The following is a 115343-nucleotide window of genomic DNA, read 5'->3' as shown; positions in this document are numbered from 1 at the left end:
GCCAAGGCCGAGGTGATGGAGGTGGTCGATTTCCTCAAAGACCCGAAAAAGTACACCCGCCTCGGAGGCAAACTTCCTAAAGGCGTGCTGCTCGTAGGCCCTCCCGGCACAGGCAAGACGCTTCTGGCGAAAGCTGTCGCAGGAGAAGCCGACGTGCCGTTCTTCAGCATCAGCGGATCGGACTTCGTTGAGATGTTCGTCGGCGTCGGTGCGGCCCGAGTGCGCGACCTGTTCCGCCAGGCAAAGGAGAAGGCCCCCTGTATCATCTTCATCGATGAAATCGATGCCGTCGGCAGAAGCCGCGGCAAAGGCGCCATGATGGGCGGCAACGACGAACGCGAAAACACCCTCAACCAGCTCCTCGTCGAAATGGACGGGTTCGCGACAGACAAAGGCGTCATTCTCATGGCGGCAACGAACCGCCCCGACGTGCTTGACCCGGCCCTGCTCCGCCCTGGCCGGTTCGACCGCCAGATAATGGTCGACAAGCCGGACCTCAAGGGTCGCATGGACACGTTCAGGGTGCATACAAAGAATATGCCGCTCGGTCCGGACGTGAACCTGAAGGCCCTCGCGTCTCAGACACCGGGGTTCGCAGGAGCCGAAATCGCCAATGCTGCCAACGAAGCCGCACTGCTCGCATCGCGCCGCAACAAGGAGAGTATTGAGATGAAGGACTTCGAGGACGCAATCGAGCGTGTGGTGGCGGGCCTTGAGAAAAAGAACAAGGTCATCAATCCTAAAGAAAAGCGGATCGTTGCCTACCATGAAGCGGGCCACGCCATCGTCAGCTGGATGATGCCGGAAAACGATCCGGTGCAGAAGATTTCAATAGTTCCTCGCGGTATGAGCGCGCTCGGCTATACGATGAACATCCCGCTCGAAGACCGTTACCTGATGACGAAGCGGGAGCTGTTCGCTCGCATCTGCGGCCTGCTTGGCGGGCGCATCGCAGAAGAGAGCGTGTTCGGGGAGATCTCGACCGGAGCCCAAAACGATCTTGAAAAGATCACCGGCATCGCCTACAATATGGTGATGGTTTACGGCATGAGCGACAAGATCGGAAACCTTTCCTACTATGAAAGCAGCAATCCATACTACGGAGCTCCCGGCGTCGAGAAGAAGTACGGTGAAGAAACCGCGCAGATCATCGACGAGGAGGTGAAAGCAATCGTGGAATCAGCGGCCGACACGGTGAGAACCATGCTTATGGAAAACCGGAGCAAACTTGAAGCTCTGGCCCGGGAACTCCTCACGAAGGAGATGCTCCAGTACTGCCAGGTCGAGGAGATCCTCGGCAAGCGGCCCGGCGGCCCGGAAGATGGCTCGGGAGAAGTGGACTGCAGCAAAAAGGCCTCGGAGAACGGCATAGCTGCGCAAGACCCCGAAACGGTCGCGGACATCGAAAGTACGGAAAAGAGCGGGCTCAGCGCAACGGAACTGGCCGAACTCGAAGCAGCGGCCGAGCGGTTGCGGCAATCGAGGAATGTCTCCGACAACTAGATGAACGGGGATAAGGGCGGGAAGCCATAAAAAAAGGGCAGGTTGTCCACCTGCCCATGGAGCATGGTTGATGTGGGTCCCGAGGGATTCGAACCCCCGACCTACTGGGTGTAAACCAGTTGCTCTAACCAGCTGAGCTAGAGACCCTTGAGGGGGCTTATTATACCATATTTCTCCTGTAATACAAAGAGAAAAAACAGCGGCCGAGAAGCGGAAGCGGCGCTGTTTGTAAGCCTTCGCGAAAAAGCATAAATTCAGCCCGTTACCTTTCAGCGCAATCCGGCAACCATTTTTTCCCACTACCATGAGAGCATTATCGATTCTCGGCAGCACCGGTTCCATTGGACTCAGTACGCTCGACGTCATCCGGCAGCACCCCGACCGCTTCAAGATTGTCGGACTGGCCGAAGGCCATGACGTCAACATGCTCGCCGAGCAGATCAGGGAGTTCAATCCCGCCATCGTATCGGTACGCGATGCCGAATCCGCTGAACAGCTCAAAACACTGCTCGGTGCCGACCAGCCCGAGATATGTCACGGCATTGAAGGCGCAGGAACCGTTGCATCCGCCGAGGGCGCCGACATGGTCGTATCGGCAATCGTGGGCGCGGCAGGGCTGACCCCCACCGTCAAGGCCATCAAGGCGGGGAAAGACATTGCGCTGGCAAACAAGGAGACCCTCGTCGTAGCAGGACAGCTGGTATCCGATCTCGTCAAGAAACACAATGTGACGTTGTTGCCGGTTGACAGCGAACATTCGGCCATCTTCCAGTCGCTTCAGGGCCACCGCCAGGAAGACGTAGAACGCATCATCCTCACCGCTTCGGGCGGACCGTTCCGCAACTCATCCTTCGCCGACATGGAGAAAGCCGGCCCCGAACAGGCCCTGAAGCACCCGCAATGGAGCATGGGCGCCAAAATCACAATCGACTCGGCAAGCATGATGAACAAAGGGCTTGAAGTGATCGAGGCCCACTGGCTCTTCAACATGCCTGCAGAAAAGATCGGCGTCGTAGTTCATCCGCAGAGCATCATTCACTCGATGGTCGAATACGTCGACGGATGCGTGATCGCCCAGCTCGGAGCTCCCGACATGCGCGCCCCGATTGCCTACGCCCTCTCATGGCCGGAACGATGCGAAAGCGGTATCAAAAAGCTCGATCTGGCCACCATCGGCACCCTCACATTCGAAGAACCCGACATGGACCGCTTCCCAGCGTTGCGTCTCGCCTTCGAAGCCCTCAAGGCCGGACGGACCTATCCGGCGGTGCTCAATGCGGCCAACGAAGTGGCCGTCGCAGCCTTCCTCAACAGGAAGATCGGCTTCACCGCCATAGCCGAGACCGTAGACAAAACCATGCAGGCGCATGAAGCCTACACCCCGGTAGAACTCGAGGAGTACATCAACGCCGACGGGTGGGCACGCCGGGCAGCAAACGCAATTATCGGATAATGCGCCCTGAGGGCGCATCCGCATACCAATGAACCAGGAAGCATTCCGGGCGCCTTTAGCCCGGGCAGCTTCCAGCAACTGATACCCATGGACGTTCTGAGCACAACATTCTTTTTCATCATCGCGATCTTCATCCTCGTCACCGTGCATGAGTTCGGCCACTTCATCACAGCGAGGATTTTCGGCATGCGGGTCGACAAGTTCTATATCGGCTTCGACTTCTTCGACTTGCGTCTCTGGAAAAAGAAGATCGGGGATACGGAGTATGGCGTCGGTGTATTCCCGCTCGGAGGATACGTGAAAATATCCGGCATGGTCGATGAAAGCATGGATACGGACTTCGGGACAAGCGAACCCCAGCCATGGGAGTTCCGGGCCAAACCCGTATGGCAGCGACTCATAGTGCTTGCAGGCGGGGTGACGATGAACATGGTGCTGGCAGCCGCCATCTTTACCGGCGTCACCTTGACCCTCGGAGAATCCCGCACCAGCAGCACGAACCCGGCCTTCGTAGAAGAAGGGTCCGTGTTCCAGAAGATGGGTATGCAGACCGGGGACCGCTTTCTTTCCGTAGACGGACAGAAGGTCTCGACCTGGGAAGAAGCGCTTGACCCGGAACGCTTCACTTCATCAAGCCCGGTGTTCACTGTCCTCCGACCCGATGGCCGCGATACCACCCTCGCCACGCCGAAACACTTCATGTCCGAAGTAAGCGATACGGATGGATTCGGCATACGCCCCATTGTTCCCCCGGTGATCGATGAGGTGCTTGAAAACAACCCGGCTGCCGCTGCTGGCATGCGACCGGGAAGCATTATTACGGCAATAGATGGCCGCCCGGTCTCCGACTGGACTGAAGTGGTGGGCATCATCTCAAGGAACCCCTCGAAACCCATAACCTTCACCTGGCGCTGGCTTGATACCGCTAAGGATGAGCCGGTCACTGCTGTCGACATTCTGGCCAATGGCAAAGAATTCACCGCCTCCATCACACCGTCGGCAAGCGGCAAAATCGGCATCATGCTTCGACAGACTATCGCCACCGAGCGCCGCATGCTCGGCTTTCTCGGATCGGTAGAGAGCGGCATCAGCCAGACATGGAAGATGAGCGCTATGTCCGTGCAAGGGTTTGCCAAGATATTCACCGGCCAGGAGGACTTCCGCAAGTCGGTCGGCGGCCCCATTAAGATTGCCAAGATTGCAAACCGAAGCGCTGAACAGGGGCCCGTCAGCTTTCTCTACTTCCTTGCCGTGCTCTCGATATCGCTGGCCATCATCAATATCCTGCCGGTTCCGGCACTCGACGGCGGGCAGTTCGTGCTCAATGCCGCAGAAGGCGTCATCGGACGGGAGATTCCAATTGAGGTCAAGATGCGCATCCAGCAGATCGGCATGACGTTGCTCCTCGCGCTCTTCGCCTACATCCTCATCAACGACATCCTGAACCCCTGAGGCCGTAAGCGAAGCCGATGTTTGACAGACTGCAGTCCATAAAAGAGCGCCACCTCGATCTTGAGCGCATGCTCGCCGACCCAGCAGCGGCCGGCGATCAGACGCGCTTCCGCAAACTCAACAAGGAGTACAGCGACCTGAAGGAGATCGTACAGGCATACGACAGGTATGCCAGCGCCCGTCATCAGCTCGACGAATCGCGGCATTTGCTCAAAGCGGAAGAGGACCCCGAAATGAAGGCTATGGCCCGCGAGGAAATTCAGGAGCTTGAGCAGTGCATCCCCGGTCTTGAGCAGGACCTCCGGATCCTTCTACTCCCGAAAGACGAAGCTGACTCGCGAAACGTCATCATGGAAATCCGCGCCGGAACCGGCGGGGAAGAAGCAGCACTTTTTGCCGCCGATCTTATGCGTATGTACCAGCGCTACGCCGAACGGCAGGGGTGGCGGTGCGAAGTGCTCGACTACAATGAAAGCTCCGGTCCCGGCGGGTTCCGCGAGGTGACACTCTCCATCAGCGGCCATGATGTCTACGGAACGCTGAAGTACGAAAGCGGGGTACACCGCGTGCAGCGGGTGCCGGAAACCGAAACGCAGGGACGAATCCACACCTCCGCTGCAAGCGTAGCCGTCCTTCCGGAAGCTGAAGAGGTCGATGTGGAGATCCGGCGCGATGACCTCCGGTTCGACACGTACCGGAGCGGCGGCAAGGGCGGCCAGAACGTCAACAAGGTGGAAACAGCCGTCCGCATCACGCATGAACCGACCGGTCTTGTTGCGGCCTGTCAGGAGGAGCGCTCACAGCTCCAGAACAAGGAACGAGCCATGAAGATGCTTATGGCGAAACTCTACGATATCAAGCTGCAGGAGCAGCAGAAGGAACGTGCGGACATGCGGCGCACGATGGTAGCCAGCGGCGATCGCAGCGCGAAGATCCGCACATATAACTACCCGCAGTCGCGCGTGACCGACCACCGCATCGGATTCACAAGCCATGGACTGCCGCACTTCATGCAGGGAGAAATTGGCGAACTGATCGATGCATTGAAGATGCACGACCAGACAGAACGGCTGCAGGAAGCAGCACGGGCCTAGAGGCTTAATAATCCACCAACACCAAATTTCCTGGGGAGTGAGAGCAGTATGGAAATGGACGCCACAGGCCGAAGCAAGGGGGAATGGATCTTTTCCGATACGTTTGAGCGTACCCTCAACTATCTCTCCGACCAGAAGAAAATCCTGAGCTTCAACCCTTTCTGCCACAATGTCGAGCTAACCGATGAGACCGATGTCTACCGCTGGCACTTCCAGGTCACCGACCCGCAGCAGAACCCCTTCGACGTCATCTTTTACGTCAAGCAGACCGATGAGGTGATGGTCGCTTTACCCGAAGAGCTGCAGGAAACCGAACCCGAATTGCTCACCGAGGAAATGATCAGCCGCCACATGGTCGGCCGCAAGATTCTCTGGCACCATCACGCGCCCTCAGACCCGGTAGACGACCCCAAGAACTACCTTTTCGAAGGCAAGGCCTTCGCCGAAATGCTCCTTGAGCCGATGGGACCAAAACAGACAAAAGTGCATTTTGATCTTCGCATCGATGTGCGATTCGTCCTCTATCCCGCGTTCCGCATCATTCCAGAACAGATCATCCGCGCCATGACCAATGCTGGCATGTCGATGATCATGCAGACCGCGACCAACAAGATGTTCCACAGCATCTCAAAGGATTTCGGACATATCCGGCATGCATGAACGACCAAGCCCTTACTTCCATGGATTTTCACGCATTGGCTGCATCCCGCTGCAGCACCCGAGGCTTCACACAGGAGCCTATTGCCCAGGACGTCCTCAACCGTATACTCGAAACCGCCAGACTCGCCCCTTCGGCAAAAAACCTGCAGCCGTGGCGCTTCATCGTGGTACGCACGCCTGAAGTCCTCCATGCCGTACATGCATGCTACTCCCGCGACTGGCTCAAGACCGCCCCATCAATCATTGTGGTGACCGGCCGGCGCAGCGATGCATGGGTTCGCGCCTCTGACGGCTATAACTCGCTGGAAACCGACCTGGCCATCGCCATGGACCATCTCATCCTCTCAGCCGAGCATGAAGGTATCGGCACATGCTGGATTGCCGCTTTTGACCTCCCCTGCCTGAGAAATGCCCTCGGACTTACTGATGAAGATGAGGTATACGCCTTCACCCCTCTCGGCTATCCGGCTGAAGGATACACGCCCGTTCCGAAAAAGCGAAAGCCGCTTGAAGAAATCGCAACATATCTTTGAATGCGAAACCGGGCGGCTGAGTGCGCATCATCGGCCGAAGCGGATATCGAACCTGCCCCGGGTTGATCAACACCCATGCCGGGCACGGAAGACGGCCTTTCAACCAGAAACGGGTGCATACACACCTTCAACCACGCGCACGCACTTCCTCTTACGCCCCCACTCGACCGACCGGCATGAATTCTGGCGCAGCATGCCGGTGTTGCCAGAAAAGGGAATCGAACGCCATAGGCCCTTCCATGCAGAACGAAAAAGGGCACAGAACCCCCAGCACTGGATGCTGGTTATTCTGTGCCCTTTCGAAAGAAACGTGAGAAACGGATAAGACTCCGCCGCAGCCCGCCTCAGTTCAGGAGTGACCGCCTACAACGATACGGATCATCTTCACATTCAGAATGATGAAACGGATCAGCTGCCACGGCACGAACTTGCGCCAGAACAGCGTTGATTTCTCGGGCACCGGAGGATAGGCCTCGTCGAAATATGCCTTGATTCTATATTTACCCATGGTTGGTCGAAGTGAAAGTTAATGTATCTCTCTGTTGCTGCATATGTTCCGAAATGCTCTTCTACTCGGGGATAAGCCACCAGAACGGATAGCCTTTCGCCTTGTGGAAGAAGAGGTAGTGGAGCAGCACCTTCAGCCAGTGACCGGCAAGACCCGCCTCACCAACGGAGTACTTCATGTCGCGGCCCCACTCAGGATACTTGTCCCAGTCGGGAACGACAGGAAACACGGTCATCGATGCGCCAAGGCCATCGAATGACCCAAAACCACCCGATACGATGCAGGCTGCACCCATGCGGCTCATTGAGGCTTTGTGGCGATGCTCTGTAGCTCCGTGGATACGCTCGGCGATGTTCAGTGCAGTGATCTTTCCCATAACGCCGGAAGGCATGCCGGTACGGGGAGGAGTCGGAAATATCGGACGGCCTTTCACGCTCGTCATCGGCTTGGAAATCGCATGCGGCGGGGCGAAAGCGATGCCGACGGCATAGATGTTGTCGTAGGTCGGGTTCTGGTAGGTGCTCGGCCAGTCATTGGCAGCCCACTCCTCGAAAGGCTTCTGGGTATAATCGGCATCAACCTTCATGAACTTGTTCGGAGCAAACAGCGTGTCGGTAATGTCATTTCCCTCCCGATCGAATGCCGTCATGCCGACACCGGAGAACGAAGGGATGAGCATTGCGAATTCAAACTCCTGCACCTTGTCTTCGCCGTCCAAGGTCTCGTAGTAGGCCTTGCCGTCCTCAACCTTGTAGACACCTGCGCGCCGGATCCAGTTGATGCCGTACTCGGCAAGGATTGACTCGGTGAACACTTTGGTGGGGGTAATGTAGCCACCGCGTTTGATGAACGCGCCGCCCATGCCGAAATCACCAACCTCGTATTCATTCGAAATCCAGGTGATCTGTGCCATCTTGCTCAGCCCGCGCTTGGAGATCTCGTGGGCGATGTTCAGGATATACTCGAACGCCGCGCCCTGGCAGGTAGCCATGGCGTGACCGGTGCCGATGAGGAAGCGCTGCTTCTGTCCAGCCTGCATCTTCTTGATGTTCTCCTGCAGGTGCTCCCATGCGTGTGCAGCATGCGAGTAAGTGCAGACGGAGTAGCTGTTCTTATCGGGACCAAGCCCTTCGGTTGCTTCGAAGTTCAGCTTAGGACCTGTAGCGTTGACGAGATAATCGTACTCCACGTTCTCCCTGACGCCCGAGTTGTCTCCGGCAGTGTACTCGATGGTAACATAGCCTTTGCCTGTGGAGGCATCCCCTTCGGGATGAATTTCAAGTGCCTTGGCCTGCTTGAAGACAATGCCCCAGCGGTCATAGACTTTTTTCAGTTCGAAACGGACCTCGTCAATCGACATCTGGCCGACTCCGACCCAGATATTCGAAGGGATCCACTGGTAATAGCTGTTCGGCGTGACCACGACTACCTCATGGTGCTTTCCGAGTTTCTTCTTCAGAAACGAAGCACAGGTATGTCCGGAAACACCGGCGCCTAAAACGACGACCTTTGCCATATGCGGTCTGTATTTTTCAATTATTGAGTAACCCTCTTCACCGGCTGCCCGGAGTGCCTTTGAATCCCGGAGGCGCAGATAGATCTACAAGAAAGGGGGCTGAATAATTCCCGCAACCCTGTCTTACTGAAGCCGCCTCATGAACTCCATGCACGCTATATAAGCATATGCTCATATTAAAACAAATCCATATACCTTTTTTCCTGTACTCCCCTCATCCCTCAATTTTATGCCGCCGGCAACGCTTAGCCTGCAGCCCGGGTTAAATGTCTTGCAACCATTTCAATCCCCCCCTGACAGAGAGCACTGCAATGCGCAACATCGTTTTCACCGGAAAGGGGGGTGTAGGCAAAACCTCCATTGCCGCAGCAACAGCCCTCATGGCAGCCGAATCCGGCCACCGAACCCTCATCATATCCACCGACCCTGCCCATAGTCTGGGCGACTCTTTCGACATGGAGCTCGGCCCCACACCGGCAAGAATCACCGACCGACTGTTCGGTCAGGAGGTCAGCGTCTACGGTGACATGTCGCTCAACTGGGAGATCGTTCGCGAGCACTTCGCACACCTCATGCAGGTCCAGGGAATCCAAGGCATCTATGTCGAGGAAATGGGGGTCCTGCCCGGCATGGAGGAACTCTTTTCACTCTCCCACATCAAACGCTATAACGAGAGTGACGAGTACGATCTTCTTGTTGTCGACTGCGCGCCAACCGGCGAAACCCTCCGACTGCTCTCCCTCCCCGAAACATTCGGGTGGATGCTTAAACTGATGCGCAACCTGGAGAAGTATGTCGTGAAGCCGGTTATCCGGCCGCTCTCCAAACGGGTAAGCCGCCTGCAGGACTTTGTGCCTGATGTGGACGTCTATGAGCAGGTCGACAACCTCTTTTCATCCATTGAGGGCATCATCGACCTCCTTTCCGACGGTACGCGCACCACCGTGCGCCTCGTCATGAACCCGGAGAAGATGGTCATCAAGGAGTCGATGCGCGCCCTGACCTACCTCAACCTCTACGGCATCACCGTCGACCAGATCGTCATAAACCGCGTCTACACCGACGATGCAGACGGGGAGTTCCTGAAGGAGTGGAAAGAAATCCAGCGGGGCCACATTGAGGAAATCGAGCGTTCCTTTGCCCCGATCCCCATCACAAAGGTGCCGCTCTTTCAAAGAGAGGTACTCGGCATCGACATGCTGCGAAAGGTTGGACAGGTGGTGTACGCGGAAAAGAACCCCCTCGACATCTTCTACCACGAAGAGCATATCAACATCCGAAAGGACGGCGAGGGACTCTATACCGTTAAGCTGCGCCTGCCGTTCGTCTTCGACAACCGCATGGAAGCCAGTGTTGTGCAGGTCGGCGACTCTCTCACCGTTCGAATCGGCAACTACCAGAAAGGGGTGGTGCTTCCGGTTTTCCTCGCCGGCATGCGTGTCGGCGATGCGCGATACGAGGCGGGATGGCTCGCCATAAGCTTTACCAGAAAAGAGCATGCTCCCCCGCCCGTCCCCGAAGGATGACTGACGGGGAGCGGGAACTCCTTATCCCACTTCCTTGCCGGCCATGACGAGGGTTGGAGGCATACCGAGATGGCGCCCGCCAAGCAGCACGTTCCAGTAGAGCGGCTCGAAAGCCAGCTTGCCCCACCAGTTGGCCTTCGTCTCTTTGAGAAGCGAGAATGGGCCAAGGTGCGGAGCGGGAAATTTGCCCGGCAGGGGCTCAATCTTGTAATTGAAGTCGATGAGCGAAGCGGTGCCTTTCGAGTAGACGATGAAGCAGGTGGAGTGGCCGTCGAAGATCTCCTCGGGCTTCACCCCGTGTATTTCCGCCATGATGTTGAAGACCACCACGTCCGCCTCGTAGTGAGCCACCGAGCCGGCCTTTGAGGTCGGAACGTTGGTGGCGTCACCGATGACGTAGACACCCTCGTGTTTGAGGGCCTGAAGGGTATTCTGGTGCGTGGGAACATAGCCGATGCCGTCATCCATGCCAGAATCGCTGATCACTTTGTCGCCGATGGTGGTGGGAACCACTACCAGCATATCGTAATTGACCTTGTCGCCCTGCACGCTCTCGATGTAGCCGCCCTTGCCATCGACCCGGTTCAGCTCGAAGCCGGTCGTGATCCTGATATTCTTTTCTTTTGCCGACTGGCTGAATACCGCTGCGGCCTTCGGCTTGGTGAAAGCACCCTGCAGCGGGGTCACCAGTTCGATCTCCACCTTGTTGCGGATACCGCGATTTTTGAAATACCAATCTGCAAGGAAGACGAACTCGATGGGGGCAACAGGGCATTTGAACGGAAGTTCGGCAATGTCCATCACGAGCTTGCCGCCATCGAACTCACGAAGTTTGCGATGCAGTACGTCTGCTGCCTCCAGGTAGTAAAAGGTAAACGCGTTCTTCCCCCAGGCGTCGAGCAGGCCATCGTTCTCCTCCGGTACGACCTTGCAGCCGGTGCTGATGACAAGAAAATCGTAGTCGAAGCTGTGGTTCCTGGTTTTCACCCTTTTCTTCTCGGGATCGACATGGGTGATCTCGTCAAGCACGAATTTCACGCCGGGAAGGATGAACTTTTTCCTCGACTTCACAAGCGTCTTCGACTTCTGGATGCCGAAGGGCACAAACAACAGCCCCGGCTGGTAGATGTGGCGGTCATCTCGGTCGATGACAATGATCTCCCACTCATCGGAAAGATGGCGACGCAGGTTGTTGGAAACAATGGTGCCGGCGGTGCCGGCTCCAAGGACGACGATTCTTTTAGCCATGTCAAACCCTCCGGCTTTTTTGAACGGTATGCCCGCCCGTTTGCAGTTTCCCTCCAGCCCTCAAACATCACCCAACAACCGGAGAGTTATATATTCAGATAATTATGTGAATATATAGAGAGGCCCCGACATTTACAAACAAGCAGCAAGCTCGCAACAAGGGGAGTGCAATAACCATCGATTCTTTTATTTTGGGTTGAAAATTTCTGATCTTGGTTCATTTGCAGAACCCCCCTTCAGCACAGGGTGCAAAGCGGGACAACCACCACCCAGTCCGCGAATGGAAAAACAGCTCCTTCTCGGGGCAGAAGCCGCAGCTCTCGGCGCCATCGATGCCGGCATATCCGGAGTCTATGCCTACCCGGGAACCCCTTCGACCGAAATCACTGAATTCATCCAGCATTCACCCATTGCCCGAAAGCGCGGGGTGCTTGCCGCATGGTCAGCAAATGAAAAAACCGCCTACGAAGAAGCCCTCGGCATGTCATACGCCGGGAAACGGGTGCTGGTATGCATGAAGCACGTGGGACTCAATGTCGCCGCCGATGCCTTCATCAACTCCGCGCTCACCGGCATCGAGGGAGGCCTGGTGCTTGCCATAGCCGACGACCCGTCCATGCACTCATCGCAAAACGAACAGGATAGTCGGGTTTACGGGAAGTTCGCCATGATCCCCGTCATCGAGCCCTCGAATCAGCAGGAGCTCTACGACGGCGTCCGTCATGCATTTCAGCTCTCCGAATCGCTCAGCCTCCCGGTGATGGTCCGTCTCACCACGCGCCTTTCCCACTCGCGGGCAGGGGTGGTACCAAAGCCGTCCGAGCCCGAACGCCCGCTCTCGGAAGCTGGTGCGCTTCCTTCTGCCGAACGGTTCGTCCTGATGCCGGTAAATGCAAGAAAGCAGTATGCCCGCCTCATCGGCCTGCAGCGCGATATCGAGCAGTTGGCCGAAGGTTCCTGGCTGAACCGCATGGTGGAGGGCACGGCCTCGACCGGCGTGCTCGCGTTCGGCATCGCATACAACTACGTCATGGAGGTTCGTGAGACCTTCGGCATGGACTTCCCCGTATTGAAGACCGGCCAGTACCCCCTGCCGCACGGAGCCGCGCAGCAGCTCTTCGAGCAGTGCGACAGCGTGCTCGTCGCTGAGGAGGGCTATCCGGTCATGGAGGAACTGCTCCGGGGATTCTTCGGCAACGACAAGGTGCGGGGGCGTCTCGACGGAACCCTCGCGCGCACCGGCGAGCTCAATACCGACATCATAGCCAGGGCGCTCGGCCTGGAACCCGCACCCACCGCACCCGTCCCAAAAATCGTCGTACCTCGACCACCCGAACTTTGCCGGGGATGCGGACACCGCGACCTCTATCTGGCACTCAATGCCGTCATGGCAGAATGCCCGCACCAGCATGTCTTTTCTGACATCGGCTGTTACACCCTCGGAGCGCTCCCGCCCTTCAGCGCCATCCATACCTGCGTCGACATGGGCGCATCGGTCACCATGGCCATAGGAGCCGCTGAAGCCGGTCTCCGGCCTGCAGTAGCGGTCATCGGCGACTCGACCTTCACCCACTCAGGCATGACGGGCCTGCTCGACGCGGTGAACAGGCGCTCGGCCGTCACCATCATCATCACCGACAACGACACCACCGCCATGACCGGAGGGCAGGACTCCGCCGCCACCGGCAGCCGCCTTGAGGCCATCTGCATCGGCCTCGGCGTAGAACCGCGGCACCTCAGGACTATCGTCCCCCTGAAACCCCGGTTCGAGGAAAACATCGCCGTACTCAAGGAGGAGATCGCTTATGAGGGCGTCTCTGTCATCCTCGCCCGCAGGGAGTGCGTCGAGCAGGCGGCAAAAAGAAACCGGAACTCATGAAACAGAACATCATCCTTGCCGGCGTAGGGGGACAGGGGATCCTCAGCATTGCAGCCGTCATTGACCTGGCCGCCCTCCACAGCGGACTCGACATCCGCCAGGCTGAAGTGCATGGCATGAGCCAGCGGGGCGGGGCCGTGGAGTCGCACCTGCGCATAGCCGACCGCGAAATCCACAGCGACCTCATCGCCCGCGGCACCGCAGACATCGTCATCTCGGTTGAACCACTCGAAGCACTGCGCCAAACACCCTGGCTCGCACCTTCAGGGCGCCTCGTCACAGCAATGGAGCCAGTCGTCAATATGGAAGGCTATCCTCCGATGGAGACAGTACGGCGCTCACTGCTCGCAACCGGAGCACCGATCCTCATCGATGCATTGCAGCTCGCAGAGGAGTGCGGCAGCCGGCGGGCATCGAACATGGTGGTGCTCGGTGCAGCAGCCCCCTTCATAAGCATCCCGCCGGAGCGCCTCGAAGCCGGCATCAGCGAACTCTTTGAAAGGAAAGGAGCCGACATCGCGGCCATTAACATCCGGGCCTTCCGTAAAGGGCTCGCAGCATCACAGCAACAGGCCGCCTCCCCTGAGGGGCCCCCAACTAACGCCATGACATGATCTGGAACAGGCAGTATGAATGCATGGAGCGTGAAGAGCTCCGCAAAATTCAGGGCGAGCGCCTCTCAGCAATGGTATCGCGGGTGTGGAACACCGTACCCTTCTACCGCCAGCGGCTGCAGGAGCTCGGCATTGAACCGGGCGACATACGGAGCATGGACGACCTTCCGAAGCTCCCGTTCACCACCAAGCAGGACCTGCGTGATAATTACCCGTTCGGGCTCTTCACCGTCCCGCAGGAGGGAATCGTTCGCCTGCACGCCTCCAGCGGCACCACAGGAAAGCCGACAGTGGTCGGCTACACGAAGAACGACATCGCGATGTGGAGCGAAGTGGTTGCCCGCTCGCTCACCATGGCCGGCGTAACCCAATCCGACATCATTCAGGTCGCCTACGGCTACGGACTCTTCACCGGAGGCCTCGGCCTCCATTACGGCGCCGAGACCGTCGGGGCCTCGGTCATTCCAATCTCGGGCGGCAACACAAAAAAACAGCTCCAGCTGATGGAGGACTTCGGATCCACCGTGCTTGCCTGTACCCCTTCCTACGCAGCGTTCCTCGGCGAAGCCATCATTGAGGAGAAGATCCAAAAAGAAAACATCAAGCTGAAAGCCGGCATCTTCGGCGCAGAGCCCTGGACTGAAGGGATGCGCACTGAAATCGAACGCCTGCTCGGCATCAAGGCTTACGACATCTACGGCCTCAGCGAAATCATCGGCCCCGGCGTCTCGATGGAGTGCCGGTGCCAGACAGGCATGCACATCTTCGAAGACCACTTCATCCCCGAAATCATCAACCCCGACACCGGGGAAGTTCTTCCCTATGGGGAGCTTGGTGAACTCGTCTTCACTCCTGCGACGAAGGAAGCCATGCCGCTCATCCGCTACCGCACCCGCGACCTCACGCGCCTGCACGCCGAACGCTGTCAGTGCGGCAGAACCCTCGTCCGGATGGAAAAATGCGTCGGCCGTACCGACGACATGCTCATCATCCGCGGTGTCAACGTCTTCCCATCCCAGGTGGAAGCGGTTCTGCTTGAGATGAGTGAGACCAGACCCCATTACCTGCTCACCGTCGAGCGCAGGCACAACCTCGACTCCCTCGAAATCCAGGTGGAGGTCGACGAATCGTTCTTCTCCGACGAGGTCAAGGAGCTGGAGGGTCTCAGAAATAAAATACAGTCCGCAATCGGCAGCATGCTCGGCATCAGCTCCACCGTGCGCCTCGTCGAGCCGGGCACCATCGAACGCAGCATGGGCAAGGCAAAACGGGTCATAGACAACAGAACACGCTAACAGGAGGAAAGGGAACCATGATCATCCGTCAACTCTCGGTCTTTCTTGAAAACCGCACAGGCCGGCTAACCGAACTCACCGGAATCCTGTCCGAAAACGGAATCAACATCTCGGCATTCAGCATTGCCGACTCCACCGACTTCGGCATACTGCGCATGATCGTCGGTAAACCCGAGCTGGCCGAACACGTGCTCCGTCAGAAAGGATTCGCCGTCAAGGTCACCGACGTCATCTGCCTCATCGTCCCCGACAAACCCGGCAGCCTCCACCACGCTCTCGGGATCCTCTCGGAAAACGACATTGCCATCGACTATATGTACGCCTTCTCCTCGGCCGAAGGCCGTGCAACGGTGGTCATCCGCACCGCCGTACCGCAGGCGGCCATCCGGGTGCTCAGCCAGCACCGGCTCGAACTTGTCCAGGCCGGCGACATCTACCAGATCTGAAAAGAAAGAACACAGCATGGCAACATTCTCAAAAAGCGTCTCCGCCCTCCGTTCCTCGGCGATACGGGATCTCATGAGTCTGGCCTCGCGGCCCGACATCATATCTTTCGCCGGGGGCATGCCCGCAAATGACCTGTTCCCGGTCAAGGAGGTTGAAGAACTCTTCATGCGGCTTGACGACAAAACCAAACGCGCCGCATTCCAATACGGCCCCACAGAGGGGCTCCCAATGCTGCAGGAATCGCTCACAGGCTGGCTGGACGAGAAAGGCCTGCCGGTCAAAAGCAACCGGCTCCTCATCACCACCGGCTCCCAGCAGGCGCTCAACCTCCTTGCCAAGGCCTTCATCGACCCCGGAGACCGGGTGCTTGCCGAATACCCCTGTTTCATCGGAGCCATAGCCGCGTTCCGAGCCGCCGGGGCCATCGTCCGGAGCATCCCGGTGGACTGCGACGGCATCGACATCAGAACCCTGGGAGAGGAAACAGAGCAGAGCCCTAGCCCGAAATTCCTCTATGCCACCCCATACTTCCACAACCCGGCAGGCATCCTCTACAGTGAAAAGCGTAAACTGGAACTCATCAAACTCCTGCAGGGAACGGGAATTCCCCTCATTGAAGACGACGCATACGGCGACCTGTGGTTCCATGAAGAGGACCGGGCGCGCCTCGTGCCCATAAAAGCCATCAATCCTGACGGAGTCGATGTCTGCTACACCGGTTCTTTTTCCAAGATCCTCGGGCCCGGCCTCCGCCTCGGCTGGCTTCTCGCCCCTGAACCGATTTATGAAAAATGCGAACTCCTGAAGCAGTCCGCCGATGCCTGCTCGCCGAGTTTCACCCAGGTCATCGCCGATGCCGCCATCCGCTCCGGCATCTTGAAAGGTTATATAGAAACGGTTCGCAAAGCATACCTCGAGCGCGCAGCCCTGATGACTGCGGCACTTCGGGAGCACCTGCCGGACTATGTAGGGTGGAGCGAACCGCGTGGAGGGTTCTATATCTGGCTCACCCTGCCCGAAGAAATCGATGCCGCGGATGTTCTCAACAAAGCAATCGAGGCAGGAGCCGTCTTCGTCACCGGCAGCACCTTCGACCCCGATGGCACGCGCAGAAACACCATGCGGCTCTCCTACTGCAACAACAACCCTCGAGAGATCGAGCGGGGAGTCCCCATCATCGCAAAAGCCATCCGCGACTGCTGCAGGTAACAACACGGGCGAGCAGCAAACCCTACTCTTTCCCCTCGGCAGGCTTCGAGTTGCCGTACAACTGTTTTTCTGGTGCCACGAACTTCAGAGGGTCAATCACAAACCAGAGGTTGTTCATTTTGTGACCCATCGTATCCCCCGGTTTGCGGTCCATTGCATAGTAATAGAGCGGCATACCCCGGAAGGTGTTCTGCATTTTTCCCTCAGACCGCCGAATGGTACCGAAATCAGCCTGCGTCATTGACGGAGCCGCACTTAGCACCGCCCCGGTAAAAAAAGCCGGCCACCTGTCAATGCATGCACCCATGCAGGTACTCCTTCCCTTGGAATCGTTTTTGTACCAGTACAAGGTCATTCCTTCAGCGTCCGCCAGATAGCTGCCGACCCCCGCTTTCTGCATCACCCTCACGTCCGGCTCCGCCGCCATGCCGCTTTTCCAGACAAACAGCATCATCACGACTGCAGCGATCACCAATCCCATCTTCTTCATAGCGCATCTCCTCCATGGTTTCTTCGTTGACATGACAATCATCACCGGCACTGCATTCCAGAAAAACACAAGGGGCCGATCCGTATGGGAGGAGAATTAACTGGAAAGGAACAGATATAGTCCGGAAACCCGCCACTGCGTTCAAAAAGTTGCAGATTGGGGCCTGTTATTGATTCTACGCACTCAGCCCCATTCGAAAGCAGCCGGAACTACGCAAAATCAACTCTCGAACCGGGAGCAATTGTTACATCCTTGCAAGACCAGCCGATTTATTGAACGGGAACGGTATCTTTTTTTGTTCACTTCTTCAGAAACCGATTTACAGACGACCATGGACAAGAAAAAAACAGTTCTCATCCTTTGCACTGAAAACACCGCCCGGAGCCAGATGGCCGAAGGACTGCTGCGCAACATGGCAGGCGACCGCTTCGAGGTCCTCAGCGCCGGCACCCAACCCGCTGAAGCAGTTCATCCTCTTGCCATCAAAGCCATGCAGGAAATCGGCATTGACATCAGCGGCCAGTACCCGAAAGACATAGCGACCTACCTCGGCAAGACCTTCATCCACTACCTCTTCATCGTCTGCAGCAAGGCCAATGATACCTGCCCGAGGATCTGGCCGGGCATGGCCGTGCAGGAAAACCGCATCTACTGGCCGATGGAAGATCCCGCCGCAACAGAAGGGAGCGAAGAAGAACGCCTCGAAGCCTTTCGGCGCGTGCGCGACGAACTGCAGGCGAACCTCGCCGACTGGATTGATGAAGACTGAACAAAGACGGGTGAAGCATTCAGGCTGCGCCTGAATCAATCCCCTTTTTCCGATTCCATGGTTTGAAAACGGAAACGAAGACCGTCACAACCAGCACGGCTACCTGCACAATGCCGAACACGAAGTTCATCAGCTGGTTGTATTGGTAGCCGGCGTCCCGAAGTGCACTGGTGCCGATTCGCCCTGAAATATCCATCATGGCGGTTTCCCACGGCCCGAGGAAAAAAGTTCCGAACAGGATGGCCCCGACCGTAACAACCCACTTGAACACCAGCCATGGGTGCCGCAAAAAGCCCCACTTGCTGAACATCGAGTAGAAAAGCCCCGTCAGGAGGCTGCCAATGGCTCCGGGCACGACCACGATCGACATATCCACATGATGGATGCTCCGGTTGATACCGTAAAGAACGCCCCCATCACTCACTCCCTCTTTCAGGAAGTACATCGACAGCAGTGATACTGCGCCGCCTATCCAGCAGGCCACGGCGATGAGATGTACGCCCTTGAGCCATTTCATTCCTCGCGATGACAGTTGCAACATGGATGACAGGGTTTGACGGGTTTGCATTACTTCTTATACTGATGAAAAACCATATGGCCAAGATAACAACACGAACCGCAACAACCCATGCAGCAGAAAACCGTCCTCGTGGCAGGAGCATCCGGATACCTCGGAAGGTACGCGGTCAAAGAATTTTCTGAACGGGGTTACCGGGTAAGGGCCCTCGTACGCAACCCCGACAGCCTCCGGACCCCGGGGCCTAATCTCGAGCCGGCCATAGCCGGCATTGCCGACGAAATAGTGAAAGGTGATGCAACCAATCCCCCATCCCTGACGGGCGTCTGCCGGGGAGTGGATATCGTCTTCTCATGCATGGGTCTTACCAAGCCGCAGGACAATATCACCAATGAAGCGGTTGACCACCTTGGGAACCTCGCACTGCTTCGGGACGCAGAGGCATGCGGAGTCGGGAAGTTCGTCTATGTCTCGGTGTTCAATGCAGAGCTCATGGCCGATGTTGAAGTCGTCCAGGCCCATGAACGCTTTGTCAGGGATCTCAAGGCATCCGGCATGCCATACGCAGTCATCCGGCCCACCGGCTTCTTTTCCGACATGGGCATGTTCTTCTCCATGGTCCGGGGCGGTCACATGTTCCTCCTCGGCGAAGGCATGAACCGCATCAACCCTATTCACGGTGCCGATCTGGCATCGGTCTGCGTGGATGCAGCTGAAGGAACAGAACAGGAAATCCCGATCGGCGGCCCTGACATCTACACCTTTCAGGAAACCGTCGACATGGCATTTGAGGCCCTGGGCAAAAAGCCATGGACAACCCACCTCCCCGTTTGGGTCGGCGAGGCGGCACTGTTCCTTGCAGGCTTTGTCAATAAATCCGTCGCAAACGTCCTGGCCTTCGCCCTCACCGTCAACAGAATCGACAATGTCGCGCCCGCAACGGGAACACGCCACCTTAAGGATTTCTATAGGGAACTTGGATCGAAGCAAGGCTGAAGTTCAGCGCCCCTGCAGCTGACGCTGGAGCTTTTCAGCCGCGCCCTTCAGTTTGTCGAGGCTCTCGTCGGACAACATCTTCGGGTCAACGGCGGGTATTTCCGCCTTCGTGTAGTCTGCAGGCACACTGAAAAGTGCAGGATCAGGCTTCATCCGCTCGATCTTTACTAAATCAGTCACCACCCCCGAGGGACGATGAAGGGTCCGGACGGGAAACCCATCGAGCCCTGCACTCCTGAGCTTTTCGGCAAGCATCGAAGCGGTCTGGCGATTGGTGGCCTGCATGCGGGTCCATGCCACGTAACCAAGAAGATCGTGGTTCAGCCAAAGCTCGACGACTCCCGGGCCCTCTTTTTCCGCAATGCGCACATGGGTGCATCGGTAGCCGTTCACCATCTCCTCTCCGAGGTTCTCCACCACGGCGTTGCGGAGCGGCTCGGACTCTCCGGCAGAGGAACCAGTCGCGGCATTCGCTCCGGCGTCGAACACCATGTATGTCCTTGCAACGTCATTGAGCAGATAGATTCGACCCATATCCCTGGTCCGGGACAGCACGGTCACCGGAACACGGCCGGAGAGCCCGGCAAGGTTGGCGGTGCTTTCAGTGCGGATACCCTCCTGGCCGACCATAATCCTGGTGGTTGTGGTCCCCGTGCCGGGAATCACCGTCTTCATTGTCATCACACCCTCGAACGGTTGAGCGGAACCGTAGGGCAGACCACCCTCATCCGGGGGGTTCTGTCCTTTGCATGCAGAAAAGAGGAAAATGGAAAAAAGGGAGAAAACGAGCAGACGGACGGCTTGTTTCATGGCAGTGTGCATTATTGTTCCCTAAAAATCGCTGCCGCGGTCATGGGGGGAAGCACTGCAACGGCATCATCTCTTATAAATGTAAGCAAATCACCATCGACGGTCCTACTATTCGATCCTCATGCGTGGTGTTTCTGTATGCCGAGTTTTTCTATGCGGGTGTAGAGGGTTTTCGGATGCATGTCGAGGCGCTCTGCGGCCCCGCCTTTACCACTCACTCTCCCGTTGGAACTCTTGAGGGCATCGAGGATGAGCTGCCGCTCCATCCTGCGAACATTTTCCTCGAACATCCCCATGCTCGGAATCTCCCCGGAAGTGGAGGATGAGACACTGACCGGCTGGCTGAGCACTGCGGAAAAGTCAAGAGCAGGGCCTTCGGAAACAATGACGGCCTGTTCGACGACATGGGCAAGTTCGCGGATATTGCCTTTCCAGGGCCGACCCCCGAGGTCACGCATATCATTCTCCCGTATGGCGCGCAGAGGGCGGCCGAACTCACGTGCGAACTTCGCAGCGAAGTGCATGACGAGCGTCGGAATGTCACCGTGCCGCTCACGCAGAGGAGGGAGTGCAATGGGAAATGCGTTCAGGCGGAAAAAGAGATCTTCACGGAACCGGCCCTCGTCGACCTCCCTCTGCAGATCCCGATTGGTAGCCGCTATGACACGGACATCAACCGGAATGACCCTCGCTCCCCCAACCCGCTCGAGTTCGCGCTCCTGGAGGACCCGCAACATTTTCGCCTGCAGTTCAAGGGAGAGCTCGCCAATCTCGTCGAGGAAAATGGTGCCTCCATCGGCAAGCTCAAACTTGCCGATACGGCGCGCGCCGGCTCCGGTAAAGCTGCCTTTTTCATGACCGAAGAGCTCGGACTCGATGAGGGTAGAGGGGAGGGCTGCGCAGTTGACCTTCACCAGCACGCTGTTGCGGCGGGGAGAGAGGGTATGGATGGCGCGGGCAAAGAGCTCCTTTCCTGTGCCGGTCTCACCCTGAATCAGCACGGTGGCGTCAGTCGGCGCAACCTGGCTCACCCGGCGCTGAACGGCAGCAAGTGCCGGGCTCTGCCCGATGATCTCCTCAAAGTTGTGTGCTGCGCTGATCTCCTCGACGAGGTAGGTGCGTTCACCTTCAAGTTTGCGGCGAAGCTTGTCAATCTCCTCGAACGCGAGCCAGTTCTGCAGTGCTAGGGATAGCTGGGGGAGGATGAGTCCCACCGTCGCCAGATCCTCCTGGCCGAAGGGACTCTCGCTGCCCGAGATGATTACTCCCGCACGGCTGCCGGGCAGGTCCCAGAGCGATGCGCTGATGATGGTGCTGATCCGGTATTTGTCGCGCACTTCAGACACGAGGCTGTGCTCCTCGGCCAAGCGGCTGAAGGCTTCCCCGGAGTAGACGCCGGGGCGGCCTATGAGCTCAAGACTTTCACGCACCGCCACCTCCGGCTCTATGAGCTCAAGGCGCTCTTCGACCGACACAGGCATGAACCGGTGATGTTCATCCTTCATGAAGTTGTCGAACAGGCGCGCCCGACCATCGTCGCCGAAGACCCTGATGCCGAGAAACGCGGCAGGAACAAGTTTGTTGATCTGCTCGCAGACGGCAAGAAGCATCTTCCGACGATCACGTATGGTCATGAGGACGTTATTGACAGCCAGCTGCATGGCTGTCTGGGCCTCACGCTGACGGAGCTCTTCATAGGCCATCGCATTGCTGACCGCCATGGCGATGGGAGAGGATACGCCGGCAAGCAGTTCCCGCTCAGCATCACTCCAGACGGTCTCCTCGCGGGATACGAAGTTCAGAAACCCGATCACCCGTCCTCCACTGCGCAGCGGCGATAGCACAATCTGGCGCATACCGAGGCCATAAAGAATCTTCAGAACAGGAAAGGCTTCATCCCCATGTGCCTGAAGTTCCTTCTCGATGCTGAACGCGGTGACGGATGGCTCAGCAAGAAACGGCTCAAACCAAGAACCCGCAATCAGACGTTTCTCCCGCTTCGCCCCTTCGGGAAGCTCAAAACGGAGCATCTCGAAAAAAACGCTGACATGGCGGCGATCCTTATCAAGGGTAATGATGACGGCCGAATCGAACTCGAAGATAAGACGGAGTTTGTCAGTAAGGGTATGGAAGAGCTCACGCGGGTCGCGAAGCGTACCGACGGCGTCACTGATGTACTGCATCAGCCGAAGTGATTTCTGATGAATGTCTGCAGTCATGTACTTGAGGATGAATGCCGTTATTCTGAAGAATCCGGAACACTCTTTCCAGAATATTCTGAATTTTCAAGACTTATCAAAATACGGAGCAGAAATATCCTATAATTAATCCATTTAAAAACAACGCCTTAGCTCATCCATCCACCAAATGTCGCATTGGCACAGAAATTGCAACAGATATACTGCATTACAAACAACCAATATTGTCGTACATGAACAGAATCTTCCCTTCAGCAGTCATCCTTCTGGTCACCGCCGCTGCGGCACTACCTTTCATCGCGGATGCAGGAGCTGCGGAACTGACGCTGCACTCTGCGCTCTCCCGGATGGAGGAGAACAGCCCCGCATTGCGGAGCGCCCGGGAGGGAGTGAATGCCGCTGATGCGGGTGTCGAGGCCAAAAGGAGCGGATGGCTTCCCGAGATCGCCGCCACAGCGACCTACGGCTACCGCGACAGAGTTTCGGAGATGAACGGCATGCAGTTCATGCCGAACGACAGCTATGATGCCCGAATCTCCGCATCGATGATGCTCTTTGATTTCGGCAGGACCGCCAAGAGCGTCAATATCGCAACTTCGGGACGCAATGCAGCCGGCTACCGGCTGGCCCTGACCCAGCGGGAACTCTCATGGGCGACCATTCAGATTTTCTACGATATGCTCTTCCTCCGGGAGGCAGTCGGAGTACAGGATAAAGAGATCGCGGCACTGGAGAAAAATCTCGACATCACCATGAAGCGTTACCGCGAAGGAGTTGCAACCCGCTTCGACGTTCTCTCTACCGAAGTGCGCCTGGCCTCGGCAAGAAACCGGAAACTTGACCTTGAAACCGAACTGGCCAACCAGGAGATCTCTCTTCGCCGCCTGGCAGCCATTGCCGATGGCGAGCCACTTGAACTCAAGGGATCGTTCAGCATGGCAGAGGAACCGGGCCTGGCCCCGCCACCCGAAAGCGAGGCGCTCCAGAACAGACTGGAAGTAAAGCTGGCAACGGAAAATGCCCGTGCCGCCGGTGAGAAAAAATCGCTGGCGGAGAGACAGGGCCTTCCGAAAATCACCGGCAGCGTATCCTGGGGCAGCAGCAACGGCTGGCTGCCCGACACTGATGACCCGGATCTCGGAACCATGAGGACAAGTACCACCGCAGGTCTGCAACTCGAACTGCCGCTCTTCACGGGCTTCAGGACTGCAGCGGGACGGCGTGAAGCGCTGGCCATGCAGCGGGCAGCCGAACAGGACCGGATTGAAGCAGAGCAGCGGGTCCGTGCCGAGGTGCGCCAGGCTTCGAGGGCACTGAAAACCAGCCGCGAAAAGATTACCACCACGGCACTGCAGGTAGAGCAGGCCCGGCTCGCGGCTGAAAACGCCAGAATCAGGCACCTGAACGGACTGGCGACAACCCTCGACCTGCTCGATACGGAAGCCTCACTCGCCGAGGCCGAACTCGGAAACCTCCAGGCGCGATATACCTTTGTCATGAACACGTATGCATTCAGAAAGGCCTCTGGAGAGCCTTTGATGCAGGAACCATCAATCAAAGCCAAATGAATCGACCCTGTAACAGCACTGTTCTCTGTCCCGTGGATTTTTCCGCTGACTCCGACCATACCCTGCAGTACCTTGCCGGACAGCATCCCGAACATGGAAAACTCTTGGTCCTGCATGTAGCCGAAGACAACGGAGGAGACCGCGAAACGTTCCTCAGAAAGCATCTTACGCGATTTTCCGCATATTCCGAGCTCCTGGCGGGCTCGGGATGGGATGTTCGATTCGCTGTTGAATACGGCACCCCCGCAGAAGTGATCATCGACTTTGCACGGAAGCACGAGGCGCAGCTCATCGTAATGGGTTCGCACGGGAGGAACCGCATGCCCCGGCTCCTTGTCGGCAGCACTGCTGAAACAGTCCTCCGTCAGGCGCACTGCCCCGTATCCATTCTCAGGATGCCGGAATGCGTAGCTGAACCCATGGCAGGCCGTGAGGAGCGGGAGTTTCTACCACATTCATCCAACGCTTGAACCCAACATGGAAACGCCAGAACAGCAACGGAAGGCTGCACCGGAAGTACCCGATGCAGCATCAGGGAAAAAGAGCCCGATCGGCCTCGTCAAAATGGCAGTCCTCGGGGCTCTTGCCACCATCGGCCTTGTCTGGGCCGGACAGATGATCCAGCATTCATTCCTGTACGAAGAGACCGACAATGCACAAATCGAGGGTGACATCTATCCGGTGATCTCAAGAGTCCCGGGCAAGGTGCTTGAGGTCACGGCCGAGGACAACCGGTTGGTCAAAAAGGGTGAGCAGCTCATTGCTCTCGACTCCCTCGACTTCGTTGTCCGCCGCGACGAAGCCAGAGCCGCACTGAAAAATGCGGAGGCGGCGGCAGCGGGCGCAAGAGCGTCAATCACGGCAGCATCTGCCGATGAAAAGAAACTGCAGGCTGACCTCTTAAGGAGCCGGAATCTGCAGCGGCAGGACGTCATTTCAAAAGCTGAGCTTGACGCAGTGACCGCAGGGGCGCTGGGCGCAGGGGCCGGGCACGCAGAAGCCGAAAGCCGGTACAGGGCGGCCCTCGCTCAAGTCGAGCTCCGTCAGGCGGAACTCAGAAACGCTGAACTTCAGCTCTCCTATACGAGCATCAAGGCTCCCGCAAACGGCCATATCTCCAGAAAAAATGTCCAGCCGGGACAGTTCGTACAACCGGGCCAGCATCTCATCGCGCTGGTCGGAAGCGGCCGGCTGTGGGTTGTGGCAAACTTCAAGGAGACCCAGATGGAAAAGATGCGCCCGGGACAGAAGGTATCGATACGGGTAGACGCATTCCCGGGTGAAACGTATGAGGGAACGGTTGAATCCATTTCAGCAGGGACCGGTGCGAAGTTTTCCCTCCTTCCTCCCGATAACGCCAGCGGTAACTTTGTGAAGGTGGCCCAGCGGGTGCCGGTAAAGATCGTCTTCGACCGGAAACCCGAACGTCCCCTTTCGACAGGGATGAACGTGGTGGTCGACGTACGGGTAGACTAAAGGACCCGCCGATGAAAAGCGCAACCGTAAATTCATCCGCCAGTACCTCCGTGGCGGAAGGCGAAGGGGAGCATACCTATGAAACCGGCCTGCGCCGCACCATCATCACCCTGACGGTGATTGTGGCGGCAATGCTGGAATTGATCGACACCACCATCGTCAATGTCGCAATCAACCACATCAGCGGCAACCTCGGCGCCAGCATCGAAGACGTTTCCTGGGTGGTGACGAGCTACGCCATCGCCAACGTGATCGTCATCCCGCTCTCGGGGTTCCTCGGCAACCTGCTCGGCCGGAGGGCCTATTTCATCGGTTCCATCCTGCTCTTCACCCTGGCGTCACTGCTCTGCGGCATCGCCGACAACATCTGGACACTGGTATTCTTCCGCTTCCTGCAGGGCATCGGCGGAGGTGCCCTCCTGCCGACCTCCCAGGCGATCCTCTATGAAACCTTCCGTCCAGAGGAACGGGGCGCGGCGACCGGCATCTTCTCCATGGGTCTCGTGCTCGGCCCCACAATCGGCCCGCTGCTTGGCGGCTACCTTGTAGACTACTTCAGCTGGGAATGGTGCTTTTTCGTCAACATCCCGGTAGGCCTTCTTGCCGCATGGTCGGCATTCACCTTCATCAGGGAACCGAAGGTCCGCCACAAGGTACAGAAGATCGACTGGACCGGCATCGGGTTGCTCGCCGCCGGCATCGGTTCGCTGCAGTTCATTCTTGAACGCGGCCAGTCGAAGGACTGGTTCGATACCCCATACATCACCTGGTTCACCCTCATCGCCCTCACCTCGCTCGTGGCATTCGTCTGGTGGGAGCTGCATACTGAGCACCCGGCAGTCGACCTCAGTGTGCTATCACGCAGCAAGAACCTCGCAATCGCCGCCGTACTCACCTTCATTGTCGGCTACGGCCTCTACGGCTCGCTGTTCGTCTTTCCGGTGTTCGTGCAGCGCCTGCTCGGGTTCACCGCGGTGCTGACAGGGCTCGTGCTGTTCCCAAGCGCCATGCTGACAGGCGCCATTTCGCTCCCGCTCGGCATTGCCCTGCAGAAAGGCGCATCTGCGAAACTGATGATGGCTTTCGGCATGGCGGCCTTCATGGTGTTCTCCTGGGAACTTGGACAACAGACCCTGCAATCGGGAGCGGAGAACTTTTTCGCTGTGCTTTTGCTGCGCGGCCTGGCGCTCGGATTCATCTTCATTCCAGTCACCATGCTCGCCGTCACCGGCCTGCACGGGCGCGACATCGGACAGGCGACCGGACTGAACAACATGGTCCGCCAGCTCGGAGGGTCATTCGGCATCGCCATTACCAACACCTATGTGGCACAGCGGGTCGCCGCACACCGGGTGGAACTCACAAGCCACATGTCAGCGTATGATTCCGCTGCGCTTGAACGCCTGGAGGCCATTAAACAGGCAGCCGGAGCACGGGCGGCGCTCTCCCCGGCCGATGCCGAGAACCTTGCCAACCGTGCGCTTGAGGGCACCGTGATGGCCCAGAGCTACCACCTTGCCTACATGGACGCCTTCATGCTGATAGCCGTTTTGTTCCTCTGCAGTCTACCCCTCCTGCTCTTCATCAGGGAGAAAAAGGGTGACCAGGGACATGCCCCGGAAGCTCACTGAAAAAGCATAAGGGTCCGGCAAACAGGGCAAACATCCAGAACCCTCACAACTTCGACTCTTCCCTGTAGCGCTGGTAATCACTGCGGACGCGGCGACTGTAGAAGATTATGACAACTGCGGCAAAGAGCGTTACAAGACATCCGAACCGGATGGCAGGGCCGGTACCAAACTGCTCCGAGAGCCACCCCACCTGGAGGTTGCCTATCGGCATGAACCCCATGAAAACCATCATATAGAGACTCATAACCCTTCCGCGGTACCGGTCCTCTACCGTGCCCTGAATGGTAGCGCTCATTGTGGCCACGGCAGCCACGAGACCGAAGCCGCAGAGAAAGAGGAAGAACAGCGCGAGGGGGAGAGAGAGGGTGTAGGTGAATCCGATGAGGGAGAGTGCGAAGAGAATGGTTCCCCCTGCGATGAACACCAGTCGATCAACCCGCCGGGAATACATGGAGATGAGCACGGTACCGATGACGGACCCTATGCCGGAGACGCCGTAGAGGTACCCGAGACCGGTGGCGTCCATATTGAACGAACGCTTGGCCACAACCGGCAGCATGGTAACGTACGACCAGCCAAAAATTGAGATGACGGCAATGAAGATGACGATGGTGCGGATGAGAGGGTGGTGCCATGAGTAACGGAGCCCGTCCGTGATGGCACGGACGGGGTGGCCTGACTCAGTTGGGGAGGGACTGCGCGTCCCGACTTTAATCATGAAGAGGGACAAAAGGACGGCGAAGAAGCTGAACCCGTTGAGCATGAAGGCAGCTCCGGTTCCGGCGACAGCGATGAGCACCCCCGCTATGGCCGGGCCGATGACCCTCGAGCCGTTATATATGGCGGAGTTGAGCGCAATGGCAGATGAGAGATGCTCCCGTTCGACCATTTCGCTGAGGAACGCCTGAAGTGCAGGCACATTGATGGCATTGACGCAGCCGAGCAGGAAGGAGAGAACGAGGATGATGGGCATCGTGACAGTGCCGGTGAGGGCGAAGATACCGAGGATGAATGCAAGCACCATTGATGACGACTGGGTCCAGAGAATGATGGTGCGGCGGGGGTATCGGTCGACGATGACGCCGCCGATGAGCGATAAAAAGAGCGTCGGAAGAGTCGATGCGGCGGCCGCAAGACCCACGTCGAATGCCGAACCGGTGAGCTCCAGCACCAGCCAGCCCTGGGCGACCATCTGGATCCAGGTGCCGACCATGGAGACCACTTGGCCGGGGAAGTAACTGCGGAAGTTCGGACTCTGAAAGGCGGGAAATGCCGAGAGAAGGGATGCTTTGATGGAGCGGGTCCCACCGGGCCGAAGGAGATTGCTAGTTCCCTGCATAATCACCCTCTGCCGCAGCGTCGTCGGGATCCGGAGCTTCATTCACATGATAGTCATGATCGATAATGAGATCGGCACGGTAGCGGAAGGCAAGCACGTCCTCATGCTCTTTTTCAAGCACTTTAAGGCGGTACAGGTCATTGCTCTCCTTACCGCGCAGGTCCTGGTTCTTGCGGGTTTCACGCCAGGTAAGATCGATGTATATGCAGAGGTCGGCATCCTTGATGCCAAGGGCGTAGAGGCCGTCGACGACGAGCACGTCAACCTTGCTGAAGTCGGTGATGAGCCGGTCGAGCTGGCCGCTGACGATGTCGATGCAGGGCATGAGCGACATGCGCCCGGTGCGGAAGTCCCCGATGTTGCTTTTCAGGAGATCCCAGTCATATTCGCTAACTCCGACATGCTCGAAATTGTCGGCGATACGGGCCGCGAGACGCTCGGAAGGCGCTATCCGGTAATAGTTGTCGGTATGGAGGATTTTTGGCTGTGCTCCGACCTTCTTGAGGTTCTGGGCGAGGGCATGCGAGAGTTCGCTCTTGCCGCTGCCGGACTCTCCTGAAATAGCCACAATGTACTTATGGCCGGGATGTTCATGGCGAAGCTTCTGCATGTCGGCAAGCACCCGACCGGCAATGACTGCGGCGGCCGCGATATGATGCTCGCGTATGAGGAGGACATCACCCAGCATAGTGCAAAACGTTTTATTCGAAGGTAATGCGGGGGAGGTCATATCCCCTGCAGCGTGATAGGAACGGGCACGGGGAGCCCCGCTGACAGGGGGAATATAAGCGTTTTAGCGGGAAAATGCATACCGGTGGGGCGGCTAATGCTCCCCGGCATCGCCCCCTCTGCCCCGCTCATTCCCAATGCCCTGCCCCCGGTCCGGGCCAGTCACCTCGCATGACCGGCATCCGTCCCCGCCGCATGAGTCCGAGACCGAAGGCTCAGCATCGCGACTCTTAGCACGCTCCCGACCCGCATCCTCATTTCGGTTGCTGTTGCATCGGTGAAAGAGAGCTGAAGCATGTTCAGGTGCCATCGGGAAGGGATCCTTTGTTCTGTTTTGGTTTACAGGTTCAGCTGCCAAACAGGCGGGCGTATTCCGCTGCGGTTTCCCCGTCAGCCGTCGTCACCGTGATCCGCTCCGGGATGCTCCGGTAGAGGGCGCTGAAGTTCTTCACGCAGGAGGGCGAGGAAAACCAGATTTCATCGATGAAGTCGAGATCGATGCTCTCCTCCTGCTCATGCTTGCCATGCAGGTAGACGGAAAGCGGGGTGACGGTGTTGCCCTCTTCCTCAAGAGCGTTGACAAGGTAGCTGTCAACAAGGTTAGAGCCGGGCAATAGGACCTTTTGGGCGCTGATGCCTCCGTCCTTCAGCATGCCGGCAATGGCTGACGGACTTTCTGGCTCAAGCTCGAAGTCGCTGAGTATGCCGTACTTCTGCAGCTCGGTAGCCGCCGGCCGGCCGAGGGTGCAGATGCGGGCACCCGACAGGTGGCGAACATCGCGGCCGAACTCCATCAGGTAACTGAAAAAGTACTTGACAGCAAAGCGGTTCGGGAAGAACACGACCGGCCAGTCGCCGATAGTATTGAAACATTCCTCGAGCACGCTGCGCTCCGCAGCCTCCTCTCTCCGGCAGGGAAAGTTCACCCTTACATAGTCACGGTTGCTGAAGTGGGTTGGCTCACCGCCGACCGTCAGTACTTTCTTCTTTCGGGAGAACCAGTTCTCCTCGATGAAATGATTGATGTTCTCACCGATGATGAGCAAGGCAGGAGAATATGCAACCCTGTCGCGCCGCAGGAACTCGCCGATGGTACCGGTAAAGACCTGCTGGTTGTAGCGGGTGGCGTTCTGGACGATAGCCACCTTCGTCGACTCGCTTCTCCCTTTTTTCAGGACCGCCTCAAGCACTGCGTGAACGGACGATGCCACCATGTAGTAGACCAGCGTGTCGGCATCGGGCGCCTGGATCTTGTTGATGGGATGGCCGGTGCAGAAGGCCACAGAAGAGGATACCTTCCGCATGGTGAGCGGGATTTCGCTGTAGGAACTCGCCCCGTGCGCGGCCGTGATGCCGGGGATGATTTCGTAGTCTATGCGGTGCTGACGGAGGACATCGATTTCCTCACCCCCGCGGCCGAAAACAAACGGATCGCCTCCCTTAAGACGGGCGACAGTCTTACCACGAAGCGCGTGGCGGACGATCTCCTCATTGATGGCATCCTGCTCGAAGTGGTGGCTGTCCTTTCGCTTGCCGGTATAGATCTTCAACCCCTCAAACCGGTCGACGAGGGCACTCGTGACCAGATCATCGTAGAGGATAACGTCGGATGCATGCAGGGCACGCTCGGCTTTGAGGGTAAGGAGGTCGGGGTCGCCGGGACCGGCGCCGATGATATAGACATATCCCTTTTCCTGCTGGTTGTTTTTTTTCATGTCGGGGTACTTCAGATGTTGCTTGCTGGGTGGTGTGCGTTGCCGAGAAAGAGGTCCTTGATTGCGTTGCGCCACTCGACCGAACGGCGGGCATTCCTGCCGTCGGAGGAGACGGCGACCGTCATTCCGTCGTGGCGGAACAGCGCTGGAGAGATGAAATCAGAATCCCGACGATTGTCGACAATGTTGCAGAGAATACCCTTCTCTTGCGCATCGTCGAGGACCCGGTGATTGAGTCGGTCGTCCTCGGAGCATGCATATATGAGAAAAAATCCATCGAGATCAGAGGGCTCGTATGATTTCTTGAGCTGATGGATACCCGTTGACAGGATCTCCATGCTGATATCAGGCGCCAGGACAGTGACGTCGCCGGTGAAGAGCAGGACCGACTGCAATTTATGCATGGCCAGCGCCCCTCCGCCGATGAAGAGGATCCTGCGCCCGTCGATGCGGAGGTTGATAGGAATGAAGGTGCTCACAGTGCCTCCCTTGACCTGCGGACGGATATGGTGACCTTGAGCAGGGCGGTCAAGAGAAGTGCTCCGCCTGCCCAGATACCAATTGTGACGAGCATGTCCGGCATTGCGGGCGCGTAGACCGTTCCGCCGTCCGGCGAAGCCTGGCCTGCAAGGATCAGGCCGGGTCCGCGGTCGAACCATGCAGAAATGGCGATCAGGAGGCCTGCAGCGGCAGCGAGCATGCCGCCCGTCCTCCGGACCACCGGCAGCAGAAGCAGTGCGACCGAGACCGCCCCGGCAACAAGCAGCACGGAGGGAAGCAATGAAAACGGAGCATATGCAGCGGGCAGCGCCTCACGCGCCATGTCGCTGTAAAGCAGACGAAGGGCGTAGGTTTCCGAAGGCAGGTTCCCGAGAAACGCGGTGCCGGCATCAAGGCCTATGAAGAACAGCGAGGCCAGGCCAGCAAGAGCGGTGTAGCCGGCAAGACGCTCCACCAGCTCTTTGCCTTCATCGGGACCCGCGGAACGGCGCATGGCTACCACCATGAACATGAGGAGCCCCATGCCGGCGGCGAGGCCCGAAACCAGGATCCTCGGTGCGAGCATGGCGCTCGTCCAGAGTCCGTAGGTCGGCATAACGGCGAGCATGAAAGCGGCGATGACCGGAAGTGCGAACCCGACCGGCACGGCAAGCATGACGACCGCACGAAGCCAGCGTGGCGGAGTGGTGCCTTTCTTTCGTGAGGCAAGAAGCGCCCATCCTGCACTGAGCGATAGGACAAGATAAGCCATGAGGGCCGGAGCATGCCATGAGGCGGGTGCAGAGGGCGACATGTTCATGAAGAGGCCCGGAATGCGCGAAGGCATGCCGAGCCCTGCTGCGATGAACAGCAGACTCATGGCTGCGGCTACTGCAGCAAGGAATGCCGAGAGCGGAGCTGCGGCAGACAGTTCACTGCGCTTCATGAGACGCTCGGGAACAAGGATGAAAAGCGCCGATGCGGCAAGACCCGCAAGGAATGGCAGCTGCGCGTTGTAAATACCCCAGACCGCACCGACGCCCATGCCGGTGGAAGCGAGCCCTTCTTCGCTCTGTATCCGGTAGCCATGGATGCCCGCTCCCGCCAGAACAGCGAGAAAGGTGATCCAGGTCCAGTACGCGGCGTTCCCTTTGAGTGCTTTTTCGAACATGGCTGATTTTTCCTGATTCCTGTCTTGTGTTCCTTAAATGATGTAGAATACCGACGGTTCGGTGCCGAGCTCCGGCTTGCGCCGCATCGTCTCGTTCGACCCTAGCAGCCTGCTTACGGCGGACTTGGGGTCGTTGAGGTCACCGAATGTCATCGCCCCTTCAGGGCACTGGCTCGAGCATGAGGGTTCAAGGCCTTTTTTCAGGCGGTCGGAACAGAAGCTGCACTTCTCGACGACACCCTGCTCTCTCGTCGGATATTCGGGAGTCGGTTCCTTGATAGCCGGGCGGGGGTCGCTCCAGTTGAAACTGACCTCTCCGTACGGGCACGCAAGCATACAGGAACGGCAGCCGATGCAGCGGTGGTAATCGATGGCGACAATGCCGTCCTTTCTCCGGAAGATCGAGTCCGTTGGACACGCCCTCACGCAGCTCGGCTCTGCACAGTGGTTGCAGAGGGCGGGAATCGCCTGCTTCGTGGCGCACGCAGTACCGAGAAGTGCGCGCCCATCCTCCTTATGGATCCACTCAACCTGTCGGCGCGGGTCGCTGAATGTGGGCACATTATGGCTCCTGCGGCAGGCATCGAGGCATGTCGTGCAGCCTTCGGGGCAGCGGCGTGTATCGATCACCATTCCCCAGCGCCTGCCCGGCTGTTTTGGGGAGGAAGCCCACGCGGAAGCAGATACACGCTCAAAGAGCGGGTTGCTGAGGATACCCGAAGCAGCTCCCAGTCCGGCAATGAGGCCGAGTCCCGCTTTCCTCATGAATGTCCTTCTCTCTTCGTTCATCACGGTAGATCTTGTGGAGATATGTGGCAGTTCCAGCAGTTCGGCTTCACGTTTGCGTAGTTGTGGCAGCTGAAGCAGAAAAAGCGGTTGTTGTCGTGGCAGCCAAGGCAGGTGGCGAGATCCTTCTGGAACCGCCGCCCATCGGGTGTCTTCATGAAGGCATCGGGCCCTTCATGGGCTGCATGTTCTTTCCAGTCAGCCAGCACCTGCATATGATGGGTCTGCATGTACTCTTTAGGGTATATGCAGACAGTGCTGTCCGCTGTACCAGAATCAGCCGCCGGGGAAGCATCCCTTGTTTCGGCGCCCGTGGCAAGGTAAGCCGCTGCGGCAAGCATGGCCACGATGACCAGTCCGATGAGTGTGTTCTTATGCATCATCGCTCTCCCCCTCGCCTTTTCCGGCCATCGGATTCTCCCTCAAATCCACGGTCCTCTTTTTCTCGCCCTGCATCACCAGCGCGTTGCCCACCAGCTCGTGCAGACCGTAGACGGTCACACCGGGGTTCCAATAGCGCATGAGGGAGGGCAGGGTCGCACGGTCGATGGCGCAGATGGTCACCAGCGAGTTGACCCGGTGCGACTTCTTGACGTGGCGCACCGCATTGGCACGAGGGAATCCGCCGCGCATACGCATCTCCATGAACTCTTCGGCATTGATGCCGCTGCCCGAACCACAGCAGAACGTCCGCTCGCGGATGGTGTCTTCCGGCATCTCGTTGAACGAGTTGCAGACATTGTTCAGGACGTAACGGGGCTCTTCGAACATGCCCATGCCGCGCGCCACGTTGCAGGAGTCGTGGAAGGTGGTGCGGAGATGGTCGTTGCGGCTCGGGTCCAGTTTCAGCTTGTTGTTATGGATGAGATCGGCGGTGAACTCGGCAATGTGCACCATCTTGGTTGCAGCCGCATTCGTGAACTTCGTGCCGGTGACCGGAGAGACCGGCTGCTCGAGGAATCCGGCCGGCCCGTTCATCGTATTCATGTACTGGTGAACGACGCGCCACATGTGGCCGCACTCGCCGCCGAGGACCCATTTTACCTTAAGCCGCTCGGCCTCGTGGTACATTTTTGCGTTCAGCTTCTTCATCATGTCGTTCGTGGTGAAGAGTCCGAAGTTTCCCCCCTCGGAGGCGTAGGTGCTGATGGTGTAGTCAAGGCCGATGTGCTCGAAAAGCAGCATGTAACCCATCATGGTATAGACTCCGGGGTCTCCGAACACATCGCCCGAAGGGGTGATGAAAAGCACTTCGGCCCCCTTGCGGTTGAAGGTGGGGTTCACCGTCACGCCGGTAAGATCCTCGATGTCATCGACCAGCGATTCGATGTTCTGGACGAATGTGTGCGGCTCGATGCCGAGATGGTTGCCGGTGCGGTTGCAGTTGGCGACCGGGGCAAGGATCCAGTTGTTGTTGACGCCGATCAGGTTCAATAGTTCACGCGCCACCATCGTAATCTCGGCCGTATCGATGCCGAGCGGGCAGAACACGGAGCAGCGGCGGCACTCGGTACACTGATAAAAGTACATATGCCACTCCTTGATGACCTCCTGCGTCAGCTTCCTCGACCCGGAAAACCCTTTCAGGATTTTCTCCACCATGGGGAAATCGTTCCGGTAGACCGAGCGGAGCAGCTCGGCGCGAATGACCGGCATGTTCTTCGGGTCGCCGGTGCCGAGGAAGAAATGGCACTTGTCGGCGCATGCTCCGCAGCGCACGCAGGCGTCAAGATAGAGCTTCAGCGAGCGGAACTTTTTCAGGCGCTCTTTCAGTCCCTCGTGGATAGTCTTCTCCCACCCCTCGGGAAGCTGCCAGTCGTCATCAGGAGCCGCCCATTTGCGGGGATTCGGAAAGCCGATCTCTCCGAGCACTTCAGGCTTGGCTGAGTGGCACCAGTTTCCGTCGCGGAACTCGACCGGCATATCCCACCACTCCTGGCGAGCGTAATCGCCTTTCAGGGGGCTGGGTTTTTCCAGGAACTCGCGGGTGAGCTGGTTTTTTTTTGGTGCGTATTTTGACATGATCAGTCCTTTTCAACCGGAAGTCCGGCTTTTTTCATCTTTTCCCGGTAATCATCCTCGTACTCGCTGTAGGTACGGAACTTGATTTTCTTGTTCCACGGGTTTACATGCCGCTTTTCGCGGCTGTTATTAGCCAGATTGCGCGTAGGGCTGAGGAAAATCGCCCCGGCATGCATCAGCTTGCTGAATGGGAAGTAAACCGCCAGCACCGAAGCAAGGAACAGGTGGATGTAGAAGAGCGGACTGATCGAACCGGGCGCATCGAAACTGAAGGCGGCAAGGTTCATCATCAGCGCCTTGATAGCGAGCACGTCGACCTTGGCAACGTAGCGCATCGACATGCCTGCAAGGACGATGCCGCCGATGAGGAAGAGCGGGAAGAAATCGGTCTGCAGAGAAATGATCCGCATCTTCGCATCGCGCAGGCGTCTGGCGACAAGGTACGTGATGGCTGCAAGCACGATGGCGTCCGTCATGTAGAAGGCCGGCAGTGTGAGCTCAAAAAAGCGGTCGGTACGCTCGATGAGCTGCACGACAAGGGGCGGCTCAATGAAAAAGAAGCGTGCGTGGCGCAGACCGATAAGAAGCAGCGACCAGTGGAAGGCCAGCCCGCCCATCCAGAGCCACTTGCTCGAAGCGTAGGCCAGCTGCGGACCCGTATGGAGCTCGGCTTTGGTGTTGCGGAACAGCGAACGGAAAAAGAGCACCTCCATCATCACGCGAAGGGCCGCCTGCCACTTCGTGGCGGGGCTTTCAAGTTTCTGGTGCTTGATCCAGTCGAGTGATTTCTCCTGACCGCAGGTGGTAGTGATGCAGAACGGCACCGGACGGCTCAGCCAATCGTACATCCTCCAGGCAAATCCTGCCACAAAAAGCAGGACAGCAAGATAAGGGATGATGACGCCGAACAGATAACCCATGCCGAAGTAGGCGACTCCTACATACGGAATGCATGAGAGGACGGCAACCATCACGAGGGGCATGAATACTTTTTTCATGAAACGGCCCTCCTTAGCAGCATGTGCATCTGGCTGCGCGCCTCGTCGACTTTTAGGCGATAGATGTTCTCACGGTTTTCCATGAAACAGTCGAACGCTTCGAGCGTCATCTCGTCCATACGGCGGCGGCATGCCTCGCGCCCGGCATCCTCCGGGATGAACTCCTGTATGAGGTCGCAAAGGGCACCGAAGAGAGCGAGAGACTTCGATGGAGGAAGAGGCTGGACGGCAAAGATGCGGGTGAGACGCTCAATCCCCTCCCGGCAGTCGACTCCGCCGCCGATGTTGTCAAGCACCGTCCCCATGGCATCGGCGAGCGCCTCGCCGGCCGGTGTCGCCCGGGACATATGTTCAGGGAACATCCCGAGTCCGGCGCTGCTCCAGCGGTCGAGCACCGCAGTCCGGTTCAGGGAGACCGCCTGCTTCCAGTTGTTCATCATAATGCGATACGATAAATAAAGTGTGTTCAGAGCCAGCTGTTGACCCGGTGGACTTCGACGAGGTCCACGAACCCGTCGTAGCCAACCGTCTTGACGCCCTCGACGAGGGATCCGATGGCGCGTGCCTCGAGATCCGGCTGGAGGGCATAGACCGGGTTGGTCTTCAGGAGGGTTGCGATGTCGGATGCATAACGGCCCGAGGACTGGACGGCATAGACGCCGTTCTCGATGAAAAGCACGGGATCGCCGGGTGCCGCAAAGCGTATGCACTCCTGCATCGACGGGCTTTCAAAGGGTGATTTATTGATGGTGTGCAGCATGATAGCTTTCAAGATTCAATGGTTGCTGTTCAGGCTCTCCCCCGGGGAAGCGCCCTTCAGTGGTGGATGACGACGTCCTGTTCGTTCATCCTCCGGCCGATTTCGGCCGAGTCGAGCACCTCCACGTCGACAAGCAGATCCTCTTCGGTGAGGCCGCGTTCGTCAAGCGAGGTACGGTCGACATAGAGCTTTTCCACATCATAGCCGTCGAGGGCCATGAAGGTTTTCGCGAATCCCTTCATGGAAATGCCCTCTGTCTCCTGCCCTTTTTTCAGGGCGTAGACCCCATCGCCGATGAAGGCGACCGAAAGGTCCTGTTCATAGGCAGCCATGATGAGGATCATCTCGAGCCCCTCATAGGTGTAGATCGAACCGTGGGGAGCACGGCGCATCACGTGCATGATCTTTTTGATGTTCTCTTCCATGATGGTTCAGTCTCCGAAGGTTAACAGTCTGTCGTTGCGGATGGCGATGTCGGTAAGGGTGCCGAGCCCCGTTATGGAGCCGCCCCTGATCATCAGTTCGTCAGTGATGCCGCGCCTCTTGGATGCGGCGATGCAGGCCAGCACTTCGAAGCCGTGCTCGGTCGCAAGGGCACTCCAGCGCTCAGCGATGTTGCGGTCGTCCTGCGGCGGATCGCCGAGTTTGGTCGCATTGATGACCCCGTCGTTGTACAGGAAGACGGCGTCGATCCTGTGGCCTTTCTGGATGGCCGCTTCGGCGAACTTGTACGCCGTGTCGGAGGCCTGATGGTTGTATGGCCCTTCCTTGAGAAGAATTCCTATGTTCACCTTATTCCTCTGTTTTGATTGTTGTCGATGCCCGGGATCCGCTCAACAGCAGCAAGCGGTTTTGGCGGCAAGGCCGTCATAGAGCGGTCCCCAGGTTTTTGCCTGAAGGGCGAACGGAGCCTCGATGTAGCGGCAGAAATAAAGCGCATCCAGTGCTGCGGGTTCGTCGCCCGCCTCAAGAGCCCGGAGCGCCTTCCGGCCGGATGCGGCTGCATCCTGGCCTGTAAGCCGGACCTGCTTCCAGTAATTGACCGCCTCGCGCCTGAACGAAATGGTACGGCCGAGGGCTTCGGCCGACTTGAGGTTCGATACGACTTCACCCCGAGGGCCGAAGGAGACCGCCCATCCGTTTTCCGCCCACTTTTCCGATGCGTCCACGGCCCGGGTAATCCGGGCTATGAGTTCTTCGTACATGGTTTTCCTGTTGTCCGTATCCCGCCGCAACAAGAGCGGCGGGGTCGGGTGTTGAGGGTTACAGGCCGTCGCCCATGCCCATCTGGATATACCCTGAGGGGCAGACCAGCGAGCAGATATGGCAGCCTACACATTTCACATAGTCGGTTTCCACCTTCTCCCCTGCGGGGTTGTCGCGGTGTCGAAGCACGGCTTCCTGCGGACAGAACGACACGCACTGCTTGCAGTCAAAACAGAGACCACAGCTCATGCAGCGCTCCGACTCGGCCTTCACCTGTTCGGGCGAAAGTGCCTCAAGCAGTTCATCATGGTTGCCCACTACTGCTTCAAGCTCGCGGTTCACCCGCGTGGCGGGCGCTGCGGGAAGGAAGTAGAGAAGATCCTGCTTCTGGGCCTTCGTCACCTCGCGGCGCACCGGTTCGGGAAGCGGCTCTCCTTTCAGGAAGGCGTCGATCGACTCGGCGGCTTTGCGCCCGTGGCCGACTGCCGTCGTGATGAGATCCACTTTCAGTGCGTCGCCTCCGCCGAACACGTTTTCACGGCCGGGGATGCGGAAGTTGCGGTCGACCTTCATCCAGGGTCCGCTGCCGATCACGCCATCAAGACCGCTGAAATCGGCACCCTGACCGATGGCGGCAACCACCATATCGGCATCGATATCGAAGGTCTCGCCGGTGCTCTTGTAGCGGAGGAACGGGATCGGGGAGTTCCACCCCTCCTCACCTTTCTCTTTCTTCACCATCTTAGAGCAGCGGAGGCCCCGGACAGCCTCGCCGTCGCGCAGAACCTCCACAGTACCGCTCATGTAGTGGACCGTCGTGCCTTCCCGGACTGCGTCCAGAAACTCGTTGTCAAAGCAGGCCATCTCGTCGCGGGGGACACCCGATACCAGAATGGCCTCCGAGCCGAGGCGGAGAGCGAGGCGGGCCACATCCATGGCCACGTTACCGTCACCGATGACGACAACCTTCCTGCCCACCGGCACATTGTCCCCCATAACCTCATAGTTGCGAAGGAACTCGATGGCATTGGTGGCCGAGCGGCTGCCCTCGAATCCCGGAACGGGAAGGGAGCGCCCGACCTGAGCGCCGATGCCGAGGAACACGGCGTCATATTCTTTTTCCAGCTCGGCCAGCGTAATGTCGCGGCCGACCCGCGCCCCCATCTTCGTCTCGATGCCGAGCGCCGTAATGCGGCCGATTTCCGTATCCAGGACTTTCCTGTCGACACGGTAGCCCATGATGCCGTAGAGCACCATGCCGCCGAGTTTCTGATTGGCGTCGTAAATGGTGACTGCGTGTCCCATGCGGCGTAGCTGGTATGCGGCAGAGAGCCCTGCAGGGCCACCGCCTACCACAGCAACGCGCTTTCCGGAATCAGGGCCCGGTGCCGGCAGCTGGAGCCCTTTTTCGATGCCGTAGTTGCCGATGGCCTGCTCGACCGCGTTGATTGAGACGCTTCCGTCATGATACTGACGGTTGCAGCCACCCTGGCACGGATGGGGACAGATCCTGCCCATGACCGCGGGGAAGGGGTTGGTATCGACAGCCCTTTGCCAGGCAGCCTTCAATGGATCATCCGACGGGTCAACACCGTTCAGGAGCCGGTTGATGCCCCTGATGTCCTCGCCTGCAGGGCACTCGGCCGAGCAGGGCGGCATCTGACGCACGTAAACCGGACACTTGTGGCTGTGGTCCCCGAACGCAACGATCTTGTCCTCACCCGTAAGCTCGCTGTAAGCGGGAAACGTCCAGTTCGTCGCGAAGTCAAGAATTGGATTTGATTCTACCTGCATGAAAGTATCTCCTTTGGCTAAAAGCGGACATGGGCCGACTGGTTGAAGGTGGTTCTCGCGTGACGGTAGCTGTCGATCATGTCCTCGTCAAAGGTCAGGCCCGTCTCTTCGAAGAACCGCTTCCATCCGATGCGGTTGATCCATTCGCCGACGCGCTCCCAGGGGCGACCGCCTGCCTTGTATGCTGTGAGGATTCTGCCGACTGCGTCGGTGACCTCGGGCCAGCGGGGCGGATTGTTGGGAAGATTGTGGGCGACGATGCTCATCGTCGAGGGTTTCGATCGGGCATTGCTGTTCTTGCCGCCGACCCAGATTGCGAACTTCGAGTGCTCGGGATGGTTGATCTCCATGGCCGGACAGGCACCGAAGCAGGCTCCGCAGCAGATGCATTTTGCCTCATCGACCATCAGCGAGCGCTTGCCGTCGACCACCGTCGGCCGGATGGCGGCGACAGGGCAACGGGCGACTGCTTTGGGGAGCTCGCAGACCATCGACAGGTGGTCGTGGTTGATGCGCGGCGGACGGGTATGCTTCACGACAACGGCGATATCGGCCTGGCCACCGCAGTTGATCGAGCAGCAGGAGGTGGAAAGGCGAACCTTGTTGGGCATCTCCATGTGCTTGAACTCGTGGTAAAGGGTATCCATCATCGACTTCACTACACCGGAGGCGTCGGTCGCCGGAATGTCGCAGTGCAGCCACCCCTGGGTGTGCGACACCGAGGAGACGCAGTTGCCGGCTCCGCCGACAGGGAAGCCCATCGACTCGAGCTCCCTGATCATCGGTTCGACGTTATCCGGGTTCGGGGTCAGGAACTCCACGTTGTTGCGGACGGTGAAGCGGAGATGGCCGTCACTGAAGCGGTCAGCGACTTCACAGAGCCTGCGGACCATGTCGACCGTATCCTGGCGAGGGGTGCCCGCACGAACGGTGTAAATGGCATCTCCGCTTTCAGCCACGTGCTTGAGTACGCCGGGACGGGGGATTTCATGGTACTTCCACTTGCCGTAGTTCTTTCTCACCACAGGGTGAAGGGCCTCCTGGTAGGTATGGGGGCCTGACTCTATGGTCTTCCAGGTTCTTTCAGGACTGCTCATGTTTGTTTCCGTTCTTGTTTTGCCTGTCGGCCGCCGGACTCGTGCCCTCGCTCCGCCCGGCCCTCCCTGAAGGGGAAGGCCCGGGGCCGGGGGTGCGGCCGCCTCTTGGTTGTTGGCTTAATTGACTCTTAGGGGCCCTCTTAGTATTTCGCCTTGAAATAGGGGTTGTCGCGGGGGCGGGCAACCTGGTTGATGTCGACTTCAATGCCTACACCTTCGAGGAACTGCTTCAGCCCGACACGCTCAATGCTCTCACCGATCCGCTCGTGGTCGAGCCCATTGTCATCCCACCAGTCGATAATCTCTTCGACCAGTTCCATGAAGGCTTCGCGGTCCTCGTCCGTCTCCATTTTCATGAAGGGGATGATAAGCGAACCCATGTTGACGCCGACCTTGAGGGTGTTTTTTCCGCCCATGAGCAGTGAAATACCGCGTTCTTTTCCAGGAGAGAGCGCCTTCGGCATGACATTCAGGCAGTGCATACAGCGCACGCAGTCGCGGGTCTCGATCTTCATTCCGCCGTTCTCGAGCGTGATTGCCCGGGTCGGACAGAGATTGATGACCTGGTTGACCAGCGCATCGACACCGTTCTTCTCAATCCACTCCTTGAGGGCAGGCTCGTCCACCTGGATAGCATCCTTCCAGGTACCGATGACGGCAAGATCGGAGCGCATGATGGCATTGGTGCAGTCGTTCGGGCAGGCCGAAAACTTGAACTTGATCTTGTAGTTCCACTCCGGACGGTGGAGCTGGCTGACAAAGTGACGCAGCGCCTGCAGATGGAGTTCAAGGTTGTCGTAGCAGGCCTGTTCGCAACGTGCCGGGCCCGCGCACGACACAGCGGTACGCATGCCGGCACCTGCACCACCGAGATCCCAGCCTTTTTCATTGAGCCGGTCAAAACACTCCTGCACCTTGTCCTGCTCAATACCCTGAAGCATGATGTCGCCGGTCTGGCCATGCAGGGTGATGATGCCGCTTCCGTACTCCTCCCAGATATCGCAGAGCTCACGAAGCATCTCGGTATTGTAGTGGAGGCCCGGAGCGGGCTGGATGCGCATGGTGTGGAACTCTGAGGCCTCGGGAATCTTGTCTTTGATCATCGAGTACCGGGTGATGACGCCGGCGCCGTAGCCGTCTACCGTCACCAGACCGCCTTTCCAGTATCCCATCTTGGTATTGTATGAATACTCAAGCTGATCCATCACACCGCGTAGCATCGGCTTTTTCGTCCGCTCCGCAAGCTCTTTGAAGCCACCGACGAAACTCGGCCAGGGGCCGTTTTCGAGTTCATCAAGCATCGGCGTGGGGTTCAGGAACTTGTCACCGCACCCTCCGCCGGAGTGTCCGCACTGATGCGATCCGCATGAACCCGCACCTTTCGCTTCTTCCATTTTTTCTCCTCCTTTAATGTCTCTGTAGATTGAGGCCGATGGCCGTTTTTGCTGTTTGGTTACACGCAGCCGGTCGGCTTCGGAAGTCCTGCCACCTTACAAGCCTGCAACGCAGGACCTTTCGGGAAGAGTCCGTAGAGGAACTCGCTGGCCTCTTTCTTGTCGATGCCCTGTTCGGCAGCGATGGCCTTGGTGAGCACCTTGACAGCCGGGGCAATCTGGTACTCGTCGTAGTAGTTCCTGAGGAACTTCACGAGCGCCCAGTGCTCGTCTTTCATATCGATCTCTTCGCCTTCGGCGAGTTTGCCGGCGATCTCCTCGGTCCAGTCTTCAAGATTGACGAGGTAGCCGTTCTCGTCAGTTTCTACGGTGACTCCGTTGATGGTGATGCCCATGGTCCTCTCCTTTTGATGATGTTTGTTTGAAAAGAATGACTAGAGTTCTGCACTCATTAATATAACCATATAGTTATATAATTAAGCAAGAGGGGCCGATTTTCCAAATCCGGACTGCATTTTTTCGATCCGAACCTGCTTAACTAAAGACAAATATAACTATTCAGTAATATAGTTACTAAAACGAGAGGTGATTTACAAGCTCTCTAAAGATTTTTTTATCCTTACAGTGAAAAAAATTCAGCAGGAACACCACCGACATACGGAGGGAGCCCGTTTTCAGGCAGATTTGGTCGTGCAGGAACGACTGGAAGATCGAAACAGGGCCGAGAGGGACACGAACGTTTCCGCCCATCCGGGAGTCGCAACGGCATGGATGTGAGCGTATGAGGCAAACAGGTTCCCCTGGAGAATCCCGTCATAATCCCCGCTGATACCGGTACCACGGACCACATCGAACTGCCATTGGGGACGTCCGTTGATGGCAACAGCCTTCGAGTAATGGAATTCGTGGGCACGAACCCGCTCGCTTTCGCTGAACCACGGCGAGCAATGAAGACTTTTGAGCTCCAGGTAGCCATGACCTGCAGGATGCTTCTGGAAGTCGATTTCCAAAGGGAGAACACCGACAAGCTGATGCCGTTTCCCGTTCCAGGTAGCTCCTGATGAAAGATAAATGAGGCCGCCGCACTCCGCGTAAAGCGGCATGCCTGATTCCACAGCTTGGCGGACGCTGTCGCAGAGGGTGAGGTTGGCTGCGATTTCGTCAATAAATGATTCAGGAAATCCTCCGCCAAGATAGAGTCCGTCGAGCACTGGGAGCTTCCTGTCCTTCATTGAGTCGATGAACACAAGCTCTGCACCACGATTCCGGAGGGCTTCGAGGTTTTCGGGATAATAGAAGCAGAATGCCCGGTCCCGGAAGACTCCGATTCGAGCACGTCCGGAGAGCGGAATCCCTGCTTCCGCTTCAGGCATATCTTCGAGAGGAAAGGATGAAGCGGAAAAACAGATGTTTCGGATGGCCTCCATATCACAATGAGCGGCAACGGTTTCCGATGCACTTCGGATGGCAGCTTCGGCACCCTCGCCGCTTTCGTCAACCGTCGTGAGACCCAGATGGCGCTCCGGAATGACAAGACGTTCATCGACCGGAATGGCACCAAGCACCGGCACCTTGCAGTAACGCTCGATTGCAAGTCGCTGTTTTTCGCCCTGACGCTTTGTGCGGACCCGGTTGAGCACCACTCCGCAGATGTCTGCTCGCGGCTCCATCTGCTGCATGCCCATGACGATTGCGGCAATGCCGCGCCCGGCACTCAATGCGTCGACGACGAGCAGTACCGGTGCCTTGAGCATTGAAGCCAGACCTGCACTACTGTCAGATCCGTCAAGAGAAATACCGTCGTGGAGACCGTGGTTGCCTTCGATGAGATTGAGTACCGCCGCACCCCGGAGGGCGTAACGCGAAAACGACTGCATGCAGCCGTCATCGCCCATCATCCAGGGGTCAAGGTTCCGCGACTCCTCCGCACCGGCCAGGCGATGCCAGGCCGGATCGATATAGTCGGGTCCCTTCTTGAAACACATGACCCTGTCACCCGCAGCGGAAAATGCGTGCGTAAGAGCAAGCGTAATGGTGGTCTTTCCGGAACTTTTGCCGGGAGCCGACACCATCAGCCTTGGGATCACAGCTTCATTTTTCTTCACCTGCACCACTTATTTCTTGCGGATAAAGAAGGTGTGGGCACCGCCGTCCTCGGTATGCTCGACAACCTCATTCCCGGTTCGGTTGGCCCAGGAAGCCATGTCGTTGACAGAGCCGGGATCAGTAGCAGTCATCTTCAGCACCTCTCCGCTCTGGAGTGCGTCGATGGCTTTCTTTGTCTTGAGAATCGGAAGAGGGCAGTTAAGTCCTTTGCAGTCCAGTTCAGCTGCGGCAGCGATTGCGCTCATGGTTGTATCTCCTTGTTTGTATTGTTGGTTGTCAAATAACACGTTTTGTTCTTCAGCCCCTGTCCTTCGGGGGCATCTGCTCCGCCCTGACGCGGCTCAGGAAAAAAATATCGGCATCGTCGGTTCCGACCACCGAGCCATCGGCGTGAACGAGCGGCTCTTCATAGTCGTTCCACCCCCGCAGACCGGTACGCAGCGACACTACGCTCTGGAAACCCAGCCGCTGCATCGAGTGCGCGGCAAGAACGCTCCGTCTGCCGGAACGACACACCACGACGATTTCACGCTCTCGACCGCAGGCAAGTTCGGGCAGAGTATCCTCATACCCCCATTCGCAGGCCGCCTCCAGTATCCCCCTCGGGACACTGACGGATCCTTCGATATGCATGGCCGCATACTCATAAGACTCACGCACGTCGAGAATGAGGAGATTGGAATTCTTCTCCATGCGCTCAACGAGGGTCCAGGGCATGATTTCACGCACGTCGCGCAGGCACTCTTCGACCAGTTCGGAAAAGGTTGGCATCGGATTCAGCGGTGTGGTTGCCCTCAGATAAACAGCGAGATGTCGGCATCGGCAGCATACTCGAGAAAGGTGGCCGCACCGCCGTACTCGACACCGTCGATGAATTCATCTTTCGAGAAACCGAACACCTCCATAGTCATCTGGCAGGCGATGAAACGCACGCCAGCTTCCTGGCACATCTCACGGAGCTGCTCGACGGTGGCCACACCCTTCTTTTTGAAAGTCTCTTTCATGAGCGAGGTTGCCATGCTGTCAAAGCCCGGAATGTTGCCGGAAATGATGTTTGGCACCGGCCAGTTGATTGACTGGAAATCCTTGCTGCCGAACGGCATCTTCATCGGCATGGCAGGGTTGGTATGCGGAGCAACCTTGGCGTCAATCTCCTTTTTGAGAAGCGGCAGGCCATAGAATGTAAAGAACACCACCGCTTCCATGTCCATTGCTGCGGCCGTCGAAGCAAGGATGAACGGAGGGTAAGCCCAGTCGAGGGTTCCCTGTGAAGCGATGATTGCCAGTTTTTTTGTTTCAGCCATGGTGGTCCTCCAGTGTTGAACGTGGTTGGGTTGTTGCGGAGGGAGGGCATAACCCGTCGCCCCCCCAATAATAACTATATAACCGAGTAATTATATAGATGATAATAAAAGCGCGGGTAACCACCAAAAAAAAGGTGGATTTTTAAAGGGCCGGCCACTTACCGCACGAGCATGCCTGTAGCTGCAACGAGCAGGATAAGCACCTGGAGAAGAGCGATGACGCCGAAGATCGGGCGTTTTTCCCGGAAAAAGGCGGGGGCGGTGAAGAGCAGGCAGACGACCGGGATCATGCAGATCATGATGATGGCCAGATAACTCAAAGCGTCCCCTCGCAGAAAGCTCTCCGGGCTGGCCATAAACGACCATCCGACCGGGGCGTTGAGCTTTTCCTGCATGACCGATGCCTTCAGGTGCCAGTTGGCAGCCATGGCGTTGATTGAGACTTTCTGAGGAAGCAGAAGAAACACGTAAGCGGCGTAACTCCCCCCGAGGAAAAGCATGGCGAAGTGTGAGAGCTTATCGAGCACACCGGCATAGGCTAGCTGCTCATTCTGAACCGGCGGTTTTCCCAGTGTATCCTGGTTCATATCCCAAATCCTTTTAAGAGTGAACGAATACCGGCAACAGCAAGCATGCTGACCACTATGACGCGGACTGAACCGGTGTTGACTTTCGTAAGGAGCTTCGCTCCGATTTTCGAACCGAGCATCATGCCGCCGATCGAGGGGACGGCGATCAGCGGAAGCATGGCGCCCTTGAACATATACACCCAAGCGGCAGCCGCCCCGTTGATCGAGAGCACCAGGCCGCTCGTGGCTACTGACACCTTGAGGGGCACTCCCATGAGAAGGTTGAATACCGGTACGTTGGCAAAACCGGCACCAAGACCGAACATCCCGCCGATGAAGCCGATCATGAGAAAAAAGACAAGACTCAGCGGCGTGCGGTGAACCTGCCAGGAGATCTCCTTCTTGATAGACTCTTCATAATAGATACCGGAAATGTGCAGTGCTTTTGAGAGGGCGTCCGGAACCTTCACCTCGGGATAGCCGGACTTGCCCGACAGAAACATTATGGTGGCGATGGCGACAATGACGATGCCGAGCAGCAGCTGAACCGTCTCTGCCGGAAGCGAGAGGCCGACCATGGCACCGGCAATCGAACTCACGGAACCGATGAGGGCCATGGGGAGTCCGAGCTTCAGGTCAGCCAACCCCTTGCGCATCAAAGGCGCGCCTGCGGAGATGGCACCTGAAAGCGCGACCATCAAACCCGCCCCTCTCACATAGTCGAGATGAAAAGGAAAGAAGCTGCTGACGATGGGGACAAAGAGCACCCCGCCGCCGACACCCGCAAGCACAGCGAAAATGCCGAGAACAAACGAAAAAAGAAAAGCAGCAGCACCCATACCCACCATGCGGCCTCAAAGGCCGCTTCCGGCCCAGCAGCCAGCAGCGTGGAGGGAATTAAAAGAAGCAGCAGCAGCGCAAATGAGGCCACGGAAAGAGTCCTGGTCGGTACCGGCATAACTGAAACTCCTGTAGTCGATGAATAAATACGTTAGGGCGAGGCCCCCCTGGAGGGGCAGCGGCAGGATGGGAGACCAGCCGCTGCATTTCGGGGGTTATTTCCCCTCGTTCAGGTAGAAGGTCTTTTCCTCGGGACGGAACGGACGGTTCAGCCAGAGCGGACGGCGGAGGCCGCCGGGGCCCGGGGCCGGCCTCGTCATTGCGAGCCACTCGCGGTAAACGGCCTGCGAACGGTCGGTGTCGACGAACACATCCCCGTACTCATCACCTTCATGCGCGGGCTCAATGCGGACCTTCTGGTGCCAGCAGTGCATGCCGCTGATCGGGTCGGGATGCACAGGGAAGGTGATATTCTGATGAACACCGCCGTCGCTCCAGAAGATCCTCGATGTATCGGCATCGGCGCTCTCGTGTGCCTGCACATCCTTTTCAACCCGCATCTTCCACTTCGAGCCACCCTCCTTGGTGATCTTCACGGTATTGGCAGCCCAGCGGTTGCAGGATGCATCCTCTTCACGCCGCCAGCGGCCTATGTGGTGCGAACAGGCAAGCACGCCGGGGCGGATGCCTTCGGTCACAAGGGCGCGGTTGATGAAGAACCCTATGTCGGTATTGACCCTGATCAGCTGGCCGTTTTCCAGTCCAAGCATTTCGGCATCGGTGGCGTTCACCCAGACAGGATTTCGGTGGGCGATTTCAGCAAGCCACTTGGCGTTGCCGGAACGCGAGTGGATGAGCACCGGCAGGCGGAAAGTCGGTACAAGAACGAACTCTCCTTTGCTATGATCCATCTTCTCCTCATGGATATGGCTCTTGATGTAACCGGGAAGCCGGTACTCAGGCCATTTCCAGTCGACCATGGTCTGGGAGTAGAACTCCTGCTTGCGCGATGGGGTAGGAAACCCGGTGCATGATTCACCCTTTACCTCCACGCCGACAGCCTTGCCGTTTTTGGTGATGAGGCCGCTCTCGGGGTCGACAGCCGATCCATCCAGCTCAGATGCCGCTGGTGCTTTCCGGTTCACATCATAAACCTTGGTCTCAATCTCGAATGCACCGAACTTCTGCATATACTCGAATGCTCCGAGCCCCTCTTTTGCTGCAGCCTCGGTGAGGCCGGGTGTGTGCTCGAAGATGTAGCGGTAGTATTCACCGATCGTAATCTTCTCTCCGGGACGGTAGGGAGAGGTCACATGCTCTCGGATACCGAGGCTTCCGTCGGGGTCGATGCGCCAGGTAAGCTCGATCCAGAACTCGTCCTCTTCCCATACCTCGCCGGGGTTCGCCTCCCAGGTGAAGGTAACCGGCTTGCCCATCTTCTCGCTTGCGACCCTCAGCACCGGCTGACGGAACGCAATCCACTTCCCTGCATGGGTTTCATAGCTGATGATGTCGTGGCGTTCGGGTGAGTGGCCCATCGGAAGTACGTAGTCGGCGAAGTATGCAGTCTCGCTCCAGGTCGGGGTGAGGGCCGCGTGCATCCCGATCTTCGATTCATCTTCAAGGGCTTCGATCCAGGAAAAGCCGTCGGGGTATGTCCATACGGGGTTGAATACCCTTGTGAAGTAGACGTCAAGCTTACCGCGGCCTTCCTTGAGGAAATGCGGAAGCAGAAAACTCATTTCAAAGTGCGCGAGCGGATACTCGTTCGGGAGGTGCAGCTCGTTCCAGTGCGTCTGGGGCTTTGGGTTGGCAGGTACGGTCGGCTTGAACTTGTTCCATGCGCTCGGCGCGGTACCACCAACCGTGCCGACGCTGCCGGTAAGTACGTTGAGGAAATGAAGGGTACGCGACACGGCCCAGCCACCGAGGTTGCCACTGCTGGCGCTGCGCCATACATGGGTGGAGAACTGCGTACCGGCCGCGCCAATCTGGCGGGCGACATCGATGATCGTGGAGGCAGGAACGCCGCTCTCTTTCTCGGCATACTCCGGAGTGTACTTTGCGTACTCTTTGGCAAGGGCCTCGATAAACGCCTCAAACGAAACCTGTGAGCCGGGATATTCGTTGGCAAGGTACTCTTTCCAGTTCACCCAGTTTTCCAGGTAGTCGCGGTTGTAGAGGCCCTCTTCGATAATCACCTTCGCCATGGCGAGCATCACGGCCGGTTCGGTGCCGGGGTAGGTCGGCATCCAGTAGTCGGACATGCTTGCAGTGTTGGAGAGGCGAGGGTCGAGGACTGCGAGCTTGGCACCTTTCATGCGGGCTTCAACGATGCGCTGTGCGTGAGGGTTGAAGTAATGGCCCGACTCGAGGTGGGCGCTCACGAGCAGAATGAACTTGGCGTTGGCATGGTCCGGCGAAGGACGGTCGAACCCCTCCCAGATGGCGTACCCGAACCGGGCGCCCGAGGAGCATACATTGGTGTGGCTGTTGTGGCCATCGACATTCCAGGCACGGAACACCCACTCCATGAACCCGTCGTGACCCGGACGGCCGACATGATAGGAGATTTCGTTGTTGCGGCCTTCCATGATGGCCTTTCGCATGCGACCGGCAATATCATCGAGCACGCTGTCCCAGCTGACCCGCTGCCACTGTCCTGCCCCCCGCTTGCCGACCCGTTTCATCGGGTAGAGGACGCGGTCCTGATCTTCGACCTGGTTGAGAGTTGCGGGGCCCTTGGCACAGTTGCGCCCGCGGCTTGCAGGATGATAGGGGTTGCCGACCAGCTTGCGGATCTTCATGTCCTTCTTGTCCACGTAGGCAAGCAGTCCGCAACCCGCCTCGCAGTTGAAACATGCGGTAGGGATGAGCATGTACTCGTTCGACTTGCGTTCCGGCCAGCTTTTTGAATCGTACTCCACCCAGCTGTCCCATTTTTCAGGGGGAGGGCACGCCGCCGGAGGGCCTTCAATGGGCATCGGGACGGCGCCGGTCGAGGTTTCGCTGTGCAGGTCCGCAATGATGCCGACCTTCTCGGCAAGTGTCTCTATGAGGGTTGGTTTATGCTTGTAACTCATGCTTGTCGCTGCTCCGGGGTTAACTTAATGAGATTGTCTGCGGGGCCTTGACCCATACTTTTTCTGTGTAGAAGACGCCGCCGAGGGCGAAGATGGAAGCCACGGCGAGGGTCAGTGAGCCGGTCGGCACAAGGACCGCAAGGAGGGGGAGCAGGTTGCCCAACAGGACGCTGCCGTACCAGAAATCACGCTTCAGGCTTCCGCTCCTGATTGCTTCGGCCGCACGCTCGGCTCCGACTGAAGGATGGCGGCCGTACAGCTCCGTTGCCATTACGATGAGATGGAGGACGAATGCACCCGCAAGAACCATTTTGAGCTGCCCTGCGGCACCCTCATTGATACCGATGAAGAGAGAGAGGAGCGTCATTGCTGCGCCTCCGGCAATCACCGAGTTCAGGAGCATATGAAGGGAGAGCATCGGACTCTGCCAGAAGTCGCGCCCCTTGGCCGAACCGAAGAGGAACGCCGTGTAGACGGCCGTCAGGAGCGCCATTGCAGCTCCGCCCCAGAGGCCGGCAGAAGCAAGCAGCGGTAGCGAAAACCATGTACCTGCCCCCCAGAGGGCGAGGAATGCCCCGTAACCCGTAATGGTGAGGCCGCCCCGGACGAGCCACGAACCAAACTGAGGGCGGAGCATGACCGAGCTAAAACGGTCCGGTCGATCGAGATCCTTCACAAGGAAACCGCCGGTCAGGGCAAGGAAGACCAATGAAATCGCCCAGAGGCCCCACTGCATGGCCGGAGAAAGCGCCACGTCCGGTAAGAGAGCGAAGGCGAACAGCAGAAGGAACGCACCCGCAGACACGGCTTTCGACCATACATACGCAGGAACTTCCCAGCCCCAGACGGAGCCTTTTGAGGGAGCATCGTATACCCTGCGGGGAGCTCCGGCTTTCGTCTTTGCGCCGTGCGAACCGGCAGCAGACTGGTCGGGAACACCGTGGCCTTCACCGTGCACCGCATGCTTGGCGAAGTGGCCGACGCCGCGCGACTGGGCGCTCCACATATAGGCGCCCTCTTCGGGTGCCTGGAAAGGATCGAGGGAGGCGCCGTCTCCATTGATATAGAACACATTCGGGCTGGTCCCTTTTTCCGGCTTGCGGACAACGGTGCGCTCGTTTGCCACCAGTTTGGAGATTTCACTCTGAGGGTCATCAAGGTCTCCCGAAATAATCGCCTGCTGAGGACAGATCACCGTACAGGCGGGCTTCAGGCCAATCTCGACCCTGTGCGAGCAGTAGCTGCACTTTGCTGTCGTCTGAGTCTCGGGATCGATGTACACGGAGTTGTAGGGGCATGCCTGTGCGCAGGCTTTGCACCCGATGCAGCGGCGGGAGTCGAAATCCACAATCCCGTCAGGCCGCTTATGCAACGCTTCGACAGGACAGATATCCACGCATGGGGGTTCCTCGCAGTGGTTGCAGCGCAGCACGGTAAAGTAACGGCGTGTATCGGGGAAGGTCCCCTTCTCCACATACTTCACCCAGGTCCTGTTCACACCGAGCGGAACCTGGTTTTCTGATTTGCAGGCAACGGAGCATGCATGGCATCCGATACACTTGCGGGCGTCAATGACAAAGCCGTAATTCATGAACTGGTTTGTTCTAAGTATTATGAAGGGCCATGCTCCCTTGCCTCAGGCATGCGCCCGGCAAAGACGGAACACGGGAGATCAACCTCTTCGCCGTATCACTATATAACCGAATAGCTATATAATAACACAAGAGATCCATTCTCCAAAAAATATTCGGAGGAAAGGCGTACTTTTTCTCAAGTTTTGCTCGCCCCCTTTAGCATCCACCTTCAGAAATGAGGATTGGCGGGGTTCTTTTTTGAACATTACTCCCGTTTTGCTAATATGCTGGCTGGCCGGGCACCAAGCCAATCCCGCAAAGCACCATTTGTAATTCAATCAATCAAAGCCCTTACACCCATGAGCGCACACGTCTATAAGAAAATTGAGATCGTAGGATCCTCCGCCACCAGCATTGAGGAAGCCATCAACAACGCGGTTGCAAAAGCTGCAGAATCGGTCCGCAACATCCGCTGGGTGGAAGTCATGGAGACCCGCTGCCATGTCGAAGACCAGAAAGTTGCCTACTTTCAGGTGACCTGCAAGATCGGCTTCACCCTCGACTGAGCACCTGAACCGTTCATCTATTACGCATGAAGGGCGCCATAGGGCGCCCTTCTGCATTCAGATATTGAGTCGATTCATATGTTATGCACGAAGTTCAGCGACCAATTGGTCTGGCCGTGACTGATGACCATGGTGTCGGCGTTGGAGGTGATTACCTCAGGAGCCCAGCTGAATGCGGCACCAACCTTCGTATCGTCATTCACCTTGTAACCAAAACCGCAGGAGTAGTGGTTCTTCACGATGGCGGGGAAGAGCGGATTGAGATACTGGTCAGGCACTGGATTGGTCGAGAAGCTAGCGCCACCGCGCAGGGCAAGGCGGTCGGTAGCCATGTACTGCATACCGAGCGAATAGACGAACTGATCATCCCAGTTCTGCGTCATTGTCACGTCCATCGTTTTTCCTGCATAGACGCTGTTGGCCGTTGTATTGTCGGCAGTGAAGCTCATGGAGAACTTATCCATCACATCGGACCAGTCAATGAACTTGACGTCACCAACGAACATGAGCTTCGGGCTCGCTTTCACGGCAAGTCCTGCCGCCGCCGTGGCCGGCCACTCAAAATCGTGAACCTTGATTGTCCCCGTTAGTTCCTGCGCAAATGCCGAGGGCGTAGTGCCCATAGTACCAGCAAAGGCAATCTTCGCACTACTTGACTCAAGATCGCTGAGACTGGTCTTTGTGTGATAGCTGGCGCCGAAGGTAATCCCATCAGATAGCTTCTGGGTGAGGCCGAGCTTGAAGCCGGTACCATAACCGATTGCCTTGCCCATGAAGGGGGAGCCGTTCGAGAAATCGAAACGTGCATAGTTGATGTCAGTTATTTGTGAGCTGGCCATCATTGACTGAAGAGTAGCAGCCATGCTCCCTCCGACTGATCCGCCAACATTGTTCATCATGTTTGCAAAATGACTCCCGTCAAGATCCATCTGCAGATCCATGCTTGCCCAGACGAAGTCTGCCGTTACACCGACGGTGGTTTCCTTCGAGAGCTCATAGGCAAATGGGAACATTACCCGTCCCACGCCAACCTCCGAGCGGATGGTCCCGCCACTGAGCGGCACCGTACTTCCATCCATGCTGAAACCATACGCAAACAGCGGCGAATCATTCCCATAGTCGGTACCCATACCCCCCTGACTGAGCACTGCGGCACCCCAGGTTATCCTGCCGTCTTTGCGCATGTAGGAGAGCGAAGGCATGTAGAATGCCGTTGCCTCGGACTTATCGTTCGCCCCTCCGTAGGAGAGCTCGACACTGGGGTGCAGCCCTCTGATACCGATACCGATCTCCTCAGTCCCCTCCTTCATGTATCCAAGTGTTGCCGGGTTGTTCATGACAGCTGAGTTGCCGGTATCGTATGCCATGCCTGCGCCGCCCATGGCGTGTGATTTGGCGCCGTAACCCTCAAGGTTCATACCGTTGGTTGCCATCGCCGTCGAGGTACAGCAGACTGAAAGCGCGATGGCTGCGCCTACAAATGATTTTCTGGACATAATGCTCTGGTTGTGGTTGTGGTGGGTTTAGTTTAACGATATAGCAATATGGCGATATATAATATTAACAATCGTTAATTCCAAGTACAAAAAAAACAGCCGGTGCGGGGACGAATCCCCTGCACCGGCTGAAGAAAAAAGCGCGGGCTTATCAGTTTTCGCCCGAAAAGCGCTCAGGGGCCATCGCCCAATGTGCCGGAGAGAGCCACAGTGTTGAGAGCATGAGCTCGCGGATATGGGGGAACTCCTTCGGAAGGCGATCGTAGATCCTCTCGAACAGCTCCTCATGGGAGAGCAGCTCTTTCTTCCATGCCTCGCTGTCGACCTCCATCAACTTGGAGAACTTCTCAGGGGTCATGGCATCCAGGCCGGTCCAGTTGAGGGCGTCGTACTTCGGCATCCAGCCAAGCGGGCTTTCGACGGCGGTAGCACGGCCACGGACACGACCGACAATCCACTGCAAGACACGCATGTTCTCACCGAATCCCGGCCAGAGGAACTTGCCGTTCTCGTCCTTGCGGAACCAGTTGACACCGAAGATGCGCGGAGGATCCTGGATGGTGCGACCGACATGGAGCCAGTGGTTGAAATAGTCGCCCATGTGGTAACCGCAGAACGGAAGCATGGCAAAAGGATCGCGGCGGACCTGGCCGATGGTTCCGGCGGCGGCGGCGGTCATTTCGGAACCCATGGTTGCGGCAAGGTAGACACCGAAGTTCCAGTTTGCAGACTGGTAGACGAGCGGCACGGTATCGCGGCGGCGTCCGCCAAAGATGAATGCACTGATCGGCACGCCCTTCGGGTTCTCCCAGTCGGGATCGATCGAGGGGCAGTTGCTTGCCATGGAGGTGAAGCGGGCGTTCGGGTGCGAGGACGGCCTGCCGCAACCCGGGGTCCACGGCTTACCCTGCCAGTCAATGAGTTCAGCCGGCGGCTCATCGGTCATATCTTCCCACCAGATATCGCCGTCGAGCGTCATGGCTACGTTGGTGAAAATGGTGTCACGGCTGAGTGAAGCCATGGCATTCGGGTTCGACTTCATGGAGGTACCGGGAGCAACGCCGAAGAATCCGTACTCGGGGTTGATGGCGTGCAGGCGTCCGTCTTCACCGGGCTTGATCCATGCGATATCATCGCCGATGGTGGTCACTTTCCAGCCATCGTAGGCTTGCGGCGGAATGAGCATGGCGAAGTTGGTCTTTCCGCAGGCGCTCGGGAAAGCCGCACCGACATAGGTCTTCTCTCCATCAGGAGACTCGACACCGAGAATGAGCATATGCTCTGCGAGCCAGCCTTCATCGCGGGCCATGCTTGAAGCGATGCGGAGCGCAAAGCACTTCTTGCCGAGCAGAGCGTTGCCGCCGTAGCCGCTGCCGAAGGACATGATGGCGCGTTCCTCGGGGAAATGGACGATGTACTTGGTGTCACTGCAGGGCCACGGAACATCGGCCTGACCAGGCTCAAGCGGGGCGCCGACAGAGTGGAGGCAGGGCACGAACTCGCTGTCCGATCCGATGAGATCAAGCACCTTACGGCCCATGCGGGTCATGATGCGCATGTTGGTTACAACATAGGGGGAATCGGTGATTTCGACGCCGATATGGGCGATGTGGGAACCGAGCGGACCCATGCTGAACGGAATGACATACATCGTACGGCCCTTCATGCAGCCGGTATAGAGGCCGCGGAGGGTCTCCTTCATCTCTTTCGGGGCGACCCAGTTGTTGGTCGGGCCGGCATCCTGACGACGGATGCTGCAGATGTAAGTGCGGTCCTCGACCCTTGCCACGTCGCTCGGATCGGAACGGCAGAGATAGCTGTTCGGGCGTTTTTCTTCGGAAAGCTTGATGAAAGTGCCGCTCTCAACCATCTGCTGGCAGAGGGAGTCATACTCCTCCTGTGATCCATCGCACCAGTAGACGTTGTCAGGACAGCACATGTCCGCGGTTTCCTGCACCCACTGGAGCAGTTTCTTGTTTGTCACAAAATCCGGGGCATTGATCTGCGTTGCGCTCATGATTGTTCGTTTGCGTTTGACTGCCGGTTAAAAAAAGCAACCGCAGCCTTCAACAGCGGCTGCGGATGCGGAGAAAACTGTTTATTGGGCAGGTGACCGCCCGCAGGATTGCACCTGATGCAATATCCCGGGATGCATGGCCCCCTGCTTCACTTTTTGAAAGACTGAAGAATCTTCTCCTCAAACTCGTCCCGGCTTCTGGCGCCGGTAATAACCTCCGTGATGCGACCGGAGGAATTGACGACGAAGGAGGTCGGAATGGAGCGCATTCCCCCGCGTACCTGGCCGCTGAACGCTCCTACGGTCTTCTCGTCACCCATCATGACGGGATAGGATATTCCTGCTTTAGAGACAAACGCCCTAATGGCGGGTTCGCTGTCGCTGACCGCAACACCGATGAAGGTGAAACCTTTGGGAGCATAGACCTTCTGGAGTGCGACCATGTCGGGGATTTCATGCCGGCAGGGCGGACACCAGGAAGCAAAAAAGTTTACGATGTAAGGCTTCCCTGCAAGGGATGCCGAACTGATACGCTTCCCGTCAAGGGTGATGCCGGAAAACGCGGGCGCCTTGACGCCTTGAGCGGTGGCAGGCTCGGCAGAAAGTGTTGCTGCGGGTCGGACGACCAGCAAAAGTGCAGCGGTGAGCAGGAAAACAGTGCGTCGAATCATCTTCATAATCTACATATACGGTTCCGAGGGCGGGGTTCCAAGAAAAAAAGTGCGGGCCTTCATCTTTCTAAATATAGGAATTCTCCTTTTTTTAAACACCCCCAAAGCGCACCTTATTAATCTTTGCGAATCTTTGACAAAAAAATTATATTTGGGCTTGATTTTTTCAGGGGATCAGACGAATGCTATAGGCCACCTTAGCTCAGTTGGTAGAGCAACTGTTTCGTAAATAGTAGGTCGTGGGTTCAAGTCCCTCAGGTGGCTCGTATCCGGTAATGACGACCGGAAGCCTGAATAGTAAGCTTTACAACATAAATCCTATCCACACTGTCACTATGCAAGAAGGTAAGATTTCCCAGATCATCGGCCCAGTTGTTGACGTCGATTTTCCTGAAGGGCAGCTCCCGTCTATCCTTGACGCGCTGACCATCACAAGACCCGACGGTTCCAGGCTTGTTCTCGAAACACAGCAGCACCTCGGCGAAGAACGCGTCCGCACGGTTGCAATGGAAAGCACTGATGGCCTCATCAGGGGACTCAGCGTAGCAAACACCGGCCGGCCGATTCAGGCGCCTGTCGGAGAGGGCGTGCTTGGAAGGATGCTCAACGTCGTCGGCGACCCGATCGATGGTCGCGGCCCGGTCAACGCAACGAAAACCTACTCGATTCACCGCTCGGCACCGAAGTTCGAAGATCTCTCGACGAAAGCCGAAATGTTCGAAACCGGCATCAAGGTCATCGATCTTCTCGAGCCTTACTCCCGTGGTGGTAAAACCGGCCTCTTCGGCGGTGCAGGTGTGGGAAAGACCGTGCTCATCATGGAGCTCATCAACAACATCGCAAAGCAGCAGTCCGGCTATAGCGTTTTCGCCGGCGTCGGCGAGCGCACCCGCGAAGGAAACGATCTCTGGCATGAAATGATGGAGTCGGGCGTTATTGACAAGACCGCACTCGTGTTCGGCCAGATGAACGAGCCTCCCGGCGCACGTGCAAGGGTCGCACTCACAGGCCTCAGCATCGCAGAGTACTTCCGTGATGAAGAGCACCGCGACGTGCTGCTCTTTATCGACAACATCTTCCGCTTCACCCAGGCAGGCTCCGAAGTATCCGCACTTCTCGGTCGTATGCCGAGCGCCGTGGGATACCAGCCGACTCTGGCAACTGAGATGGGTGAACTGCAGGACAGGATTACCTCAACCAAGAACGGTTCCGTCACCTCCGTACAGGCCATCTACGTGCCTGCCGATGACCTTACCGACCCGGCACCGGCTACCGCTTTTGCCCACCTTGATGCAACAACGGTGCTTTCTCGCCAGATTGCAGAGCTCGGCATCTACCCGGCTGTCGATCCTCTCGACTCGACCTCGCGTATCCTTGATCCGAACGTTATCGGAGACGATCATTACGACACGGCGCAGTCTGTCAAGCAGATACTCCAGCGCTACAAGGACCTTCAGGATATCATCGCCATTCTCGGCATGGACGAGCTCAGCGACGAGGACAAGCTCGTTGTCGCCAGAGCCAGAAAAGTACAGCGCTTCCTCTCGCAGCCGTTCTTCGTCGCAGAAGCCTTCACAGGCCTTGCAGGCAAGTACGTAAAGCTTGAGGACTCGATCAAGGGCTTCAAGGAAATCATTGCCGGCAAGCACGACAATCTTCCAGAAAATGCCTTCTACCTCGTCGGAACCATCGAAGAGGCCATCGAGAAAGCTAAAACCCTGTAATCAAGCGCGCACCATGGCAACTTCCGACAAAGGTTTTGATGTGGACATCGTCACTCCCCAGAAGCTTCATTTCTCAGGAGAGGTGGTGAGCGTCATCGCGCCGGGACAGGACGGACTTTTTCAGGTCATGAAGAACCATGCGCCCCTTCTTTCCGCCCTCAAAGGCGGAAAGGTCAGGCTTTCCCTGGCAGATAAAACCGAAAAGACCTTCACCATTTCTGACGGTTTTTTTGAAGTCAGCGGAAACAAGGCGATCCTTTTGACTGACAGCGTTTCCTGATTCCATGTCATTGAACCGATAAGCCCGGCCTCCACGCAATGGAATGCCGGGCTTTTTTTTGGACTTATGACACCACTCCTGCCACAGGCACTCGCACCGGGAGATACCATCGGCCTCATCTCCCCATCCTCACACTCCACCCGCCCGGAGCGGATAGAGCAGGCTGTATCCTATCTTGAAAAGCACGGGTACAGGGTCAAACCGTCCCAGCACCTCAACCGCATCAGCACCGACCCCGAAATCGCAGACCGAGAAAAGCTCTACGACCTGCACGCGATGTTCCAGAACCCGGCCGTACGTGCTGTGATCTGCCTGCGCGGCGGAGCTGGAGCTTCGCGCCTTCTTGGAGCCATAGACTACGAGCTCATAAGGAAAAACCCGAAAATCTTCATTGGTTATTCCGACATCACAGCCCTGTCGCTTGCCATTCTGGCCAACACTGGGCTCATCAACTTTTCAGGGCCGATGCTCGCCACAGAACTGCACGACCCGACACCCTGCACCGAAGAGCATTTCTGGGGCATGCTCACTTCGCCAGCCTATGCCCTCTCCATCCGGAACTGCCCGGCCCATAGAATTTCGGTCCTCCGGTCAGGATCGGCCGAAGGACCACTCATCGGCGGCAACCTCACCATGCTCAGCTCCATGATCGGAACGCCGTTCCTTCCCTCCCTCGACGGTGCACTCCTCTTCCTCGAAGATGTCAACGAAGCATCCTACCGTATCGACAGAATGCTTTCTCAGCTCCTGAATGCCGGGCAGCTTAAGGGGTGCCGCGCCATCCTTTTCGGCCAGTTCAGCAATGGGGGAGTTCAGCAGGAAGAAGAGGACCGACTCCTTCGGATCTTCAACTATTACGCCGACCGCAGCAGTAACATCGGGCCCTTGATTACAGGGCTCTCGTATGGCCATATCGCAGACCTCATGACTCTTCCAGTCGGAGCCATATGCCGGGCAGAGGTCAAGGATGACGGTACGTTTGCACTTGGGGCAATGGCCCCTGTCATCGTTCAATGAGCACCGCAGTTGCGTCGTGCGCCCCTCTGCCGTATTTTACCCTCATGAACATCCTGAAACCTTCCCGCATTTCCAGAGTAATGTACTCCTGCGTCAGCCCCGAATCGGACCACCAAACACTCGAAAGCCCTGCCGTAGCGGGCACTGATACGGGTGATTCCTACAGGGTAGTGCTGTTCAATGATGACGAGCACTCTTTTGACGAAGTCATCTTCCAGATTATCCTTGCCGTCCGATGCAGCCGGCAGAAAGCCCGACAACTCACCATGGAGGTGCACAACAGTGGACGGGCCATTGTGTTCAACGGCTCAATTGAGCGGTGCATCCAAGTGAGCGCAGTGCTTGAGGAGATAGCCCTGAAAACCGAAATCCAGTCGGTATGACCGGCGCTTTGTTATATATTCACACGAGAAAAGCTTTTCCCGAAACACCTTATTGACGCCATGACCACACCTGATACCACTCGCGTGCAGGGCACCAGCCTGTCGCCGGACAAAGTGATGCATAAACTGGTTTCCCTCGCCAAACGGAGAGGATTTATTTTTCCCTCATCGGAAATCTATGGCGGCCTTTCATCCTGCTTCGACTACGGGCCCCTCGGCAGCGAGATGAAGCGGAACATCAAGGAGCTCTGGTGGAACTCCATGACGCGCCGCCACCAGAACATCGTTGGCATCGACGCTTCAATCATGATGAACCCGACAGTCTGGGAGGCTTCCGGCCACGTAGCCAGCTTCAACGATCCTATGATCGACGACCGCACAACAAAGCGCCGTTACCGGGCCGATCATCTCATAGAGAACCACATTGAAAAACTCCGCCGCGATGGTAAGGACGACGAGGCTCTGCGGGTGCAGACAGTCTACGAAGCTTGCGGCGCGGCTGAGGAGCCGAACCGCGCACTCTACCAGCTGATCTTCGATGAGGCCATCAAGGCCCCCGACACCGGCTCGGGCGACTGGACCGAGGTGCGGCAGTTCAACCTCATGTTCCAGTGCAACATGGGTGCCGTGGCAGACAGCTCCGGCGTAGTCTATCTCCGCCCGGAAACAGCCCAGGGCATCTTTGTGAACTTCCATAACGTTCGAGAGGCTTCGCGAATGAAGGTCCCCTTCGGAATCGCCCAGATCGGCAAGGCATTCCGCAACGAGATCGTCAAGGGAAACTTCATATTCCGCATGGTCGAGTTCGAACAGATGGAAATGCAGTACTTCGTAAAGCCGGGAACCCAAGCCGAGGCGTTCGAAGCATGGCGCGAAGAGCGATACCAGTGGTACACCCGCCAGCTCGGCATCCGCCCCGAGAAGCTGCATTGGTACAAGCACGATAAACTCGCACACTACGCCGATCTTGCCTACGACATCAAGTTCGAGTTCCCCTTCGGCATTGAGGAGATCGAAGGCATCCACTCGCGTACCGATTTCGACCTGAGCCGCCACCAGGAATACTCCGGCAAGAACATGGAGTATGTCGATCAGCTCACCAACGAGCGCTTTATCCCATACGTGGTGGAAACATCCGCAGGATGCGACCGCCTCTTCCTCGCAATCCTTTCCGATGCCTATTCGGAAGATGTTGTCGATGGAGAAGAGCGCGTAGTGCTGAAACTGTCCCCGAAGGTCGCTCCCGTAAAAGCTGCTGTGCTGCCGCTGATGAAAAAAGGCGGCATGGGTGAAGCCGCAATGAAACTCCGCGATGAACTGGCGGAATCTTTCCCCGTGCAGTATGACGATGCCGCATCGATCGGTAAGCGGTATCGCCGCCAGGACGAGATCGGCACTCCGTTCTGCATCACGGTGGACCACCAGTCACTGGAGAATGGAACCGTAACGGTTCGCTTCCGTGACACGGCTGAGCAGGAACGCATAGACATGTCGCAGACAGCGGCGTTCATCACGGCGAAGATGGCCTGAACCACCCCAAACCCACCACCATGCGTTACGATGTCGCAGTGATAGGCGGAGGCCCTTCCGGGGCCGTAGCCGCAGCAGTCCTGGCTAAGGCGGGACTTTCGACGGTCCTGCTCGAGCGGAACCTCGACAATGTGAAGCCCTGCGGCGGGGCCATACCGCTTGGTCTCATCGAGGAGTTCTCCATTCCCGCGGAGCTGGTTGAAAAGAAGCTCGCGCACATGCGTGCCCGATCTCCTAAAGGGCGATCGATCGAAATGCACATGCCAAACGGATATGTGGGCATGGTGCGCCGGGAGAAATTCGACCGCTGGCTGCGCAGCGAAGCCGAGCAGGCCGGGGCCATCATCAAGGAAGGACTGATGGACAGCCTCATGCCGACCGGTGAAGGGTGGCTCATATCCACACTCGGAAACAAAGTCGAGCCGTTCGAGGCAACGCACATCATCGGTGCCGACGGAGCCAACTCGAAAACCGCCGACGAACTTGGGTTCCCGCCGAACGAACTGAAGGTCATCGCCATGCAGCAGCGGTTCCACTACACCCCGGAAATCGAAAAATTCCGCGACATCGTCGAAATCTGGTTTGACGGAGAGGTCTCCCCCGACTTCTATGGATGGATCTTCCCGAAAGCGGACCATCTGGCCATCGGTACCGGCACCGAGGACCGCAAGCACAGCATCAAGGCCCTGCAGAAGCGGTTTGTGGAGAAGATCGGCATTAAGACGGAGTCGTACCTCGACGAGGCCGCAAAAATCCCCATGAAGCCCCGAAAGACGTTCGCCGCTGAAAAGAACATCCTCGTCGGTGATGCGGCCGGACTTGTGACTCCGGCCAACGGTGAGGGCATATTTTTCGCAATGCGTTCGGGAAAGCTCGGTGCCGAGGCAATGGTGCGCCACATCAAGTCCGGCGCACCGCTCAGCGCCTATGAGCAGGAGTTCCGGAAGCTCTACCAGCCGATATTCTTCGGACTCGAAGCCCTGCAGGCCATTTACTACCGCAACGACCGCTTCAGGGAAAGCTTTGTGGCGATTTGCGCTGACGATGACGTGCAGCGGATCACCTTCGACTCTTATCTTTACAAGAAAATGGTGCCGGCACCATGGTCGGTTCAGATGAAGATCTTCTCGAAAAACATCTACCACCTCCTGAAAGGACGCTGAATGCTGCTATCCCTGCCAAACTGGATCATCCACGTTTTCTCATCGCTGGAATGGGGGGTTGCCGCATTTCTCCTGTTCCGTCATGGGACCCTGTCGGGAAGGCCTGCCCTCAGAATCTTCGGCCTGTCCATGCTTCCGCACTGGGTTGGAAGTTTTTTCGTGCTCGGATACCATGCCACCGGTGACACCATCCCCTTCATGCTCGATATGTCGGAGGTAATCAACCTGTTCGGGAGCATCGCACTCCTCGTGGCGACCCTCGGCATCTTGAGAGGCCTCCCGAAACCAGCTGGAGGAGAAATGACGGCAACCGCACTCATCGGCATTATGCTCATCGCCGGGCGTCCGCAGTCCTGGATGGGGGAGGATGTGTTCGACCTTATCCTGCAGCTCTCAAGCGTCGTCTACCTGACGTTTCTCGTATTGCTCGTGGTGGTATGGAAACGGGATCGGACGGTGTTTTCGGGAGTAACAATCGGAGGGTTCTGGTTCGTGCTTGTCTTCATCCTGGTGACGGTCGGATGCATGTATCTGGCAACAGAGATAAGAGGGTACCCGACCCTCTCGCACGATGACCTTCTGCACGGGGCGGCAGAAAGCCTCCTGAGCATCAGCAACCTCCTGATCGCCCTCGGAGCGCAGAAAAGCATTACGCAGGACCGGCTGACAGGAACAATCCGTCCCCTCAGCGACTGAGCAGTTTACGGTAGCTACGCGGCGAAGAAAGGATCTCTATGGCCTTCAGCACCATGGGATCGTGACTGACCTCCGCCATGACGGCAAGTCGTTCGTCGTAATGACGAAGAATCTCCTCCCTGAGCGCAGTGTATACCTCCCTGGAAGCACGACCGATCTCACGCTCCCGCCCGGCAGCAATCTCAACCTCCATCGTACGGTACGCCGCCATAGCCCGCTTGGCTTCTTCCGCATTTTCACCGGAAAGGAGCTTCTTGAGTTCCTCCAGCTTCCTGTCGGCCAGAGAACGGTATGTAAATCCTTGTTCCTCCAGGAACCCACTGAAGCTCTGAACCAGCGCCGTGCTGTCGGAAGAGACTGGAGGCAGGGGATGCGATGCACGCCACAAGGCGGCATGCAGGAACAGCAACCCTTTCATCTCCAGTGATTCAAGGTAGAGTGAAGGCTCGGGATCGGCGGCCTGGATATCGGGAAGGATCCCTCCACCGCCGTATACCTTCCGGTTCCTCGCGGTCCGAAACACTTCAGCAGTCCCATCTCCGGCATTTTTCCTGGGCAGGACATCACGTGCACCGTGCGCATTGCCAGCCTCTTTCTGGATGAGGCGGCCCGACGGAGTATAGTACTTGGCAGTAGTCAGCTTGAGGGCGTTTTCATAGGGCAGTCGGATAACCGACTGCACGAGCCCCTTGCCGAAGGAACGCTCGCCGACGATGACGCCCCGGTCGAGATCCTGCACAGCTCCTGCAACGATTTCAGCGGCCGAGGCACTTCGGGCATTGATGAGAACTGCAAGGGGAATTGAGGCATCAAATGGCGTTCCGGTGGTTGCATAGGAACGGGATGCTCCTGCGCTACGGCCGCGGATGGACACCACGGGGCTACCTTTTGCGACAAACGACCCAGTGACATCGACGGCGGCGTCAAGGAGGCCTCCGGGGTTTTCCCTGAGATCGAGGATGATACCGCGCATCTTGAAAGAACGGCCCGCGGCTTCCCGCTGCAGCTGCCCGAGAGCGCCCCTGAGGTCCGCACCTGAACGGTCTGCGAAACTGGTCATAGAAATGTATGCGATACCTCCATTCCCGCCGATGAAAGCTGCATGCCCGACAGTGCTCAGCCGCACCTCTTCGCGAACGAGCCGGCATGTAAAGGATTCAGTGCCCTGCCGCTGGATCTGGAGGGTGACAGGTGAGCCTACATTTCCCCGGATCAGTTCGCGCACGGCATCGAGGGATTTGCCGGCCAGGCGTACATCATTGATGACGCTGATACGATCTCCCGTCCTGAGACCGGCCTTTTCGGCCGGCCAGCCCTTCTCGACCGAAGTGACATAGATGCCGCCATCCAGAGCGGCGATTGTGATGCCAATACCGGCATACTGATTGCTGGTAAGATCGCCGAGCTCCCGCGACTCTTCCCTGTCGAGAAAAACAGTATAGGGGTCAAGGGTGTCAAGCATGCCATCGATGCCTGAATAGAGCAGACGGCTGATGTCGACCGTGTCAACATAGTTCTCAGCGACCTCACGGGTAACGTCACCCATGAGGTCAATACTGCGGACGGTTTCAAAGTACCGGTCGTCACGCGTGGATGCCGCTCCCGGGACAGCGGTCCCCAGAGCGAAAAGGCCTGCTGCAATGAACGCAACTGCCTTCAGGGAACCAAAGGGCGCCGTTCCCATGCGCTCAGCGGAGGGCGTCTTCGAGTGCAGTTGCCGCATCGGTCTTCGTGTCGCGGTATTTGATGATCACGGGCGTGTAGATAGACAGACCGTGCTCTCCGGCGAAGTCGCCCTTGAGACTCCTTGAGCCGGCAACGACCACAGCGCCCTCCGGGATGACCAGCGGAGACTCCGCCGTTTTACGATGGATAGTCCCCCTGGCAAGGTCGTAGACAGGCGTGGATCCGTTGATGATTACGCCTGTACCAATCACGGCCCTCTCCTTGACGATGGTCCCCTCGTAGATGCCGCAGTTGCCGCCGACCATCACATCGTCCTCAATGATGACAGGCACGGCACCGATGGGCTCAAGCACCCCTCCGACCTGAACGCCGGCGGAAAGATGGACGCGCCGTCCTACCTGGGCGCAACTGCCGACAAGCGCATGAGAGTCGATCATGGTCCCCTCGTCGACATAGGCTCCGACATTAACATAGGCAGGAGGCATCATCACTACGGACGGAGCAAGGTAAGAGCCGTCACGAACGGATGATCCGCCGGGCACGATGCGCACGCCGCTCTCCAGCGTAAACGACTTCAGCGGCCAGGTATCCTTGTCAATAAACGAGAAGGAGGAGCCAGGAACGCCGGTCTCAACCCTGCCGGCCTCAAGGCGGCCTAACTTCATGCCGAGCAGGATGCCCTGTTTCACCCAAGCATTTACAGTCCAGCCGGAGGCGCCCTTTTCGGCAGCCCGGATCGACCCATCGTTAAGCAGCGACTTGAAGCGCAGGAACGCCTCCCGTGCTGCGGTCATCTCCTGCAGAGCTTGAGCCCCCAGTGCAGAATATCCTAAAATCTCCTCCTTCAATGCGTCGTAAGCGCCCATCGTATAGTCTCCTTCCTTAAAGATCGCCGTATTCGGCGGTTATGTCCCGACTGTCTTTTCTGGTGTAGAAGCGGAAGTCGTCACTCCTCAGGCTTTCATCCTGCTTGACCCGGACGAAGAGCATATGCTGGAGGAACCACTTCAATTCCGTGTTCATGTCGCTGTTTTTCAGCGGCTCGGCAACCGTAGGGCTCACGTAGAGGTCGAGCTGCTGGAACTTCATTGCATGCTGCAGCGCGTACTTGCGCAGCCAACGCTCAATCTGGTTGATTGTGGTGAAGCGTGCCTGTACAACACCCGATCCGCCGCATGCCGGGCACTGGTCGCCCATTCGCTGCATGAGGCTCGGACGGATACGCTCGCGGGTAATCTGCATGATGCCAAAATCCGACATCGGAAGGATGTTAGACTTTGCTCGGTCGTTTCGCAGCTCGCCCTTCATCGTATCGTAGACTTTCTTTGAGTTTCGGGCGTCCATCATGTCGATGAAGTCGACCACAATGATGCCGCCGATGTCGCGGAGGCGGAGCTGGCGGACCACCTCGCGGGCAGCCTCCATGTTTGTGCGCAGCGAGTTCTCCTCCTGCTCCCGTTTGGCGGCGTAGCGGCCACTGTTGACGTCAACCACCACCATGGCTTCAGTATGCTCGATGATGATATATCCGCCGGACTTCAGCCAGACCTTGCGTGAAAAAATTGACTCGACGTCCTTAGCGATGCCGTAACCCTCGAATAGCGGCAGCTTGCCCTGATAAAGCGACACGTTCTTCACCATTTCGGGGGCTGCCCACTCGATGTAGTTGAGGGTCTCCTTGTGGATGGAGGCAGAGTTGGCGACTATTTCAGTCACATCGGAGGTCAGCGAGTCGCGAAGTACACTCGAAATGATGGTATCCTCCTTGAAAATGAGCTGCGGAGGCGCGGCATCCTTGAGCTTTTCTTCAATCTGCGTCCACTTGGCGAGCAGCTTTTCGAGATCCTGCTTGAGCAGCGTTTCCTCCTGCATTTCGGCAACCGTGCGGATGATGGCGCCGAACCCTTCAGGAAGCATAGAACGGACAAGCTTTTTCAGCCGGGCCCGCTCCTTGCGGGAAACGACTCTGCGCGACACCGCCACCTGCCCCCCGCCGAACGGCAGGAGCACCATGAAGCGGCCGGCGATGGTGATATCTGAAGTCAGGCGCGAACCCTTCGTGCTGATGGGCTCCTTGATGACCTGAACAAGAATCGAGTCGTTGGCCTTGAGCTTTCCGGCGATCATCTGGGTGTAGGACTGGCGTTTTTCCGCACCGTCGTCCTTCCGCGGCTGGGGCTTGCGCCCGCCGCTCCGGGAAGACTGCCGGGAGCCCTGCTGTTCCTGATGTACCTCGGGCTCTACACTGGCATCATCTTCATCTGCGCCATCTTCTCCCGAGCCGGTCTCGTCTACTACCGTCTCGTCGTCGTCGTCATCATCCTCGATAAGTGCCCGGTAATCCTCATTGGTAGTACCAACATCGGAAAAGTGCAGAAAGCCGTCCGACTTCTGCCCGATGTCCACAAAGGCAGCCTTGAGCCCTTCGATTACCTTGTGCACCCTGCCGAGATAGATATCACCGATACTGCGGCGGCTTTCGGGCCGCTCGATAATCAGCTCTGCAAGTCTGCCGTCCTCAACCAGCGCGACCTGTATCTCGTCGCCGGTCTTGTTCATCAGCAGCTGTTTTTTTACACTCTTTTTCATACGTCAGAACCTTTACCTTGGTTATTCTGTCGGGGGCCTGGAAACGGCCCCGCCATATTCATAGGACCTGCACGAATTGCCGCCGTCGAGGGCGAAACCCCGCCATGCGTCACCACTTGCCGGATCGGCGGGGGACGGCCCCTTCTCGTTCGTGTAGCCGGGAATCAGCGCGGACGGAGGAATGGAAACAGGGCTTGCAAGCCAATCGTCAAGATAAGAAATTATAGGGGTCCTTAAAACATTGAGAGAACATGGCGCCAATGGATACAGCACGTGAATACCTGCTCTGGAACGACTTCCGGCGCTTATGCGGCATCGACGAAGCGGGCCGGGGCCCTCTGGCCGGTCCAGTCGTCGCCGCTGCGGTGGTATTCCCTCGCTGGTTCCGTCCCGGGAAGGGAATCCTCGGGCGGCTCAACGACTCCAAGAAACTCACCCCGTCGCTCCGCCGGGAGCTCGCTCCCGCCATTCGGGAGGAAGCAGAAGAATGGGCAGTAGAGGCTGTCGAGCACGAAACGATTGACCGCATCAATATCCTCCGGGCCACAATGCTCGCAATGAACCGCGCGGCGGAATCCCTTCCCCGGCAGCCAGACATGCTGCTTATCGACGGAAACCGGTTCACACCGAACAGCCCGGTCCCATACCAGACAATCGTCAGGGGCGATGCGCTGGTCTTTTCGATTGCCGCCGCATCAGTGCTTGCCAAAACGGAACGGGACCGCATGATGACGGAGTATGCAGAGCGCTACCCTGAATACGGCTTCGAACGCAATGCCGGGTACGGGACAAGAGAGCATGTAGAGGCCATTCGGCGCCACGGCCGCTCACCAGTCCACAGGACGAGCTTCCGTCTCTCACAACTTGGGGAGAAGTAATGGACATCCTGTTGAATCGGGGTCGGGGGAGCAACCCGGCCGGCCCTTTAAAGCAAGCATAATCGCGTCTTTTTTCTTATCTTGAAGAACGATTCCCATAACTCCATCGAAAAGCCTCATCATGCAGGAAGCTGACATTCAGACCCCCCAATCGAACTACGGAGCAACCAACATTCAGGTGCTCGACGGCATTGCGCATGTACGCATGCGTCCGGCGATGTACATCGGCGACATCCACAGCCGCGGTCTGCACCACCTCATCTATGAGATCGTTGACAACTCGATCGACGAAACCCTTGGCGGATACAACGAATATATCTTCGTCTCCCTGAACCCAGACGGCTCGGTCACGGTCATCGACCATGGCCGCGGCATCCCTGTCGACATCCATCCCGACAAGAAAAAATCGGCGCTGGAGCTCGTCATGACGCTCATCGGCGCAGGCGGCAAGTTCGATAAGGGCGCCTATAAGGTATCGGGCGGTCTGCACGGCGTTGGCGCATCGGTAGTGAACGCCCTGTCGGAGTGGTGCGAAGTCGAGGTATACCGTGACGGCAAAGCCTGGTTCCAGCGCTACCACAGAGGCGTGCCTGAAGCCGATGTGAAGGAGATTGGAAACACGACCGAACGCGGGACGAAAACCACCTTCATGCCTGACTCTGAAATCTTCAAGGTCACGGAGTTCCGCAAAGATATCATCATCGATCGCATGCGGGAACTGGCGTTCCTGAACAGCAACCTGAAAATCGTGGTGCAGGATATCGAAGGCGAGCAGGAGACCTTTCATTTTGAAGGCGGGCTGAAGGAGTTCGTGCTCTTCACCGACGAGAACCGACTGAACCTGATAAAGGAACCGATCTACATATACGGTGAAAAAGACGGGACTATCGTTGAAATCGCACTCCAGTACAACGACTCCTATCAGGAGAACGTATTCAGCTATGTGAACAACATCAATACGCATGAGGGAGGAACGCATGTAACGGGCTTCCGCAAAGCCCTCACCAGAACCCTTAACGCCTACGCACAGAAAAACGATCTCCTGAAGAATCTCAAGCTTGCCCTGACCGGCGACGACTTCAAAGAGGGGCTGACCGCCGTCATTTCGGTAAAGGTGGCCGAACCACAGTTTGAAGGGCAGACCAAGACCAAACTCGGCAACTCAGAGACCCAGAGCATTGTTGAAAGCATCCTCAACGAACAGCTCGCCGAGTTCGCCGAAAGCAACCCGAACGTGATCAAGATGATCATCGAGAAGGTAAAGGGGGCCGCCATGTCGAGGGAGGCCGCACGAAAGGCAAAGGAACTGACCCGCCGTAAATCGGTGCTGGAGAGCTCCGGCCTGCCGGGAAAGCTTGCCGACTGCTCCATCAACGATCCGGAACACTGTGAACTATACATTGTCGAGGGTGACTCTGCAGGAGGCAGCGCCAAGCAGGGGCGCGATCGCAGCTTTCAGGCCATCCTGCCGCTGAAGGGCAAGATTCTCAACGTCGAAAAGGCACGCCTGCACAAGATGCTTGAGAACGAGGAAATCAAGACCATCATCCTCGCCCTCGGGACCAACTTCGGTGAAGAGGAGTTTTCCGCTGAAAAGCTTCGCTACGGTAAGATCATCATCATGACCGATGCCGACGTCGACGGGGCCCACATCCGGACCCTGCTCTTGACATTCTTCTTCCGCCACATGCGCTCGCTCATCGAAGCCGGTAAAGTGTTCATCGCGCAACCACCGCTTTACCTCGTCAAATCAGGCAAGGAACAGCAGTATGCATGGGATGACGACGAGCGCAACAGCATAAGCGAATCCATGAAGAAGATGCAGAAGGGTAAGGCCAACGTGCACATCCAGCGCTATAAAGGTCTTGGTGAAATGAACCCGGAACAGCTCTGGGGCACGACAATGGATCCCGAGCACCGCTCGCTCCTGCAGGTCAGCGTTGAAAATGCCATGGAGGCGGACAAGGTGTTCAGTACCCTCATGGGCGATAAAGTCGAGCCACGCAGAGAGTTCATTGAGAAAAACGCCCGCTACGTCCGCCGTCTTGATGTCTGATTGACGGAGCCGGGGACCTCTCTCTTTCTCTCTATGCTGATGCCACCGGACTGCAGCAAAACAAAACACCAGACCCCCGAAAAACATGTCTATCATGTCGGGGGTCTGGTGTTTTCACATCCACCCGCTTCTGCACGAACAGTGGAGAGACCGGGATAGGAAGATCTGCGGCTCTCAGAGGTCCGAACGACGGATGTAGACCTCTTTATGCAACCCCTTCACCCAAGCGTCAAACAGCTCCTGCTTCTTGCGGTCAAGGGCCAGCTGCTCAAGCAGGGGATAGTCTTTCTCTGGATCAAGCACATGCGGCATGATACGGTCATTCAGGCGGAAAATGCCGAAGAACGGATCACCTTTCGGCGGGATGATTTTCGTCGGTCTGCTGATGTCGCCAGGCGTCCTTAAGGCATTAACAATATCGCGCAGCTGGGGGCGGAGCATTGAGGGATCCAGATACTTTCCGGAAGTACCCGAGGCCAGCACCTGCCCACCAAGACTCGCAGATACAGGGTCATCGGAATAGTTTTTTGCCATCATCGCAAAGTCCACCTTTCCTGAGAGCACCTTTGAGCGAATGGCATCAAGAAATGCTGCGGCTTCGCCCTCGTCACTTCCGGAACGTTCAAAAGCCACAAGAATATGGCGCACATGGATTGAGCTCCCTTCACGACCGAGGCGCTGGATGATGTGATAGCCGTATCGTGTCTCGACAATCCCGGAGACCTGACCGTCCTTAAGCGCGTAGACGGCATCCTCGAACGGCTTGACCAGTTCGCCGCGCTGCACAAACCCCAGATCGCCGCCGAGCGGAGCTGAACCCGGATCCATCGAGAAGCGACGGGCCAGCTCCTCGAAGCTGAGAAATCCTGACTCCTGCTTTTTCTGGATCTCCTGTATTTTTTTCAGTGCATCAGCCTTTGACGCAGAGTTTACTCCAGGGAACTTCAGGATCTGCGATACCGAAACCTCCTCAGGAAGATCCGGCATAGACGCCTGATTGCTCCGGTAGAATGCCATTACCTCACCATAACCGATCGTCACAGAAGAAAACTTCTTCCGCTTCAGGGTTTCAATCATCTGCTGCCCGCGGAGTTCGTCTGCAAGATCCCGTCGGATAGCATCAACACTGCGGCCAAGCCGGCGCTCCATATCCTCTTTCGACGTGAACCTCCCACTGAGCTGCCGAAACCGGTCTGCGGCCATCGATGTTACGGCATTCTCGTCAATGGAAACGCTGTCAATCTTGGCCTTGGTGAGAATGATCTTCTGATCGATGATGTTGTCGAGAATGGTCCTTCGCAGGGAATTATCCCCCTTGAGCTCGGGATACTGCATCCGGGCCATAAGTTCACGGCTGTCAAGCTCAGACTTGAAAACCACCTCGCTCCCGACCACGGCAACCACCTTGTCGGCCACCACTGCAGCAGAAAGAATGGAAGGCATGGTCAGGAGTACTGCTATGACGGAAAGAACTGCGTGAAATGCTTTTTTCATAACCTTGGCTGTTCATGATGAAATGACGATCGAATATCGGAAAATGAATCGTCTCAAGATTTCTGGCTGCCCCTGAGCTTAACGGGCGTCTTCGAGAACTTGAGCCAGTCGAAAACCAGCGGCGCCGCCACAAAAATGGATGAGTAGGTTCCAATCAGTATGCCGGCGAAAACGGCGAAGGCAAAACCCCTGATGGCAGGCCCGGCAAAGATGAACAGGACGAAAACCGTAAGAAGGGTCGTACCTGAGGTGATGATGGTCCTGCTGAGTGTCTGGTTAATGCTCTCATTGAAAATCCGCTCGTACTCAGACGGCTTCTGGTTGCGGATCCGCTCCCTGATACGGTCATAGACCACAACAGTATCGGTAATTGAGTACCCCGCAATGGTCAGGAATGCAGCAATGATGCTCTGATCCATTTCAAGCGGCATGACGTCGAAAACGCCGCCAAGAAGGCTGAAGAGTCCGAGGACAATCAGGACATCATGAAAGATGGCAACCACACCGGCAGCCGCGAACTTCAGCTCGAACCTGATGCCTACATAGAGCAGGATTGCCAGGAGCGCAGCCACCATAGCTTTCACCGCAGACCACTTAAGGTCTGATGCGATGCTTGGACCGACGGCGTCGATGCGAACAATCTCATGGGGAGAATCCTTCATGCGGGCATTCAGTGCGCTGGTAATAAGCAGCTTGAGATCATTGGTATCGCCGTTGAATACCGTGCTGAGAAGGAATGAGCGGTCAAGGCCATACTGTTTCAGGGTACCCGAAACCCCGGCATCGCGGAGGACGGAGCGGACCTCGCCGACAGGAACGTCTTTCTCAAAGCGGATGACAACCTCGGAACCACCCCTGAAGTCAATGCCGTAGTTGAGTCCCTTCACCGCCAGGGAAACGAAACCGGCGAGAAGAATCGCAAGAGAGACCCCGTAGGCTATCTTCCGGTAGCGGAGAAAATTGATGCTGGTTGAATTGAAAATCCTCATGGGTTCATGCGTATTGAAAAAATTAACCGAAGCTTTTGGCAGTCATCTTGTTCCGTGAGAGCAGGAACTGGAAAATTTCGCGAGTGACGACGATGGCGGTGAAAAGACTTGCCGCCGTACCGATCATCAGTGTGACGGCGAAACCCTGAATCGGACCGATGCCGTATGTATAAAGGAGAAAGGCTGCGGCGAGCGTGGTGACATGTGAATCCAGAATGGAGGAAAATGCCTTGTCATAGCCTTGCGTGACCGCCGCCGTAACAGTACGGCCATCGGCGATCTCCTCGCGGATTCGTTCATAGATCAGCACGTTGGCGTCAACAGCCATGCCCACGGTAAGCACAATGCCGGCAATGCCCGGAAGGGAAAGCGATGCATTGAAACCGGCAAGAACCGAGAGAACGATAAGAACGTTCAGTATAAGGGCCGTATCGGCCGCAAGTCCCGCCATCCGGTAGTAGATGATCATGAAAATGACAACCGCTGAAAAGCCCCAGATCATCGACTGAAAGCCTGCCCGGATGTAATCGGCGCCGAGCGAGGGTCCGACGGTACGTTCCTCGATAATCCGCACTGGAGCGGGTAGTGCGCCAGCTTTCAGGACGATTTCAAGGTCCTTTGCCTCTTCAAGGCTCTGGATGCCGTTGATAACGGAGTTTCCGTTCGGGATTTTCGACTGTACGACAGGTGCGCTGTAGACAGCTCCGTCAAGCACGATGGCCACCCGTTTACCAATGTTGGCTCCGGTGATTCGGGCCCACTTCGAGGTCCCCTCGGAGTTCATTGACATGAGCACCTCAGGCTGCACGCCCTGCGATCCGAATGTTGCCTTGGCTTCGGTGATGACACCTCCGGTAAGCTCAGGGGTCTTCTTGACGAGATAAAGGTCGTGATAGCTCACAGCGTCGCTACCGGTTTCGGGCCTGGCCGAGATCAGCATTTCGCTGTCTGGAGGAAGAAGTTCTCGGACAGTAGCGTCACGAAGCAGTGAAGAAACTAGGTCGCGATTGCGTGCATCAATAACGGCACTTCCGCCAGGGGAAACGCTGACAAGATCAAAGAGGGGTGAGGTGGACGGCTTGCCAGTGGAAGCGGCGGCAACCGTACCCGCAGCCATCGCACTGTTGATCCGGTCCAGAGTCCTCACGAGAGCATCGGGCTCGCGGAGGAGGCGGAACTCTAGTTTCGCAGTTCCTTTCAGGAGGTTACGCATCCGGTTTTCATCGGATACTCCCGGAAGTTCGATAATGATCTTACGGTTTCCCTGAGTTGTAATCATCGGCTCAGCCACGCCATACTGGTCTATACGGTTCCGGATGATTTCACGGGCCCTAACCAGCGCGTCTTCAGCCTCTGTCCGGAGCTTCCCCTGTATTTCGCCATCAGTGTTGCGAATATCGTAGAAGTATCGGCTCAGCCTGATATTGTCTTTTTTAAAGGCCGCCGAGAGCAGGTCGACAACGTCGGCATCACTGGTCCGGGCCTCTTTGGCGACCGCAGCCATCAGAGAATCGAACCGGGCATCACGGTTCCAGGCCTTCTCGCTGAAAAGGTCAACCTGGTCGACCTCCATCACAAGATGCATGCCACCCTTAAGGTCAAGGCCGAGTTTAAGGCTTTTCTGTCGGGCGTCTTCGATTTCGTTACGGTGGCTGAGGACAAAGTTCAGGCTGTCCTGCTGTGAAGAAAAGGAGGAAAGCTGCCGCGAAAATGAGTAGTCTCGCCAGGTCGGCCAGAGAGACCAGAGTGCGATCAGCGTAACGACAGCGATCAGAAGCAGATTGAATCGTTTATTTTTCATTGATGACATAGTCTTTTACCAACAAATGGACGGATCAGCCAATATATGAAACAGGGCAGTGATTAACTAACAAACACGCCGCCCCCAAGGGCCGCGGAGGAGCTCCGCAGCGGCGGTCGCAGGCTGAAGAATGGCTCCATTTATTCGTATCTTCATATTTAAGGCAGCAGTCGAGCGAAATAGTTGCGTAATAAGATTATCGAATGCAGAGTCATGGCGATGTATGATGTCATAGTTGCAGGAGCAGGGCATGCCGGCACTGAAGCTGCGCTTGCGGTGTCACGAATGGGCCTCTCATGCCTGCTTGTAACAACGGACCTGAATGCCGTAGCAAGGATGTCATGCAATCCCGCAATCGGAGGTGTTGCCAAGGGGCAGATTACCCGGGAGATTGACGCGCTTGGCGGAGAAATGGCAAAGGCTATTGATGCGACAGGCATCCAGTTCAGGATGCTCAACCTCAGTAAAGGTCCCGCTATGCATTCGCCAAGAGCGCAGGCAGACAGGGTTGCATATACGGCATACATGAAGCGGGCTTTAGAGGAAGAGGCGAATCTGGACCTCCTGCAGGATACCGTCACAGGGATCGAACAACGAGAAGGGATACTGCACGGAGTCCGGCTCCTGTCGGGGCGTCTTATCACGGCGAAGGCGGCAATCCTCACCTGCGGGACGTTTCTGAATGGACTGATCCACATCGGCATGGACCACTACCCGGGAGGACGAACCATAGCCGAGCCCCCGGTCACGGGTCTGACAGAGAACCTCATAAGATTGGGGTTTGAAGCCGGGCGGCTGAAAACCGGAACTCCACCGAGAATTGACAGGCGAAGCGTTGACTATTCCAGAGTAGCGGAGCAGAAGGGAGACGAGAACCCCCCACCATTCTCGTTCAGCACGGCCACCCTCATCGGCAGACACCAGCTCTCCTGCTATATCACCCATTCGTCTGAGCGGACGCACGAAATCTTGAAGACAGGTTTTGATAGGTCTCCCCTTTTTACTGGAAAAGTACAGGGGGTGGGTCCTCGCTACTGTCCATCCATTGAAGACAAAATTTTCAGGTTTCCCGACAGAACAGGCCACCATATCTTCCTTGAGCCTGAAGGATTCGATACCAATGAGATGTATGTCAACGGCTTTTCCACCTCCCTTCCCGAAGACACCCAGATAGATGGACTGCGCTCCATAGAGGGACTCGAGGAGGTAAAGCTGATCCGAGCCGGGTACGCAATTGAGTATGACTACTTTCCACCGTACCAGATACACAGCACCCTTGAAACGAAAAGGATCACGAACCTTTACTTTGCCGGGCAGATCAACGGCACATCGGGTTATGAGGAAGCTGCCGCGCAGGGACTTCTGGCGGGCATAAATGCCGCGGCAAAAATACTGAAGCGTCCCGCCCTGCACCTTAAGCGCTCGGACGCTTACATCGGTGTTCTTATTGATGATCTGGTTACAAAAGAGATGAAGGAGCCATACCGGATGTTCACGTCTTCTGCTGAGCACCGGCTCATGCTCCGCCATGACAATGCCGATATCCGACTGATGCATTTCGGATACCAGTCCGGCCTTATCAGCGATGCGGCAATGGATAAATGCAGGGCAAAAATTACCGCTGTAGGAGCCATCAAGGCGATCATGGAAAAATCGACGATGCCCACGGATACGCTCAATTCATTTCTTTCTCTTCAAGGCCGCCCCAATACTCTCAACGCACAGAAATTGTCAGCAGTCATCAAGCGCCCAGGGGTGAGCCTTGAGCTCCTAACAGATATTCTGCCGACTTTCGGAGAGAATGTGTGCCGTATCAGTATGGACAAGACAGTACATCAACAGGTCGAGATAGACCTGAAATATGAAGGATATCTCAAACGCGAGCTTCTGACAGCCGAAAAAATTGCTCGTCTTGAAGCCCTCCAGATTCCTTCCGCATACAACTATCGCTCCATCAAGGGGCTGTCAGCAGAGGGAATGGAGAAGCTAATCCACCACCGTCCGGAAACACTCGGCCAGGCATCTCGTATAACCGGAGTCTCCCCTTCGGACGTCTCCGTCCTTATGGTTCATATTGGCCGATGAATGAGAGCAACGTTTCACGTGGAACATGTTCCACGTGAAACGTTGCCACCTACAGGCGCCACCCGACAGAAAAGAATCTGAGGATGGGGATCAATGGATGAAGAAGAAAGATTTATATGGACACAATAGTTAGCGATATACTGGAAAACGAATTGCTCTTCGGTAAAGATAAAGAGGAGCGAATAGTCGGCGCATACCAGTTCTCGGATACACACATAAGATTGTTCAACCGCTCGAAAGAAGGGGTATCATCCCATGACGAGCCATTCTATCCATTCTTTTTTCTCACGGATTCATCCCTTCTCGAGGGCTATATCCCGGTGGACGGGAGCAAATATTGGCTGGTCAAGCTTGAAGGGGATAACCATTATCGAAGTCTGGCAATATTCAAGAATCTAAAAAGCTCCAGAGGGGCATTGGACTATCTTGCAGGTAAACAACCCAATGCGCAGGTTAATGGAGTGATGGACGCTGGAGAGGGGGGACTGGAAGTCATCCAGAATGTATACAGCCGTGGTGACGGGGTAACGCAATATATGATGCAGACGGGGAAGACATTCTTTAAAGGAATGATATTCGACGAGCTGTACAGGATGCAGCTAGACATCGAAACCCTATATGACCCTGCACGACCTCCGAAAAAAGGGCGAGGAATCGGAGAGGATGAAATCATCATCATATCGATGTCAGACAATCGAGGCTGGGAACTAGCCATCCACTCACGCAACCGCACAGAGAAAGATCTCCTCCTGGAGATGGTGAAGATAATCACCGAGAAAGATCCAGACGTGATTGAAGGACACAACATCTTCAGTTTTGATCTACCGTATATTCAGGCTCGCTGTGAACTGCACCGCGTTCCTTTTGCAATTGGAAGGGATGGAGCATTGCCGAAATCCTATCCGGCAAGCATTCGCTTTGCTGAACGTAGCATTGACTACCCGTTTTATGATATTCCTGGACGCCATGTTATCGATACACTCTTCCTTGTCCAGAGCTATGATATCGCAAAACGCTCAATGCAGAGCTATGGACTGAAAGCGGTTGCCAGGCACTTTGGATTTGCATCGGAAGACCGGACTTATGTCGATTACAGCGACATAGCCGAGATGTGGAGGACGAAAAACGACAAGCTCCTGGCCTATGCCCTGGATGACGTCCGCGAGACGAGGGAGCTCTCGACCCTCCTTTCAGGAAGCAGTTTCTACCTTTCGCAGATGCTTCCCTACACCTATGCAATGACGGCAAGAATCGGACAGGCGGCTAAAATCGAAGCCCTGTTTATCAGGGAGTATCTCCGACTCAAACACTCAGTCCCACGTCCGACACTGGGTCAACAGCATGCGGGAGGATACACAGAAGTATTCAGGAAAGGGGTGCTGGGGCCGATTGTCTATGCTGACGTGGAGTCACTGTACCCCTCGATCATGCTCTCTTATAAGGTCTGCCCGAAAAGCGATGGATTGAAAGTCTTTCCAGGCGTACTAGGTGATCTAAGGGAACTCAGACTGAAAGCCAAAGCGCTTGCAGCCGAAGAGAAAAGAAAAGACAATGCATCACTAGCCGCCAATTACGATGCCATGCAGGGATCATTCAAGATTCTCATCAATGCAATGTACGGCTATCTCGGATTCAGCGGAGGTCTGTTCAATGATTTTGATGAAGCCGACAGAGTGACATCCACCGGACAGTCCATAGCAAGAAAAATGATCCGCGAATTCGAGTCTAGAGGTTGTCGGATTATCGAAGTCGATACCGATGGAATTCTCTTTATTCCTCCCGACTCCGTAAAGAGCGAAGCAGAAGAAAGGGCACTGGTTCAGGACGTGTCGGAACTAATGCCAGATGGTATCAACATTGGCTTTGACGGTCGATTCCGAAAGATGATCTCTTACCTGAAGAAAAACTATGCGCTACTGGACTATAACGGCGTAATGAAGCTGAAAGGTTCTTCACTGACAAGCCGTAGCGGTGAGAAATTCGGAAGGGATTTCATAAGGAGAGGATTTGAAAAACTTCTTTCCGAAGATATCTCAGGACTGCATGACCTATACCGGGAGTACAGGAACAAAATTCTGAACCATGAACTAGATATTACTGATTTTTCACGCACAGAGAGCATGAAGAGCTCCATCGATCAGTACAAGGATGACGTAGCATCAGGGAAACGTTCGAAATCCATCACTTACGAAACAGCCATCCGCTCCAACATCACAGTAACAAAAGGGGACCGGATCACGTACTATATCGCAGGAACCGGACAAGGTGGTGCAGCCAGTGACCGCGGAAAAATAGCAACGGAATGGAGCGCAGAGAAACCTGATGAAAACACAGCATTCTATCTGAAACGGTTGGATGAATACTGCCAGAAGTTCATGCCGTTCTTCAAGCCGCAGGATTACAGCTCAATATTTTCAGACGACACTCTGTTCTCATTTTCACCCGAAGGCATTGAACTTCAGGAATTGATCCTCTCACCGGGAGAGGAGGAATAAGCCGAGAAGGGAACGATAGGGGGCAGTAAGAGGGTAGTAAGGATATCTGAACAAACAACATAAACCCAAAGACAAACCATATGACCGACAAGAACATCCTCCCAGTAAGCCCTAGCGTGACCTGGATTGGCGTACTCGATCCCGGACTTATCACTTTTGATATAGTCATGGAGACAAAATACGGGACAACCTACAACTCCTACTTCATCAATGCAGAGAAGAAAGCAATCATAGAGACGACAAAAGAGAAATTCTGGCCTGAATATCTAGCCAAGATCAAGCAGGTCACCGATCCGGCAGAGATTGAGTACATCATTGTAGACCATACTGAGCCAGACCATTCCGGCAACGTTGCAAACCTTCTGAAGGTTGCACCAAATGCTACCGTCGTCGGGAGCGGAAACGCGCTGAAATTCCTACGAGACCAAACTGGACATGACTTCCGTTCGATTGCTGTGAAAACCGGCGATACACTTGACCTTGGAAACAAAACGCTGCATTTCATAAATGCTCCAAACCTCCACTGGCCCGATACGATCTACACTTGGCTTGAAGAGGAACGAGTACTCTTTACTTGCGACTCGTTCGGATCGCATTTCTGCAATGAAAAGATGTACGATGATGAAGTCGGGGACTTCGATGATGCGTTCACATACTATTTCGATGCGATTCTGCGCCCGTTCAGCAAATACATGATACAGGCAATCGAAAAAATAAAACCACTGGACATTTCAGTCATATGTCCGGGGCATGGCCCCATTCTGCGCAGCAACTGGAAAAAGTACGTCGACATGTCGCAGCGTTATGCAATGGGCGCAATCGCTCTGCCAAACGAAAAGAATATCCTCATTGCTTATGTCTCGGCATATGAAAACACTATGCTGCTGGCCAATAAGATTGCCGAAGGGTTAAAGAGCTCCTGCGATTTCACCATCGATGTATGTGACATCGAGCATACGCATTTCTCGAAACTGGAAGAGAAGATCGCCCATGCATCGGGAATCATACTGGGCTCACCCACCATCAATCAGAACATCCTGCCGCAGATATACGGATTCTTCGGCGCAATTAATCCCATCCGGGACAAAGGGAAGCTCGGAGCTGCTTTCGGATCATTTGGATGGAGCGGGGAGGCATCAAAAATGATTGAGGGAAACTTCACTATGCTCAAGTTGAAAGTGTTTGAACGCAACATGATGGTGAAGTTCAAGCCGCACGAAGAAGAGTTTAAAGCATGCATTGACTTTGGGAAAGCCTATGCGGAGAAAATGATTGAAATGTACAGGTTGAGTTGCAACATTTGAAGAGAACAGCCCGAAGAGAGTCCGTTTCAATGGAAAGCCCTCCCAATGAGTATGCATTGGAGGGCTTTCGGCTTTAGAGAAGCCCCGCAGAACCCTTCATACAGAAAAGAATCCCCGTAGGGGGCGCGATGATTCAGCGGAAAATGATTTCCTTGACCATTGGTTTCTCAAGAACTGCGTTGAGTTGCCGGACAATATCCACTTTGCGGTAGTTCAACTCCATACGCCATGATGCATTGCGAACCCTGACAAACAGCTGGCCATCCGAAAACCTTTCAATTGATGTCGCGCGGGCAATTGCAGGTCCAACAACCCCGCCCCAGGCTTCCAGTGCCTTGAACTGCAGGAACGCCTCCCGCATACCAAGAGTCTGGTACATCTCCCCTGCAATGGCAGAGAAAAGTTTAGGATTTCGCGTTCTGGCCATCTTCAGCCCCCTCTATAACCGGGAAGTGATTTCACGTTGACGGATGCAGCTCCTATACGAAGGCCTGCATCAGTCGTAGTTACTACAGTCTGACCGCAATCCTCAAGGATATTAAAGATTTCGGAAGTCCTTTCTGCATCAAGTTCACTGAACATATCGTCAAAAAGGCATAGGGGACTTTCGGGAAGCCGATGGCTGAAGTAACGGAAAAGGGCGAGCTTCAAGCTTATAAGGAAAGCGCGCTGCTGGCCCTGTGAACCGTATTTTTTAATTTCTCTACCATTCGAAACAAACAGCAAATCGTCTCTATGTGGCCCCGACATAGTCTGACCACGCAGTAACTCCTGGCGCTGGGTCTCTTTAAAGCGTATTATAAAACGGTTCCGAAGTTCGTCACGTGAAAGACCCGGATCAATGACACCGAATGAAGAACGATAAGTCACCATATGGGTTCCTCCTCCGGCAAGATTGGTCTGCAACGGCTCGAAATAAACCGACAGTTCGCCGAGGAAACTGATGCGCCTGAGAGTAACTCCGGCCGCGAGATCAGCCAGATTCTCAGTCCAGAGATCCAGCATTTCTAGGGATCTACCACCTGAAGAAGTGAGCTGCAGGAGAAGAGCATTGCGCTGCTGTAAGACCCTACGATAATCAAGCAATTCCTCAAGGTAGCGGCGGTCTGACTGACTCAGTGCATTGTCAAGGAATCTTCTTCGTTCTCCAGGTGAACCGTTGACGATGGCAATTTCAGAGGGAGAAAAGGTTATGCAGGGAATAGTGCCAACGTGTTGTGAAAACGGTTTAACCTCACTTTGATTGACATGTACCTGCTTACCTCTTTCTTTTCCATACGATACCTTTACACTCAGCGCAGTACCGCGCGTACTTTCAAACTCACCGGAAATGAGAAAATAATCTTCTGAGAAAGCAATGCACTCGGATTCGGGTGCCCCCAAGAGGCTTTTAGTGAGAGCGCAATAATGGATGGCTTCAAGCACTGAGGTTTTTCCGGAACCATTGGGGCCATATAGCACTGTAATGCCCTCTTCAGGCATGAAGGAGAGGGAATGATGGTTCCTGAACTTCTCAACCTGTATGTTCTTGAGCCTCAAAGACTGTACCTCATTTTAGGTACTCGTCGAAAATAGGCGCTTTTCAAGGTACCAGTCATCATTTTTAGCAGGATCAGCAGATGCACCAAAGAGAAAAGCCGACTGCGAACTGCCGCCGGCTTTAGAAGCCAATCTCAATTATTGATGCGGACCGGCATAACGAGAATGATCAGGTTGTCATTCTCTTCTTCTCCATGAGGTCGGAAAATAACTGCGGTCGTGGGGCTTTTCAATTCAATCCGAATCTCATTTTCATCAAGATGGGCCAAAGCGGCTTCTATGAAACGTGAATTGAATCCGATTGCGATATCCTCTCCACTGAACTCGCATGACAGTTCCTCCTGTGCGGACTCACCTTCATTGGTGTTTTCAGCCATGATCTTCATTACCTGTCCCTCAAGAACGACCTTGACGTCTCCTATACTTGAAAACCTCCCGACCCGGCGGACAGAATCATAAACCATCGAACGATTGATGATGAGGTTCCTATCGTGTTCCACAGGGATGACCGCCTCATAATTCGGGTAAGGCTCAACAATAAGAGCGGCATCAAGCACGACACTTCCACAGATGAATCGGACAAACTTCCTTTCACTGTCAAATTGCATGGTGACCGATTCGGTCTGAGCAAGTTTCTGGAGAATGGAAAGCACCCGCGCAGGAACCACCACCTTGGTTTTTTCGCTTAAATCAACCGAGGATGCCTTGCGGCATCGCACAAGGCGGTGTCCGTCTGTTGCCACGGCTGTGATGATGGCACCTTCAAGTTCAAACAATACACCCATCATTGCAGGGCGCATGCCATCGACACTGCAGGCAAAGGTAGTTTTCTGTATCAGGTCAAGAATCTCAGAAGTCTCCATCTCAATGGAGATATCATAATTCTTGTCCTGCTTTTCAGGTTTGCTCTGGAAAAGGCAGGGAATCCGGTAACGGCCTTTGTCAGTAGAAATACTGACAGTTCCGTGATCACTGATCTCCTGCCGCTCAATTGAAAACATGACCGAAGTGTCGTACATGCTTCTGAGAAAATCCTGCAGCGTTCTGGCACGGATGCCGATATTGCCGCTATCTGAGGTTTCCACACCACTTTTGGCAGTAATGGAGATTTCTCCATCAGAAGCAAACAACGTGAGCTCACCGGGTTCAATAGAAAGGTTGATATTCTCGAAACGCTGATCGATCGATTTGGCAGGAATAGCCTGAGCAACTTTACTGACTGCATCCTGCAGCTGCCGGATTGAGGAGGTCAATTTCATCTGGTCCAACATTTACTATTTGAAATTTTTAAAAAAGAAGACTGTTGTTGCTGTAGAGGGTGTTGATATCTTGATAACTCTTATTCTTAAACCCTTAACTTTATATTTTTTAATATTTTAATAATCCCCAGCAGCACCTATTTTATGTTGATAACCTGTTAGTGTAGTACTGTTCCGGATGTTTACTGTTTGTTGATGGTTTTGGAGCCTTTCAAACCATGTTGACAGTTATGCACTTGTCCATATTCCGCCAACAGGAAGTCAACACGTTATCAACGTCCTTCATCCAGTGATGATTACATTGATATTATCTCAATTCTTCTGCGTATTTCATCGATTTTACCACGGTCTTCCCCGCCGGACTCAACTTTCTTGGCAATGGTATTGATCGCATGGATAACTGTTGAATGGTCGCGTCCTCCGAAATGCAGGCCGATCGTTTTCAATGAAGAATCCGTCATCTGCTTTGAAAGATACATTGCAATCTGTCTTCCAACGGCGATCTCCTTTTTTTTAGATTTTCCTTTGAGATCGTTTGAAGTGATGGAGAAGTATTCGCAGACAGCTTTTTCGATTGTATCGAGGTTCAGCTGCTTGGTTGTGTGACGGATGATGTCCTTCAGGGTCGACTTTGTGAACTGCAGATCAATCTCCCGTTTGTCGAGAGATTGCGCTGCAAGCAGCTTCACGATGCATCCTTCCAGTTCACGAACGTTGTCGGTTACATTGTTGGCAATGAATTCTATGACGTTCTCATCGAAGTTTACGCCGCTCTGGTGGAGTTTGCTGAGAATGATGGCCTTGCGTGTTTCATAGTCCGGAGGCTGAATGTCAGCCGAAAGGCCCCAGTTGAAGCGAGAAATAAGCCGGTCTTCAATTCCCTTGATATCCTTCATGGGTCGATCGGCTGACAGTATGATCTGTTTGTTCGACTGGTGAAGCGTATTGAATATATGGAATATCTCTTCCTGGGTCTTTTCCTTGCCGGAAAAAAACTGGATATCATCAATGATGAGGACGTCGATGTTGCGGTAGAATGACGAGAACTCCTGAATTTTGCCATTCTGGATGGCGTTCACGAAATCGATCGCAAATTTTTCACTGGATACATAGAGTACTTTCGATGCTTCACGGCTCTCTCTGACGGTATTGCCAATAGCCTGCATGATGTGCGTTTTGCCAAGCCCTACTCCGCCATAGATAACGAGGGGGTTGAACGCGTTCTGGCCGGGGTTCTGGGCAACAGATTTAGCCGCGGCAAAGGCTAGAGAGTTGCAATCTCCCCTGATGAGGGTATCGAAAGTGTATTTGGCGTTCAGATGTGTTTCAAAGCGCTCAACATCGCGTTCAAATGCCCTGTCGGCCTTGCCTCCGTCTCTGGAAGAAATTTCAACTTTCTTCTCGACCTGAACGTTCTGGGGGGGGAGCTGCATAGTTACAGGTTGACCCTGCGACTTGTCCATGACGATGGAGTACATCAGTCGTGCTTCGGGTCCGATCACCTCCCGTAGCGCTTCTTTGAGGAACTGGGAGTAATGCTCTTCAATCCATTCATAAAAAAAGGTGCTGGGCACCTGAATGGTCAGTTCGTTTCCCGAGTAGTCCAGCGGATGGATGGGGGAAAACCAGGTTTGAAATGCAAGCGGATTGATGTGTTCCCGTATGGCATCAAGGCATGAGCTCCATACCTGTTGCTCAATAGAATCATTGTTCCGGTGTCGGGTGTCCTGCTTCTCCGGAAGGATCATGGTATCTGCGTAAAGCATGGAAAACGGGAGTTATGAAGGGGGACGGGCCTCTAACGCGGTCCATCAACATCTGACTGTCAGCAAGTTACAGTTTTAGGGAGAGAAAAAAGAATTCGTCCACGGAAAAAACGCCCATCTCCAGTGTATAGTATCAACAGAGTTATCAACATTGTAAAATATTTAAAATTATTGTTTTATAGGTTTTTATGAAAAAGATATCCACATCTGTTGACAATGCCTTCACGCGGCAGTCCGCGGCGCCGGGGCCGGTGGAATTTTTTTATCCACAAGTTATCAACATTCTGAGGCCGATGAACTGCCGGGGGTTTCGGGCCTTCTCAGAGAGGAATATCGGCTGCAGAGGGCACAGTATATTTAATGCTGAAGCGGATTTGTTAATGACAGGGCATTATGCTAAATTACGCGCCCAGTAATTTTGATGTTTTGATAGTTTATCCCTACAACACGGTGAGGAGCCATTTGAGATGAAGAGAACATTTCAGCCCAGCAACAGGAAAAGAAGGAACAAGCACGGCTTCAGGTTGCGCATGTCGACCAAGAACGGCCGCAAGATCCTTTCGGCAAGAAGAGCTAAAGGTCGTCATTCGCTGACGGTCAGCAGCGAGATGGGAACTGCAGGTAAATAACAACATCGCTTTGCCGGGAGTCCGGCATGGATGCATAACTGCTTTTTCAGGTATTGTCAAAAACGCATATCCACGCTCTGCCACGGCATGAGATCTTGAGGAAGAGAGCAGTGATATCGCTGCTCTTCACCAACGGGAAAAGCCTTAAAGGTGATTTCCTCCGGATTGCGTACCGCTCTCCGGGAGATGTCCCGAAGTCAGTATTCCCCTCTGTTATGTTCGCCGTCAGCAAAAAAACGCTGCCCTCGGCCGTCAGGCGTAACCGCGCCAAAAGGATGATGCGGGAGGCATACCGACTGGAAAAGCCGTTTATTGCGCAGCGGATGAGGGAGACCTCCCTTTCGGCTTTGCCCGGATCCGTTGACATGGTATTGCTGTATACAAGAAAAGGAGGGGCGATTCCAACCCTCGATGATTTCAGGCGGGAGTTCAGGACTTTAGTGAGCCAGATAAGGTTTTCCTGAATGATTCCTTGTAAGGTATGGATGAGAGCGTGCAGAAGGACTGGATAACGGAAGTAGAGATGGTCATCTGGAAGGTTGTCAACAAGGCGCCACTTGCGCTCATAAAATTCTACAGGGGATTTCTATCCCCGATGTTTCCTCCGTCCTGTCGTTTTTATCCCACTTGTTCGGCATACGCCCTTGAGGCGTTCGAAACCCATAATTTTTTCAAGGCATCCTGGCTGAGTGTGTGGCGCATTCTCAGATGCAACCCGTTTTCTAAGGGTGGTTACGACCCCGTGCCCCCTCATGACGGTGTTCCGGGAACAAAAGAGGACTAGAAAATCCATGGATAGGAATTCAGTAACGGGATTGGCGCTCATCGCCTTGATCATGATTGTATGGCTGCAGTTCATGTCGCCGGAGAAAAAGCCGCTGCAAGATGTTACCGATGCGGGAAAAGCCCGAACGGAGCAGGTTGCCGCCGAAATCCAGTCAGACATGCAGCCTGCGGTTGTACCTGCAACGGAAGACTCCTTCGGGATGTTCGCTCCTGCCGCTGACGGCACGGAACGCCTGACCAGCATCGACAACGACCTGTTCCATGCGGTCATTTCCTCTAAAGGAGCTACCCTGAAGTCGCTGGTGCTTAAAAAACACCTTGACGGCCAGCTCAAGCCGTTTGATCTTGTGAGCGACGCCAAGGACGGAGCCCTTTCCATGCTCTTTTTAACCCGCGAGGGACGCCGCATCGATACACGCGACCTATACTTTGAGGGTTCGAGCCTTGATACTCTCCATACCATCAAGGGCAAAGAGACTTATGCCCTCCGGTACCGCCTGGCGCTTTCGCCCCGGCAGTCGATAGAGGTATCCTATATTTTCACGGGAGACAGCTACCGCATCGGTTACGATGTGAAACTGACAGGGCTTTCCGGAGCCATAGCTGGTAATGAGTACCAGGTACAGTGGGACGGTGGTCTCCCTTACACGGAAAAGAACCGTGACGACGAGGCACAAAGCGCACAGGCCAGCGCATACCTTGGCGGCAGTCTCGTAAAGCTCGATGCTGAAAAGGATGGCCGTTCATACCGTGAGGAACAGTCGGGTGATGCCCGCTGGGTCGCGGTCCGCAACAAGTATTTCATTGCCGCCATTATTCCCGAAGACCGGACTGCCGGTTTCTATCTTGATGGCCAGAAGGCACGCGGGAATGCTTACGAAAACTATCTTGCCTCGCTGAAAATGGAAGTGCCTGCGTCAGAAGACGTGGTCAACAGCCGTTTCAGCCTCTATCTGGGGCCGCTTGACTACAACACCGTCAAGGCACAGAATGCAGACATCGAAAAGATCATGGATTTTGGATGGGATTGGCTCACCAGGCCGTTCGCAGAGTTTCTTATCCTTCCCGCCTTCACCTGGATGAACAGGTTCGTGCACAACTACGGACTGATCATCATCATTTTCGCTTTTCTCGTCAAACTGGTGACTTATCCGCTCTCGACGGCCTCTACCAAGTCAATGAAGAAGATGGCGGCTCTCCAGCCGATGCTGAAGGAGCTGCAGGACAAGTACAAGGACAACCCTGCAAAACTGCAGAGCGAGCTCGGCCGCATATACAAGGAGGCTGGTGTGAATCCGCTCGGAGGATGCCTGCCGGTGGTGCTGCAGATGCCCCTTCTATTTGCCATGTTCTACGTATTCCGTTCCTCAATACAGCTTCGCCAGCATGGATTTCTGTGGGTGAAGGACCTTTCGGTCCCGGATTCAATTCTTGATTTCGGTTTTGCCATCCCGATGTACGGAAGCCACATCGCTCTGCTTCCTATCCTCATGGCTGTGACTGTCTATCTTCAGCAGAAGATCACGCCGACAGCGCAGACGAACGACCAGATGAAGATCATGCTGTACATGTTTCCAGTCATGATGCTGCTGTTTTTCAATAACATGCCCTCGGGTCTGGCGCTCTACTACCTGATGTTCAACGTGTTCAGCGTCGCCCAGCAGTTCTACATCAATTCCACAAGTTCGGCCGCAGACCTCCCTCAGGTGAGCATCAGCGCGCCGTCCCGCCCCAAAAAGAAAAAATCGGGTAGCGGAAAGTAAGGGAGACCGATCTTGCTGATTGAACAAGCCGACCGGTGGCTGTTCGGGATACTGAACAGCCGGCTGGCCAATCCCTTGTTGGACGACCTGATGGTTTTTCTGACGAGCGGAAACCTTTCCGGCCACATCCTCGCCCTTATCATCTTGTTTATGATCGTGCAGCGGGGCCGGAGCGGGCTGTTCCCATTGATTCTTGCGCTTGTGGCCGTCGGCCTTTCAGACTATACTGCATCAGGGGTGCTCAAGCCTCTTGTGGCGCGGGTTCGTCCCTGTTTCGTACTGGAGCATGTCCGTTTGCTCATCGATCAGTCACGTTCATGGTCGTTTGCTTCCTCCCATGCCGCCAACATGTCGGCAGTTGCCACGACGGTCTGGATTTTCTTCCGCCGTGGTCCCCTCATCGAACGGACGTTCACATGGATTACCATTGCTTATGCCATACTGGTCGCTTTTTCGCGCGTCTATGTTGGTGTCCACTACCCCGGTGATGTGCTTGCAGGCATGATGATCGGTGCCATATGGGCATCGATTGTCTATCTGGCGTTCAGCTGGGTTATGAAGAATTTCCTGCACCGTCCATTGGCGGAAGGCGGAGGCGATGGGGCAGCCTGAACAGTACTGGGGCATCGATCTCGGCGGCACCAAAATCGAAGCGACGGTCATCGGATCGGGAACGAAGGAACTGCTCCGCATGCGGATCCAGACGGAGGCGGACCGTGGTTACGAGCATATCCTTCAGCGTGTCCGTGAACTTGTCGAAGGCATCTCTGCCCGTTTCGGGCTGCCCTTTCCCGATCTGGTCGGAATCGGAACGCCGGGCAGGTATGATGAGCGCTCCGGCACCATGAAGAATTCCAACACGGTATCGTTGAACGGACGGGATCTTCCTGCGGACCTCAGCGAGGTACTGGGCTGCCGGGTGGCAATCGAGAACGACGCGAATTGTTTCGCGCTTGCTGAGTCGCTCCACGGGGCGGCAGCCCCCTTCATGAAGTCCTCCTCCTCCACTGTCTTCGGCATCATTCTTGGAACGGGAACTGGTGGCGGCATCGTCACCGGGGGGATGGCCAGAAAAGGTGCGCATGGCATTGCCGGAGAGTGGGGGCACAATGTGCTCATTCCGGATGGAGAATCGTGCTACTGCGGGCGCAGGGGGTGCGTGGAGACGGTCATTTCCGGCCCTGCCCTCGAGCGCTGGTATTTTGAGCGCTCCGGGGTGAAACTTCCGCTGGAAGCTATTGCGAGCAGGACATCTACCGATGAGGCGGCCAAGCAGACCATCAGGCGTCTTCTGGAGCAGTTCGGTAGAGCGCTCGGCCCTGTTCTCAACATTCTCGATCCCGATGCCTGCGTCATCGGCGGTGGGGTCGGCAACATCGACGCGCTGTATTCTGAGGAGGCGTTACTGGAAATCGAGCGGCATCTATTCAGCGGTCGTCTCGAAATCCCGATTCTCCGGCCGAGGCTCGGCGACAGTGCCGGAGTTATCGGAGCCGCTCTGAGGGCAAAAGCAGACAGAAACATTCAACAATAGATACACTTCGGCATGGCGGATACAACGTATAGGAAAGGTGACCTCATTGAACTTACCATCACTGATCTGGCTGAAAAAGAGCAGTGCTTCGGCAGGCTTCCGTCAGGTATGGGGGTAATGGTGTCGGGTATGCTCGCAGTAGGCGACCGGGTATCGGCCGAGGTCCGAAAAGTTCGCCAGCGCTACATCGAGGCGGCAGCAGTGGAGGTGCTTGTGCCCTCGGAAGACCGGACTGAGCCGCCATGTCGTTTTTTTGGTGTCTGCGGGGGATGCAAGCTGATGCACGTCAGCTATGAGGCGCAGCTCCGTTATAAGGAGAAGAAGGTCCGGGATGCCCTCACTCATCTCGGCGGCTTCCAGGATCCGCCACTCACCCCGGCTCACCCGGCACCCACCCCGGTCCACTACCGAAACAAGATTGAGTTCTCCTGCTCAAGCAAGCGCTATCTGCTGCAGGAGGAGATTGCCGCCGACAGCCTGCGGGCGCCGAAAAATTTCGCACTCGGTTTCCATGCTCCCGGCAATTTCGAAAAAGTGATTGATATCGACAGGTGTTTTCTCGCCACGGAAGGGATGAACAGGGTCCTCAACCTGACGCGTGAGTTCGCTCTCCTGAACACTCTGGAGGCATACGGGGCCAAAGAACATACCGGGTTCCTCCGGAACCTCGTCGTCCGGTACAGTGAAGAGCGGGATGAACTGATGGTTAATCTGGTGACCTCATGGTACGACCGGGATCTCATGGAGCGATACCGCCTTCACCTCGAGTCGGCGATGGAGGGGGTCCGCATGAGCATTGTCAACAACGTCACCAGCCGCCCGAACACCGTGGCTGTCGGCGAGTATGAGTACATCGTTTCAGGCAGCGGCGTCATCACCGAGCGGCTGGGTGAACTGGATTTCAGGATATCGGCCAACTCTTTCTTCCAGACCAACACCCGCCAGGCCGAAACCCTCTATCGGTGCATACTTCGGGCGGCAGAGCTCAAAGCGGAGGATATCGTCTACGACCTTTACTGTGGCACTGGCACCATAACCCTCTTCATGGCCCGGCATTCCAAAACGGCAGTCGGGCTCGAGGTGGTTGAGAGCTCGATTCAGGATGCCAGAGCTAATGCCGAATTCAACAGCATACCCAATGCGGTGTTCTTCCAGGCCGACCTAAAGGATTTCGGGACTCTTCTGCCGACACTTGACGCCTATGGGCGGCCGGACGTGGTTGTGACTGATCCCCCAAGGGCGGGCATGCATCCGAAAGCGCTCCAGGCAATGGTACAGCTGGAAGCGCGAAGAATCATCTATGTAAGCTGCAATCCGGCAAGTCTCGGACGGGATGGAAAGGAAATTACGGCGGCGGGTTACCGACTGGCGTCAGTGGAACCGGTGGACATGTTCCCCCACACCGCGCATATCGAGAGCGTGGCCTGCTTCGTTCGAAACTGAGGCGGGTGTTACTGCTTCCCGTTATCGATTTCTGTGAATTCGGCAGTTTCGGCCCCCTCATGCTTCTTCTTTTCCCATGCGGTGAATGCGTCGATGTCCTGGCTGATTGAGGCCAGAACTGCCGAGACGATGGCCAGATCGTCGGCAAATCCGAGAATGGGGATGAAGTCTGCGATGGCGTCGAAAGGCGCCACGAAGTAGATGAGTGCGGCTGCGGCAAGGACGATGGTCTGCCACGGTACCTCGCGGTACTCTTTGGAAGCATAGCTTTTCACCATGCGGAAGAGCGGCTGGATTTTTTCCAGAAGACCGGGTACCATCGCCGTGCTTCTGAGCGATGATGACTTGCTGATGACAGAGGCAAGCAGCTTCTGCACCCTGCCGGGGTTCTGCATAACCCTCTCTGCACGGCTCGTGCTTTTTTCAATGGACGGCGTTTCCATTCTTTCCTTCCGGTTGTCTCCCACTGTACCTATTTCCTTCCTGCCTTGAGCAGTTTGTGGCGTTCATCGGCACTGAGTGAGCTATAGCCGCTGTGTGAAATCTTCTCGAGAATCCGGTCTATTTCTGCCTCTGTCACCATCTCGTCATCGCGTCTGATGCTGTGGATCTTTGCTCCGCCGCGTTTCTTCCTGGGCAGGACTTTTCCAAGCATATCAGAGATGCTGATGTCCCGTCGTTTCAGGGTGATGTAAATCCAGCCGATCAGCATGCCGCCGAGGTGTGCGAAATGGGCGACGTTGCTTCCGCTGCCCATGGTGCGGCTTCCGAGCCCGGAGAAGAACTCGATGAAGGCGTATCCGGCGACAAAGAACTTCGCCTTGATGGGAAAGAGGAAATAGAGGAAGATATAGCGGTCGGGAAACATCATCCCAAAGGCCAGAAGGATCCCGTATACCGCTCCCGATGCGCCGATGGTCGGAGACAGGGAGCCCATGGTCGCGATCAGATTGATAAGGGCCGCTCCTATTCCGCAGGTGAAATAGTAGATGTTGAACTGCTTCGTTCCCCAGTGGTTCTCAATTTCTGCGCCGAAGATCCAGAGGGCGAACATGTTGAAAAAGATGTGCGCCGTTCCCCCGTGGAGGAACAGGTAGGTCAGCGGCTGCCATATCCTGAAGTTCCCCGAGCCGAGAGGCCAGAGGGCGAATTCGGAGAGGAGCACATTGCCGAATGCCGGGAAGGATTCCAAAAGGAACACTCCCACATTGATGAGAATGATGGCCTTGATCGCCGGAGGGATCACCTGGAACCCTCCGGGGCGATATGGTTGGTTCGAATAACTCATGAGCAGCGGTTTACCGTCCCCGCCGCAGGTCGGGCGGGGGCGTTCTCTGGAAAGGGGTGTGTCAGCCGTTCAGGGCGGCAATGCCGGGGAGCTCCTTGCCTTCAAGGAACTCGAGGCTCGCGCCACCTCCGGTTGATATGTGGGTCATTCTGTCGGCTAGACCGGCCTTGGCAACGGCGGCAGCAGAATCGCCTCCCCCGATGATAGTTGTGGCTCCCTCGGCGGTTGCAGCGGCGAGGGCTTCGGCAACGGCGATGGTGCCGCTGGCGAAGTTATCGATTTCAAAGACGCCCATCGGTCCGTTCCAGAGCACTGTTTTGGCTCCGAGAATCTCCTTGCGATAGGTCTCGACAGTTTTCGGCCCGATGTCCACCCCCATCTCGTTCTCTGCAAGCTGGTCGACTGACACTGCATGGAAAGGAGCATCGGGTGAAATTTCGGGTGCAGCCATCACGTCTTCGGGCAGGATGAGCCTGACGCCCATGCTTTTTGCCTTTGCAAGCAGTTCAAGCGCAAGTTCCGTTTTGTTGTCTTCCACCAGAGAGCGGCCTGTTTCCAGGCCCTGGGCCTTGAAGAAGGTGAAGACCATAGCCCCGCCGACGAGAACCGTGTCTACCTTGCTGAAAAGGTTGTCGAGGACATCGATTTTTCCCGAAATCTTCGATCCGCCAAGGATTGCAACGAATGGGCGTTCTGGGCTCTGAAGAGCTTTTCCGAGGTACATCAGCTCTTTTTCTATCAGGTAGCCGGCAACAGCGGTCTGGACGAAGTGGGTGATGCCTTCGGTCGAGGCATGTGCACGATGGGCTGTGCCGAATGCATCGTTTACATAAATTTCACCGAGCGAGGCAAGCTCTCTGGAGAATTCAGGGTCGTTGGCCTCTTCTTCAGGGTGGAAGCGGAGGTTTTCGAGCAGGAGGACTTCGCCGTCCTGCAGTGCCAGAGCCTGCTGCATCACTTCTGTGCCGATGCAGTCTCCCGCCATGATGACCGGAGTGTCGATGAGCTCGGAGAGCCGCAATGCAACGGGGTTCAGAGAGTAGTCAGGGTTGACCTTTCCTTTCGGCCGGCCAAGGTGTGACATCAGGATGAGGCGTCCTCCGTTGTCCAGTACCTTCCTGATTGACGGAAGGGCTTCGACGATCCGTTTGTCGTCGGTGATTTCTTTGTTGCCGTCAAGCGGAACGTTGAAATCTACACGCATCAGTACCCGTTTGCCTTGGATGGTTATGTCCGACAAGGTCTTTTTCTGCATTGCTCTCTTGATTGGTTGAAAAAACAAAAACCGGTGGCCCGTTCATTGTACAGGCAATATAATCATCTGGAACAGAAATAAGAGGGGCCTGTTATCCGTTCACCCGTTTACATTCAGGGTATGCGGCGAGCATTGCGGTATTTCCTGACATTAAGGGCATGGTCGCTGAGGGTGGAGGAAAAATAATGGCCGCCCCTGCCGGTCGCCACGAAGTAGAGGTAGCTTGTTCGGGCGGGGTTGACGACTGCCAGAATGGATGATGCACCGGGGCTGCATACAGGCCCAGGAGGAAGACCTCTATGCCGGTAGGTGTTGTAGGGCGAATCGATTTCAAGATCCTTGTAGTAGAGGCGGCGGCCCTCTCCGCCGATGGCGAACTGTACGGTGGGGTCGGCCTGCAGTCGCATCCCTTTTTGCAAGCGGTTCAGGTAGACGCTCGCAACCAGGGGCTTTTCGCTGTCAAGGGGGGTTTCGGCCTCGACGATGGATGCGAGTGTCAGGAGGGCGGTTTCGCTGAGTCCCTGTTGAGCGGCCGCCGCCTTGAGGCTGTCGGTAAAGAACGCCCTATACTGTTTGACGAGAAACCCTGCTGCTTCTTCAGGGGTGCTTGCCCACGCGAAATTGTAGGTTCCGGGAAAAAGGTAGCCCTCCGCGTTGCTTGCCCTGATGCCGTGTTTGTCGAGAAGTCGACGATTGGAGGCCGCAGCTACGAAAGCCGCCGAGTCGATGTCAAGATTGCGGGAGATGATGCGAGCTGTTTTCTTCAAGTCGAGCCCTTCGGGTATGGTGACCCGCACCTCATCCTGGCTGCTGCCATGCATATAGCTGAGCAGGCGGTAGCTCGACAGCCCCGGTGGAATGGTGTAGCGGCCGGGCTTGATGTTGTGAAGACCTGGGACGATGCGCCCTGTAAGGGTGACCGGCCAGCGGAGCCTGATGCTGCCGGCCCTGTGAAGACTGTCGACGATTGCGGAGAAGGATGCGCCGCGGTGGACAGCTATGCGGGTAGTCTCGCCGGAGGTGTTCAGGCCGGGGAGGGTAGAAAAGGCTAGAGCTGCAAGTGCAATCAGTATGACGGCAAGTATGGCAGTCTTTCCGGGGCCTTTGCCGGGGAGTGTTTTTGGTGTCATCAGGGGTGGGGCGCTCAGTCTTTGGGAGTGTTGCCTGCCCTGTTTTTCCAGGCATGCTGGAAGAGGCGGGACTCTTCGAGAATGCAGCGGTATATGTTTGCAAGGGTGAGCGACTTCTTTTCCGAACCGGCCCGTTCGAGCACGTTGTGGAGGACCTCTTTTTCACGCTCGGGCTGCAACACCTCTGCGCCCATCATAGACTTCAGTGCGCTGATTTTTTCAGCACAGTCCAGCCTCTCGCCGAGGAGGGCTGTGAGTTCACGGTCGATCGAGTCTATTTTTTTTCGCCATTGGTCAAGTTCCCGCCACTCTGCTTCATGGCCGGAGGGGGTGTCAGTCGTCATAGGTGTTCAGTCGGTTAATGGTGAGCGTCTTTAGCGTCGGCGACAGGCTTCGTTCCCTCCGAACAGCTGCATCCACCCGTCCACCTCCCGTTCAGGGAGGGGGTTTGCTGAAAACTTCCTCCGGTTCAGGCCGGGCTCCCCCGAGGGGGCGCTATCTATGAATCCCGGCAGGAGTATCGCCGCGAAATCGGCGGAACTCATGCACTTGGCCCCGAATGCCGCGGAGTACCTTCGGACCTCGTTGTCCGAACTTACAATAGTAAGGATTTTTGACGTCGTGTTCAACGATTTTGCGTAATCAATGATCCATCGGTCTGCACTTTTCCTGCGCGCGGTGTATACGACGTGCACCTCTCCTGTTTCATCCTGGTCACGGTACCGCCCGTCCCCGTCATAGACTACGGTGACTGGTGTTTTCTGTGCCCTGCGGTACCCGGCAAGCAGGGACTCAAGGCGCCTGCGAAGCGGCTCGAAGGGTTCTCCCTTTGAGGGGCGGAACAGGCTGTGGATGAGATTGTAGCCGTCCACGACGGTCTCTTTCTGTCGGTATTGCATAAGTGGGGGGCCATGTCCTCCATTATAATAATGGAATATTTTTTTAGTGCATCCTTTTTTATACATTTGAGGTGGTGGAAAATGGTAAAAAATGGGAGGTTTTGGCCCAATCGTAGCATAGTGAGCGTCGCCATGGCAGGTTTTATCGGAAAAGAGAGGCATGCGGTCGACGAAAAGGGGCGACTGATGATTCCTGCGAGGTTCCGCAGGAAGTTCCCCGAGGCGTTTGGGAGCCTTGACTCCAAAAAGGAGCCGGCTTCACTCTATGTGATGAAGTCACCCGACCGTTCCCTGGAGCTCTATCTTCCCGACGTGTGGGAGGAGATGGCCAGAACTATTTCCGCGCTCTCGGATTTTCATCCGGATGAGCGCCTCCTGAAGACCCTTATGTATGAAAGCCTTGAGATGGTCGAACTCGACCGTCAGGGCCGCATTCCCCTTTCAAGGGAGTTCCTTGACCATGCGGGGATTTCCCGGGATGTCGTCATCATCGGGGCCGATACCAAAATGATTGTATGGGAGCCGGCACGGCTATCCGAAGTGCTTGAGGGCAGCAGCGGGCGCTTTGCTGCGCTTGCGGGGCGGTATTTCTGATGCCCCGATCCCCTGACAGCTACCATGACCCGGTGCTTCTTCGTGAATGCGTAGATGCACTGGTCCGGGGCCCCGGTCTTTATGTGGACGGCACACTCGGTGGTGGCGGCCATTCCATGGCCATCCTCCGGGCGCTGGAGAACGGGGGCTGGCTTGAGGGTTCGCTTCTCGTCGGAATCGATCAGGATGATGAAGCCCTCCATGAGGCGGGCACACGCCTTGCGGCTTATTCCGGGAGTGCGGTTGCCGTGAAAGGCAATTTCCAGGACATCACCCGGCTGGCATCGAGGGAGGCCCTGCAGAAAGGGATGGAGCCCCGGGCCAGAGGAATCCTGCTTGATCTCGGGGTTTCTTCCCGCCAGATCGATAGGGCTGAGAGAGGGTTCAGTTATATGCAGAAAGGGCCGCTCGATATGCGTATGGACAGTTCGGCGCCCACGACGGCGGCGGACCTCCTCAACGAGGCGGATGAGCGGGAACTGGCCACGATTTTTTTTCGCTACGGCGAGGAGCCCCGGAGCCGTGCGATAGCCCGGGCTGTCGTTGCCGCACGGATGAAGCTCGGGCGACTCTCCTCGACCGAGGAACTTTCGGACATCGTGCGGAGCGTTGTGCATGGCCGCCAGCCGGCCATACGGTCGCTGTCGCGGGTGTTCCAGGCGCTCAGGATATCCGTCAACAGGGAGCTTGATGTCCTGCATCGGGTCCTCGAGGATGGGGTCTCGCTGCTTGGGGCGGGCGGGCGGATGGCTGTCATCAGCTATCACTCGCTCGAGGACCGGATTGTGAAGCAGTATTTCGCTGCACAGTCGAAATCCGACTGGGGGCCGAAAGGCGTCGGGCTCCGCGAGCCTCTCTCCAGAGGAGTGCTGGTCCCTGTCACCCGAAAGGCGGTTGTTGCATCGGAAGATGAGGTCCGGGTCAATCCCAGGTCGAGGAGTGCAAAGCTCAGAGTAGCAGAAAAAACAGGAGGAGTCCAGTGATCAGCGAGCGCTTGCTGCCTGCGTCATTCAGCAGAATCCAGACATTCTTTTTCAGGGGCCCTAGCCAGTCGGCCCCTGTTCCCGCCATCTTACCCGCACGGGAGGGTGCCAAGGCTGCTGTAGAACAGGAGCCGCAGGCAGCATCACCCGCCCCTGCCGACGCATTGCAGGAAAGTTCGGGTTCATTTGATTTTTCGAGCCTTCTGCGGTTGCGCTCGTTCGTGTATCTGCTTGCGGGGACGGGGTTTTTCCTGTTCCAGATCAACAGCACCATTGCCATCAAGAGTCTGGCGCTACAGAATGAGCGGCTCCGGAGCCATATCCAGCTGACTTCAAGCGTGCTTGCCGCCCAGGAACTGAAGATCAGGGAGCTGCAGAGCATCCACAGTATCACCAAGGACGCCGCCGCGCTCGGGCTCGCCCCCTCGCCGGAACCTCCTGTCGAGATCGAACCCTGAACGAGAGAACGTAAGGACGCGTGAGCATGAACGAAGAGCGTATAGAGATGCACGGGAGCGACCGGGGGTTCGGCCGGAGGATCGGCGTCCTCATGCTGCTGTTCGCCTTCTTCATGACGGCCATCATCGCTATGCTCTTCAAGATCCAGGTCGTCAATGGATCAATCTACAAGGACAAAGCCGCGAGGCAGTATGAGCGGGTGGTCACCAGCACGGCCCGGAGGGGTGACATACTTGACCGCCACGGCCGGATGCTTGCAGAGAGCATCGAGTCGGTATCGTTCTATGCCGATCCGAAGGTGGTGCGCCGCACCCCCCTCTTCGACAGCAAGGGACGTCCGGTCAACGACCCCCGGACCCGCCGCCAGAAGACCTTTGACAACTCCGGTGCCATCGCCACCCTGTTTGCCCGACATCTCGGAGGCAGTCGCGCCCCCTACCTCAAAGAGCTGAGGCGAAAGCGGGGCAATGCGGTGCTCGGCCGAAAAGTTCCCATTGCAAAGGCGCTGCCTCTTCTGCAAGAGAAGATTCCGGGTGTATGGAACGACCGCGAACACCAGCGCTACTACCTGAATGTCGCGGCCCAGCTCATCGGTCTGACCGGCAGCGGCAACCGGGGCACCAGCGGGCTTGAGCTACAGCTCGATCGCGAACTGCGCGGAACCGACGGCACGACCATCTATCAGCGGACTGCAACAGGGAACCGGTACCCTGCACCCGATGCCCGTCAGGAAGCTGCCGTTACCGGCAATACGGTCGAGCTGACCATCGACGCCGACATCCAGAGCATCGTGGAGGATGAGCTTGCAGGAATCGTGGAACGCTACAACGCCTCGGCGGCCACCGGCATCGTCATGAACGTCAGGACGGGCGAGGTGCTTGCTATGGCCAACAACCCCACCTTCAACCTCAACAACCGTGCGACATGGACAGCTGAAAAAGCCAGAAACCGTTCGGTTACCGACAGCTTCGAGCCAGGATCCACATTCAAAATCGTTATGGCCACGGCGGCTACCGAGAAACTCGGGCGCAAGGCCGAAGATATGGTCTTTGCACACAACGGGGTCATGCCGATCTTCAATCTCAGAATCACGGACCACGAGCCATACGGCAATATCACCTTCCGTGAAGCGGTCATGTACTCGAGCAACATTGTTTCGGCCAATACCGCAATGGAGGTCGGACGAGAGACCTTTTACGACTATGTATGCCGGTTCGGGTTCGGCAAAAAAACCGGGATCGGCCTTATAGGTGAACTTCCGGGTTCCGTGCGTCCGCTGGAAAAATGGGACGGCACCACACTTCCATGGATGGGCTACGGCTACCAGGTCATGACCACCCCCCTGCAGATCCTGCAGGCCTACGCAGCCCTTGCCAACGGAGGGGAGCGGATGCGCCCGTTCATTATCAGGAGGATTGCCGATGCTGGTGGACGTACCGTGCGCAGCTTCGAGCCGGAAGGGGTCGGCAGGGTGATGTCGGAAAAGAGCGCCGCATATATAGGGACAGAATATTTTAAGGCTGTTGTAGACAGCGGTACGGCGGTGAGTGCTTCCCTCCAGGGAATCAGTGTGGCTGGAAAAACAGGCACGGCGCGGCGGGCGAGCGGCGGTTCCTACCGCACGGCGGTATATGTCTCCTCGTTTGTGGGATATTTCCCCGTTGAGGACCCCCTCTATGCTATAATCGTACTTGTTGAAGATCCCAAACCAGCGTATTATGCGTCCACTGTAGCCGCTCCCTCGTTCCGTTCAATCGCATCGAGGATGATTGCCTGCTCAAGCGAAATGCAGAAAAATCTCTCCATTCGCTCGTCGGAACAGGCAGAGCTGAATCGCATTGTCTCGGTGGCGGTCCCTGAGCTTCGGGGCATGCCGCGTGAGGAGGCCGAGCGTCTTCTGAAATGGCTCGGACTCTCAATGGAGTACAGCGGGCCGCAGGATGGACTGGTCAGGAGCCAGAGTGAAGCACCCGGAACAAAAGTAGAAGAGCGGAGAAAAATAAGGGTGACGCTCGCCCACAGCAAGAGGAACAGGAACCCCTCATGAACCCCAACACCCTATTGGACGGCATGCAGCCTGTCGCTCTTCTGGAGATCCTCCGGGGGATGGGGCCGCATGCGGTTGTGGCAGGCGGGTCAGAGGGCGTGATGGTTCGGGCCCTCACCAATGACTCGCGGGAGGTGGAGCCGGGAGCGCTGTTTGTTGCTGTCAGGGGATTTGCCGCTGACGGCCGACAGTTCATCAAGGATGCCATCGCCGGAGGCGCATCGGCGGTGGTCTCGGAGGACTTTCCCGTGGATATCTCTGCTAACGGTCCGCCCTGCATCCGGGTTCCGGATGCGCGCAGGGCGCTCAGCCTTATTGCGGCGGCATATTACGGTCATCCGGCTGACCGGCTGAAGATTGTCGGTGTGACAGGTACGAACGGAAAGACAACGACAGCACGCCTCATCTCCTCCATTCTCTCCATGAACGGGATTGCCTGCGGCTACATCGGTACGGGTAAAGCCCTCATCGGAGACCGGGAGATCCTGCTGGAACGGACCACCCCCGAGGCCCATGGGCTGCACCGCCTGTTCCGGATGATGATAGAGGGCGGCTGCCGTGCGGTGTCGATGGAGGTTTCCTCGCATGCGCTTGAACTCAAGAGGGTCCACGGGGTCGCATTCCATGCGGCGGTGTACACCAATCTGACGCCGGATCACCTTGATTTCCATCCAACGATGGATTCCTATGCGGAATCCAAACGAAGCCTGTTTGACCAGCTTGCGCCTGGCGGCTTCGGGATATTCAACACCGATGACCCGAAGGCTGCGTTTATGGCGGCCAGGGTACCCGAGGACCAGCGGGCCTGTTGCTCTTTGACCTCCATGCCGTCCCGCGGCATTCGGTGCGCCCGGAACTATGGCGCGCTGGTGCGCAGTCAGGGTGCGGGATCCTCGGTGGTTGCACTATCATTTCCCGGAGACGTGGAGTTGGAAGAGGAGTTCCGGCTGCCGGGACGGTTCAATGTGATGAATATGCTGGAGGCCGTCGCGGCAGCCCATCTGCTCGGCGTCCCTGTTCAGGCGGTCGCTGCATCGGTTCCAATGCTTCGCGGTGTCGAAGGGCGGATGGAGCTGGTCGAGGGACCCGGAATCAGGGGGATGTCCATTGTCGATTACGCACATACCCCCGATGCGCTCCAACAGGCGCTCGGTACCCTGCGAGAACTTCTTCTCCCTGACGGCAGGCTTATCGTCGTGTTCGGCTGTGGCGGCAACCGCGATCGGCAGAAGCGCCCGGAAATGGGACGGATTGCTATGGAGATGGCCGATTTTGCGCTCATCACCTCCGACAATCCCCGTGACGAGGATCCCGAAGCTATCCTTGACGAGATTGAGGCGGGTATGGGTGGAGGCGAGCCCCTTCGCATCGCCGATAGGGCGGCAGCTATCCGCATGGCGGCAGGTATGCTTCGTCCCGGAGACATCCTCCTCGTCGCAGGCAAGGGGCACGAGTGTTATCAGGAGGTTCTTGGCGTGCGGGAGCACTTCTCTGACCGTGAGGTGTTGGCGGCAGGCATTGCAGGCAAAGACGGTAAAACGAAACCCGAACAGGAATCGAGGGAATGAAAGGTGTATTGACATGGGAGAACTTCAGGCAGTGCGGAGAGCTGGTCCTGAACCCCGAAGCTCCCCCCCGCAGGGAGGTGCAGGATCCGGTAGCGGCCATTGATTCCAGGGCGATTGATGGGCCGGGAATCTTCATCGCGCTCAAAGGCGATTCGACCGACGGGCACCAGTTTGTCCAGGATGTGTTCCGGCGCGGCGTCGACTTTGCGATGGTGTCACGGGAGTGGCACAGCCTGGAGAGCGATCAGCTTCCTCCTCCAGGCAAAGCCTACATCGTAGTGCAGGATACCGAAAAAGGCTTGCAGGAACTCGCGTCGATCTACCGCGACACCTTTCCGATTCCGGTTGTCGGTATCGGCGGCAGCAACGGCAAGACCACGACGAAGGAGATGACTGCGGCGGTGCTTCGCACCGGATTCCGGGTCCATGTGAGCCGGGGCAACTTCAATAACCATCTCGGAGTTCCCCTTACGTTGCTCGGTATGCGACGCGACACCGAAATAGCCGTCGTTGAGATGGGCATCAACCATCCCGGGGAGATGGAGCTGCTCACCGCAATCGCACGGCCGACTGACGGACTTCTGACCAACATCGGTCACGAGCATCTCGAGTTCCTCATTGACCTTGATGGCGTCAGCCATGCCGAGCGAAAGCTGTTCGACTGGCTCGACCGGTGCCGGGGCACGATTTTTGTCAACGCCGATGACCCTCGCCTCGCGGATGCCGCAACCGATCCCGAACGTCACTTTCTCTATGGAACAGGAAGTCCGGAAGGAAGGTTCTGCAGCGCAGAATCAGTTGTCGTCGGCCCCGGTGGACGGGTATCGTTCATCCTCACGGCTGGTGCCATGCGGGAGCATGTCTCCCTGCAGTTCACCGGCCGGCACAACGTACAGAACGCGGTGGCCGCGGCGGCGGTCGGACTGCACTTCGGCCTTTCTCCGGCACAGGTGAAGGCGGGCCTCGAAGGCCTCCTTCCCGAATCCGGATGGAAACGGCTTGAGCTCTCGGAGGAAGGCGGTGTCACCATCATCAACGATACCTATAACGCCAATCCGGATTCTATGCGCCTCGCTCTCGACACCCTTGCCGATATGCCGTGCAGCGGGCGGAGGATCGCCGTCATCGGCGACATGCTTGAACTCGGGGCCTCTGCAGAGGATGAGCACCGGAGCGTTGGACGCTATCTTGCCGGCCTTCCCGTCGATATGCTCTTTACTTTCGGCGCGCTTGCCGATCTTGCCGGCCGGGAGTTTCCGGAACGATGCCGGGGGCATTTTAATGGAAGGGATGCATTGCTCCATGCCCTTCTCAAAGAAGTCAGGAGCGGTGACGCGGTGCTCTTCAAGGGCTCTCGAGGCATGCGCCTGGAACAGACGGCCGGGGCGCTTTTACTCTCACTGAAACAGGGAACACAAACAAGCTGAACGGAGGCCTATGCTCTACTATCTCCTGCATTACATCAACAGTACCTACAGTCCTCCCGGACTCGGTGTTGTCGAGTATCTCACCTTTAGGGCGAGCGCTGCTGCCATCACGGCCCTCCTCATAACCCTTCTGGCCGGCCCGTGGTTTATCGGCTACCTCCGCTCGCGTTTCATCGAGCCGGTCAAGGAGGAGGCTCCTCCCGAACACCGGAAGAAAAAAGACCTGCCGACAATGGGCGGCCTGCTCATTATTTTTTCCATAGAGGTGTCAGTGCTGCTCTGGTCGAAATTCGACGATCCGCACGTATGGCTGATCATGCTTGCCATTCTCTGGATGGGCATCGTCGGATTCATCGATGACTACAGCAAGGTCGTGCTGAAGATCAAGGGCGGGCTTTCCCCCCGCTGGAAGCTCGCCGCGCAGGTTTCGCTCGGCCTCGTGGTCGGCATATACACCAGTCTTGACCCTGCGTTTTCTGTGCTGATGCGGGAGACTACCGTGCCGTTCTTCAAGAACCTGACGATCGATTACGGCTACTTCTATATCCCTGTGGTCATTTTCATCATCACGGCACTCTCCAATGCAGTCAACCTCACTGACGGCCTTGACGGGCTGGCCTCGGGGAGCTCGGCCATTGTGGTCTTCGCCCTTGGAGGTTTCGCCTACCTTGCCGGCAACGCGGTCTACGCAAGCTATCTCAGCATCCCGTTCATTCCCGGCGGCGGAGAGATAGCCGTGGTATGCATGGCCATCGTCATGGCTTCTGTCGGGTTCCTCTGGTTCAACTCCAACCCTGCGGAGATCTTCATGGGCGATACCGGATCGCTGGCGCTCGGCAGCGCCATCGCCGTCATCGCGCTGCTCATCAAGCAGGAGCTCCTTCTTCCGGTGCTGGCGGGGACCTTTCTTCTGGAAACCCTTTCGGTGTCGGTGCAGGTGCTCTACTTCAAGTATACCCGGATGCGTTTCGGACAGGGGCGCCGGATTTTCCTTATGGCGCCGCTCCACCACCATTTCCAGCTGAAGGGCTGGGCTGAACAGAAGATCGTCATCCGCTTCTGGATCGTCACCATCCTCTTTTTCCTCACCAGCCTCATGACACTGAAACTCAGATGAAGAGAGCGGACCTTGAGGGCAGGCGGGTGTCGGTGATCGGCGCCGGACGGAGCGGGAGCGCTGCAGCTGAACTGTTGGTGCATAACGGCGCACAGGTGCTGCTCAGCGAAAAAGGGGCAATGGACCCTGATACTGCAAGCCGACTCTGTCAGATAGGGGCGGAAATCGAGTCTGAAGGGCACTCGGACAGGGTGTTCGATGCGGATTTTGCCGTCGTAAGTCCCGGTGTTCCTCCCGGTGTGCCGGTCATCCGGGAGCTCGAGCGGCGTCAAATCCCCGTGCACAGTGAGATTGAATTGGCATCATGGTTCTGCCGGGCCCGGATTGCGGGCATCACCGGCACGGATGGCAAAACAACGACGGCGACCCTTGTACAGCGGATGGCGGAGGCTGACGGTCGCCTCGCCGGGTATCGGGCTTACGGGGTCGGCAATATCGGGGTTCCCTTCTCTTCCCTGGTCGAAGAGATGGATGAGGGAGACATTGCTGTTGTCGAACTCAGCAGCTACCAGCTTGAGCGCTGCAGCTCCTTCCGGCCCGAGGCAGCCCTTATAACCAACATCACGCCCGACCACCTCGACCGGTACGGTGGCGACATCATGCGCTACGCTGAAGCGAAGTACCGCATCTCGATGAACCTCGGCCCCTCCGGGACCCTCGTCTACAACGCTGACGATCCGATCCTTCGAGCGCGTTTTTCCGGGGGTGGCTTTCCGTTTTCGACCATGCCTTTCTCTACGGCGGGGCCCGTCGGGGGCGATCCTTCCTCCGGGGTTTACCTTGAAGACGGATGGGTGCATGCCGGCCTTCGGAGGCTGATCCATACCTCCGAGTTCCAGAAAGGGAGCTTCCGCGGCAACCACAATAACAGCAATGTCCTCGGAGCGATTGGCCTTGTCCGGGCGCTCCGGCTGGACGAAAATGCGGTGCTTCAGGCGCTCAGGGAGTTCCCCGGCGTCGAGCACCGCCAGGAGTTCGTTGCCCGCAAGCGGGGTTCGGACTGGATCAACGATTCTAAGGCCACCAATGTCAATGCCATGCGTCAGGCGCTCGAGGCGGTTCCCGGCCGCATCGTGCTGATTGCCGGAGGGCGTGACAAGGGGAATGACTATTCGGCAGTTGCCGCCCTCATACGGGAGAAGGCCGTCCTTGTCGTCGCCATGGGCGAGTCGCGACAAAAAGTCGCCGATGCATTCCGTGCCGATGTCGAGGTCGTCGAGGCTCCTACGCTCGAGGACGCCGTGCGGCTTGCCGCCGAGGCAGCCGGGCCTGATCGGACGGTGCTCTTCTCTCCCGGGTGCGCGAGTTTCGACCTGTTCAGGGACTTTGAAGACCGCGGCCGCAGATTCAAGTCCGAAGTCGGGAGGCTGGAGGAATGACGGAGATCGCCTACATGCCTTCTTCACGCGGCGAGGCCGTTGCCGGCAAGCTCTTGCTGTTCATTGTTTCTGTATTGATGTGCATCGGGGTGGTGGTCGTCTACAGCAGCGGTGCCGGTTGGGCCGAAACCAAGTTTTCCAACAGTGAGTATTTCCTCTGGCGTCACGTCATCTTCACCATTGCCGGAGTCGCAGTCGTTCTCGTTGTCGGTCATTTCGACTACCATTTCTTCTCGAAAATAAGCCGGCTGCTTTATCTTGTGAGCCTGATCCTCCTGACGGCGCTCCTGCTCCTGAAGGTGGTTGGTGTCATACATGGTGCTGCGCGCTGGATTGGCGTCGGACCTGTGAAATTTCAGGTTTCCGACCTTGCCAAATACGCCATCATCTTCCGCTTCGCCCGGTTTATCAGTGACAAGAAGGGAGATGTGCGCGACCTTGACACCGGATACTACCCCATGCTTGCGCTGCTGCTTGCCGTTTCGGTGCTCGTGGCGCTTGAACCGAACTTCAGTACTGCCTCGCTCATCACCATCCTCGGCTTTATCCTCATGTTCGCCGGTGGCGTGAACATCCGTTACCTTCTGGCGACCGGCGCCCTGGTCATTCCGATCGCCATAGCCTACGCTCTTGCTGCTCCGTACCGGATCGCCCGGCTTGTCTCGTTCTTCAGCGACAGTCCGAAAGGCCTCAGCTACCAGGTCGTTCAGGCGCTCATCGGGCTCGGCAACGGGGGGCTTTTCGGGCTTGGCATCGGGGCCAGCAAGCAGCGGGAGCTCTATCTTCCGCTTTCCTACAACGATTTCGTCTTTGTCGTCATCGGTGAGGAGTACGGATTCATCGGAGCAGTGTCGGTCGTGCTGCTGTTTGCGGGCTTTTTCATCTGCGGGCTGATCATCGCCAAGCACGCTCCGGATCTCTTCGGAAGGTTTGTCGCACTCGGCATCACCGTTGCCATCACCCTTTTCGCCTTCATCAACATTGCCGTGGCCTGCCACCTCATCCCGACGACCGGTGTTGCGCTGCCGTTCATAAGCTACGGTGGTACCGCCCTGCTTTTCAACTCGCTCGGTGTGGGAATCCTGCTCAGTATTTCCCGGCACCGGAAACGGATGCATGACAAGGCGGCGGAAACAACACGAGAACCCTCCACTGAAACCGGAGCTGAACCATTGGACTGGAGCCTCCCATGAACATACTGTTTGCCGGAGGGGGCACCGGAGGCCACCTCTATCCCGCTGTCGCCATGGCCGCCATGCTGAAAGAGATGGTGCCCGGTGTCGAACTCTCTTTTGCCGGTACTGCCTCGGGAATTGAGGCGGGGGAGGTTCCGCGGCTCGGTTACCGGCTGCACCTCATTCCCGTTCGCGGGCTGAAGCGCGGAGGGTCGCTCAGCACCCTTTTATCCAATGTCGGGGTCCTTGCCGATTTTGCGGCTTCGCTCTTCAGGGCGGCGGCACTGATCCGGAGGGAGCGCCCCGACGTGGTGGTCGGTACGGGAGGCTTTGTCAGCGCACCGGTGCTGCTTGCCGCCCAGCTGCTCGGCAGGAAAACGCTGATCCAGGAGCAGAACGCGTTCCCCGGCGTCACCACCCGCCTGCTTTCGATCCTTGCCCGTCAGGTGCATGTCGCGTTCAGGGAGGCTCCAGGATACCTCATGAAAAAACAGGGTGTATTCCTGACCGGCAATCCTGCCCGCAGTTTTCCGCAGCAAGAGAGTGGTGCCGGAAGGGCAGCGTTCGGGCTCGATCCTCTTCTTCCAACGCTGCTCGTGTTCGGCGGCAGTCGCGGTGCTCGTGCAATCAATAATGCAGTCCTTGAGAACCTCGGAAGGCTGACAGCTGGCGCCAATCTCATCTGGCAGACCGGGTCGCTGGACTTCGAGCGGATCGCAAAAGAGGTCAGTCCCGGCCGGAACCTGTGGATTGGTGCCTACATTGCGGATATGGGGAGTGCATATGCCGCGGCAGATCTTGTTCTGTGCCGTGCGGGAGCCTCAAGCATAGCTGAACTGACGAATCTCAGGAAGCCCTCGGTGCTGGTGCCTTATCCGCATGCTACGGGGGACCACCAGCGCCACAATGCCAGAGCGCTTTCCGTTCCGGGGGCAGCTCTCATGATAGAGGATCGGGACCTCGGCAGTCCTGAGGCCATTCAGGGCGTCATAGCCCTGCTCCGCGATAGGGAGCACCTTCAGAGGATGAGCGAGGAAGCCGGTCGGCTGTCGGCGCCTGAAGCCGCCCGTATTCTTGCCGGCCGGATCATCGAACTTGCTGAAGAACATTCATCGGACAATTAACCGGACAATTAACCGGATACACACAAAAGGGACCGTAATACTATGGAACTTGGAAAGACGAAACGCGTGCATATCGTGGGGATTGGAGGGGCAGGCATGAGCGCGATTGCCGAACTTCTCCTGAAATCGGGCTTTGCCGTCAGCGGCTCAGACCTGTCGACGGGGGAGGTGACCGACAAGCTGCGGCAGCACGGCGCCGTCATCTACCGCGGCCACGAAGCCGGGCAGGTGGCGGACTGCGATGTGGTGGTATACTCGTCGGCAGTCCGGGCGGATGAAAATGTCGAGATTTCGGAGGCGCTGAAAGCAGGTATTCCCGTTGTCAAGCGCGACGAGATGCTCGGTGAGCTGATGCGCTACAAATCGGGCATCTGCGTGGCCGGTACCCACGGAAAGACGACGACAACGGCGATGATCGCCACCATGCTGATTGAGTCGGGAGAATCGCCGACGGTGATGATCGGCGGGGTATCCGACTATCTGAAAGGCAGCACCGTCGTCGGCGAGGGCCGCTACATGGTGATTGAGGCCGACGAGTTCGACCGCGCGTTTCTGAAGCTGACTCCCACCATTGCGGTGCTCAACAGCCTGGAGTCGGAGCACATGGACACCTATGGCACCCTTGATGAACTGAAGCGTTCTTTTATAGAGTTCGCCAACAAAGTCCCCTTCTACGGAAGGGTGATCTGCTCGGTTGACTGGCCGGAGATCCGCAGGATCATCGGCTCCCTGAACCGCCGCCTGACGACTGTCGGTATCGAGGAGCCGGCCGATGTGACGGCCGGTGACATCGTTATGGACCACGGGAGCGCGACCTTCACCCTCACGGCGTTCGGCACCGCCTATCCCGGAGTCCGCATCAACGTACCCGGACGGCACAACGTACTGAACGCCCTTTCGGCATTTGCCGCGGGATTTGAGCTCGGCATTGAGCCGGCACGGCTGATTGCGGGGCTCGGCCGTTACAGCGGCATGCGCCGGCGCTTCCAGATGAAGTACCGTGATCAGCATGGGCTCATGGTCGTCGACGATTACGCCCACCATCCTTCGGAGGTGAAAGCTACTGTGAAGGCAGCCCGTAGCGGCTGGCCGGAAGCCAGGGTCGTTGCCGTGTTCCAGCCGCACCTGTTTTCAAGGACTGTGGAGTTCGCCGACGAATATGGCTGGGCGCTCTCTCGGGCGGACAGCGTGTACGTTGCGGCTGTATATCCCTCCCGTGAGAAGCAGGAGGATTTTCCGGGTGTTGATGGTGCCTTGGTGGCTGAGGCAGTCCGGAGGGCCGGCGGACGACAGGTCGATTTCGTTCCGGATCGGGATGAGCTGCTTGCTGCCGTTCTCAGCGAAGGGGCTGATCCGGGTCCGGGAGGTACCATCCTTCTTCTCATGGGTGCGGGCGATATCACTCAGCTTGCAACAGAGATAGCAGACCGGGTTTCCGGCGGGGAGGGCCATGCTCGGGCTTAAGGAACTGCGGCAGCATGTCCGGGGCGACCTGCACATCGGCGAGCCCCTGGCTGACCATACTGTTGCCCGCAGGGGCGGGCCAGCCGACGTTCTCGTCATTCCTGAAGGGAAGGCTGATTTCTGCAGGAGCATTCTTTATTTTCAGAAGAGTGACCAGCCCTTCAGGGTTGTGGGTACCGGTTCACGCCTGAATGACGGTGGAGCAGGGTTCCGCGGAGCGGTCATACTCTCGCATCGTGCGCTGCAAGGGGTGAGTGTGACGGCCGGGCGCGTCATCGCCGGAGCAGGAACCCTCCTCAGCGACCTTCCTTTGGAAATGGCCCTTCCCGAAGCATTGCCCGAGAGGCATACGGAAGGGAGTGTTGGCGGGGCTCTGTCCATGCGGTGCTGCTCGTTCTGTTCTGAGCTGTACGGACAGGTCGAGTGGCTTGAACTGTTCCGCAACGGCGAGGCGCGGCGGGTGAAGCCCGACGGCTTTGGTGAGGGTGAAGTGATACTATCCGTCGCGTTCCGCCTGGGGCGCAAATCGTGAATATTTATTTTGTGCAGCTGTTGTAATAATACCGAAACTGTTGTTTCTTATGACTGATTCCGAGGAGAGCAGCGCTTCCCGGCCCCTGGAGCGGCCGGATGGGGCTCCCAAATCGGGAGGAGGAGGAAAAGCCTTTATTCTGGTATTTCTTCCGGTGCTCCTTCTGCTCGGATGGCTCTGGAAAAGCGCTTCGTCGTGGGAAGAGGATGTACGGGTTCGGAGCATCGTGGTGGAGGGGGCCGACATCGTGGCAGCCGGAGACGTGGAGTCCGCCCTTGCGAGCCATCTCGGCCGAACGATGGATGGTGTGGACACAGCGGAAGTTGCCGGAAGGGTCAACGCAATTGCGTGGGTGAAGGATGCCTCAGTCAACCGGGAGCTTAACGGAATCCTGCGTGTTACCTTGAAAGAGCGCCGGCCGATGGCGCTCACTATAGTCGATGGAGTTGCTTCGGCCCTCGATAGAGAGGGGGTGCTGATGCCGCGCACAATGCTGAGGAGGACACAGTTCCAGAGACTCCTCACCGTGTCGGGCATCGCACAAACAAGGCCCATGAAACGGGGTTTCCGGCGGATCGAAGGCAAGGCGGCGGTGGTGATCCGGCAGTTCGTGGACGCGCTTGCCGATGCTCCTTATGCCGGGCTTCTCGTCCGCAGGCTGCATGTCGATGGTGCAGGACTAACGTATTTTACGGTTGCAGGGGACCCGGCCCGCTTTATTGTCGGCAATGACGGGGACTTCAAGGAAAAGTTGGAAAAATTCGAGATATTCTGGCGAAAGGTTGTAGCAAAGAAAGGTTTCGGAAGTTATGAGACGGTGGACCTGCGATTCCGGGACCGGGTTTTCACCACGGATTCCCCGGTCCGAGAGGCCCCACCGGAAGTGCCCCTGTAGAACATCATGCACGGAAAAGACACAATGCCCAAAAGCAATATTGCCGTTGGTCTCGATATAGGGACAACCAAAGTGTGTGTCGTTGTCGCCGAAAAGGACGCGAGAGGGAAGCTTAACCTTCTTGGCCGCGGCCTTGCGGCTTCTGAGGGTTTGCAGCGGGCCACTGTCGTCAACATCAATAAAACGGTCGAAGCCATACGTCTTGCCGTTGCCGATGCCGAGAGGGAGTCTTCCATCCGGATCGGCAGGGTGAATGTTGGTATATCGGGTACTCATGTGCACTGCATTCCGAGTACATCCGAGATCAGTATCAACCAGACCGGCGTGGTCACCGAGTCGGATGTGCGCAGGTTCCTTGAGAAAGCCCGTTCAAACATCCGCTATCTGGACATCGAGAATGAAATCATCCATGTCATTCCGCAGACCTTCACCGTCGACGATCAGGAAGGCCTCCCCGATCCCATAGGGATGGCTGGCACTACCATGAAGGGCAGCGCCTGCATCGTGGTCGGTCAGAAGACGAAGATCCGCAACATCCGACAGTGCGTTGAGAAAGCTGGGCTGGAGGTCGGCGCCATCACGTTCGAGCCCATCGCCTCCGGGCTTGCCGTACTCAGGGAAAGCGAGCGTAAAAGCGGCGTGGCAGTCATCGACATCGGCGGAGGTACTACCGAGGTTGCCGTCTATCTTGATGGGGCGATACATTATTCAGACGTCATCAAGGTCGCCGGAAACGATGTCACCGGCGATATCGCCTACGGGGTGAAGACACTTCACGGCATCGCCGAGGATCTGAAAATTACCTATGGATGCGCCTACGGTCCCGAAAGCGGCCAGGACGAGGAGCTTGTAGTGGAGGGCATCGAGGGGCGCCCCCAGAAATACTTCCCGAGAAGCTCCCTTACCATCATCATCGAGGCCCGCATGACGGAGATTTTCGAGATGGTCCGCGACTCCCTCAAGCAGTCGGGCCTCTACGATGCCCTTAACGCCGGAGCGATAATCACAGGCGGAGGGGCGCTGCTTCGGGGTACGGAGCCTCTTGCTTCGCGTATTCTGGGGCTCGATGTCAGAACCGGGTGCCCTGAAGGGGTGTCCGGCGGAATCCGCGGTGCTGTCGAGAGTCCCATCTATGCGACCGTCACGGGGCTTGTCGGCCATGCATTCGAGCATGCGCTTATGGATGAGCCGATGACGCCTGACCAGACTGAAGCGAAGCCCGTGGGAGGATCGGTTCCTCATCCTCCTCCGAAGACTGAGCCTGAGGATGCTCCCGACGGATTCGGCCAGAAAATCCTCAACAGATTCAAGAAATTCTGGGAGCAGCTGTGAGGCGAACTGCGGAACACGAAACGGGAGGGCGATAAGCCATGGCATTTGAACTCGATCCGGGCCTGTTCGACAGCGACCAGTCCAAGGGCGTCACCATCAGGATTGTCGGCGTTGGAGGTTGCGGCGGAAACGCCGTCAACAACATGATCGACCGCAAGATCAGCGGAGTGGAATACATCGTGATGAACACCGACCGCCAGGCACTTTTAAACTCCAAGGCGCCGCTTCGGGTGCAGATTGGACGGCGGGCTACGGGAGGGCTCGGTGCCGGAGCAGATCCTGCTCAGGGTCGACAGGCTGCAGATGATGACCGCGACATTATCGCTTCCCAGCTCGAGGGCGCCGATATGGTTTTCATCACCGCCGGCATGGGTAAGGGCACCGGAACAGGTGCGGCTCCGGTTATCGCTTCAATCGCCCGGAACATGGGCATCCTCACCATCGGCGTGGTCACGCGCCCGTTCGGGTTCGAGGGCGACGTGAAAGCCCGCATCGCCGACGGAGGTATTGCTGAACTGCGCAAGTACATCGATACCCTGATCATCGTCGAAAACGAAAAGATACTCAGTATTGCCGAAGAGGGGGTCAGTGCTACCGAAGCCTACAACATGGCAAATGATGTCCTCTACCGCGCAGCAAAGGGCATCGCTGATATCATTACGAGCCATGGCCATGTCAATGTGGATTTCGCCGACGTACGCAGCATCATGTCGGGTGCAGGAGACGCGGTTATGGGCTCGGCGGCAGCGGCCGGTGAGCGCTGCGCCCTCAAAGCCGCCTCGGACGCGCTCGGTAGCCCGTTGCTCGAGGGCATCTCCATCAATGGATCGAAAGGGGTACTGGTGAACATCACCGGAGGGGTTAGCATGCGCGACCTTTCGGAGGCGATGAGCTTCATCGCTGAACAGGCCGGAGGGGAGGCCAAGATCATCAACGGCTATGTCGACGAGCAGCTCGTCGGCGGCGAAGTCCGGGTGACGGTTATCGTCACCGGCTTCAAGCGCAAGGATCAGGAGCCGCCAAAGCCCCGCGAGCGGGAGGAGCCGCAAGCCATGATGTCCGGCATGCGGACGGTCCAGCCCCGGCAGAACCGTCCACACAATATGCCCTTCGCCTCTCCGCAGGGCGCGGCTATGGAAAGGCCGGACGAGGATCTCCGGGTTCCCGCATACATTAGAAAAAACATCCAGATATCCGGCCCGTATGATGCGGCCGGGCGAGTCACCGATGGCCAGGGCGGCGGGTTCGGTCGTGCCTCCGCCGGACGGAATGGAGAACATGAAGATATAATTCAGAAAAGTCAGTCAGATCTTCCGGCCCATCTTCGCCGAACCAAAAATTGGATCTGACAGGGTTTTTCTGGTAGACAATTCTTGTCATGAAGTATCACGCGCTTTCCGCTGAGGAGGCGGTTTCCAGAATAAAGTCGGGCGATCGGGTGTTTCTGCATACTGCAGCGGCAACTCCGCAGCGGCTCATCGACGCCATGGTCGGGAGGGCCGATGAGTTGAGAGACGTGGAGATCGTCAGCCTTCACACGGAAGGAGAGGCTGCCTACGTGCGACCTGAATACCGTGAGAGCTTCCGTCTGAACTCGCTCTTTGTCGGCCGGAACGTCCGTTCTGCTGTCCAGGGGGGCGATGCGGACGCCATTCCAGTCTTTCTCTCCGATGTTCCATCGCTGTTCCTGAACGGCGTGCTTCCTCTCGACGTCGCCCTTGTACATGTTTCCCCTCCTGACCGCCACGGATTCTGTTCGCTTGGCGTTTCAGTCGATTCCGCCCTTGCCGCAGTCCACGGGGCAAAGTTGGTGATTGCTCAGGTGAACCCAAATATGCCTCGTACTCATGGCGAGGGGATGCTGCATGTCAGCAGGATCCATGCGATGGTCGATGTCGATGACCAGCTTCCCGAGACCCCGGCGCATGAACTGACCGAGATTGAACTCAGCATCGGTCGCCATATCGCGGGCATCGTCGAAGACGGAGCGACACTGCAGATGGGCATCGGAGCCATTCCTGACGCTGCACTTGCGGCTCTTTCCGGGCACCGCGACCTAGGCATCCACTCCGAGATGTTTTCGGACGGTGTCGTCGAACTGGTGGAAAAAGGGGTGATCAATGGCTCGAAGAAGAACACCCACCGCGACATCATCGTGGCGAGCTTCCTTGTCGGAACACGCCGCCTCTATGACTTTGTCGATGACAACCCGCTCGTGGAGATGTTTCCTTCCGATTACGTGAACGACACCCGCGAGATCCGCAAGAACCCGAAGGTTACGGCCATCAACAGCGCCATTGAAATCGACATGAGCGGCCAGGTCTGTGCGGATTCGATAGGCCAGAGGCACTTCTCCGGCGTCGGCGGCCAGATGGACTTCATAAGAGGTGCTGCACTTTCTCCCGGCGGCAAGCCGATCATTGCGCTGCCTTCGACGACGCGAAAGGGGCTCTCGCGGATTGTCCCCCGCCTACAGCCGGGTGCCGGAGTGGTGACAACCCGTGCCCATGTGCAGTACGTGGTGACTGAATACGGCATTGTCAACCTGCATGGCAAGAACCTGCGCCAGCGGGCTGAAGCGCTTGCCAGCATCGCCCACCCGGATTTCCGCGAGGATATCTGCAGGGAGGCACATGCCGTCTACGGGGCCTACAGTAAGTCATCGATATGCTGCTAG

The 115343-nt window shown here is 56.7% G+C and carries 105 protein-coding genes, 2 tRNA genes and 1 pseudogene (1 of these 108 running past the window's edge); 55 read left to right on the top strand and 53 right to left on the bottom strand.

What is annotated here, in order from left to right; all coding sequences use genetic code 11:
• Positions 1-1503, top strand: partial view of an ATP-dependent zinc metalloprotease FtsH gene (gene ftsH, locus A3K90_RS02115; RefSeq protein ID WP_303680940.1) — the 3' portion only. Its footprint begins 618 nt before the window's first position; 1503 of the gene's 2121 nt are visible here — the last part of the coding sequence; its start codon lies beyond the left edge, outside the window; it ends in the stop codon at positions 1501-1503.
• A 73-nt stretch (positions 1504-1576) separates the two neighbouring features.
• Here the strand turns inward: ftsH and A3K90_RS02110 are convergent.
• Positions 1577-1650, bottom strand: a tRNA-Val gene (locus A3K90_RS02110).
• A gap of 157 nt (positions 1651-1807) precedes the next feature.
• Here A3K90_RS02110 and A3K90_RS02105 point away from each other — a divergent pair.
• The 5 genes from A3K90_RS02105 to A3K90_RS02085 all read left to right on the top strand — a co-directional run bounded on the left by A3K90_RS02105 (position 1808) and on the right by A3K90_RS02085 (position 6695).
• On the top strand, positions 1808-2956 hold the full coding sequence (locus tag A3K90_RS02105) for a 1-deoxy-D-xylulose-5-phosphate reductoisomerase (RefSeq protein ID WP_303680939.1): 1149 nt from the start codon (positions 1808-1810) through the stop codon (positions 2954-2956).
• Positions 2957-3043: 87 nt separating this feature from the next.
• Positions 3044-4408 (top strand): RIP metalloprotease RseP, encoded by a 1365-nt coding sequence (rseP, locus tag A3K90_RS02100; protein WP_303680938.1) that lies wholly within the window; start codon positions 3044-3046, stop codon positions 4406-4408.
• A 17-nt stretch (positions 4409-4425) separates the two neighbouring features.
• The gene (gene prfA, locus A3K90_RS02095) at positions 4426-5502 is read left to right on the top strand and encodes a peptide chain release factor 1 (protein ID WP_303680937.1); all 1077 of its coding nucleotides are present in this window, start codon (positions 4426-4428) and stop codon (positions 5500-5502) included.
• Between the two features lie 48 nt (positions 5503-5550).
• Positions 5551-6162 carry a hypothetical protein gene (locus tag A3K90_RS02090; protein WP_303680936.1) on the top strand — a complete coding sequence of 204 codons (612 nt, stop codon included), beginning with the start codon at positions 5551-5553 and terminating at the stop codon, positions 6160-6162.
• Between the two features lie 20 nt (positions 6163-6182).
• Positions 6183-6695 carry a nitroreductase family protein gene (locus tag A3K90_RS02085; RefSeq protein WP_303680935.1) on the top strand — a complete coding sequence of 171 codons (513 nt, stop codon included), beginning with the start codon at positions 6183-6185 and terminating at the stop codon, positions 6693-6695.
• A gap of 349 nt (positions 6696-7044) precedes the next feature.
• Here A3K90_RS02085 and A3K90_RS02080 read toward each other — a convergent pair whose 3' ends face one another.
• Together A3K90_RS02080 and A3K90_RS02075 are read right to left on the bottom strand one after the other, a co-directional pair.
• Positions 7045-7203 (bottom strand): hypothetical protein, encoded by a 159-nt coding sequence (locus A3K90_RS02080; protein WP_011356838.1) that lies wholly within the window; start codon positions 7201-7203, stop codon positions 7045-7047.
• Between the two features lie 61 nt (positions 7204-7264).
• Positions 7265-8719 carry an NAD(P)/FAD-dependent oxidoreductase gene (locus A3K90_RS02075; protein WP_303680934.1) on the bottom strand — a complete coding sequence of 485 codons (1455 nt, stop codon included), beginning with the start codon at positions 8717-8719 and terminating at the stop codon, positions 7265-7267.
• Between the two features lie 311 nt (positions 8720-9030).
• Here A3K90_RS02075 and A3K90_RS02070 point away from each other — a divergent pair, with 311 nt between their 5' ends.
• Positions 9031-10245 carry an ArsA family ATPase gene (locus tag A3K90_RS02070; protein ID WP_303680933.1) on the top strand — a complete coding sequence of 405 codons (1215 nt, stop codon included), beginning with the start codon at positions 9031-9033 and terminating at the stop codon, positions 10243-10245.
• A 21-nt stretch (positions 10246-10266) separates the two neighbouring features.
• On the opposite strand, the gene A3K90_RS02065 is transcribed toward A3K90_RS02070, so the two are convergent.
• A complete protein-coding gene (locus A3K90_RS02065; RefSeq protein ID WP_303680932.1) occupies positions 10267-11493 on the bottom strand; it encodes an NAD(P)/FAD-dependent oxidoreductase in 1227 nt (408 codons plus the stop codon).
• A 280-nt stretch (positions 11494-11773) separates the two neighbouring features.
• Here A3K90_RS02065 and A3K90_RS02060 point away from each other — a divergent pair, with 280 nt between their 5' ends.
• From A3K90_RS02060 to A3K90_RS02040, 5 genes are read left to right on the top strand one after another with little or no spacing between them, the layout of a single operon-like run.
• The gene (locus tag A3K90_RS02060; RefSeq protein WP_303680931.1) at positions 11774-13372 is read left to right on the top strand and encodes a thiamine pyrophosphate-dependent enzyme; all 1599 of its coding nucleotides are present in this window, start codon (positions 11774-11776) and stop codon (positions 13370-13372) included.
• Positions 13369-13986, top strand: coding sequence for an indolepyruvate oxidoreductase subunit beta (locus tag A3K90_RS02055; protein WP_303680930.1), 618 nt, complete (start codon positions 13369-13371; stop codon positions 13984-13986). The genes A3K90_RS02060 and A3K90_RS02055 overlap by 4 nt, the downstream gene beginning before the upstream one ends.
• The gene (locus A3K90_RS02050; protein ID WP_303680929.1) at positions 13983-15281 is read left to right on the top strand and encodes a phenylacetate--CoA ligase family protein; all 1299 of its coding nucleotides are present in this window, start codon (positions 13983-13985) and stop codon (positions 15279-15281) included. Before A3K90_RS02055 ends, A3K90_RS02050 begins: the two co-directional genes overlap by 4 nt.
• A gap of 17 nt (positions 15282-15298) precedes the next feature.
• Entirely contained in the window at positions 15299-15727 is a 429-nt protein-coding gene (locus A3K90_RS02045; protein ID WP_303680928.1) for an ACT domain-containing protein, read from the top strand.
• A gap of 16 nt (positions 15728-15743) precedes the next feature.
• Complete coding sequence (locus A3K90_RS02040; protein ID WP_303680927.1) at positions 15744-16937, top strand: PLP-dependent aminotransferase family protein; 1194 nt, start codon at positions 15744-15746, stop codon at positions 16935-16937.
• 22 nt (positions 16938-16959) lie between these two features.
• On the opposite strand, the gene A3K90_RS02035 is transcribed toward A3K90_RS02040, so the two are convergent.
• Positions 16960-17427: a hypothetical protein gene (locus A3K90_RS02035; protein ID WP_303680926.1), complete on the bottom strand. Its 468-nt coding sequence runs from the start codon at positions 17425-17427 to the stop codon at positions 16960-16962.
• Between the two features lie 331 nt (positions 17428-17758).
• On the opposite strand from A3K90_RS02035, the gene A3K90_RS02030 reads away from it, so the two are divergent.
• Entirely contained in the window at positions 17759-18196 is a 438-nt protein-coding gene (locus A3K90_RS02030; RefSeq protein WP_303680925.1) for an arsenate reductase ArsC, read from the top strand.
• Between the two features lie 19 nt (positions 18197-18215).
• Here A3K90_RS02030 and A3K90_RS02025 read toward each other — a convergent pair whose 3' ends face one another.
• A complete protein-coding gene (locus tag A3K90_RS02025; RefSeq protein ID WP_303680924.1) occupies positions 18216-18737 on the bottom strand; it encodes a hypothetical protein in 522 nt (173 codons plus the stop codon).
• A gap of 87 nt (positions 18738-18824) precedes the next feature.
• Between A3K90_RS02025 and A3K90_RS02020 the strand changes: the two genes are divergently transcribed.
• Positions 18825-19709: an SDR family oxidoreductase gene (locus tag A3K90_RS02020; protein WP_303680923.1), complete on the top strand. Its 885-nt coding sequence runs from the start codon at positions 18825-18827 to the stop codon at positions 19707-19709.
• Between the two features lie 3 nt (positions 19710-19712).
• On the opposite strand, the gene A3K90_RS02015 is transcribed toward A3K90_RS02020, so the two are convergent.
• Both A3K90_RS02015 and A3K90_RS02010 read right to left on the bottom strand, forming a co-directional pair.
• Complete coding sequence (locus A3K90_RS02015; RefSeq protein WP_303680922.1) at positions 19713-20519, bottom strand: DUF4412 domain-containing protein; 807 nt, start codon at positions 20517-20519, stop codon at positions 19713-19715.
• Positions 20520-20638: 119 nt separating this feature from the next.
• Positions 20639-22702, bottom strand: coding sequence for a sigma 54-interacting transcriptional regulator (locus tag A3K90_RS02010; protein ID WP_303680921.1), 2064 nt, complete (start codon positions 22700-22702; stop codon positions 20639-20641).
• Positions 22703-22950: 248 nt separating this feature from the next.
• Between A3K90_RS02010 and A3K90_RS02005 the strand changes: the two genes are divergently transcribed.
• Genes A3K90_RS02005 through A3K90_RS01990 form a run of 4 tightly spaced genes read left to right on the top strand, consistent with a single transcriptional unit; the run spans position 22951 to position 27392 of the window.
• Positions 22951-24285 carry a TolC family protein gene (locus tag A3K90_RS02005; RefSeq protein ID WP_303680920.1) on the top strand — a complete coding sequence of 445 codons (1335 nt, stop codon included), beginning with the start codon at positions 22951-22953 and terminating at the stop codon, positions 24283-24285.
• Positions 24282-24755 (top strand): universal stress protein, encoded by a 474-nt coding sequence (locus A3K90_RS02000; protein ID WP_303680919.1) that lies wholly within the window; start codon positions 24282-24284, stop codon positions 24753-24755. The genes A3K90_RS02005 and A3K90_RS02000 overlap by 4 nt, the downstream gene beginning before the upstream one ends.
• Positions 24756-24762: 7 nt before the next feature.
• Positions 24763-25761, top strand: coding sequence for an HlyD family secretion protein (locus A3K90_RS01995; RefSeq protein ID WP_303680918.1), 999 nt, complete (start codon positions 24763-24765; stop codon positions 25759-25761).
• An 11-nt stretch (positions 25762-25772) separates the two neighbouring features.
• Complete coding sequence (locus tag A3K90_RS01990; protein WP_303680917.1) at positions 25773-27392, top strand: DHA2 family efflux MFS transporter permease subunit; 1620 nt, start codon at positions 25773-25775, stop codon at positions 27390-27392.
• Positions 27393-27435: 43 nt separating this feature from the next.
• Here the strand turns inward: A3K90_RS01990 and A3K90_RS01985 are convergent, their stop codons facing one another.
• The 26 genes and pseudogenes from A3K90_RS01985 to A3K90_RS01860 all read right to left on the bottom strand — a co-directional run bounded on the left by A3K90_RS01985 (position 27436) and on the right by A3K90_RS01860 (position 52376).
• Complete coding sequence (locus A3K90_RS01985) at positions 27436-28731, bottom strand: MFS transporter (RefSeq protein ID WP_303680916.1); 1296 nt, start codon at positions 28729-28731, stop codon at positions 27436-27438.
• On the bottom strand, positions 28718-29419 hold the full coding sequence (locus A3K90_RS01980; protein WP_303680915.1) for a uridine kinase: 702 nt from the start codon (positions 29417-29419) through the stop codon (positions 28718-28720). The genes A3K90_RS01985 and A3K90_RS01980 overlap by 14 nt, the downstream gene beginning before the upstream one ends.
• A 388-nt stretch (positions 29420-29807) precedes the next feature.
• Positions 29808-31175, bottom strand: a complete 1368-nt coding sequence (gene cobA / locus A3K90_RS01975; protein ID WP_303680914.1) for a uroporphyrinogen-III C-methyltransferase — start codon at positions 31173-31175, stop codon at positions 29808-29810.
• Between the two features lie 11 nt (positions 31176-31186).
• Positions 31187-31654 (bottom strand): bifunctional precorrin-2 dehydrogenase/sirohydrochlorin ferrochelatase, encoded by a 468-nt coding sequence (locus tag A3K90_RS01970; protein ID WP_303680913.1) that lies wholly within the window; start codon positions 31652-31654, stop codon positions 31187-31189.
• The gene (gene nrfD / locus A3K90_RS01965; protein ID WP_303680912.1) at positions 31651-32826 is read right to left on the bottom strand and encodes an NrfD/PsrC family molybdoenzyme membrane anchor subunit; all 1176 of its coding nucleotides are present in this window, start codon (positions 32824-32826) and stop codon (positions 31651-31653) included. The genes A3K90_RS01970 and nrfD overlap by 4 nt, the downstream gene beginning before the upstream one ends.
• Before the next feature lie 33 nt (positions 32827-32859).
• On the bottom strand, positions 32860-33615 hold the full coding sequence (gene dsrO / locus A3K90_RS01960) for a sulfate reduction electron transfer complex DsrMKJOP subunit DsrO (RefSeq protein ID WP_303680911.1): 756 nt from the start codon (positions 33613-33615) through the stop codon (positions 32860-32862).
• Positions 33615-33995 (bottom strand): sulfate reduction electron transfer complex DsrMKJOP subunit DsrJ, encoded by a 381-nt coding sequence (gene dsrJ, locus A3K90_RS01955; protein WP_303680910.1) that lies wholly within the window; start codon positions 33993-33995, stop codon positions 33615-33617. The genes dsrO and dsrJ overlap by 1 nt, the downstream gene beginning before the upstream one ends.
• Positions 33985-35634: a sulfate reduction electron transfer complex DsrMKJOP subunit DsrK gene (dsrK, locus tag A3K90_RS01950; RefSeq protein WP_303680909.1), complete on the bottom strand. Its 1650-nt coding sequence runs from the start codon at positions 35632-35634 to the stop codon at positions 33985-33987. Before dsrK ends, dsrJ begins: the two co-directional genes overlap by 11 nt.
• A gap of 2 nt (positions 35635-35636) precedes the next feature.
• Entirely contained in the window at positions 35637-36632 is a 996-nt protein-coding gene (gene dsrM / locus A3K90_RS01945; protein ID WP_303680908.1) for a sulfate reduction electron transfer complex DsrMKJOP subunit DsrM, read from the bottom strand.
• Positions 36629-37072 carry a hypothetical protein gene (locus tag A3K90_RS01940; RefSeq protein WP_303680907.1) on the bottom strand — a complete coding sequence of 148 codons (444 nt, stop codon included), beginning with the start codon at positions 37070-37072 and terminating at the stop codon, positions 36629-36631. The genes dsrM and A3K90_RS01940 overlap by 4 nt, the downstream gene beginning before the upstream one ends.
• Positions 37073-37098: 26 nt before the next feature.
• Positions 37099-37392 (bottom strand): sulfurtransferase complex subunit TusB, encoded by a 294-nt coding sequence (gene tusB, locus A3K90_RS01935; RefSeq protein WP_303680968.1) that lies wholly within the window; start codon positions 37390-37392, stop codon positions 37099-37101.
• Positions 37393-37448: 56 nt separating this feature from the next.
• Complete coding sequence (gene tusC, locus A3K90_RS01930) at positions 37449-37817, bottom strand: sulfurtransferase complex subunit TusC (protein WP_303680906.1); 369 nt, start codon at positions 37815-37817, stop codon at positions 37449-37451.
• A gap of 6 nt (positions 37818-37823) precedes the next feature.
• Positions 37824-38183: a sulfurtransferase complex subunit TusD gene (gene tusD / locus A3K90_RS01925; protein WP_303680905.1), complete on the bottom strand. Its 360-nt coding sequence runs from the start codon at positions 38181-38183 to the stop codon at positions 37824-37826.
• 42 nt (positions 38184-38225) lie between these two features.
• Entirely contained in the window at positions 38226-38597 is a 372-nt protein-coding gene (locus tag A3K90_RS01920) for a hypothetical protein (protein WP_303680904.1), read from the bottom strand.
• A gap of 58 nt (positions 38598-38655) precedes the next feature.
• Complete coding sequence (locus tag A3K90_RS01915; protein ID WP_303680903.1) at positions 38656-40392, bottom strand: NAD(P)-binding protein; 1737 nt, start codon at positions 40390-40392, stop codon at positions 38656-38658.
• Positions 40393-40409: 17 nt separating this feature from the next.
• Positions 40410-41489 (bottom strand): dissimilatory-type sulfite reductase subunit beta, encoded by a 1080-nt coding sequence (gene dsrB / locus A3K90_RS01910; protein ID WP_303680902.1) that lies wholly within the window; start codon positions 41487-41489, stop codon positions 40410-40412.
• A 140-nt stretch (positions 41490-41629) separates the two neighbouring features.
• Entirely contained in the window at positions 41630-42883 is a 1254-nt protein-coding gene (gene dsrA, locus A3K90_RS01905) for a dissimilatory-type sulfite reductase subunit alpha (RefSeq protein WP_303680901.1), read from the bottom strand.
• A 59-nt stretch (positions 42884-42942) separates the two neighbouring features.
• Positions 42943-43278, bottom strand: coding sequence for a TusE/DsrC/DsvC family sulfur relay protein (locus A3K90_RS01900; protein ID WP_011356801.1), 336 nt, complete (start codon positions 43276-43278; stop codon positions 42943-42945).
• 279 nt (positions 43279-43557) lie between these two features.
• Positions 43558-44994 (bottom strand): cobyrinate a,c-diamide synthase, encoded by a 1437-nt coding sequence (locus A3K90_RS01895; protein ID WP_303680900.1) that lies wholly within the window; start codon positions 44992-44994, stop codon positions 43558-43560.
• Between the two features lie 3 nt (positions 44995-44997).
• Positions 44998-45234 carry a sulfurtransferase TusA family protein gene (locus tag A3K90_RS01890; RefSeq protein WP_303680899.1) on the bottom strand — a complete coding sequence of 79 codons (237 nt, stop codon included), beginning with the start codon at positions 45232-45234 and terminating at the stop codon, positions 44998-45000.
• A gap of 52 nt (positions 45235-45286) precedes the next feature.
• The gene (locus A3K90_RS01885) at positions 45287-45760 is read right to left on the bottom strand and encodes a rhodanese-like domain-containing protein (RefSeq protein ID WP_303680898.1); all 474 of its coding nucleotides are present in this window, start codon (positions 45758-45760) and stop codon (positions 45287-45289) included.
• A 23-nt stretch (positions 45761-45783) separates the two neighbouring features.
• On the bottom strand, positions 45784-46293 hold the full coding sequence (locus A3K90_RS01880) for a DsrE/DsrF/DrsH-like family protein (protein WP_303680897.1): 510 nt from the start codon (positions 46291-46293) through the stop codon (positions 45784-45786).
• Between the two features lie 158 nt (positions 46294-46451).
• Positions 46452-46880, bottom strand: a complete 429-nt coding sequence (locus A3K90_RS01875) for a hypothetical protein (RefSeq protein WP_303680896.1) — start codon at positions 46878-46880, stop codon at positions 46452-46454.
• Positions 46877-47820 (bottom strand): annotated as a pseudogene (locus A3K90_RS01870) (sulfite exporter TauE/SafE family protein). Before A3K90_RS01870 ends, A3K90_RS01875 begins: the two are co-directional and overlap by 4 nt.
• Before the next feature lie 97 nt (positions 47821-47917).
• Positions 47918-50785: a molybdopterin-dependent oxidoreductase gene (locus A3K90_RS01865; RefSeq protein ID WP_303680895.1), complete on the bottom strand. Its 2868-nt coding sequence runs from the start codon at positions 50783-50785 to the stop codon at positions 47918-47920.
• A 19-nt stretch (positions 50786-50804) separates the two neighbouring features.
• Positions 50805-52376, bottom strand: a complete 1572-nt coding sequence (locus A3K90_RS01860) for a 4Fe-4S dicluster domain-containing protein (protein WP_303680894.1) — start codon at positions 52374-52376, stop codon at positions 50805-50807.
• 342 nt (positions 52377-52718) lie between these two features.
• Here A3K90_RS01860 and A3K90_RS01855 point away from each other — a divergent pair, with 342 nt between their 5' ends.
• On the top strand, positions 52719-52925 hold the full coding sequence (locus A3K90_RS01855) for a dodecin (RefSeq protein WP_303680893.1): 207 nt from the start codon (positions 52719-52721) through the stop codon (positions 52923-52925).
• Positions 52926-52999: 74 nt separating this feature from the next.
• Here the strand turns inward: A3K90_RS01855 and A3K90_RS01850 are convergent, their stop codons facing one another.
• The 3 genes from A3K90_RS01850 to A3K90_RS01840 form a co-directional block, all read right to left on the bottom strand.
• Complete coding sequence (locus A3K90_RS01850) at positions 53000-54421, bottom strand: OmpP1/FadL family transporter (RefSeq protein ID WP_303680892.1); 1422 nt, start codon at positions 54419-54421, stop codon at positions 53000-53002.
• 151 nt (positions 54422-54572) lie between these two features.
• Positions 54573-56438: a phosphoenolpyruvate carboxykinase (GTP) gene (locus A3K90_RS01845; protein ID WP_303680891.1), complete on the bottom strand. Its 1866-nt coding sequence runs from the start codon at positions 56436-56438 to the stop codon at positions 54573-54575.
• Between the two features lie 149 nt (positions 56439-56587).
• A complete protein-coding gene (locus A3K90_RS01840; RefSeq protein WP_303680890.1) occupies positions 56588-57115 on the bottom strand; it encodes a TlpA disulfide reductase family protein in 528 nt (175 codons plus the stop codon).
• A 185-nt stretch (positions 57116-57300) separates the two neighbouring features.
• On the opposite strand from A3K90_RS01840, the gene A3K90_RS01835 reads away from it, so the two are divergent.
• The 8 genes from A3K90_RS01835 to A3K90_RS01800 all read left to right on the top strand — a co-directional run bounded on the left by A3K90_RS01835 (position 57301) and on the right by A3K90_RS01800 (position 63902).
• Positions 57301-57373, top strand: a tRNA-Thr gene (locus A3K90_RS01835).
• A gap of 71 nt (positions 57374-57444) precedes the next feature.
• The gene (atpD, locus tag A3K90_RS01830; RefSeq protein ID WP_303680889.1) at positions 57445-58833 is read left to right on the top strand and encodes a F0F1 ATP synthase subunit beta; all 1389 of its coding nucleotides are present in this window, start codon (positions 57445-57447) and stop codon (positions 58831-58833) included.
• A gap of 13 nt (positions 58834-58846) precedes the next feature.
• On the top strand, positions 58847-59113 hold the full coding sequence (gene atpC / locus A3K90_RS01825) for an ATP synthase F1 subunit epsilon (protein WP_303680888.1): 267 nt from the start codon (positions 58847-58849) through the stop codon (positions 59111-59113).
• A 66-nt stretch (positions 59114-59179) separates the two neighbouring features.
• Positions 59180-60130 (top strand): LD-carboxypeptidase, encoded by a 951-nt coding sequence (locus A3K90_RS01820; RefSeq protein ID WP_303680887.1) that lies wholly within the window; start codon positions 59180-59182, stop codon positions 60128-60130.
• Between the two features lie 80 nt (positions 60131-60210).
• Complete coding sequence (locus tag A3K90_RS01815) at positions 60211-60513, top strand: ATP-dependent Clp protease adaptor ClpS (protein ID WP_303680967.1); 303 nt, start codon at positions 60211-60213, stop codon at positions 60511-60513.
• 60 nt (positions 60514-60573) lie between these two features.
• Positions 60574-62043, top strand: coding sequence for a glycine--tRNA ligase (locus tag A3K90_RS01810; protein WP_303680886.1), 1470 nt, complete (start codon positions 60574-60576; stop codon positions 62041-62043).
• A gap of 20 nt (positions 62044-62063) precedes the next feature.
• Entirely contained in the window at positions 62064-63206 is a 1143-nt protein-coding gene (locus tag A3K90_RS01805; RefSeq protein ID WP_303680885.1) for a geranylgeranyl diphosphate reductase, read from the top strand.
• On the top strand, positions 63207-63902 hold the full coding sequence (locus A3K90_RS01800) for a DUF3593 domain-containing protein (RefSeq protein ID WP_303680884.1): 696 nt from the start codon (positions 63207-63209) through the stop codon (positions 63900-63902).
• On the opposite strand, the gene A3K90_RS01795 is transcribed toward A3K90_RS01800, so the two are convergent.
• From A3K90_RS01795 to A3K90_RS01785, 3 genes are read right to left on the bottom strand one after another with little or no spacing between them, the layout of a single operon-like run.
• Complete coding sequence (locus tag A3K90_RS01795; RefSeq protein ID WP_303680883.1) at positions 63892-65625, bottom strand: S41 family peptidase; 1734 nt, start codon at positions 65623-65625, stop codon at positions 63892-63894. The two genes, A3K90_RS01800 and A3K90_RS01795, sit on opposite strands and share 11 nt — an antisense overlap.
• On the bottom strand, positions 65591-66454 hold the full coding sequence (locus A3K90_RS01790) for a 2,3,4,5-tetrahydropyridine-2,6-dicarboxylate N-succinyltransferase (RefSeq protein WP_303680882.1): 864 nt from the start codon (positions 66452-66454) through the stop codon (positions 65591-65593). Before A3K90_RS01790 ends, A3K90_RS01795 begins: the two co-directional genes overlap by 35 nt.
• Before the next feature lie 16 nt (positions 66455-66470).
• Complete coding sequence (locus tag A3K90_RS01785) at positions 66471-68177, bottom strand: Rne/Rng family ribonuclease (protein WP_303680881.1); 1707 nt, start codon at positions 68175-68177, stop codon at positions 66471-66473.
• Positions 68178-68437: 260 nt separating this feature from the next.
• Here A3K90_RS01785 and A3K90_RS01780 point away from each other — a divergent pair, with 260 nt between their 5' ends.
• Both A3K90_RS01780 and gyrB read left to right on the top strand, forming a co-directional pair.
• Positions 68438-69055 (top strand): ribonuclease HII, encoded by a 618-nt coding sequence (locus A3K90_RS01780; RefSeq protein WP_303680880.1) that lies wholly within the window; start codon positions 68438-68440, stop codon positions 69053-69055.
• 121 nt (positions 69056-69176) lie between these two features.
• Positions 69177-71111, top strand: a complete 1935-nt coding sequence (gyrB, locus tag A3K90_RS01775; RefSeq protein ID WP_303680879.1) for a DNA topoisomerase (ATP-hydrolyzing) subunit B — start codon at positions 69177-69179, stop codon at positions 71109-71111.
• 174 nt (positions 71112-71285) lie between these two features.
• Here the strand turns inward: gyrB and A3K90_RS01770 are convergent, their stop codons facing one another.
• The 3 genes from A3K90_RS01770 to secD are packed head-to-tail and all read right to left on the bottom strand — an operon-like array spanning position 71286 to position 75404.
• A complete protein-coding gene (locus A3K90_RS01770; protein ID WP_303680878.1) occupies positions 71286-72605 on the bottom strand; it encodes a peptidylprolyl isomerase in 1320 nt (439 codons plus the stop codon).
• Positions 72606-72658: 53 nt separating this feature from the next.
• Complete coding sequence (gene secF / locus A3K90_RS01765; RefSeq protein ID WP_303680877.1) at positions 72659-73594, bottom strand: protein translocase subunit SecF; 936 nt, start codon at positions 73592-73594, stop codon at positions 72659-72661.
• A 22-nt stretch (positions 73595-73616) separates the two neighbouring features.
• Positions 73617-75404: a protein translocase subunit SecD gene (secD, locus tag A3K90_RS01760; RefSeq protein WP_303680876.1), complete on the bottom strand. Its 1788-nt coding sequence runs from the start codon at positions 75402-75404 to the stop codon at positions 73617-73619.
• A 210-nt stretch (positions 75405-75614) separates the two neighbouring features.
• Between secD and mnmG the strand changes: the two genes are divergently transcribed.
• The 3 genes from mnmG to A3K90_RS01745 all read left to right on the top strand — a co-directional run bounded on the left by mnmG (position 75615) and on the right by A3K90_RS01745 (position 81279).
• Positions 75615-77480, top strand: coding sequence for a tRNA uridine-5-carboxymethylaminomethyl(34) synthesis enzyme MnmG (gene mnmG / locus A3K90_RS01755; RefSeq protein WP_303680966.1), 1866 nt, complete (start codon positions 75615-75617; stop codon positions 77478-77480).
• 116 nt (positions 77481-77596) lie between these two features.
• On the top strand, positions 77597-79975 hold the full coding sequence (locus tag A3K90_RS01750; RefSeq protein ID WP_303680875.1) for a DNA polymerase domain-containing protein: 2379 nt from the start codon (positions 77597-77599) through the stop codon (positions 79973-79975).
• An 80-nt stretch (positions 79976-80055) separates the two neighbouring features.
• Positions 80056-81279 carry an FprA family A-type flavoprotein gene (locus tag A3K90_RS01745; protein ID WP_303680874.1) on the top strand — a complete coding sequence of 408 codons (1224 nt, stop codon included), beginning with the start codon at positions 80056-80058 and terminating at the stop codon, positions 81277-81279.
• 133 nt (positions 81280-81412) lie between these two features.
• Here the strand turns inward: A3K90_RS01745 and A3K90_RS01740 are convergent, their stop codons facing one another.
• The 4 genes from A3K90_RS01740 to dnaA form a co-directional block, all read right to left on the bottom strand.
• The gene (locus A3K90_RS01740) at positions 81413-81706 is read right to left on the bottom strand and encodes a DUF721 domain-containing protein (protein ID WP_303680873.1); all 294 of its coding nucleotides are present in this window, start codon (positions 81704-81706) and stop codon (positions 81413-81415) included.
• Between the two features lie 2 nt (positions 81707-81708).
• Complete coding sequence (locus A3K90_RS01735) at positions 81709-82818, bottom strand: DNA replication/repair protein RecF (RefSeq protein ID WP_303680872.1); 1110 nt, start codon at positions 82816-82818, stop codon at positions 81709-81711.
• Positions 82819-82952: 134 nt separating this feature from the next.
• Positions 82953-84077, bottom strand: a complete 1125-nt coding sequence (gene dnaN, locus A3K90_RS01730; protein WP_303680871.1) for a DNA polymerase III subunit beta — start codon at positions 84075-84077, stop codon at positions 82953-82955.
• Between the two features lie 296 nt (positions 84078-84373).
• Positions 84374-85825: a chromosomal replication initiator protein DnaA gene (gene dnaA / locus A3K90_RS01725; RefSeq protein WP_303680965.1), complete on the bottom strand. Its 1452-nt coding sequence runs from the start codon at positions 85823-85825 to the stop codon at positions 84374-84376.
• Positions 85826-86310: 485 nt separating this feature from the next.
• On the opposite strand from dnaA, the gene rpmH reads away from it, so the two are divergent.
• The 7 genes from rpmH to rlmD are packed head-to-tail and all read left to right on the top strand — an operon-like array spanning position 86311 to position 91998.
• On the top strand, positions 86311-86472 hold the full coding sequence (gene rpmH, locus A3K90_RS01720; RefSeq protein WP_303680870.1) for a 50S ribosomal protein L34: 162 nt from the start codon (positions 86311-86313) through the stop codon (positions 86470-86472).
• 53 nt (positions 86473-86525) lie between these two features.
• Positions 86526-86936: a ribonuclease P protein component gene (locus A3K90_RS01715; protein ID WP_303680869.1), complete on the top strand. Its 411-nt coding sequence runs from the start codon at positions 86526-86528 to the stop codon at positions 86934-86936.
• A gap of 59 nt (positions 86937-86995) precedes the next feature.
• A complete protein-coding gene (gene yidD / locus A3K90_RS01710) occupies positions 86996-87256 on the top strand; it encodes a membrane protein insertion efficiency factor YidD (protein ID WP_303680964.1) in 261 nt (86 codons plus the stop codon).
• A 7-nt stretch (positions 87257-87263) separates the two neighbouring features.
• Positions 87264-89021 (top strand): membrane protein insertase YidC, encoded by a 1758-nt coding sequence (gene yidC, locus A3K90_RS01705; RefSeq protein WP_303680868.1) that lies wholly within the window; start codon positions 87264-87266, stop codon positions 89019-89021.
• 9 nt (positions 89022-89030) lie between these two features.
• On the top strand, positions 89031-89633 hold the full coding sequence (locus A3K90_RS01700; protein WP_303680963.1) for a phosphatase PAP2 family protein: 603 nt from the start codon (positions 89031-89033) through the stop codon (positions 89631-89633).
• Complete coding sequence (locus A3K90_RS01695) at positions 89620-90555, top strand: ROK family protein (RefSeq protein ID WP_303680867.1); 936 nt, start codon at positions 89620-89622, stop codon at positions 90553-90555. The genes A3K90_RS01700 and A3K90_RS01695 overlap by 14 nt, the downstream gene beginning before the upstream one ends.
• Before the next feature lie 12 nt (positions 90556-90567).
• Positions 90568-91998, top strand: a complete 1431-nt coding sequence (gene rlmD / locus A3K90_RS01690; RefSeq protein ID WP_303680866.1) for a 23S rRNA (uracil(1939)-C(5))-methyltransferase RlmD — start codon at positions 90568-90570, stop codon at positions 91996-91998.
• An 8-nt stretch (positions 91999-92006) separates the two neighbouring features.
• Here the strand turns inward: rlmD and A3K90_RS01685 are convergent, their stop codons facing one another.
• From A3K90_RS01685 to A3K90_RS01660, 6 genes are all read right to left on the bottom strand, one after another.
• Positions 92007-92441, bottom strand: a complete 435-nt coding sequence (locus A3K90_RS01685) for a YkvA family protein (RefSeq protein WP_303680865.1) — start codon at positions 92439-92441, stop codon at positions 92007-92009.
• Between the two features lie 29 nt (positions 92442-92470).
• Positions 92471-93286 (bottom strand): rhomboid family intramembrane serine protease, encoded by an 816-nt coding sequence (locus tag A3K90_RS01680; protein WP_303680864.1) that lies wholly within the window; start codon positions 93284-93286, stop codon positions 92471-92473.
• A 61-nt stretch (positions 93287-93347) separates the two neighbouring features.
• A complete protein-coding gene (gene pgk / locus A3K90_RS01675) occupies positions 93348-94541 on the bottom strand; it encodes a phosphoglycerate kinase (RefSeq protein WP_303680863.1) in 1194 nt (397 codons plus the stop codon).
• Positions 94542-94654: 113 nt separating this feature from the next.
• Positions 94655-95671 (bottom strand): endolytic transglycosylase MltG, encoded by a 1017-nt coding sequence (mltG, locus tag A3K90_RS01670; protein WP_303680862.1) that lies wholly within the window; start codon positions 95669-95671, stop codon positions 94655-94657.
• A 14-nt stretch (positions 95672-95685) separates the two neighbouring features.
• Entirely contained in the window at positions 95686-96015 is a 330-nt protein-coding gene (locus A3K90_RS01665; protein ID WP_303680861.1) for a chorismate mutase, read from the bottom strand.
• 30 nt (positions 96016-96045) lie between these two features.
• Positions 96046-96570 carry an NYN domain-containing protein gene (locus tag A3K90_RS01660; RefSeq protein ID WP_303680860.1) on the bottom strand — a complete coding sequence of 175 codons (525 nt, stop codon included), beginning with the start codon at positions 96568-96570 and terminating at the stop codon, positions 96046-96048.
• Between the two features lie 132 nt (positions 96571-96702).
• Here A3K90_RS01660 and mraZ point away from each other — a divergent pair, with 132 nt between their 5' ends.
• Genes mraZ through A3K90_RS01580 form a run of 16 tightly spaced genes read left to right on the top strand, consistent with a single transcriptional unit; the run spans position 96703 to position 115343 of the window.
• Positions 96703-97164, top strand: a complete 462-nt coding sequence (gene mraZ / locus A3K90_RS01655; RefSeq protein ID WP_303680859.1) for a division/cell wall cluster transcriptional repressor MraZ — start codon at positions 96703-96705, stop codon at positions 97162-97164.
• Positions 97164-98147, top strand: a complete 984-nt coding sequence (gene rsmH / locus A3K90_RS01650; RefSeq protein WP_303680858.1) for a 16S rRNA (cytosine(1402)-N(4))-methyltransferase RsmH — start codon at positions 97164-97166, stop codon at positions 98145-98147. The genes mraZ and rsmH overlap by 1 nt, the downstream gene beginning before the upstream one ends.
• Entirely contained in the window at positions 98144-98605 is a 462-nt protein-coding gene (locus tag A3K90_RS01645) for a hypothetical protein (RefSeq protein WP_303680857.1), read from the top strand. Before rsmH ends, A3K90_RS01645 begins: the two co-directional genes overlap by 4 nt.
• Positions 98606-98631: 26 nt before the next feature.
• Positions 98632-100653, top strand: coding sequence for a penicillin-binding protein (locus A3K90_RS01640; protein ID WP_303680856.1), 2022 nt, complete (start codon positions 98632-98634; stop codon positions 100651-100653).
• Complete coding sequence (locus A3K90_RS01635; RefSeq protein ID WP_303680855.1) at positions 100650-102221, top strand: UDP-N-acetylmuramoyl-L-alanyl-D-glutamate--2,6-diaminopimelate ligase; 1572 nt, start codon at positions 100650-100652, stop codon at positions 102219-102221. The genes A3K90_RS01640 and A3K90_RS01635 overlap by 4 nt, the downstream gene beginning before the upstream one ends.
• Entirely contained in the window at positions 102218-103648 is a 1431-nt protein-coding gene (murF, locus tag A3K90_RS01630) for a UDP-N-acetylmuramoyl-tripeptide--D-alanyl-D-alanine ligase (RefSeq protein WP_303680854.1), read from the top strand. Before A3K90_RS01635 ends, murF begins: the two co-directional genes overlap by 4 nt.
• Positions 103649-103658: 10 nt before the next feature.
• The gene (mraY, locus tag A3K90_RS01625) at positions 103659-104765 is read left to right on the top strand and encodes a phospho-N-acetylmuramoyl-pentapeptide-transferase (RefSeq protein WP_303680853.1); all 1107 of its coding nucleotides are present in this window, start codon (positions 103659-103661) and stop codon (positions 104763-104765) included.
• Complete coding sequence (murD, locus tag A3K90_RS01620; protein ID WP_303680852.1) at positions 104762-106144, top strand: UDP-N-acetylmuramoyl-L-alanine--D-glutamate ligase; 1383 nt, start codon at positions 104762-104764, stop codon at positions 106142-106144. Before mraY ends, murD begins: the two co-directional genes overlap by 4 nt.
• Positions 106141-107337: an FtsW/RodA/SpoVE family cell cycle protein gene (locus A3K90_RS01615; protein WP_303680851.1), complete on the top strand. Its 1197-nt coding sequence runs from the start codon at positions 106141-106143 to the stop codon at positions 107335-107337. The genes murD and A3K90_RS01615 overlap by 4 nt, the downstream gene beginning before the upstream one ends.
• The gene (gene murG, locus A3K90_RS01610; protein ID WP_303680850.1) at positions 107334-108443 is read left to right on the top strand and encodes an undecaprenyldiphospho-muramoylpentapeptide beta-N-acetylglucosaminyltransferase; all 1110 of its coding nucleotides are present in this window, start codon (positions 107334-107336) and stop codon (positions 108441-108443) included. The genes A3K90_RS01615 and murG overlap by 4 nt, the downstream gene beginning before the upstream one ends.
• A gap of 42 nt (positions 108444-108485) precedes the next feature.
• Positions 108486-109907, top strand: coding sequence for a UDP-N-acetylmuramate--L-alanine ligase (gene murC, locus A3K90_RS01605; RefSeq protein ID WP_303680849.1), 1422 nt, complete (start codon positions 108486-108488; stop codon positions 109905-109907).
• Positions 109894-110439 carry an FAD-binding protein gene (locus A3K90_RS01600; RefSeq protein WP_303680848.1) on the top strand — a complete coding sequence of 182 codons (546 nt, stop codon included), beginning with the start codon at positions 109894-109896 and terminating at the stop codon, positions 110437-110439. Before murC ends, A3K90_RS01600 begins: the two co-directional genes overlap by 14 nt.
• A 49-nt stretch (positions 110440-110488) precedes the next feature.
• Positions 110489-111334 carry a cell division protein FtsQ/DivIB gene (locus A3K90_RS01595; protein WP_303680847.1) on the top strand — a complete coding sequence of 282 codons (846 nt, stop codon included), beginning with the start codon at positions 110489-110491 and terminating at the stop codon, positions 111332-111334.
• Positions 111335-111358: 24 nt separating this feature from the next.
• Positions 111359-112666 (top strand): cell division protein FtsA, encoded by a 1308-nt coding sequence (gene ftsA, locus A3K90_RS01590; RefSeq protein ID WP_303680846.1) that lies wholly within the window; start codon positions 111359-111361, stop codon positions 112664-112666.
• Positions 112667-112704: 38 nt separating this feature from the next.
• The gene (gene ftsZ, locus A3K90_RS01585) at positions 112705-114015 is read left to right on the top strand and encodes a cell division protein FtsZ (RefSeq protein ID WP_303680845.1); all 1311 of its coding nucleotides are present in this window, start codon (positions 112705-112707) and stop codon (positions 114013-114015) included.
• Between the two features lie 29 nt (positions 114016-114044).
• Positions 114045-115343, top strand: a complete 1299-nt coding sequence (locus A3K90_RS01580) for an acetyl-CoA hydrolase/transferase family protein (protein WP_303680844.1) — start codon at positions 114045-114047, stop codon at positions 115341-115343.

The organism is Pelodictyon luteolum (genome assembly GCF_001622165.1).
Classification (GTDB): domain Bacteria; phylum Bacteroidota; class Chlorobiia; order Chlorobiales; family Chlorobiaceae; genus Chlorobium; species Chlorobium luteolum_B.
The sequence above is the reverse complement of the archived record's forward strand: the minus strand, read 5'-3'. Positions and strand labels throughout refer to the sequence as shown.

What these genes read in the sequence shown, in the direction of transcription:
- A3K90_RS02105 (WP_303680939.1), top strand. Translation starts at nt 1,808, where the DNA reads ATGAGAGCATTATCGATTCTCGGCAGCACCGGTTCCATTGGACTCAGT.
- rseP (WP_303680938.1), top strand. Translation starts at nt 3,044, where the DNA reads ATGGACGTTCTGAGCACAACATTCTTTTTCATCATCGCGATCTTCATC.
- prfA (WP_303680937.1), top strand. Translation starts at nt 4,426, where the DNA reads ATGTTTGACAGACTGCAGTCCATAAAAGAGCGCCACCTCGATCTTGAG.
- A3K90_RS02090 (WP_303680936.1), top strand. Translation starts at nt 5,551, where the DNA reads ATGGAAATGGACGCCACAGGCCGAAGCAAGGGGGAATGGATCTTTTCC.
- A3K90_RS02085 (WP_303680935.1), top strand. Translation starts at nt 6,183, where the DNA reads ATGGATTTTCACGCATTGGCTGCATCCCGCTGCAGCACCCGAGGCTTC.
- A3K90_RS02080 (WP_011356838.1), bottom strand. Translation starts at nt 7,203, where the DNA reads ATGGGTAAATATAGAATCAAGGCATATTTCGACGAGGCCTATCCTCCG.
- A3K90_RS02075 (WP_303680934.1), bottom strand. Translation starts at nt 8,719, where the DNA reads ATGGCAAAGGTCGTCGTTTTAGGCGCCGGTGTTTCCGGACATACCTGT.
- A3K90_RS02070 (WP_303680933.1), top strand. Translation starts at nt 9,031, where the DNA reads ATGCGCAACATCGTTTTCACCGGAAAGGGGGGTGTAGGCAAAACCTCC.
- A3K90_RS02065 (WP_303680932.1), bottom strand. Translation starts at nt 11,493, where the DNA reads ATGGCTAAAAGAATCGTCGTCCTTGGAGCCGGCACCGCCGGCACCATT.
- A3K90_RS02060 (WP_303680931.1), top strand. Translation starts at nt 11,774, where the DNA reads ATGGAAAAACAGCTCCTTCTCGGGGCAGAAGCCGCAGCTCTCGGCGCC.
- A3K90_RS02055 (WP_303680930.1), top strand. Translation starts at nt 13,369, where the DNA reads ATGAAACAGAACATCATCCTTGCCGGCGTAGGGGGACAGGGGATCCTC.
- A3K90_RS02050 (WP_303680929.1), top strand. Translation starts at nt 13,983, where the DNA reads ATGATCTGGAACAGGCAGTATGAATGCATGGAGCGTGAAGAGCTCCGC.
- A3K90_RS02045 (WP_303680928.1), top strand. Translation starts at nt 15,299, where the DNA reads ATGATCATCCGTCAACTCTCGGTCTTTCTTGAAAACCGCACAGGCCGG.
- A3K90_RS02040 (WP_303680927.1), top strand. Translation starts at nt 15,744, where the DNA reads ATGGCAACATTCTCAAAAAGCGTCTCCGCCCTCCGTTCCTCGGCGATA.
- A3K90_RS02035 (WP_303680926.1), bottom strand. Translation starts at nt 17,427, where the DNA reads ATGAAGAAGATGGGATTGGTGATCGCTGCAGTCGTGATGATGCTGTTT.
- A3K90_RS02030 (WP_303680925.1), top strand. Translation starts at nt 17,759, where the DNA reads ATGGACAAGAAAAAAACAGTTCTCATCCTTTGCACTGAAAACACCGCC.
- A3K90_RS02025 (WP_303680924.1), bottom strand. Translation starts at nt 18,737, where the DNA reads ATGTTGCAACTGTCATCGCGAGGAATGAAATGGCTCAAGGGCGTACAT.
- A3K90_RS02020 (WP_303680923.1), top strand. Translation starts at nt 18,825, where the DNA reads ATGCAGCAGAAAACCGTCCTCGTGGCAGGAGCATCCGGATACCTCGGA.
- A3K90_RS02015 (WP_303680922.1), bottom strand. Translation starts at nt 20,519, where the DNA reads ATGAAACAAGCCGTCCGTCTGCTCGTTTTCTCCCTTTTTTCCATTTTC.
- A3K90_RS02010 (WP_303680921.1), bottom strand. Translation starts at nt 22,702, where the DNA reads ATGCAGTACATCAGTGACGCCGTCGGTACGCTTCGCGACCCGCGTGAG.
- A3K90_RS02005 (WP_303680920.1), top strand. Translation starts at nt 22,951, where the DNA reads ATGAACAGAATCTTCCCTTCAGCAGTCATCCTTCTGGTCACCGCCGCT.
- A3K90_RS02000 (WP_303680919.1), top strand. Translation starts at nt 24,282, where the DNA reads ATGAATCGACCCTGTAACAGCACTGTTCTCTGTCCCGTGGATTTTTCC.
- A3K90_RS01995 (WP_303680918.1), top strand. Translation starts at nt 24,763, where the DNA reads ATGGAAACGCCAGAACAGCAACGGAAGGCTGCACCGGAAGTACCCGAT.
- A3K90_RS01990 (WP_303680917.1), top strand. Translation starts at nt 25,773, where the DNA reads ATGAAAAGCGCAACCGTAAATTCATCCGCCAGTACCTCCGTGGCGGAA.
- A3K90_RS01985 (WP_303680916.1), bottom strand. Translation starts at nt 28,731, where the DNA reads ATGCAGGGAACTAGCAATCTCCTTCGGCCCGGTGGGACCCGCTCCATC.
- A3K90_RS01980 (WP_303680915.1), bottom strand. Translation starts at nt 29,419, where the DNA reads ATGCTGGGTGATGTCCTCCTCATACGCGAGCATCATATCGCGGCCGCC.
- cobA (WP_303680914.1), bottom strand. Translation starts at nt 31,175, where the DNA reads ATGAAAAAAAACAACCAGCAGGAAAAGGGATATGTCTATATCATCGGC.
- nrfD (WP_303680912.1), bottom strand. Translation starts at nt 32,826, where the DNA reads ATGTTCGAAAAAGCACTCAAAGGGAACGCCGCGTACTGGACCTGGATC.
- dsrO (WP_303680911.1), bottom strand. Translation starts at nt 33,615, where the DNA reads ATGAACGAAGAGAGAAGGACATTCATGAGGAAAGCGGGACTCGGCCTC.
- dsrJ (WP_303680910.1), bottom strand. Translation starts at nt 33,995, where the DNA reads ATGATGCATAAGAACACACTCATCGGACTGGTCATCGTGGCCATGCTT.
- dsrK (WP_303680909.1), bottom strand. Translation starts at nt 35,634, where the DNA reads ATGTCAAAATACGCACCAAAAAAAAACCAGCTCACCCGCGAGTTCCTG.
- dsrM (WP_303680908.1), bottom strand. Translation starts at nt 36,632, where the DNA reads ATGAAAAAAGTATTCATGCCCCTCGTGATGGTTGCCGTCCTCTCATGC.
- A3K90_RS01940 (WP_303680907.1), bottom strand. Translation starts at nt 37,072, where the DNA reads ATGATGAACAACTGGAAGCAGGCGGTCTCCCTGAACCGGACTGCGGTG.
- tusB (WP_303680968.1), bottom strand. Translation starts at nt 37,392, where the DNA reads ATGCTGCACACCATCAATAAATCACCCTTTGAAAGCCCGTCGATGCAG.
- tusC (WP_303680906.1), bottom strand. Translation starts at nt 37,817, where the DNA reads ATGGAAGAGAACATCAAAAAGATCATGCACGTGATGCGCCGTGCTCCC.
- A3K90_RS01920 (WP_303680904.1), bottom strand. Translation starts at nt 38,597, where the DNA reads ATGTACGAAGAACTCATAGCCCGGATTACCCGGGCCGTGGACGCATCG.
- A3K90_RS01915 (WP_303680903.1), bottom strand. Translation starts at nt 40,392, where the DNA reads ATGCAGGTAGAATCAAATCCAATTCTTGACTTCGCGACGAACTGGACG.
- dsrB (WP_303680902.1), bottom strand. Translation starts at nt 41,489, where the DNA reads ATGAGCAGTCCTGAAAGAACCTGGAAGACCATAGAGTCAGGCCCCCAT.
- dsrA (WP_303680901.1), bottom strand. Translation starts at nt 42,883, where the DNA reads ATGGAAGAAGCGAAAGGTGCGGGTTCATGCGGATCGCATCAGTGCGGA.
- A3K90_RS01900 (WP_011356801.1), bottom strand. Translation starts at nt 43,278, where the DNA reads ATGGGCATCACCATCAACGGAGTCACCGTAGAAACTGACGAGAACGGC.
- A3K90_RS01890 (WP_303680899.1), bottom strand. Translation starts at nt 45,234, where the DNA reads ATGAGCGCAATCGCTGCCGCAGCTGAACTGGACTGCAAAGGACTTAAC.
- A3K90_RS01885 (WP_303680898.1), bottom strand. Translation starts at nt 45,760, where the DNA reads ATGCCAACCTTTTCCGAACTGGTCGAAGAGTGCCTGCGCGACGTGCGT.
- A3K90_RS01880 (WP_303680897.1), bottom strand. Translation starts at nt 46,293, where the DNA reads ATGGCTGAAACAAAAAAACTGGCAATCATCGCTTCACAGGGAACCCTC.
- A3K90_RS01875 (WP_303680896.1), bottom strand. Translation starts at nt 46,880, where the DNA reads ATGAACCAGGATACACTGGGAAAACCGCCGGTTCAGAATGAGCAGCTA.
- A3K90_RS01865 (WP_303680895.1), bottom strand. Translation starts at nt 50,785, where the DNA reads ATGAGTTACAAGCATAAACCAACCCTCATAGAGACACTTGCCGAGAAG.
- A3K90_RS01860 (WP_303680894.1), bottom strand. Translation starts at nt 52,376, where the DNA reads ATGAATTACGGCTTTGTCATTGACGCCCGCAAGTGTATCGGATGCCAT.
- A3K90_RS01855 (WP_303680893.1), top strand. Translation starts at nt 52,719, where the DNA reads ATGAGCGCACACGTCTATAAGAAAATTGAGATCGTAGGATCCTCCGCC.
- A3K90_RS01850 (WP_303680892.1), bottom strand. Translation starts at nt 54,421, where the DNA reads ATGTCCAGAAAATCATTTGTAGGCGCAGCCATCGCGCTTTCAGTCTGC.
- A3K90_RS01845 (WP_303680891.1), bottom strand. Translation starts at nt 56,438, where the DNA reads ATGAGCGCAACGCAGATCAATGCCCCGGATTTTGTGACAAACAAGAAA.
- A3K90_RS01840 (WP_303680890.1), bottom strand. Translation starts at nt 57,115, where the DNA reads ATGAAGATGATTCGACGCACTGTTTTCCTGCTCACCGCTGCACTTTTG.
- atpD (WP_303680889.1), top strand. Translation starts at nt 57,445, where the DNA reads ATGCAAGAAGGTAAGATTTCCCAGATCATCGGCCCAGTTGTTGACGTC.
- atpC (WP_303680888.1), top strand. Translation starts at nt 58,847, where the DNA reads ATGGCAACTTCCGACAAAGGTTTTGATGTGGACATCGTCACTCCCCAG.
- A3K90_RS01820 (WP_303680887.1), top strand. Translation starts at nt 59,180, where the DNA reads ATGACACCACTCCTGCCACAGGCACTCGCACCGGGAGATACCATCGGC.
- A3K90_RS01815 (WP_303680967.1), top strand. Translation starts at nt 60,211, where the DNA reads ATGTACTCCTGCGTCAGCCCCGAATCGGACCACCAAACACTCGAAAGC.
- A3K90_RS01810 (WP_303680886.1), top strand. Translation starts at nt 60,574, where the DNA reads ATGACCACACCTGATACCACTCGCGTGCAGGGCACCAGCCTGTCGCCG.
- A3K90_RS01805 (WP_303680885.1), top strand. Translation starts at nt 62,064, where the DNA reads ATGCGTTACGATGTCGCAGTGATAGGCGGAGGCCCTTCCGGGGCCGTA.
- A3K90_RS01800 (WP_303680884.1), top strand. Translation starts at nt 63,207, where the DNA reads ATGCTGCTATCCCTGCCAAACTGGATCATCCACGTTTTCTCATCGCTG.
- A3K90_RS01795 (WP_303680883.1), bottom strand. Translation starts at nt 65,625, where the DNA reads ATGCGGCAACTGCACTCGAAGACGCCCTCCGCTGAGCGCATGGGAACG.
- A3K90_RS01790 (WP_303680882.1), bottom strand. Translation starts at nt 66,454, where the DNA reads ATGGGCGCTTACGACGCATTGAAGGAGGAGATTTTAGGATATTCTGCA.
- A3K90_RS01785 (WP_303680881.1), bottom strand. Translation starts at nt 68,177, where the DNA reads ATGAAAAAGAGTGTAAAAAAACAGCTGCTGATGAACAAGACCGGCGAC.
- A3K90_RS01780 (WP_303680880.1), top strand. Translation starts at nt 68,438, where the DNA reads ATGGATACAGCACGTGAATACCTGCTCTGGAACGACTTCCGGCGCTTA.
- gyrB (WP_303680879.1), top strand. Translation starts at nt 69,177, where the DNA reads ATGCAGGAAGCTGACATTCAGACCCCCCAATCGAACTACGGAGCAACC.
- A3K90_RS01770 (WP_303680878.1), bottom strand. Translation starts at nt 72,605, where the DNA reads ATGAAAAAAGCATTTCACGCAGTTCTTTCCGTCATAGCAGTACTCCTG.
- secF (WP_303680877.1), bottom strand. Translation starts at nt 73,594, where the DNA reads ATGAGGATTTTCAATTCAACCAGCATCAATTTTCTCCGCTACCGGAAG.
- secD (WP_303680876.1), bottom strand. Translation starts at nt 75,404, where the DNA reads ATGTCATCAATGAAAAATAAACGATTCAATCTGCTTCTGATCGCTGTC.
- mnmG (WP_303680966.1), top strand. Translation starts at nt 75,615, where the DNA reads ATGTATGATGTCATAGTTGCAGGAGCAGGGCATGCCGGCACTGAAGCT.
- A3K90_RS01750 (WP_303680875.1), top strand. Translation starts at nt 77,597, where the DNA reads ATGGACACAATAGTTAGCGATATACTGGAAAACGAATTGCTCTTCGGT.
- A3K90_RS01745 (WP_303680874.1), top strand. Translation starts at nt 80,056, where the DNA reads ATGACCGACAAGAACATCCTCCCAGTAAGCCCTAGCGTGACCTGGATT.
- A3K90_RS01740 (WP_303680873.1), bottom strand. Translation starts at nt 81,706, where the DNA reads ATGGCCAGAACGCGAAATCCTAAACTTTTCTCTGCCATTGCAGGGGAG.
- dnaN (WP_303680871.1), bottom strand. Translation starts at nt 84,077, where the DNA reads ATGAAATTGACCTCCTCAATCCGGCAGCTGCAGGATGCAGTCAGTAAA.
- dnaA (WP_303680965.1), bottom strand. Translation starts at nt 85,825, where the DNA reads ATGATCCTTCCGGAGAAGCAGGACACCCGACACCGGAACAATGATTCT.
- rpmH (WP_303680870.1), top strand. Translation starts at nt 86,311, where the DNA reads ATGAAGAGAACATTTCAGCCCAGCAACAGGAAAAGAAGGAACAAGCAC.
- yidD (WP_303680964.1), top strand. Translation starts at nt 86,996, where the DNA reads ATGGTCATCTGGAAGGTTGTCAACAAGGCGCCACTTGCGCTCATAAAA.
- yidC (WP_303680868.1), top strand. Translation starts at nt 87,264, where the DNA reads ATGGATAGGAATTCAGTAACGGGATTGGCGCTCATCGCCTTGATCATG.
- A3K90_RS01695 (WP_303680867.1), top strand. Translation starts at nt 89,620, where the DNA reads ATGGGGCAGCCTGAACAGTACTGGGGCATCGATCTCGGCGGCACCAAA.
- rlmD (WP_303680866.1), top strand. Translation starts at nt 90,568, where the DNA reads ATGGCGGATACAACGTATAGGAAAGGTGACCTCATTGAACTTACCATC.
- A3K90_RS01685 (WP_303680865.1), bottom strand. Translation starts at nt 92,441, where the DNA reads ATGGAAACGCCGTCCATTGAAAAAAGCACGAGCCGTGCAGAGAGGGTT.
- A3K90_RS01680 (WP_303680864.1), bottom strand. Translation starts at nt 93,286, where the DNA reads ATGAGTTATTCGAACCAACCATATCGCCCCGGAGGGTTCCAGGTGATC.
- pgk (WP_303680863.1), bottom strand. Translation starts at nt 94,541, where the DNA reads ATGCAGAAAAAGACCTTGTCGGACATAACCATCCAAGGCAAACGGGTA.
- mltG (WP_303680862.1), bottom strand. Translation starts at nt 95,671, where the DNA reads ATGACACCAAAAACACTCCCCGGCAAAGGCCCCGGAAAGACTGCCATA.
- A3K90_RS01665 (WP_303680861.1), bottom strand. Translation starts at nt 96,015, where the DNA reads ATGACGACTGACACCCCCTCCGGCCATGAAGCAGAGTGGCGGGAACTT.
- A3K90_RS01660 (WP_303680860.1), bottom strand. Translation starts at nt 96,570, where the DNA reads ATGCAATACCGACAGAAAGAGACCGTCGTGGACGGCTACAATCTCATC.
- mraZ (WP_303680859.1), top strand. Translation starts at nt 96,703, where the DNA reads ATGGCAGGTTTTATCGGAAAAGAGAGGCATGCGGTCGACGAAAAGGGG.
- rsmH (WP_303680858.1), top strand. Translation starts at nt 97,164, where the DNA reads ATGCCCCGATCCCCTGACAGCTACCATGACCCGGTGCTTCTTCGTGAA.
- A3K90_RS01640 (WP_303680856.1), top strand. Translation starts at nt 98,632, where the DNA reads ATGAACGAAGAGCGTATAGAGATGCACGGGAGCGACCGGGGGTTCGGC.
- A3K90_RS01635 (WP_303680855.1), top strand. Translation starts at nt 100,650, where the DNA reads ATGAACCCCAACACCCTATTGGACGGCATGCAGCCTGTCGCTCTTCTG.
- murF (WP_303680854.1), top strand. Translation starts at nt 102,218, where the DNA reads ATGAAAGGTGTATTGACATGGGAGAACTTCAGGCAGTGCGGAGAGCTG.
- mraY (WP_303680853.1), top strand. Translation starts at nt 103,659, where the DNA reads ATGCTCTACTATCTCCTGCATTACATCAACAGTACCTACAGTCCTCCC.
- murD (WP_303680852.1), top strand. Translation starts at nt 104,762, where the DNA reads ATGAAGAGAGCGGACCTTGAGGGCAGGCGGGTGTCGGTGATCGGCGCC.
- A3K90_RS01615 (WP_303680851.1), top strand. Translation starts at nt 106,141, where the DNA reads ATGACGGAGATCGCCTACATGCCTTCTTCACGCGGCGAGGCCGTTGCC.
- murG (WP_303680850.1), top strand. Translation starts at nt 107,334, where the DNA reads ATGAACATACTGTTTGCCGGAGGGGGCACCGGAGGCCACCTCTATCCC.
- murC (WP_303680849.1), top strand. Translation starts at nt 108,486, where the DNA reads ATGGAACTTGGAAAGACGAAACGCGTGCATATCGTGGGGATTGGAGGG.
- A3K90_RS01600 (WP_303680848.1), top strand. Translation starts at nt 109,894, where the DNA reads ATGCTCGGGCTTAAGGAACTGCGGCAGCATGTCCGGGGCGACCTGCAC.
- A3K90_RS01595 (WP_303680847.1), top strand. Translation starts at nt 110,489, where the DNA reads ATGACTGATTCCGAGGAGAGCAGCGCTTCCCGGCCCCTGGAGCGGCCG.
- ftsA (WP_303680846.1), top strand. Translation starts at nt 111,359, where the DNA reads ATGCCCAAAAGCAATATTGCCGTTGGTCTCGATATAGGGACAACCAAA.
- ftsZ (WP_303680845.1), top strand. Translation starts at nt 112,705, where the DNA reads ATGGCATTTGAACTCGATCCGGGCCTGTTCGACAGCGACCAGTCCAAG.
- A3K90_RS01580 (WP_303680844.1), top strand. Translation starts at nt 114,045, where the DNA reads ATGAAGTATCACGCGCTTTCCGCTGAGGAGGCGGTTTCCAGAATAAAG.